The sequence below is a fragment of the Slackia isoflavoniconvertens genome (genome assembly GCF_003725955.1).
In the GTDB taxonomy this organism is placed as follows: domain Bacteria; phylum Actinomycetota; class Coriobacteriia; order Coriobacteriales; family Eggerthellaceae; genus Slackia; species Slackia isoflavoniconvertens.
In genome coordinates this window covers 1-91421 of the sequence record NZ_QIBZ01000009.1, presented here as the reverse complement: position 1 = coordinate 91421, position 91421 = coordinate 1, and the positions used below count along the sequence as shown (strand labels likewise).

Annotated in this window: 70 protein-coding genes and 5 tRNA genes; 68 read left to right on the top strand and 7 right to left on the bottom strand. The window is 57.4% G+C overall.

Annotated features, from left to right (window positions below; translation table 11 throughout):
- Nucleotides 1-289, bottom strand: a 289-nt coding sequence (locus DMP05_RS06285) for a nucleoside hydrolase (RefSeq protein WP_211326864.1), incomplete at its 3' end; no start/stop codon positions are given.
- Nucleotides 290-856: 567 nt separating this feature from the next.
- On the opposite strand from DMP05_RS06285, the gene DMP05_RS06280 reads away from it, so the two are divergent.
- From DMP05_RS06280 to DMP05_RS06260, 5 genes are read left to right on the top strand one after another with little or no spacing between them, the layout of a single operon-like run.
- Nucleotides 857-1507, top strand: a complete 651-nt coding sequence (locus DMP05_RS06280) for a DUF1819 family protein (RefSeq protein WP_148039697.1) — start codon at nt 857-859, stop codon at nt 1505-1507.
- Entirely contained in the window at nt 1508-2137 is a 630-nt protein-coding gene (locus DMP05_RS06275) for a DUF1788 domain-containing protein (RefSeq protein ID WP_123219637.1), read from the top strand.
- Between the two features lie 10 nt (nt 2138-2147).
- The gene (gene brxC / locus DMP05_RS06270; protein WP_123219636.1) at nt 2148-5765 is read left to right on the top strand and encodes a BREX system P-loop protein BrxC; all 3618 of its coding nucleotides are present in this window, start codon (nt 2148-2150) and stop codon (nt 5763-5765) included.
- A gap of 13 nt (nt 5766-5778) precedes the next feature.
- Nucleotides 5779-8277, top strand: a complete 2499-nt coding sequence (pglX, locus tag DMP05_RS06265; protein ID WP_123219635.1) for a BREX-1 system adenine-specific DNA-methyltransferase PglX — start codon at nt 5779-5781, stop codon at nt 8275-8277.
- A gap of 10 nt (nt 8278-8287) precedes the next feature.
- Complete coding sequence (locus tag DMP05_RS06260; protein ID WP_123219634.1) at nt 8288-8815, top strand: hypothetical protein; 528 nt, start codon at nt 8288-8290, stop codon at nt 8813-8815.
- Between the two features lie 338 nt (nt 8816-9153).
- On the opposite strand, the gene DMP05_RS06255 is transcribed toward DMP05_RS06260, so the two are convergent.
- Nucleotides 9154-9831 (bottom strand): DUF3800 domain-containing protein, encoded by a 678-nt coding sequence (locus DMP05_RS06255; RefSeq protein WP_183907129.1) that lies wholly within the window; start codon nt 9829-9831, stop codon nt 9154-9156.
- Nucleotides 9832-10014: 183 nt separating this feature from the next.
- Here DMP05_RS06255 and DMP05_RS06250 point away from each other — a divergent pair, with 183 nt between their 5' ends.
- The 14 genes from DMP05_RS06250 (at nt 10015) to DMP05_RS10235 (ending at nt 29129) form a co-directional block, all read left to right on the top strand.
- Complete coding sequence (locus DMP05_RS06250) at nt 10015-10983, top strand: BREX-1 system adenine-specific DNA-methyltransferase PglX (protein ID WP_123219633.1); 969 nt, start codon at nt 10015-10017, stop codon at nt 10981-10983.
- A 43-nt stretch (nt 10984-11026) separates the two neighbouring features.
- Nucleotides 11027-13723 carry a BREX-1 system phosphatase PglZ type A gene (gene pglZ / locus DMP05_RS06245; RefSeq protein WP_123219632.1) on the top strand — a complete coding sequence of 899 codons (2697 nt, stop codon included), beginning with the start codon at nt 11027-11029 and terminating at the stop codon, nt 13721-13723.
- 38 nt (nt 13724-13761) lie between these two features.
- Nucleotides 13762-16038 carry a protease Lon-related BREX system protein BrxL gene (gene brxL / locus DMP05_RS06240; protein WP_123219631.1) on the top strand — a complete coding sequence of 759 codons (2277 nt, stop codon included), beginning with the start codon at nt 13762-13764 and terminating at the stop codon, nt 16036-16038.
- Nucleotides 16039-16065: 27 nt separating this feature from the next.
- Entirely contained in the window at nt 16066-17463 is a 1398-nt protein-coding gene (locus DMP05_RS06235; protein ID WP_123219630.1) for a hypothetical protein, read from the top strand.
- An 8-nt stretch (nt 17464-17471) separates the two neighbouring features.
- Entirely contained in the window at nt 17472-19520 is a 2049-nt protein-coding gene (locus DMP05_RS06230; RefSeq protein WP_123219629.1) for a leucine-rich repeat protein, read from the top strand.
- Between the two features lie 26 nt (nt 19521-19546).
- Nucleotides 19547-19720, top strand: coding sequence for a hypothetical protein (locus DMP05_RS09925; protein WP_170151666.1), 174 nt, complete (start codon nt 19547-19549; stop codon nt 19718-19720).
- Nucleotides 19721-20028: 308 nt separating this feature from the next.
- The gene (ettA, locus tag DMP05_RS06225) at nt 20029-21708 is read left to right on the top strand and encodes an energy-dependent translational throttle protein EttA (protein WP_123219647.1); all 1680 of its coding nucleotides are present in this window, start codon (nt 20029-20031) and stop codon (nt 21706-21708) included.
- A gap of 62 nt (nt 21709-21770) precedes the next feature.
- Nucleotides 21771-22070: a CxxCxxCC domain-containing protein gene (locus DMP05_RS06220; RefSeq protein ID WP_244595076.1), complete on the top strand. Its 300-nt coding sequence runs from the start codon at nt 21771-21773 to the stop codon at nt 22068-22070.
- 229 nt (nt 22071-22299) lie between these two features.
- On the top strand, nt 22300-23274 hold the full coding sequence (locus tag DMP05_RS06215) for a PhoH family protein (RefSeq protein WP_114615427.1): 975 nt from the start codon (nt 22300-22302) through the stop codon (nt 23272-23274).
- A gap of 407 nt (nt 23275-23681) precedes the next feature.
- The gene (gene era, locus DMP05_RS06210; RefSeq protein WP_123219628.1) at nt 23682-24587 is read left to right on the top strand and encodes a GTPase Era; all 906 of its coding nucleotides are present in this window, start codon (nt 23682-23684) and stop codon (nt 24585-24587) included.
- A gap of 3 nt (nt 24588-24590) precedes the next feature.
- On the top strand, nt 24591-26381 hold the full coding sequence (locus tag DMP05_RS06205) for a zinc-ribbon domain-containing protein (RefSeq protein ID WP_123219627.1): 1791 nt from the start codon (nt 24591-24593) through the stop codon (nt 26379-26381).
- A gap of 290 nt (nt 26382-26671) precedes the next feature.
- Nucleotides 26672-27436 (top strand): methionine ABC transporter ATP-binding protein, encoded by a 765-nt coding sequence (locus tag DMP05_RS06200; RefSeq protein ID WP_123219626.1) that lies wholly within the window; start codon nt 26672-26674, stop codon nt 27434-27436.
- Nucleotides 27436-28113 carry a methionine ABC transporter permease gene (locus DMP05_RS06195; RefSeq protein ID WP_123219625.1) on the top strand — a complete coding sequence of 226 codons (678 nt, stop codon included), beginning with the start codon at nt 27436-27438 and terminating at the stop codon, nt 28111-28113. Before DMP05_RS06200 ends, DMP05_RS06195 begins: the two co-directional genes overlap by 1 nt.
- Nucleotides 28114-28271: 158 nt before the next feature.
- Complete coding sequence (locus DMP05_RS10235) at nt 28272-29129, top strand: MetQ/NlpA family ABC transporter substrate-binding protein (protein WP_123219624.1); 858 nt, start codon at nt 28272-28274, stop codon at nt 29127-29129.
- A gap of 204 nt (nt 29130-29333) precedes the next feature.
- On the opposite strand, the gene DMP05_RS06185 is transcribed toward DMP05_RS10235, so the two are convergent.
- Entirely contained in the window at nt 29334-31241 is a 1908-nt protein-coding gene (locus DMP05_RS06185) for an LTA synthase family protein (protein WP_161957484.1), read from the bottom strand.
- Between the two features lie 200 nt (nt 31242-31441).
- On the opposite strand from DMP05_RS06185, the gene polA reads away from it, so the two are divergent.
- From polA to recO, 24 genes are all read left to right on the top strand, one after another.
- A complete protein-coding gene (gene polA, locus DMP05_RS06180) occupies nt 31442-34078 on the top strand; it encodes a DNA polymerase I (RefSeq protein WP_123219622.1) in 2637 nt (878 codons plus the stop codon).
- A 530-nt stretch (nt 34079-34608) separates the two neighbouring features.
- Nucleotides 34609-34914 (top strand): 50S ribosomal protein L21, encoded by a 306-nt coding sequence (gene rplU, locus DMP05_RS06175; RefSeq protein ID WP_114615419.1) that lies wholly within the window; start codon nt 34609-34611, stop codon nt 34912-34914.
- 27 nt (nt 34915-34941) lie between these two features.
- Nucleotides 34942-35226 (top strand): 50S ribosomal protein L27, encoded by a 285-nt coding sequence (rpmA, locus tag DMP05_RS06170; protein ID WP_123219621.1) that lies wholly within the window; start codon nt 34942-34944, stop codon nt 35224-35226.
- A 252-nt stretch (nt 35227-35478) separates the two neighbouring features.
- Nucleotides 35479-36876 carry a GTPase ObgE gene (obgE, locus tag DMP05_RS06165; protein WP_123219620.1) on the top strand — a complete coding sequence of 466 codons (1398 nt, stop codon included), beginning with the start codon at nt 35479-35481 and terminating at the stop codon, nt 36874-36876.
- A gap of 21 nt (nt 36877-36897) precedes the next feature.
- Nucleotides 36898-37995 (top strand): glutamate 5-kinase, encoded by a 1098-nt coding sequence (gene proB, locus DMP05_RS06160; protein WP_123219619.1) that lies wholly within the window; start codon nt 36898-36900, stop codon nt 37993-37995.
- A 199-nt stretch (nt 37996-38194) separates the two neighbouring features.
- Nucleotides 38195-39496: a glutamate-5-semialdehyde dehydrogenase gene (locus DMP05_RS06155; protein WP_123219618.1), complete on the top strand. Its 1302-nt coding sequence runs from the start codon at nt 38195-38197 to the stop codon at nt 39494-39496.
- Between the two features lies 1 nt (nt 39497).
- Entirely contained in the window at nt 39498-40214 is a 717-nt protein-coding gene (gene nadD / locus DMP05_RS06150) for a nicotinate-nucleotide adenylyltransferase (protein ID WP_244595075.1), read from the top strand.
- Between the two features lie 30 nt (nt 40215-40244).
- Nucleotides 40245-41177, top strand: coding sequence for a bis(5'-nucleosyl)-tetraphosphatase (symmetrical) YqeK (gene yqeK / locus DMP05_RS06145; protein ID WP_221182919.1), 933 nt, complete (start codon nt 40245-40247; stop codon nt 41175-41177).
- 42 nt (nt 41178-41219) lie between these two features.
- Nucleotides 41220-41612 carry a ribosome silencing factor gene (gene rsfS / locus DMP05_RS06140; protein WP_123219617.1) on the top strand — a complete coding sequence of 131 codons (393 nt, stop codon included), beginning with the start codon at nt 41220-41222 and terminating at the stop codon, nt 41610-41612.
- A 50-nt stretch (nt 41613-41662) separates the two neighbouring features.
- Nucleotides 41663-41738: transfer RNA gene (locus DMP05_RS06135), tRNA-Arg, on the top strand.
- Nucleotides 41739-41931: 193 nt separating this feature from the next.
- Nucleotides 41932-42008 (top strand) — tRNA-His (locus tag DMP05_RS06130).
- 89 nt (nt 42009-42097) lie between these two features.
- Nucleotides 42098-42173 (top strand) — tRNA-Lys (locus tag DMP05_RS06125).
- Nucleotides 42174-42267: 94 nt separating this feature from the next.
- Nucleotides 42268-42343, top strand: a tRNA-Lys gene (locus tag DMP05_RS06120).
- A 204-nt stretch (nt 42344-42547) separates the two neighbouring features.
- Entirely contained in the window at nt 42548-42796 is a 249-nt protein-coding gene (locus tag DMP05_RS06115) for a hypothetical protein (protein ID WP_114615413.1), read from the top strand.
- A gap of 216 nt (nt 42797-43012) precedes the next feature.
- Entirely contained in the window at nt 43013-43936 is a 924-nt protein-coding gene (locus tag DMP05_RS06110) for a diacylglycerol/lipid kinase family protein (RefSeq protein WP_123219643.1), read from the top strand.
- Nucleotides 43936-46014, top strand: coding sequence for a cation:proton antiporter (locus DMP05_RS06105; protein ID WP_123219616.1), 2079 nt, complete (start codon nt 43936-43938; stop codon nt 46012-46014). The genes DMP05_RS06110 and DMP05_RS06105 overlap by 1 nt, the downstream gene beginning before the upstream one ends.
- A gap of 342 nt (nt 46015-46356) precedes the next feature.
- A tRNA-Leu gene (locus tag DMP05_RS06100) sits at nt 46357-46442 on the top strand.
- Nucleotides 46443-46521: 79 nt separating this feature from the next.
- Nucleotides 46522-47970: a trigger factor gene (tig, locus tag DMP05_RS06095; RefSeq protein WP_123219615.1), complete on the top strand. Its 1449-nt coding sequence runs from the start codon at nt 46522-46524 to the stop codon at nt 47968-47970.
- A gap of 187 nt (nt 47971-48157) precedes the next feature.
- Nucleotides 48158-48775 carry an ATP-dependent Clp protease proteolytic subunit gene (locus DMP05_RS06090; RefSeq protein ID WP_123219614.1) on the top strand — a complete coding sequence of 206 codons (618 nt, stop codon included), beginning with the start codon at nt 48158-48160 and terminating at the stop codon, nt 48773-48775.
- Between the two features lie 6 nt (nt 48776-48781).
- Nucleotides 48782-50173 carry an ATP-dependent Clp protease ATP-binding subunit ClpX gene (clpX, locus tag DMP05_RS06085; protein WP_123219613.1) on the top strand — a complete coding sequence of 464 codons (1392 nt, stop codon included), beginning with the start codon at nt 48782-48784 and terminating at the stop codon, nt 50171-50173.
- A 77-nt stretch (nt 50174-50250) separates the two neighbouring features.
- Complete coding sequence (locus DMP05_RS06080) at nt 50251-52932, top strand: valine--tRNA ligase (protein ID WP_123219612.1); 2682 nt, start codon at nt 50251-50253, stop codon at nt 52930-52932.
- Between the two features lie 142 nt (nt 52933-53074).
- On the top strand, nt 53075-53599 hold the full coding sequence (locus DMP05_RS06075) for a zinc ribbon domain-containing protein (RefSeq protein ID WP_123219611.1): 525 nt from the start codon (nt 53075-53077) through the stop codon (nt 53597-53599).
- Between the two features lie 222 nt (nt 53600-53821).
- Nucleotides 53822-55582 (top strand): threonine--tRNA ligase, encoded by a 1761-nt coding sequence (thrS, locus tag DMP05_RS06070; RefSeq protein WP_123219610.1) that lies wholly within the window; start codon nt 53822-53824, stop codon nt 55580-55582.
- A 131-nt stretch (nt 55583-55713) separates the two neighbouring features.
- Complete coding sequence (recO, locus tag DMP05_RS06065; RefSeq protein WP_123219609.1) at nt 55714-56484, top strand: DNA repair protein RecO; 771 nt, start codon at nt 55714-55716, stop codon at nt 56482-56484.
- Between the two features lie 244 nt (nt 56485-56728).
- Here recO and DMP05_RS06060 read toward each other — a convergent pair whose 3' ends face one another.
- Nucleotides 56729-58633: an FAD-dependent oxidoreductase gene (locus tag DMP05_RS06060; protein ID WP_123219608.1), complete on the bottom strand. Its 1905-nt coding sequence runs from the start codon at nt 58631-58633 to the stop codon at nt 56729-56731.
- Between the two features lie 229 nt (nt 58634-58862).
- Here DMP05_RS06060 and DMP05_RS06055 point away from each other — a divergent pair, with 229 nt between their 5' ends.
- From DMP05_RS06055 to DMP05_RS05950, 20 genes are all read left to right on the top strand, one after another.
- A complete protein-coding gene (locus tag DMP05_RS06055; protein ID WP_244595074.1) occupies nt 58863-60740 on the top strand; it encodes a helix-turn-helix transcriptional regulator in 1878 nt (625 codons plus the stop codon).
- Between the two features lie 278 nt (nt 60741-61018).
- Entirely contained in the window at nt 61019-61618 is a 600-nt protein-coding gene (locus tag DMP05_RS06050) for an L-threonylcarbamoyladenylate synthase (protein ID WP_123219607.1), read from the top strand.
- Between the two features lie 450 nt (nt 61619-62068).
- On the top strand, nt 62069-62743 hold the full coding sequence (locus DMP05_RS06045; RefSeq protein WP_183907128.1) for an A24 family peptidase: 675 nt from the start codon (nt 62069-62071) through the stop codon (nt 62741-62743).
- Nucleotides 62744-62951: 208 nt separating this feature from the next.
- Nucleotides 62952-63932 carry an alpha/beta fold hydrolase gene (locus DMP05_RS06040; protein WP_123219605.1) on the top strand — a complete coding sequence of 327 codons (981 nt, stop codon included), beginning with the start codon at nt 62952-62954 and terminating at the stop codon, nt 63930-63932.
- Nucleotides 63933-64180: 248 nt separating this feature from the next.
- Nucleotides 64181-64435, top strand: coding sequence for a hypothetical protein (locus DMP05_RS06030; protein WP_123219603.1), 255 nt, complete (start codon nt 64181-64183; stop codon nt 64433-64435).
- A gap of 311 nt (nt 64436-64746) precedes the next feature.
- Nucleotides 64747-66246 carry a glycerol kinase GlpK gene (gene glpK / locus DMP05_RS06025; protein ID WP_123219602.1) on the top strand — a complete coding sequence of 500 codons (1500 nt, stop codon included), beginning with the start codon at nt 64747-64749 and terminating at the stop codon, nt 66244-66246.
- Nucleotides 66247-66291: 45 nt separating this feature from the next.
- Nucleotides 66292-66747 (top strand): ribose 5-phosphate isomerase B, encoded by a 456-nt coding sequence (gene rpiB / locus DMP05_RS06020; RefSeq protein WP_123219641.1) that lies wholly within the window; start codon nt 66292-66294, stop codon nt 66745-66747.
- 138 nt (nt 66748-66885) lie between these two features.
- Nucleotides 66886-68127, top strand: a complete 1242-nt coding sequence (gene glyA / locus DMP05_RS06015; RefSeq protein WP_123219601.1) for a serine hydroxymethyltransferase — start codon at nt 66886-66888, stop codon at nt 68125-68127.
- Nucleotides 68128-68264: 137 nt separating this feature from the next.
- Entirely contained in the window at nt 68265-68915 is a 651-nt protein-coding gene (gene upp / locus DMP05_RS06010) for a uracil phosphoribosyltransferase (protein ID WP_123219600.1), read from the top strand.
- A gap of 15 nt (nt 68916-68930) precedes the next feature.
- Nucleotides 68931-69392 (top strand): deoxycytidylate deaminase, encoded by a 462-nt coding sequence (locus tag DMP05_RS06005; RefSeq protein WP_114615395.1) that lies wholly within the window; start codon nt 68931-68933, stop codon nt 69390-69392.
- A gap of 169 nt (nt 69393-69561) precedes the next feature.
- A complete protein-coding gene (locus tag DMP05_RS06000) occupies nt 69562-69852 on the top strand; it encodes a hypothetical protein (protein WP_123219599.1) in 291 nt (96 codons plus the stop codon).
- A gap of 25 nt (nt 69853-69877) precedes the next feature.
- A complete protein-coding gene (gene atpB, locus DMP05_RS05995; protein ID WP_114615393.1) occupies nt 69878-70681 on the top strand; it encodes a F0F1 ATP synthase subunit A in 804 nt (267 codons plus the stop codon).
- Between the two features lie 160 nt (nt 70682-70841).
- A complete protein-coding gene (gene atpE / locus DMP05_RS05990) occupies nt 70842-71060 on the top strand; it encodes an ATP synthase F0 subunit C (RefSeq protein WP_114615392.1) in 219 nt (72 codons plus the stop codon).
- A gap of 17 nt (nt 71061-71077) precedes the next feature.
- The gene (gene atpF / locus DMP05_RS05985; RefSeq protein ID WP_123219598.1) at nt 71078-71719 is read left to right on the top strand and encodes a F0F1 ATP synthase subunit B; all 642 of its coding nucleotides are present in this window, start codon (nt 71078-71080) and stop codon (nt 71717-71719) included.
- The gene (atpH, locus tag DMP05_RS05980) at nt 71709-72287 is read left to right on the top strand and encodes an ATP synthase F1 subunit delta (RefSeq protein WP_114615390.1); all 579 of its coding nucleotides are present in this window, start codon (nt 71709-71711) and stop codon (nt 72285-72287) included. Before atpF ends, atpH begins: the two co-directional genes overlap by 11 nt.
- Nucleotides 72281-73846: a F0F1 ATP synthase subunit alpha gene (gene atpA / locus DMP05_RS05975; protein ID WP_183907127.1), complete on the top strand. Its 1566-nt coding sequence runs from the start codon at nt 72281-72283 to the stop codon at nt 73844-73846. Before atpH ends, atpA begins: the two co-directional genes overlap by 7 nt.
- 12 nt (nt 73847-73858) lie before the next feature.
- A complete protein-coding gene (atpG, locus tag DMP05_RS05970) occupies nt 73859-74755 on the top strand; it encodes an ATP synthase F1 subunit gamma (protein WP_114615388.1) in 897 nt (298 codons plus the stop codon).
- The gene (gene atpD / locus DMP05_RS05965) at nt 74756-76213 is read left to right on the top strand and encodes a F0F1 ATP synthase subunit beta (protein ID WP_123219596.1); all 1458 of its coding nucleotides are present in this window, start codon (nt 74756-74758) and stop codon (nt 76211-76213) included.
- A gap of 3 nt (nt 76214-76216) precedes the next feature.
- Nucleotides 76217-76480, top strand: a complete 264-nt coding sequence (gene atpC, locus DMP05_RS05960) for an ATP synthase F1 subunit epsilon (RefSeq protein ID WP_114615386.1) — start codon at nt 76217-76219, stop codon at nt 76478-76480.
- A gap of 272 nt (nt 76481-76752) precedes the next feature.
- Nucleotides 76753-78669 (top strand): VgrG-related protein, encoded by a 1917-nt coding sequence (locus DMP05_RS05950; RefSeq protein ID WP_123219594.1) that lies wholly within the window; start codon nt 76753-76755, stop codon nt 78667-78669.
- Between the two features lie 235 nt (nt 78670-78904).
- Here DMP05_RS05950 and DMP05_RS05945 read toward each other — a convergent pair whose 3' ends face one another.
- Entirely contained in the window at nt 78905-79870 is a 966-nt protein-coding gene (locus tag DMP05_RS05945; RefSeq protein WP_123219593.1) for a helix-turn-helix transcriptional regulator, read from the bottom strand.
- A 246-nt stretch (nt 79871-80116) separates the two neighbouring features.
- Between DMP05_RS05945 and DMP05_RS05940 the strand changes: the two genes are divergently transcribed.
- Nucleotides 80117-81703, top strand: a complete 1587-nt coding sequence (locus DMP05_RS05940; protein WP_123219592.1) for a YfcC family protein — start codon at nt 80117-80119, stop codon at nt 81701-81703.
- A gap of 179 nt (nt 81704-81882) precedes the next feature.
- Here DMP05_RS05940 and DMP05_RS05935 read toward each other — a convergent pair whose 3' ends face one another.
- On the bottom strand, nt 81883-82611 hold the full coding sequence (locus DMP05_RS05935; protein WP_114615382.1) for a B3/B4 domain-containing protein: 729 nt from the start codon (nt 82609-82611) through the stop codon (nt 81883-81885).
- A gap of 409 nt (nt 82612-83020) precedes the next feature.
- On the opposite strand from DMP05_RS05935, the gene DMP05_RS05930 reads away from it, so the two are divergent.
- Nucleotides 83021-83560: a pyridoxamine 5'-phosphate oxidase family protein gene (locus tag DMP05_RS05930; RefSeq protein WP_123219591.1), complete on the top strand. Its 540-nt coding sequence runs from the start codon at nt 83021-83023 to the stop codon at nt 83558-83560.
- A 324-nt stretch (nt 83561-83884) separates the two neighbouring features.
- On the top strand, nt 83885-87352 hold the full coding sequence (dnaE, locus tag DMP05_RS05925; protein WP_123219590.1) for a DNA polymerase III subunit alpha: 3468 nt from the start codon (nt 83885-83887) through the stop codon (nt 87350-87352).
- A gap of 225 nt (nt 87353-87577) precedes the next feature.
- Here the strand turns inward: dnaE and DMP05_RS05915 are convergent, their stop codons facing one another.
- Nucleotides 87578-88228, bottom strand: coding sequence for an MOSC domain-containing protein (locus tag DMP05_RS05915; protein ID WP_244595073.1), 651 nt, complete (start codon nt 88226-88228; stop codon nt 87578-87580).
- 220 nt (nt 88229-88448) lie between these two features.
- On the opposite strand from DMP05_RS05915, the gene truA reads away from it, so the two are divergent.
- Together truA and DMP05_RS05905 are read left to right on the top strand one after the other, a co-directional pair.
- On the top strand, nt 88449-89363 hold the full coding sequence (gene truA / locus DMP05_RS05910; RefSeq protein WP_244595072.1) for a tRNA pseudouridine(38-40) synthase TruA: 915 nt from the start codon (nt 88449-88451) through the stop codon (nt 89361-89363).
- A 382-nt stretch (nt 89364-89745) separates the two neighbouring features.
- Nucleotides 89746-91125 (top strand): sodium-dependent transporter, encoded by a 1380-nt coding sequence (locus DMP05_RS05905; protein WP_123219588.1) that lies wholly within the window; start codon nt 89746-89748, stop codon nt 91123-91125.
- Nucleotides 91126-91421 lie beyond the last annotated feature (296 nt).

Genomic DNA, 91421 nt, shown 5'->3' with positions numbered 1-91421 from the left:
GGGTGGGCACGGGCAGCTCGACGCCGTCCAGGCCGCTTTCGCCGTGAATCGACGCGGCCACTTCCTGCGGACGCACGATGGGACGGTCGCATCCGGCGTACACGGCCACGTCGGTGGCGTGCGCCTTTTCGAGCACCGCGCGGGCGTTGTAAGTCACCTTTTCGAGGCTTTGGTTGCCTCCGACGGTGGTCACGCCCAAAAGCTCGATTTCGGGGTTGCCCAGCGCGAGCAGGATGGCGACGGCGTCGTCGTGTCCTGGATCGCAATCCAGGATGATCTTCTTCGTCACGATTGCTCCTTTAAAAGAGGGGTTGTTTGCATGCCTTCGGCAAAGTATCAAAAATATTCGGCCAAAGGCATAACTTTGAATTTTAACGCATTCGAAATGAATAGGACGCGAAAGTTGGAAGTATGTATACGATGCTGATATGATTCGCTGTTGCGTCGAGCAGAAGTTGCTGAACGCCACCCGTTAAATGCTCGTAGCGTTTAGCAGGTCCGTTTGCATCTCGGCGCAGCGTCTTGTTTGACATTCGATGTGCAATCCTCCGCGCGTGTTTCCGCTGTGAACGGTTCTGAATTCCTTCGACATATGAAACGCGAAAGTCGGCAGCGCCTGATTCCTCGAATCAATTTGTTGCGCAACAGATTTCGCCACTTTGGCGGTATGGTGATTAGAGATAAAAACGATGGCCCAAATTGCATGTGGGGTCGCTTTCGGTGGCCGCTGCTGGATAAATCAGGCAAACGGCTGCCGCAGCGCGTTTAAACCATAAGCAAGGGTTATCATATTGGGCGAATAAAAGGCGGTTTACTGCCGCCAAGGCAACCAACGTCGCGAATAGAGGAGTTCTTCGTGGCACAACCTAGAAATCGCGTCGGGGGGGGGTCGCTCACTCGAGAGCAATTCCTTCTTCGAGAAATGCGCATCGTCGCCGACTTGCGCACGCAAGGTGAACCTGACGACGAAATAATCCAGCGCGTTAAGCGCGAAAACTTGTTTCAATATGGCACGGAACGCATGCTGGCCGATCGTGCCCGCGCATGCCTGCAGCGTCTCGATGCCCTCGAAAATGCCGACGCATCGCCCGAGTCTCGTGAAGCCGCCGCTCGTCTTACCGAACTGATTGCCCATGGCGCGCCCGAAGCTGCCGGGCAGGCGAACCTCTATGCCATGATTCGCCGATACGAGTTGATGCGCGCATTCATAGGCATCGAAATCGCCGATCGCCTGGCGTGTCTTGATTACACGTTCACGCGCGTTGACATGAATGCGTTTTTTACGCGCTACCAATTGGAAAATGCAGAAGCTGCCACATGGAGCGATGCGACGGTCTATCGCATTAAATCGACGCTTGCGAGCTGCCTGATAAACGTTAGCATGCTCGATTCTACGAAGGGCGGCCATCTTTCGCCGCTCATGCTCGACTTTGAAGTTGAATCGGCCATGAAAGAAAACGGCGATGCCGATATCGCCGCCGCGCTCTCGGGATTGGGGGCGATGTAGATGGCCCCCCAGTCGGAAACGACATACGATGTGCTCCAAGCGCATTCTAAGGCCGCGCGCACTCGGGTCGATTTCGACCATCGCTGCAAGGTGCTGCGCGCACGCCTTTGCGAACAAGATTTCCTGGAAAACAAAGGCCTGGGCAACGAAATAGGCTTTTTCACGTTCTGCTACGACGCGTCGCTCGAGCTTGAAATGCGTGCGTTCGTGGCCGATCTTCAGGCCGACGCCGCAAAAGGTGCTCTGCCGTGCAACCTCATCGTGAAAAACCTTTATGACGCATTCCTCGGCATTCTCGAGAAAAAGCGCATTCTGGCCGCCGTTCCTAAACAGGAACTCAAACACGGCTGCGACCACCAGCTCAAACAACTCAGCAAAATCGCCACGCCTGAAGCGTTTGCCGCCGCGCTCGACTATGAGCCGCACAAGCCCGGCGACGTGCTGCTGCTTACGGGCGTTGGCGAGGTATACCCATTGCTTCGTGTGCATACCTTACTCGACAACATGCACGTTGGCTTCAGTGACATCCCCGTGATCGTGGCCTATCCAGGTCGCTTTGATGGGCGCTCTTTCAACCTGTTCAATAAGCTAGGCGACGGCAACTATTACCGCGCCTTCGATATCGCATAGGAGGCTTGCGGTGATTATTCGCGACATGTTTGAGAAAGACATCAACCGTTCTATCAACGGCGTCATCAAAGTTTCCCAAGACGACGAACGCTCCATTAAACAGGAGCTTTCCGAATACGTGGTCACGCGCGAGCTGCAGGGGCATTTCGCGCATTTCTTCGAAAGCTATTCCCGCGCCCTCGACGTGCCCACCGATAAAATCGGCGTGTGGATTTCGGGCTTCTTTGGCAGTGGTAAATCGCACTTCTTGAAGATGCTGTCGTACCTGTTGTCGAACAAGGTAGTAGACGGCAGGCCCTCTATCGACTATTTCAAAGGCAAAATCAAAGACGAAATGGTGTATGCCAGCATGTGTCGTTGCGCCGAAGTGCCTACGGAAGCCATTTTGTTCAACGTTGACAACAAAGGCGCCCACTGGAAAAGCGGCGATACGGCGCGTACGGCGCTGCTGCGCGCATTCGAGCGTGTGTTCTATGAGAACTGCGGCTTTTTCGGCGAAGATTTGCGTTTGGCCAAGCTCGAGGCGTTTATCGACGAGCAGGGCAAAACTCAGCAGTTCCGCGATGCGTTCGAGCGAATCAATGGCGGCGCGTGGGTGGAATCGCGTGATGCGTACAGCTATTACAGAGACGATATCGTTGAAGTGCTGCAGCAGGTGCTTGGATGGAGCGAGCAAGCCGCTTCGAGCTGGTTTGATGGCGAAGAAGACGACGTTATCGCCATTGACACGTTTGCCAAGCAGGTCAATGAGTATTGCGAAGCGCGCGCGGCCGAGCACGGTGGCCAGTTCCGCCTGCTGTTTATGGCCGACGAAGTCGGTCAGTTCATCGGTGACGACCAAAGCCTCATGCTGAGCTTGCAAACCATCGTCGAGGAATTCGGCGCGCGCTGTGGCGGCCGCGTGTGGGTGATGGTCACGAGCCAAGAGGCTATCGACGAGGTCACCATGATTGTCGGCGACGATTTCTCGAAGATTCAAGGCCGCTTCAACACGCGTCTTTCGCTTTCGAGCTCGAGCGTCGATGAGGTTATCAAGCGCCGCGTGCTCGAGAAAACCGAGGCTGCCGAGCTCACCCTTGCGCAGGAATACGCACAGCAAAGCGCCGTGCTGAAGAACCTGTTCACATTTGAAGAATCGCGTGGCGATTTGGTTGGCTATGCCTCGCAGGCCGATTTCACAGAAAGCTACCCGTTTGTGAACTATCAGTTCAAGGTACTGCCCGACGTGATGACCGAAATACGCAAGCATGGCGTGAAGGCTGCGCATATGTCAACCGGCGAACGCAGCATGCTTTCGGCGTTCCAGGAATCGGCACAGGCGGTGCAGGGCGAAGGCGTCACCACGCTCGTGCCATTCTGGCGTTTCTTCGACACCATTTCGAAAGACCTCGACCACGGCATTATCCAGGTGGTCGTTCGCGCGAGCGAAGCCGCCGAAGCTGGGCGCGGCCTTATGCCCGAAGACGTGCGCCTGCTCAAGCTGCTCTACCTTATTCGATACATCAACTATATCAAGGCCACGGTGAACAACCTCACTATTTTGATGACCGACGATATGGGCGTCGACAAGGTTGCCCTGCGTGAGCAGGTGAAGGCGTCGCTCGACCGTCTGGTTCACGAGAACTATGTGGCGCGCCAGGGCGATGCCTACAACTTCCTCACCGACGAAGAACAAGAAATCGCGCGCGAAATTGCTGAAACGCAGGTGGATTCGGCCGAGGTAATAGAGACCATCAAAAAGAACCTGTTTGCGGGCATCTATACGCCCACTGCCTTGAAACGTGGAGCGAACGATTTCCCTTTCGACCGCTGCGTAGACGATTCCATGTACGGCAATGCCCAAAATGGCATGCGCTTGAATGTGGTGACCCTGGCGAACGATTTGTCTCGCGCTAGCGACAATGAGCTCGTGGCGAAATCGAGTGGTCAGGCCATAGTGGTGCTCGACAACGATAAAGACTATTACGACGTGCTGCTCGGCGTTGCCAAAGTGCGCAAATACATAAAAACGAAGAACCCTTCCCAGTTGCCGCCTTCTACGCAGGATATCGTGAAGGGCAAACTGAACCAGGCGAATTTCGACGAGCGAGAAGCCTCCAAGCTGCTTGAAGACGCGGTAGCCAATGCCAACTGCTACGTGGACGGCGCGGCAATCAAAGTGCGCACCGCAAGTGCGCGCGGCGTTTTCGACGAGGTGCTCGGTAGGCTCGCCGAATCGGTGTATAGCAAAGCGTCCTATATCACCGATCCCGTGACGGGCGACGGCGACATCGTGCGCATTTTGAATGAAGCGCAGCAGGGTATCGAGGGCTGGGGCGGTGCCAACGAGCAGGCGTGTAGAGAAGTGGCCGACTATCTTGCGGTTCAGGCACGTATCCATCAGCAAACTACCATGGACGATGTGCAGCGCCGTTTCCAAGGCGCACCGTACGGCTGGCGCGAAATAGATATAGCCGCAACGGTGGCGCGCCTTCTAGCTGCGCAAGAGGCGACGATTTTTTACGGTGGGACCATAGTTGCGACCGACAATCGCAATATAACGAGCTATCTGCGCAGACGTACTGAAATCGGCAAGGTCGAAGTGAAGCGCCGCGAAAAACTGAACGACCGACTCCTGAAAGATTGCCGCGACATTCTGTCTGAGCTCACGGGTGCGCGTGATATTCCCGCAGACGAAGACGGCTTGGTGCGCCGCGTGAAAAGCGAACTGGCGGAAGCCATCGGGCAATGCCAGCAGCTTTTGCGCACGCACTATTCGGGCATGCCGGCATACCCGTACCCCTATAAACAAGCGGTAGAAGATGGCGTGCATGTGCTGATGCAAGTGCAACAGCAGCAAAACGACCCCGAAGCGTTGCTGCGTGCGTTCCAGAAAGCCGAAGATGACCTTTTGGGTTTCGCCGAGGCGAAGGGAGACGTTGACGCGTTCTTTCCCAATCAGCAGCGCCTGTTCGACGAATCGGCCAAACTGTTGGCGAGTATTGCCGAAGAGGGCGATAGCATGGAAGGCGATGCCGAAGCCCAAGGCGCCATTGCCCAGGTGAAGGCCATTCTCCAATCGTCCAGGCCGGCGATTCCCCAGCTCAATAATTTGAATAATCGCATTCGCGATGCGCACGACAAGGTGGTGGCGGCGCATCGGGCGGATTTCCTGGATGCGCTCGATCGCGAAATTCGTGGTTTGGAGCACTATGCGGCCGATCAGGCTGAGCAGCCCGAAGCGGCAAAGGCCGCCTTCCTGAAAGCGCAGGTAGCGCTCGAGGGTTTGAAAACGCAGGCTCATGCCAAAAAGACGGCCCAGGCGATTGACGCTTTGCGTTTCCAGCTCGAGCAGAAGGCGAGCGAAGCTCAGCGCTCAATTGACGCTGCGGTGGAAGCGGCGAAAGAGAAGGCTGCGCGCGAGATATCGGTTCCTCATGAAACCGCAAGCGGTGAAATCGTGAACAACGTTTATCAGAAGTCTCAGGTACCACCTGTGTCAAAGCCTCGCGTTAAAGAAATTAAGCGCGGTGACGTGCTTCCGCGTAAAACCTTGAGATCGCGTGCCGAGGTGGACGCATACGTTGAGGCGTTGCGTGCGAGTTTGCTGAAAAACCTGGATGGCAACGATGCCATTCGCTTGAGCTAATCGGGAGAGCGCCATGAACGATTCTGCCATCAAAACATTTTGCGTACAGGCTCGCGAAAAGCTTGAGCAAGGCGTCGAGCTGCGCATGCGAAAATACGGCATCGCCGCCGAGGGCGTGCCTAATGCTGCCGCCGATGCTGTGGGCGCGCTGCCGCTTTCGCCCATCGAGCGTGAACAACGCGCCGAATTGCTGCAGCTGCAAACCAAGTTGGGCGAGGGAGATGCGGCCCATGGCAACGTCCGCTTGAAGGAGCGAGCGGCATATACCTGGTTCAATCGCATGGTGGCCATTCGCTTCATGGAGCTGCGCGATTTTCTGCCTAGCCGCGTGCGCATGTTCAGCAGATCTGATGGGAGCTTCGGTTCGCAGGCCGTTGACGAGGCGCTTGACGTGGAAATTGAGGGGCTCGATGCGGCTCGCGTACTGCAGCTGAAGCAGGCGAGCGACGATGAGGCGCTGTTCCGTTATTTGTTCTTGGCGCAATGCCAAGAACTCGCGAGCTGCATTCCCAATGTATTCGAGCCGGTGGATTCGGCCTTAGAGTTGCTTTTGCCCGACAAGCTTATGGCGCGCGACGGCGTGGCGCAAGCCATGGTTGAAGACATTCCGGAAGAGGACTGGCTCACCCACGTGGAAATTCTGGGTTGGATGTACCAGTACTACAATTCGCAGGCCAAAGACGACTTCTTCAAGTCGAAGTCGAAGGCGACCGCCGACACGTTGCCCGTGGCAACGCAGCTGTTCACGCCCGAATGGATTGTGCGCTACATGGTGGAGAATTCGCTTGGGCGTCTGTGGATGCTGAACAACCCGCAAAGCGGTCTGCGTGAGCGCATGGAATACTATATTGAGCCCGATGCCGAACATGAAGACTTCATTCGCATAAACGGACCCGAGGAAATAACGTTGTGCGATCCGGCGTGCGGTTCGGGCCATATTTTGGTGTACGCGTTCGATTTGCTGTTCGCCATGTATGAGGAGCGCGGCTATCGTGAGCGCGAGATTCCGCAGCTCATTTTGCAGAACAACCTTACCGGTTTGGAAATTGACCCTCGTGCGGCGCAAATCGCGAGCCTGGCGCTTGCCATGTGCGCTCGCGAGCACGATCGTCGTTTCTTTGGCAGGGGCGTGCAGGGCAATATCAACGTTGTGGCGCCGGTGCATATCGATGGCGAAGAGCTGCCTGCGACAGCGCCGCTGCTGGGCCAGCCGCAGTTGATGGATGCCTTGGCGCATTTGGACGAAATCGGCAGCCTTTTGAACCCGACTGAAGCCGAGCTTGCGGCTGTGGGTGCGACGGCCGAGCAGCTCGCGCAGGTGGCAGCGAGCGATATGTTCGCGGCAAGCGTGGCAGAAAAGCTGCAGCAAGCAAAAGCGACCTGCGAGCTTTTGGCGAAACGATACACCTGTGTGGTGGCCAACCCGCCTTACATGGGCAGCAGCAGCTTTAGCCCCTTCATGTCCAAATGGGTAAAGAAGAACTACCCCGACGTCAAGAGCGACCTGTGCACGTGCTTCATCGAGCGCGAGCTTTCGCTAATCGACAATCTGGGTTTCTGCGCCCTTATTACGTCCGATACTTGTATGTACCTCTCATCCTTCGAGAGTCTTCGCAAGAAAATTATCGAGGACAATACGCTTCTCTGTCTCATCGATACTCGCGGTTCAAACGCTCATCCTGACGTCTTTGACGCAAACGCCGGCTGGGTGCTGCAACGCGGATGCCGAAAAGGATATGAGGGGGCCTACTTCAAGCTCAATCAGAAGATTGGCGGGAAGGATTCGGCGCTGCTCGAGGCGATCAGGAACCCCGACTGCGGCTGGTTCTACCGCCGAGACGCCGACACCTTTAGGCAAATCCCTGGCATCCCCATGGCCTACTGGTTTTCCGTGTCCCTGCTCGAAGCTTTTAGGAGTGGGCATTCAATTGAAGAAGATTCTGATTACAGCGGGAGTCCGAATATCACGGGAAATAATGAAGTTTTTCTTCGTTTTTTTTGGGAGATATCCGAGAATGGTCTTTATTCCAAGTGGAGACCCTATTCAAAGGGCGGTGAATTTAGACGTTGGTATGGCAATGTCATTCATGTTGTTGATTGGTCGGAATCGGCACGGAGCTTTTACTATGAGAATAAGACGTCGACCTTGCTGCCTGAACGTTATTGGTATCAGGGCGGAATTACGTATACGATGCTCACGTCGGGTAAGGCATGCTTTCGGGCTATTTCGGATGGCTGTATTTGGGATAAGTCCGGACCTGTTATTTGTAGATTAGGAACGAAGTTAGAATTGTGCCTTGGGTTTTTAAACTCGCATATTGCACAAATGTGCCTTGACGCCCTGAATCCGACAATGAACTTACAAGTTAAAGATGTGAAATCGCTGCCCATTCTTGGAAAAGGGTTTGATTCAAGCAACACGCTGCTCGTTGACGAGTGCATTTCTCTCTCGAAAACTGACTGGGACTCGTTTGAAACCTCCTGGAATTTCAAACGCCATTCGCTGTTGTAGGTGATGAAAGGTGTCTATCAATAAGCCCATTGCTGAATCGGGAATCTTTTCCGTGGTGTCTGATTCTGACGCGCTTGTACTTATCGAGTTCTTTTTGTATTACGCTGCGCCACGAGGCATATCACCACTCTCCCTTGATTTGCCTCGTGCTTTGTCCGGCGTCGAAAAAGACGATTTGCTGAACGAGCTTTGCGACGAAGCGAAATGTGAAAGAAGCGATTTATGTTTTCCCACTCTGCGTAACGGCAGGACGAACGAAATATCACGCCTTAACTTGACAGATGAGCGTTTTGTCGTCGATGGGGCTAAGGGTTTCTTTTGGCTTAATGTGCCCAATGGGAAAGGGGCACCACCAGAAGATGAATTCGATTGCATTATCAGACATATTAGGAATTCGATTGCGCATGGCAGAGTATGCGCTGTAAACGATTACGGGTTATTTGAAGATATAAAAAACAACTTGACGATGAGATTCGTCGTGAAACCACAAGCGTTGATTAACTGGGTATCGCGTATCCAAGAACGGTTTGATAGCTAATGGGAGTCTGCTTATGCTCAGATAATTACGGTAGACCGTTTGAAGCATGTCGAAAAAACCATGCCAAACGCGCCGTGCATGCTGCTCGGCGTTTGATGCTAGGGCATGTACACCAACCCTTGTCGGAGGACATTCCCCAACACTTGGAAGTAGCCTGTTGCGGTATGACTACACCCAAATGGTATGCTAGATGTCTCGATCTTGTATCTATGACGAAGCAGGGTCTAAAGTCGAGGAAACGCCCAGTTCTAGACCAGCGCACCATCGTGGAACGCTGGTTGGTTTTTGCCATTGTTGGTAATGCCCTGCTAAGAAAACCCAATGGTTCGGTTGGGGCTCTATTCGATTCGCTTCTTTCGAATCCTACGAAGATGGTTCTTCTTGAAGTCGCGATAAGTACCAAAGAAGATCTTCTCGGCGTTTCCTTGTTCGGATTTCTCGTATTTAATTGCGGCCAGCTCGAGTTCACATATGTAATCGGCAACTTGTTGAAGCCTGAAGTCTTTAGGGCTGCAATTCCGGTAAACAACGACCTGGGTACCCAATGCATATTCGAATGCCGTATGCAGTGTGGACTTTACGGCTTCTTGTCCATCGTCGTAGTAAAGCTTAATGGCATCGAATGCCTGGAGCACGCTAAGCCTTTCCGAAAGGAAGGCGACGAGGTCTTGCTGCATTTTGCTGAACATTGCGGCGTCGGTACTGAACTGGTTTCTTTGGTACGCGAACGTGAAGTACTCGATGGGGCATTTAAGCGCGAAGGTGCTGAAGCATGTCAAGAGCCGCATCCTCGTCTGGATTGGCATGTTCCTATAAGCGTCGTTTCCTCTCATGAGGGGATTCATGTGCAGCGGGATATTTGGAAGGTTGCGATCCCTGAGAACTTGTTCGTACCGAGCAATCTCTTGCTGGATGGATATGGACTGCCTATGGAAAACGAGGGTGATGAGGTAGTGTTTGGCGTTCTCGCCTCCGTAGTTACCGGATTCATCAACGAAAACGGAAAGCTCCTTCATGGTGCAGCCTCTCCTAAAACAAGAAATGCCGGGGGGATCCCCCGGCCCTTGACTGCCTTCCATAAAGGAACGCAAAACTTTTATACCACAGGCCGAGGCGTTCTTTCAAGATGTAATTATAGCAAACACATGTTCGTATCACAATGTATAACCGCAGGTAAATTGCTTGGAAAGGTGGCGTAAATGGCAACGCTTCTTGCAGATAAATATGAGGCCCGCAAGGCCGAAGTGAACGAGCGCTTCGAGCAACTTCGCGCAAATGAGGAAAAGCTCAATCGCATTTTCGCCGAAATCTACAACATGGTGGGCGAGGTGCCCATCGAGGTGGAGGACAAATACGTGTCGGTGGCGCGCATCTTCGACACGGCGGACGAAATCCCCGAATCATATAAGGGCAACAAGTACGTGCGCACCAAGCGCGACGAAATCACGAGCCTTATGAGCTACGCGGTTGGCTGCATGTTCGGGCGTTATTCGCTCGATGTGGACGGCCTGGTGCTGGCCGACCAGGGCGACACGTTGGCCAACTACGTGGCTAAAATGCCCGATGCGAATAACATTACGTTCATGCCCGACGAAGACAACGTGCTGCCCATATGCGACGACGAGTATTTCGAAGACGACATCGTGGGCCGTTTCGTTGAATTCGTGCGCGTGGTTTATGGCGCTGAAACGCTTGAGGAAAACTTGCGGTTCATCGCTGACGCATTGGGCGGCAAAGGCACGCCGCGCCAGGTGATTCGCGTGTATTTCCTGAAAGATTTCTTCAGCGACCACTGCCAAACCTACAAGAAGCGTCCCATCTATTGGCTGTTCGATTCAGGCAAGAAGAACGGCTTTAAAGCGCTGGTGTACATGCATCGCTACCAGCCCGACCTGCTGGCACGTGTGCGTACCGATTACGTGTTTGCGCAGCAGGAGCGTTATCGCACGCAAATCGGCTATATCGATGATGCGCTCGCGAGTGCCGAGAAAGGCGAGCGCGTGAAGCTCGAAAAGCAGCGCAAGAAGTTTGTCGACCAGCTGGAAGAGACCGCGAAATTCGAGGAAAAGCTGCACCACTTGGCCGACCAAATGATCGCCATCGATTTAGACGACGGCGTGAAAGTGAACTACGCGAAGTTCCAAGATGTGCTGGCGAAGATCAAATAGACAAGCGCCTTTCGTCGAAGCGAATGTGAAAGTGATGGAATAGATGGCTCAAATTGATATACAAGCACAGCTCAAGGCTAAGTTCGCGCAACCTTTGGCGCCTGACGCCGCGCGGCGCATTGTGGTGTGGAACGACCCTTCGGGCGAGTTCGAGGGCTCATTCGATTCATTGGTCGAAAACGGCTTCGACGATGCGGGTGCAATCGATGGCGTGATGCCTGCGCACGAGGGCTTTGCGCGCGCCGTGCGGTTTGTGAAGGCATACGACGGCGTGATGTTTGAAACCAAGCGCCTTATCGCGCGCGGCGACACCGAAAACGACCTGTTGGTGTATCGCCAGCGTGCCCGAGGCGATATCGAGGGCGACTGGCTTGCCGATGTTGAACTGTATGCCGATCATTTCCAGGCAGATTTTCTATCTATTCTGGCCGACGAACTCAATGCTGCCGATGCAAGCGACGTGCGCGCGGCGCTTTCGACGTATCGCTCGTTTTTCGCAGCGAAAACCCGTTGCCGCCAGTTCTCCAAGTGCTGCCCCGCGCCGCAGACGGGCGCACAGGTTGAGCTGGGCGTGTTGGCCGCGCTGCTTGGCGGCGAGGCTCCCGATGATGCGCGTGCGTCGTTCGTGGTGCGCGGCTATTTGGCTGCGTTGCAGCGCGACGGCGCCCAGGCGGCAGAGTTGTTCGTGAAATACGATGCCGCCGAAGCTTTGGAGCGTTGCGTGAGGCGCCTCACCGGCTTCGATGGCGCGCTCGACGGGCGCGATTCTTTTGTCGCGCTTGCATCGCATGTGCTGCTGTCGGCTGCGTCGATTTCCATCGCACGCGACCAGCTTTCTGGGCTCGAATCGCATATAAGCGAGGCCAATGCGACGTTTTGCATGGCGCTCGTGAGCGATTGGGACCGCGACCCTCGTTTTTCGTCGGAGGCTCTTTTCGAGATGTGTCGTATTGTGGAAAACGAATGCGGCTTGCCAGCGCGTTTTTCCTGCGCGCCACTTGATGCCATTGTCGAATGCGACGTGTTCCCGTGTGTGAACGAGGCAATTCTGGCATCGCTGCTCACGTCGTTCGCCGAGGGGGCCGACCGAGTGTGCGATGCGCGCAAGGCGTTGTGCCGCCGCGCGAATTTGTCGTGGTATGCGCGTGTGGCCTGCTATTTCGACGTGCTTGCTGCCGTGGCCGGCATGCGCGAGTTCAAAACGCTTCATGCTCAGGGTTTTCATGTGGCGCTTCCCGCCGAAGTGTGGAATGCCTACGTCGGCGATTGGTGCAAGATGGATGCCTTTTACCGCTCGCTGTGCCGCGCATATGGGGCATGCCGCGCGAAGGGCTACGAAGCGCTCGAGGAGCCTGTGCGTTCGGCGCTCGAATGGGCCGAAAACCTTTACAGCGGGTGGTTTTTGGCGGAATCGAATGCGTGCTGGACGAACGCCGCGCAGGCGCAGTGGCTCGATTCGGGCTGCATTTCGGGCGTCGACCGCCAGCGCGATTTCTTCTGGAAAATCATGCCCGCATGCAAGGGCTCGGCGAAAACGATGGTGGTCATCGTGTCCGATGCGCTGCGTTTCGAGGTGGGGCGCGAAATTGCGGGCGAGCTTGAGCGCGAAAAGGGCGGCATGGTAAAGCTGGATAGCATGCAGGCGACATACCCGTCCATCACGGAATTCGGTATGGCGGCGCTTCTGCCGCATCGCGGCATGTCGCTCGATGGCGAGACCGGGGCTGTGTGCGTGGACGGTTTGCCGAGCGCTACAACCGAGCAGCGCGAGTCGGTGCTTCGCACGGTGAGCCCGCACGCCCGCGCTCTGCGTGCCGAGAAATATCTTGACATGCCAGCGGCCGAGCGCAAAGAGCTGCTGAAATCGGCCGAGGTGGTGTATTTGTACCACAACGTCATCGACGCCACGGGTGAAAAGCTTGCCACCGAAAGCTCGGTATTCGACGCGTGCGACGATGCCGTGCGCGATCTGGTGGCGCTTGCGCGACGCGTGTGCATCGATGCGCCGGGCGCGCATGTTGCCATAACCGCCGACCACGGTTTTCTGTATACGCGTCACGAACTTGGCGAGTGCGAGCGCATTTCGAAAGCGTATGTGCCCGATAATCAGGCGATTTGCGGCAAGCGACACATCGTGTGCCGCGATATCGATCCTGCCGCCATCGGCGGCGACCCCGAAGGCGCGTTGTTCATCGGAATGAACATGGACAATATCGAGGGCGGCAAATATTACGGCTTCACGCCGCGCCAAAGCGTGCGCATCAAGCAACAGGGCGGCACGTGCCGCTATGTGCATGGCGGCGTAAGCCTGCAAGAGCTGTGCGTGCCGCTCATTACGTTTTGGCGCGTTGGCTCGCGCTCAAAGGAATTCGAAGACACGCGCCCGGCGACGCTGCGAGTGCTCAGCGACGTGCGCCGTATTACCAATTCGCTGTTCGGCGTGAAGTTTTTGCAGGAAGAACCCGCCGTGGGCAAGGTACTGCCGTGCGAATATGAGCTATCGTTTGCCGATTCGTCGGGCAACGAGGTAAGCGATGTGGTGAAGGCGCATGCCGATAAAACGTCGCCGAACCCGCAAGACCGCGTGGTCCAGGTGCGCTTCGCGCTCAAAGGCTCGAGTTTCTCGTCGAAAGAACAGTATTTCCTGGTGGCGCGCGAGCGCGAAACTGGGCGCATTGTGTGGAAGGAACCGTACACCATAGAGGTTTCCTTCGCACCAAGCGACATGTTTGGATTCTAATTTGAGCGCATACGCGCAGTGTATAGAAAGGGGTGGCCATGGCTGCCGAATACGATGACGATTTGTGGGAAGTTCCCGAAGTGGAACCTTGCGAGGAATATGCGCAGGCTGGCGATGGTGTCGGCGAGCAAGAGGTCGACGCGGCGCGGGAGTGCGGTACCGATGGGTTCGACGATGGCCAGCCTGTGGGATACGAGGCCGACGAGCTCGATTGCAAGCTATTGGAACACTTCGGTGGCAAAATCGTGCGTAAAGACCTTACGTCGCTCATGAAGCGTGGCGCGAATGTGCCCACCTTCGTGCTGGAATACCTGCTGGGGATGTATTGCTCCACCGACGATGACGATGCCATTCGCGAGGGCCTCGACCGCATTCGAAGAATTCTTTCCGAGAATTACGTGCGGCCCGACGAAAGCGAACGTATCAAGTCGAAGATCCGCGAATCGGGCCAGTTCACCATTATCGATAAGGTGTCGGCAAGGCTTGACGAATATAGCGATTTATATGTGGCGCAGTTCACGAACTTGAACATTGAACCGTTCGTTATGCCAGCGGATTATGTTCGCGACTACACGAAGATATTGCAAGGGGGCATCTGGTGCATTATGCGCATCGCGTACAATCGCGCAGATGTCGAGGAAGACGATTTCGGCGATGACGTGTTCGGCGATGAGCGCCCGAAGAAGAAATCGTCGAAAAAGAAGCGCACGCCCGCCGATTCTCCGTTCTCGGTGATGAGCCTCACGCCAATCCAAATGCCAAATTTGGATTTGGAGGGGCTTATCGAACAGAGACAATACTTCTCGCGCGACGAATGGATGGATGTGCTTTTGCGCTCTGCTGGTTACGAGCCGAATGTGCTTACCGAGCGCGAGCGCTTGCATTTCATCGAGCGCATGGTGCCGCTTGTGGAGCGCAACTATAACCTATGCGAGCTTGGCCCTCGCGGTACGGGCAAAAGCCATATCTACAAAGAGGTGTCGCCCTACGCGATTTTGTTGTCGGGCGGCCAAACCACTACGGCGAACTTGTTTGGTCGCATGAATGCGCGCGGCGCGGCAAGGCTCGGCCTGGTGAGCCATTGGGATTGCGTTACGTTTGATGAAGTGGCAGGCATGCGCTTTAAAGACGTGCGTGCCGTGCAGATTCTGAAGGATTACATGGCGTCGGGCAGCTTCGCGCGTGATCGTGACCAAATTAACGCTGATGCATCCATGGTATTCGAAGGCAACATCAACGATTCGGTCGCCAATGTGCTGAAAACCACGCATTTGTTCGATCCCTTCCCGCCGGAATTCAACGACGATTCGGCGTTTTTCGACCGTATTCACTATTACCTGCCGGGCTGGGAAGTTCCCAAGATGCGTTCCGATTTGTTGACGGAGCACTACGGGCTTATCACCGACTGCTTAAGCGAATTCTGTAAGGAAATGCGCCGTCGCGATTGCACGCATTTGATCGACCGGTATTTCCGCTTGAACAGCGATTTCAATAAGCGCGACGAAATCGGCGTGCGCAAAACGTTTTCGGGGCTGGCGAAGCTGCTGTTCCCCGACCAAAAGATGGAAAAAGAAGACGTGCGTTGGTTGCTGGAGTATTCCATTGAAGGCCGCCGCCGCGTGAAAGAGCAGCTCAAGATCATGGCCGGCGTGGAGTTCATTGATGTGAATCTGGGTTATTTGGATGCCGAAAACCCGGGCGATATGCGCGTGATTGGCGTGCCCGAGCAGTCGAGCGACACACTGATTCCCGATGGTCCGCTTATGCCAGGGCAAGTGTTTGGCGTAGGTAAGTCGCTTGGTGGCGAGTTCGCGGTATACAAGCTCGAAAATAAAGCTGTGGCTGGCGAGGGCAAATTCAGCCACGAGGGCATTGGCAACAGTCGTCCTGTGAAAGATTCGGTAGAGGCCGCCCATCGTCTGTTCGTGGAGAACGCGTCGCGCGTGGCGCGTGGCATGCACGTGGGCTCAAAAGACTTCCTGCTGTATTTCAACGATCTTCAAAGCAAGGGATTGTCCGATGAGGTATCGCTTGCCGAATTCGTTGGTTTATGTTCGGCGGCATGCAACAAGCCAGTGCTCGATGCCATGGTGGTGCCGGGTGCGCTGCGCATCTCGGGCACCATCGACGATATTCGCGGCCTGGAAGACATCATGCGCGTGGCGAAGAATGCTGGCGCAAAGCGCGTGCTGCTGCCTACGTCGTCGATTCAAGACATGCAGATGGTCTCGCCCGAGCTCGTGTCGGGCGTTAGCCCAGTGTTTTACTTTCCAGGTGATTACGTTGGCGCGGCGCAAAAAGCCCTCGGGCTGTAATGAGAAATAATCGTAGGGGAGACCAAGATGGGCGAGGACGAAGGGCGCGTGCTCGGTAGCGCAAATGATGTGAGTACGAGCTTCGATGCGAGGGCGATGAGCGATTCGCTTTTTCGTGCGCTCGATGACACGTTTGGCGCGGATGCTTGCGATGCGCGTGAGCGGCAGGCCGCCGAACGGGATCGGCAGCGTGCGATGGACTCCCTGCGGGCGGCATCGCTTCGCCGCGTGAGGCGCAAATACCGCACGCGGCGCAACGTGCTCGCGCAGATGATAAACGATGCGATTTCCGAATATGTTCGAACGTGCGAAACCGCGGCGCTGGATGATACGCGCAAGAAAATGCGTATGATTACTTCGTTGCGGCGTGAAGATCGCTACAGGGCCTTTCTTGCCATGGGCTCGAAGGATGAGCTCCTTAAACGCTTGGGGCAAACTATCGATGCCGCTGAAGCCATGATTGAAATCAATTCGCCCGAACGCTTTGAAGCATATTACGCTGCCGCGGCCGGCTGCTTGGCTGGGCGCGTTTCGGCTATGGAAAGCATCAAGGTTGCGCTCGCCGACGATGAACAGTCAGACGCCTCGTTCGCCAATGACCCAACATGCGTCGATAGGGAAGACCCGGATGACGCTGTGGCGAGAGCGATTGAGGATGTGTACGCGAGTTGTTTTGGCGAGAAGATGCGAAATGCCTTCGAAATTACGGGGCATGACGAGAGGCGCCAAAAGCTTGTGGGCGAAATTGAAGATGTCGAGCGGCGCGCGATGATCGAGGTGCAAGAATTGATGCGCTCGCGCGCTCGGCAGATTGCGGGGCATTGTGTGGGGACGATAGAATTGCCCACGTTTGAGGGTGTGGCTTGCGAGAGGGCTATAGGTCTTGGCCAGCTCGAGGTGCTGCTTTCTGAGGTTCGCGCTTCGTATGCGTCGTATGTGCGCTGTGTACAGCAAGGTGGTTTGGCGTGCGCATTCGGAGTGGGGCTCGGGTCAGGTCGACAGGGCTATGTGCCCATTCTGCGTCTGCGCCAGTCGCTATCTGACGTATATGAAAGCGACGATTGCGAATTTGATGTCTCCGAACATTTCGATATCCCCGATTTCTACGATGAAGATGCCCATGCAGGCGGTGACGACATCGACAAGGCGATTAAGCGAATGCGAGAGTTCAACGCGCAACCGTTTCGTGATGTGCTGGTCGATGACCCCGCTGAGCACGCAAGGCAGTTCTGGTATGGGTTAAAGAAGCTGCTTGTGTTTGCCGAGGACGCTATCGATATCGACGAGCGTAAATGGGATGCGTTCGTCGATCGCGTAGAGTTTGCGGCGCAGCAGGCCATGGTGGTCTTCGTGAGACAGATGGATGCGGGCCAGGCCTTCCAGTTTCGACGCGATCTCGAAGATTTACTGGGGTCGAGTGAGTAGGGGCGCCAATGGCGAAGTGGACCAAACGTGAAGTCGAGCGGCTCTACGATGCTGTGGCATGCAGTCGATTGGATGACCGGCGGCATTTTTCTGACTGCGGCGCCTTTGTATCTGACCGCGAGAGTTTTACGGCTTCGCAGCGACTTGACCGCGTGAAGGCGATTTTCGTAGAGGGCGGGCACTCGTGCATTCCGCAGCGCCGTTTCGTTGCATCGGGCTGCTTCGAATACGAAGGTGGGTTTTGTCCCTATTATTTGTGGCAAGCGTGCATCGCATCTTACGATGCGGCGATTCTCGAGTTCCTTGGTTCGGTTGGGTTCGTTGCCGATGATTCGATTCTCGACGAGCGCGTCGTCAATCCCATCGCGATGTATTTTTCTGAACGCGGAGTATGGAGCGGCTTGTATCGCTCCATAAGCTATCGATATTCGTTATCTGGCGAGGTCCCATCTTTGAGTTGGGGTGATATGGCGAAATTCATTCGCGAGGCCAATGATTTGGGCTTTCTGCTTTTAGGCTGCGAAGAATGGTGCACAGATCGTCGCTCACTAAGCAATATGGCGCTGTTTGCCCGGGAGAGCTTGCATGAAGTGGTGCTTCTTTTTATCCAATTCATGCCCGATGAGGAAATCCCCCTCGATGTTTTGTGCTCGCTGCCGTTGTTCGCTTTTCGAGATCGCGATTTGCAATGGGCGCTCAATGGTGGCCGCATTGAGGCGGCCATCGGCCTGTTTCTCTTGGATTCCGATTGGGTCGACCGTTTGCGTCGTGGCGAACACTACTTTTACGGTACGCCTTTGTACGTTCCCGATACGGCAACGGTTCCTATGCTAGAAAAGGCCGAACGCGCTGGAATGGAGTTCGACCAGGTGATGACGCCTACGGAAAACATCGAGGTACTTCGTTGGGCGGCCAGGCGTCATGCGATGCCTATTGCCTGGGAAGTGGGTTTCGAGAAGGTATTCGAAGACAGAATCAGCGGGCGCGGGATGGAGAATGCCTCGCGAAGTCTGGATTACGAGAGTATTCGACTGTTCTTGGAGAATGGCGCGAAGCGATGCGTCGACGTGAGGGCGGCGTATAAGGCGGGCAGGGATGATTTACTCTGCTTGTATGAATCGTTCGGAATCGAAACCGCGCGCGTGACGAAAGGCTTCACACAAGATGAAATCTGGGATGGCTCATCGTTTGTGGACGATGACGGTGTTATCGATATTCCCAATGGGGTGCGCATCATTCATGAGAAAGCGTTTTGGAAGAAAGACGACGATAGATTCTTCCTTAAACAGGGCGCTGATGCTGCTAAGAAGCCTTGCGATATTGATTTGGTGCTGCCGTCAAGTGTGGAGTCTATCGGCGACTACGCGTTTTCGAACCGACCTTTCAGAAAGGTTGCTCTTCCGTCAAGCGTGAAAAGCGTGGGCGCGTATGCGTTCTACAAAGCAAGCTTTGTTTCGCTGTACGATTCTATTGACGAGGACGGCGGCGGGCGAGCGAACGAAGCCGCGCGTTCGCGTGGAGATACATGCAACTCCTCGTTCGGTTCTCGGTACGAATCGAAAGTCGGCTTGATAAATACATTCTTCCCTGTCCTCCATACGAGGAGCCATACGGTTGCGTCTCCCTGTACGATAGAAGTGAGAAGCGTAAAAACCCGCTTGGTCAAATACCGCGTGTTTATGCCAGGCGTGAGCGCTCCGCAATATGTGCGTGACATCTATGCGGCGAATTGGGGCTATGGGGCGTCGTTTGACTTTTCGAAGGTTGATGGCTTGTTCGAAAAGTTGGGCGACAGGGAAGCGAAGACGCGTACGGCGTTGAACCGTTTGGCCTGGCCGGTTAACTTGAGCGAAGATGATCGTGAGACCTTTTCGGCGTATTTGAGGCGGAATCGGGTTCATGCCGTGCGCTATTGTTTGGCAGACAACGATGATGCGGGTCTGCGTTTTTTGGATACATTGGGCTACATCGACGATGGTTGGCGTAGCGAATTCGCACAACTTGCTCGCGAATACCAATGTTCCGACGAGGTCGTTTATCGAGTGAAGCCGTTTTAAGAACGCCTTGAGGAAGGATGGCGACAATGGACGAGTTTGACGAGGAAGCGCTGCGGCAGCGTTTGATGGACGAATGCGGAACCGCCATGTTCGGCGGTTTTCCGACGGCGTTGTTGGATGTTGCGGATATCGAATCTGCCTCGAGCGACGAGTTGCTTGAAATGGCAGAACGCCTTGGGATTGATCCCGAGGAATACTAGGCCTGCGAAAACCTGTTAAATGCTCGTAGCGTTTAGCAGGTTGGGACGTGTGTTAAACGCTACGAGCATTTAACAGGTGCGAGCATTTAACACAAGCATTTAGCAGGCCTAATCTCAAAGAGTCTCGCGGGCGATTCCGCCCGAGCATTTCGTCCGCTCGTGGGGAACTGATGGGCGCGCGGTGGCGTTTACGGGCGACCTGGTAGAATGGCTGAATTGAATTCGGTACAAAAGCTCGCCTGGCGCCGCTGCGTTGCGCGCGGAGCCAATCAAATATGAGCGCATCAATCAACGAACAGGAGTCCCGCATGGCGGAATTCATTTACACCATGTACAAGGCGCGCAAAGCGCACGGTGACAAGGTGATTCTCGACGACGTTACGCTGTCGTTTTATCCCGGCGCGAAAATCGGCGTGGTGGGCCCGAACGGCATGGGCAAATCCACGCTGCTGAAAATCATGGCCGGCCTCGAAGAGGTTTCCAACGGCGAGGCACGCCTGTCCCCGGGCTATTCCGTGGGCATTCTGCAGCAGGAGCCGCCGCTTGACGAGGACAAAACCGTTCTCGAAAACGTGCAAATGGCATTCGGCGACGTGCTCGCGAAAATCGACCGCTTCAACGCGATTTCTGCCGAGATGGCCGACCCCGATGCCGACTTCGACGCGCTCATGGAAGAAATGGGCAAGCTGCAAGAAGCCATCGACGCCGCCAACGGCTGGGACCTTGACAGCCAGCTGTCCCAGGCCATGGACGCGCTGCAGTGCCCCGACCCCGACATGCCGGTGAACGTGCTTTCCGGCGGCGAACGCCGTCGCGTGGCGCTGTGCCGCCTGCTGCTCGAGGCCCCCGACCTGCTGCTGCTCGACGAGCCCACCAACCACCTCGACGCCGAGTCGGTTCTGTGGCTTGAGCAATTCCTGCATCGCTACCAGGGCGCCGTGCTCGCCGTGACGCACGACCGCTACTTCCTCGACAACGTTGCCGAGTGGATTTGCGAGGTCGACCGCGGCAGCCTGTACCCCTACAAGGGCAACTACTCCACGTATCTCGAGACCAAGGCTGCCCGTATGGCCGCCCAGGGCCAGCGCGACGCGAAACTTGCCAAGCGCATGCAGAACGAGCTCGAATGGGTGCGTTCGTCTCCGAAGGCTCGCCAGGCCAAGAACAAGGCCCGTCTGGAAAACTACGATCGCATGGTGGCCGAGGCTTCGCAAAGCAAGAAGGTCGACTTCACCGACATCCACATTCCCGTGGGCCCGCGCCTGGGCGCCGAGGTGCTCAACGTCGAGCATCTGCATAAGGAATTCGACGGCCGCGTGCTCATCGACGACTTGTCGTTCAGCCTGCCGCGCAACGGCATCGTGGGCGTGATCGGCCCCAACGGCGTGGGCAAGTCGACGCTGTTCAAGATGATTGTCGGCAAAGAACAGCCCACCTCGGGCGAGCTGAAGCTCGGCGAAACCGTGCAAATCTCGTACGTCGACCAGAACCGTGAGGGTATCGACGGCAACAAAACGCTGTGGGAAGTCGTGTCCGACGGTCTTGACTACATGCAGGTGGGCGAGACCGAGGTCCCGAGCCGCGCGTATGTGTCGGCATTCGGCTTCAAAGGTTCTGACCAGCAGAAGCCCGCTGGCGTGCTTTCCGGCGGCGAGCGCAATCGTCTGAACTTGGCGCTTACGCTCAAGCAGGGCGGCAACTTGCTGTTGCTCGACGAGCCCACCAACGACCTCGACGTCGAAACGCTCGAGAGCCTCGAAGGGGCGCTCATGGAATTCCCGGGCTGCGCGGTTGTCACGAGCCACGACCGCATGTTCCTCGACCGCATTGCCACGCATATTCTGGCGTGGGAAGGCACCGACGAGAATCCCGGCAACTGGTTCTGGTTTGAGGGCAACTTCGACAGCTACCAGAAGAACCGCGTTGAGCGCCTGGGCGAAGAGGCCGCCAAGCCGCACCGCATCCATCGCAAGCTCACCCGCGACTAAGCAACTCATTTTGAAGCGCCGCTCTTATGGGCGGCGCTTTTTGACGGAAAGGCACATGCTCCATGTCTACAACCATTAAGGGCATCGTATCGGCGATGCGCGCATGGCACGACGGCTCGTGGGATGATATCTGCGATTGCTGCGGCATGTGCTGCTACGAGCGCGAAGTCGACGAATATGGCGACGTCGCCGTTGACCTTTCGGCGCCGTGCGAGTTCCTTAACGAATCCACGCGCCGCTGTAGCGTCTATGAAAACCGTTTCGACAAGTGCGAGCGTTGCTGCCGCCTTACCCCGCGCATCGCGCTTTTCGGTGACCACTTGCCGCCAAGCTGCGCTTACGTGCGCGCGTTTCGCCGATAGACGAGTGGCGTCTTCGGCGCCGTTTTCGGAATCGCTTGATTGACCGTGAAACTCTGTGTGTGGAATGCGCGCGTCGCGTGCTATTTGGATTTCGTCGAAAACGCACGCTGTGCTTGTTGCGTACCACGTCGTTTCCCCAACCTCCCTGTTTTGAGGCGCCCTTTACAAGCGCCTCGATGTGCTTTGATACAATGAAGTCGTTCTGCAGATGCACGTCAAAGGGGCTTTCATGAGCAACGATCCCATCTCGACCGACGAAACGCAAATCACGCTTACGCTGCCCGAACGGGTGGGCATGGAGCAAATCGTGGGCCCTTCCGATTGCGTGTTGCGTGAGGTGAAGCGGGCGTTTTCCGCGCGCATCACGGTTCGAGGCGATACCATTGCGCTTTCGGGCGATGCCGCGGAAGTGCAAAGCCTCACGGCTCTGTTCAGCGATTTCATTAAAATGGCCGCCGCGGGAAGCGACCCGACGATCGATGACGCGCGCCGCGCCGTCGAACTTTTGCGGCAGGGTGAATTCGCGCCGAGCATTTTGCGCGAAGATATTCTGCTCACGTATCGAGGCCGCGCGATTCGTCCGAAAACCGCGGGCCAGAAGCGCTATGTCGACGCGATTCGCGAAAACACGGTAACGTTCGGCATTGGTCCTGCAGGCACGGGCAAAACCTATTTGGCAATGGCTATGGCGGTGGCCGCGCTCAAGCGCAAGGAAGTCAATCGCATCATTCTCACGCGCCCCGTGGTCGAGGCGGGCGAGAACCTGGGCTTTCTGCCAGGCACGCTTACCGAGAAAGTCGATCCCTACATTCGCCCGCTCTACGACGCGCTGTTCGATATGACCGATATGGAACGAGCCCGCGAGCTCATCGAAGGCGGCGTTATCGAAATCGCGCCGCTCGCATTCATGCGAGGTCGCACGTTCAACGATAGCTTCATCATTCTCGACGAAGCGCAAAACACCACGCCCGAGCAAATGAAGATGTTCCTTACGCGTTTGGGCTTTAATTCGAAAATGGTTATCACGGGCGACGTGACCCAGGTCGACCTGCCGCACGGCTATTCCGGCCTCAAGGGTGTGCGCCGCATTCTTGAAGGCGTGGAAGACATCGCCTTTCGCGACCTTACCGGGCGCGACGTGGTGCGGCACAACCTTGTCGCACGAATCGTAGAAGCCTACGAAAGGGCCGCCGAAACTCGTTAGCCCTTCTTGCTCTGGCTTTATCGATGAAAGCCGATGGCTCGCCAGCCGTCGGCTCGCTGCGCGACAATTCGTCGAGAGCAGATACTTGAGCTCGCACGAACAGCCCACTGGGCTGTTCGGCTCGTGCGGACGGCTCTCGCCAAACCGCCGCGCAGCGAGCGAAGTATCATCGGGATCATCGTGGATAGGCTCTCGCATTTTCTTATTCTTGCCGAGGCATAGAATTTTCGCGTTGGGCATGCCTGGAGCAACTTTTCCGCACGAGCCGAAAGCCACTTAATGTGGCTTTCGTGCGAGTCAGGACTTGTTGCGGAAGGTATACCAAACGCGTAAATTCCCCAGTACAATACGCATAGCCACAAAGCCGCGAACTGAGCTGTTCGTCGATGAGAGAAAGAGAGTCATTCATGACCGAAGAATTCCGCAGTGGATTCGTCACCTTGGTAGGTCGCCCGAACGCCGGCAAATCTACCCTTATCAACGCCGTGGTGGGGCATAAGGTTGCCATTACCTCGAACACCGCGCAAACCACCCGCCACCGCTTCCGCGCTATCGTCACTCGTGAAGACATGCAAATGATCATGGTCGACACGCCGGGCATGCACAAGCCTCACGACGCGCTGGGCGAGGAACTCAACACCTCCGCCATCAAGGCCATGGAAGATGTCGACGTGGTGGCGTTTCTCGTCGACGCGAGCAAGCCGGTTGGCACGGGTGACGAGTGGGTTGCCCGTCAGGTGCGCGAAGTGCGCGGCGCTCGCAAGATTCTCGTGATTACCAAGGCCGACCTCGTGAGCAAAGAAACCGCCATCCAGCAGCTCGAGGCGGCTCGCGTTTTGGGCACCTGGGACGATGAAGTGGTGCTTTCTTCCAAGAACGGCTTCAACGTTGAAGGCTTCGTACAGGCCGTTGCGAAATGGCTGCCTGAAGGCCCGAAGTGGTTCCCCGAAGACATGGACACCGACCAGCCCTTCGAGGTGCTCGTTGCCGAGTTCATTCGCGAGAAAATCCTGCGCAGCTATCGTGACGAGGTTCCTCACTCCATCGGCGTTGTGGCCGATCAAATGACCTACGACCGCAAGAAAGACATGTATCGTATTTTCGCGAACGTCTACGTCGAGCGCGACAGCCAGAAGGGCATCATCATCGGCAAGGGTGGCGAGGCCATCAAGAAGGTCGGCATCGAAGCCCGTCGCGACCTTGAGCAAATGCTCGGCTGCAAGGTATTCCTCGACATGCAGGTGAAGGTGAAGAAGAACTGGCGTCGTGACTTGAACCAGATTCGTCGTTTCGGCTACGGGGAAGGCATGTAAGCCATGGCGAAGTACTGTTCGTGGTGCGGCGAGCCGCTCGAGCCGGGCGCGCGCTATTGCGCTGAGTGTGGCGCGCGCGTGCTCGAGAGCGTGAGGGTCACCGGCAAAGGCGACAGCGATCCCATGCGCGGGCTCGACATCGTGGGCGGCAATCCCATTCCCGCCAGCAAAACCACCAAGCTCGACTTGGGCACCCTCGAGGCGCTCAAGCTTCGCGATAACTTGCCGGGCGACGACGAACCCACGCATGCTGAGCCCAGCCTGGCGAGCGCTTCTGCGGCGCATTTCGGCGGAGCGAAGACGACTTCCCTCGAGATTCCCGAGGTCGTCGAAGCCCCCGAAATCATCGCCGTGCCCGAGGTGGGAGATGTCTGCGGGCCGGCGGCCGATCGCGGCGCTTCGGGCGCTTTCGAGAAGGTAAGCGATCATGACGCCGAAGCGCGTTCCGCGGCAACTGAACAAGCAGGCTCCGCCGACGCTGCGGATTCGTTCGATGCCGATGAAGAGGTTGAGACTGAGGCTTCTTCTAAGGCGTCTGAGGTCGATGTCACCGATGCGACCGATACCTCTGAACCTGAAGAGGCTTGCAAATCAGAAGAAGCTCTCGCTGATGAGGCGATTGAGGTTGCGGAAGATGACGAGCCTTCGGACGCGTTGCGGGCCGAAGCGGCTGGCGGCGAAGTGGATGCGGAAACGCTCAAGGACGACGCGGCGACCGAAAGCGTTGTACATGGTGAATCGGACGATGCATCTGGCGAGCAGCCTGCGTGCGGCACCGATTCCGAGCGCGACCATGCGGAAGGCGAAGTTGACGTCGAGGCCGATGCGGCAAAGGTCGCCGAGGCCGATGCGGCCGAGCCTGCCGAAGCCGACGCGTCCAAACCTGCCCCTTCCAGCGAGGGGCCTTCCGATGCCGCGCCCAAGCCGGCTGCCGTATTCGATTTCGACGACGAACACGAAGCGGTGCCCGTGATTCCTCGCGAGGCTCAGGCGGCTGCTGCCAAGCCTGGCCCCATCAGCTTTGACGGAACCGATACGCTCGTGCTGCCAAGCGATGCGCAGCCTAAGCATTTCGGCCTTGATAGGCCCGATTTGCGGGAGCGAAAACGCAAGCGCATTTTCATCGCCCTGTGCTGCGTGATCGCGGTTCTCGTAATTGCGGCATGCGTGCTTGCCTATGTTCGCTTCGGCGGGCAAGCGGGCCAAGATGCTTCCCAACAGCAGTCCCAAACACAGCAGGAGGCTCCGGCGGCCTCTTCCAAGGAAGGCGAGAAATCCGAAACCAAGGCAGATGACGATGCCGCGAAGGCTTCTGCCGAGGCCGAGGCGCTTGCACGCGAGAAGTCGACGCCGACCGAGGAGCAAATTTTCCAAACGCTGTCGAGCGAGTATTCGGCGCTTGATGGCTACAGCAATCGAATTGTGAGCTGCGTTGACGATTTCAATAGCTGGTACATTGCGCGCGACATGAACAAACGTCAGGCGTCGCAGGCGACGGCCGAAAAGGTGAAGAGCGATCTTGAGGCCGCCAAAGCCGAAATTGAGAACCTGAAGGTTTCCAACAGCTCGCCGTATGCGACCGATGCCGCCAACCTGATTGAGCTCTACGATTGCCAGATCGGCCGCATTACGTCGTTGACCGATGCGTGGGCGGTAAGCGTGCAGTACGAAGTTCCCTCGGAACACCAAGACGAGATTCTCGCGGCATTGTCGGCGAACTACGTAAGCGGCAACAACCCCTACCTTGAGCGCTACGACGAGCTGTACCCGTCCTCGAAGCCGGTCTTAAAATAGCGTTCTCAACTGCAGTTATATGGGCTATCTACAAAACAGATAGCGAATCATCGATTATTCCAAGAATCGCCCGTCGAGAAAGCGGGCGATTTTTATTGACGCCTTCAATCCATCAGGTAGTATACGCAGCTATGAATACGATTTCCGCACATATCATGGCCATGAACGCATGCGAGATGCCTAAGCCTGGGTGCCTGCGTTCGTGCGCTGACACTCAGGCGTAACGCCCGCGGCCCAGCCGCGCATACCTTGCGGAACTGCTCCATTTTCTATCTCTTTATTGAGGCATCATGATTGTTTTAGACCATCTTTCGAAAACCTACGTCGGCTCGGCCGGCGCGCACGAGGCGCTATGCGACATCAACTTGCATGTTGAGTCGGGCGACGTGTTCGGCATCATCGGCCAGTCGGGCGCGGGCAAGTCGACGCTCGTTCGCTGCATCAACCTGCTCGAGCGTCCCACGGCGGGCCGCGTGCTCATCGATGGCGCCGATGTGACCGACTATTCCGGCAAGCAGCTCATCGATTTGCGCCAGTCCATTGGCATGATTTTCCAGAATTTCAGCCTGTTCGCCCAGCGCACGGTGCTGCGCAACGTCACGTTCCCGCTCGAACTGCATGGCACGCCGAAGAAACAGGCCGAAGCTCGCGCGCTCGAACTGCTCGAACTCGTGGGGCTTTCCGGCAAGGCGAACAATTACCCCAGCCAGCTTTCGGGCGGCCAGCAGCAGCGCGTTGCCATTGCGCGCGCCCTTGCTTCGAACCCGAAGATCATGCTGTGCGACGAAGCCACGAGCGCGCTCGACACGCTTACGACGCACTCGATCCTAGGCCTTCTGCGCGATATCAACAAAGAGCTTGGCGTCACCATGGTCGTTATCACGCACTCCCTTTCGGTTGCCGAGCAAATTTGCAACAAGGTAGCCGTCATTGAGGCCGGCAGCATTGCCGAGCAAGGCAAAACCGCCGATGTGTTCGGCAATCCGCAGAGCGCCGCAACGCGCCTGCTCATTGAAGCCGACCAGGGCTTCGCGTGCGCGAAAGGGGGCAATTAATGGAGGCGATCAACGCATTCATCGCTCAGTATGGCGCCCTTATGGCTCAGGGCACGTGGGACGCCATCGTCATGACCGTGCTCTCGACGCTGTTCGCGTACGTCATTGGCATCCCTGTGGGCGTTCTGCTCGTTTTGACCGAGCCGGGCGCCCTGCATCCGCACCGCATCTTCAACAGCGTGCTTGGTTGGATAGTGAACATCATGCGCTCCATTCCGTTCATCATCCTTATCGTGTTCATGATTCCGTTCACGCGCGCCATCGTAGGCACTTCGCTTGGCGTGGGCGCGGCTATCGTGCCGCTCACCGTGTCGGCTGCGCCCTTCGTTGCGCGCATGGTCGAGCAAAGCCTCGCCGAAATCGACGGCGGCCTCGTCGAAGCTGCGCAAAGCTTTGGCGCGAGCACCTGGCAAATCATCAGCAAGGTGCTTCTGCCCGAAAGCATGCCGTCTTTGGTGCGTGGCCTGTCCATCACGTTCATCACGCTGTTCGGCTTCGTGGCCATGGCCGGTACGGTGGGCGCGGGCGGCATTGGCGACATCGCCATTCGCTATGGCTACCAGCGCTATCAAGACGACGTCATGGTCGTGGCCATCGTGTTGTGCGTAATCATCGTGCAAATCGCGCAGAGCATTTGCTCGGCCATCGCCCGCAAGATCGACCACCGCGTTCGCTAATCATTTTTTCGCATAGTTTCCCCAGGTCACATGCTGGCCTTGGGTTCGTGCACCCATATTGCGTTCATTTCCTTTAGGGAATTTGAATAGGGAAGGGAAGCGCCCAGGCGCTTCGAAGGTGCGAGCCGTTTGGCTTGCAAGAAGGAAAGGGTTTCGCTATGAACCTGAAAAACGTTGTGCGCATCGCTGCATGCGCCGCCGCCACGGGCGTGCTCGCCGTGGCACTCGCCGGCTGCGGGTCTTCGTCCTCGCAGCATCAAATTGCCGTTCCGTCCGATGCGACCAATGAGGCTCGCGCGCTTCTGCTGCTGCAGGACGAGGGCTTGCTCACGCTCAACGACGGCGCGGGCCTTACGGCTACCACCAACGACATCAAGGAAAACCCCTATAACATCCAGTTCGTCGAAACGGAAGCCGCGAGCGTTCCCCGCACGCTTTCCGATGTTGACGCTGCGGTGATCAACGGCAACTACGCCCTGGGCGCGGGCCTTGACCCGTCGACCGCGTTCGCTGCTGAGGGCGCCGACTCCCAGGCAGCTCAGGAATACGGCAACGTCGTGGCCGTTCGCTCCGGCGACGAGAAGTCTACCAAGACCGAAGCTTTGCTCGCTGCGCTGCAGAGCCAGAAGGTTTCCGACTTCATCACGAGCACCTATTCTGGCACCGTCGTGCCCGTGTTCACCGTCGTTGACGACATTCCGCAGGCCACCGGCGACGACACCACCATCAAGGTTGGCGCTTCGCCCACGCCTCACGCCGAGATTCTGAATGCCGCGAAAGACCTGCTCGCTGCTAAGGGTTGGACGCTCGAGGTCGTTGAGTTCACCGACTACGTGCAGCCCAACGTCGCCCTGTCTGACGGCAGCCTCGATGCGAACTACTTCCAGCACCAGCCCTACCTCGACAACTACAACGAGGAAAACGGCACCGACCTCGTTGGCGTCGCCAAGATCCACTTTGAGGCCATGGCCCTTTACGGTGGCAAGGCCGCAAGCCTCGACGACCTGAAGAAATAACCTCAGGCAGTTCTCTCTGTCGCCCGCAAGCCGCTCTTCGGAGCGGCTTGTTTTGCGTTTGGGGTGCGCAAGGTGCCATCTTTCGATTCCGAGGAAGGGGCTTTTGCTGGGGCTTTTATATATTCCGACCCTGCGCGAACGCGGTCATCGTTGCAAGCAAAAGGGCTCCCAACTAGGGAGCCATCGTTCGTGTTGCTGCTCGTGCTACTGTTTGTTGTCGAAGAGGTTTTGGTGCTGCACGATTGCCAAATCGGCAACCGCTTCGGCAGAAGAGCTGTCGGCATCGTCGTTCCAGTGCCATACGCCTTCCGCGTCCATATAGCCGTTCAGATTAATCGCCGGCAGCGATTGCTTCGTGGCATAAAGGAATGCGAAGTACTCGTTGAGCGGCAAACCGGCCGCTTTCAGGGTGGTGGCTGCCAGAAAGTTCAGGCTCGTGTCGCCGCCGTGCCGCACATGGCGCGAAAGCTGCTCGTCGTTCGTCCACAGCATGTAAGGGGTCACGTAGCGCTGTTGCGCATCGTCGACGGTGGGCTCTTCGTCGGAATCGCCCGTAGGCGCGAGTTGCTCGACGAATCCTGGCTGATGGTCGCCGAACAGCACAACCACAATGGGCTCTTCGCGCTTGGCAAGCTTCGCCAGGAATGCCGCCAAATCGGCATCGGCGCGCGCGATTGCCGTCACGTATTCATTGACCTCGGCCGATTCCTCGCCGCCCATGTCGATGCTCATCATGTCTTCTTCTGCAATCGTTCCCGTGTCATAGCCGCCGTGGTTGGCGATGGTCACGTCGAAGATGAACTGCGGCCCTTCGCCTTCATCCATGATTTGCAGGATTTTGTCGTAGGTCGCACCATCCGACACCATGTCGCGGAAATATTCGGCGCCATCGAAGCTTGTGATGTCGAAGAATTCGTCGAAGCCGAGCTGCTCGTACACGCGATCGCGGCGCCAGTTCTGCGCGTCGGCGGGGTGAATGGCGCTTGTGGCATAGCCGATTGATTTCAAATACGACGCCATGTTGTCAACGCCTTCGAGGTTATAGAGCATATAGGGGTACACGCCCGGCCCCAAAAGGCCCATGCTCGATCCCGTGAGGAACTCGAACTCGCTGTTGCACGTGCCGCCGCCCATCGCCGACACATAGACATCGCCCGTGGCAATGGTTCCCTCATACGTCGAGAAGGGAATGGGGCCGCCGTAACTTTCCGCCAGCTGTGGATACGTCGAAATGTCGGAATACGTTTCGTTCATGATGGCGATGATGGTGGGGCGCACGTCGGGGTCGGTGGCTTCGGCGGCGCTTACCACATGTGGGTCATCGATGAGCTCGTCGACGGTTTCCGTCATGGCCTTCTGGCTGCGAAGCTCGGCGGCGCGCGTTTCGGAATAGCCTTCGGGTTCGTGCGGCGAGATCTTTTGGGCGCGCTGCGCGAAGCACAAAAGCGACCCTTGCGTCTGGTAGGAATCGAGACTGCTCCACACGTCGACGTTGACGTTCAAGTCGTTTTCGATGTTGACCGTCGAGAAACCGACGTAGCACACGGCAAGGGCTAAGGCACCAAGGACGGTGTTCGCGATGGCGGCTTTCCGCGTGTGCAAGGCGCTCGGCACAACGGTAATTGCCGCGAATGAGGCGAGCATCACGGCGATGCAGAATGCGAGCGTGTTGTCGATGACATATTCGTAGCCGCCGCCGACCGATGCCGCGGTGTGAATGGCGAGCACGTCGGAAGGCAGAACGGGCTGGCCTTTGAACTGCGCGACGAAATGGTTGGCCACACCGCTTACGAAGCATGCCACAAGAAACGCGACCATGGCGCCCTTCGTGCGCTGTCCAAGGAAGTACACCACGGCGTATATGAGCGCCAAAACCGCGATGCTTAAAACCATCCATTGGGTTCTCATCTGGTTCAATATGGTGTTGTAGGGCGCCTCCATCAGCCAAAAGCCTATGGGCACGCATGCGATGGTCACGATGGGGCGCGCGCGGTCGAGCACGCTGCCGAACCGCTCGCGCAGCTGCGATCGAAACGCCAGGGCGAACGCAAGCAGGGCTGCGCACGCAAAGAAAAAGCATGCGATGGGCAGTGATATATGTAAAGCGAACATAGATTGGCTCCGTTTCTTCCAAGTCGAGGCTTGAAGGAAGCGACGAGTGCGCATGCCTTCGCTTGGGCATTGGGCGCGTTTCTGCGCGTTGTGGGTGCTTCTCGATTTCGAGGGGCCGCACGGGCTATACTTTATGAAGTACAACCCCATGTCGCCAACGTGCGCGGCACAAGCAGCCGAAACCGGTCGAAGGACGTATTATGCCAAAGAAAATCGCCGTAATCGACGGCAATTCGCTCATGCATCGCGCATACCATGCGGTGCCGGCCACGATGAACGCGCCCGATGGCACGCCCACGAATGCCGCGTTCGGCTTTCTGTCCATGTTCCTGAAATTCTATGAAATGGCTCGCCCCGATGCTGTGGTATGCGCGTTTGATGCTGGACGTCCGGCATTCCGCATGGAGGCGCTCGAGCAGTACAAAGCCCAGCGCCCGCCGATGGATGCTGAGCTCAAGGCGCAATTCCCCGTTATCGAGCATTTGCTCGAATCGATGAACGTGCCCGTTATTCGCGTGAAGGGTTGGGAAGGCGACGACGTGCTGGGTACGGTGTCGGCCCGCGACGAAGAGCTTGGATACGAAACCCTGCTCGTGAGCGGCGATAAAGACGTCTACCAGCTCGTGACCGATCGCACGCATGTGGTTACCACGAAAAAAGGCATCACCGATGTCGCGATTTACGGCCCCGCCGAGGTCGAGGAGCGCTATGGCGTGACGCCCGCGCAGTTTCCCGACTTCTTGGGTCTGAAGGGCGATTCGTCCGACAACATTCCCGGCGTGCCCGGCATTGGCGACAAGACCGCCGCGAAGCTTTTGCAGAACTATGGCAGCATCGACGGCATCTACGACAACCTTGACAAGCTCAAGGGCAAGCAGCTGCAAAACCTTACTGAACACAAGGACGACGCGTACACAAGCCGTCGCGTGGCGACCATCGTGCGCGATGTGGAGTTCGAGCTCGATTTGGAGGGCGTGAAATTCCCCGATTTCGACAGCGCGAAGGTCGCCGAGGCTTTTGGCGAGGTGCGCTTCAATGCCCATTTGGCCAAGGTACTCGCCCTTGCCGGCGCCGACGAATCGCTTGCCGCGCCCGCCGCGCTCGAGCTGCCCAGCTTGGCGCCTGTCGTGGGCGACTACGCGCACGACGCGTTGAAAACCGCCATGGAGCATGATGTGTGCTTGGGCGTGGAATTCCTCGTTGAGGCGCAGGAAAGCTTGTTTGCCGAGCCGCACCGTCTGTTCGTCGGCCTGCCCGATTCGGTGCTCATGTTTGAGGGCGAAGATGCCCACGAGACGTTTGCGGAAATTGTGCGTTCGGGTCATTTCTGCGCGCTCGATTGCAAGCGCGCGCTGCAGGAAATCTATCCGGTCGATTCCGCGGAAGAAGCGCTCGTCGATGCATCCGAGATGCATGCGGCGCGCTTCTTCGACATTGGTTTGGCCGCATACCTGCTGAATTCCAATGTCACGAAATACGAATACAGCTCGTTGTGCGACGCGTATTTGGGTGCGGCTTTGCCCGAGTGCGAAGACGAGCGAGCACAGGCTGCGGCGCATGCCCTCGTCGCGCACCGTTTGGTCGATGCGCTGCGCGAGGCGCTTGGGCGTGACGGCTCGCTCGAGGTATACGAGCGCATCGATTTGCCGCTCGTCTCGACGCTCGCGCAAATGGAACGCGTGGGCGCGCGCATCGACGTCGACAAGCTCGCCTGTATGGCGCGGGAAACCACGACCGAGCTCGAGGGGCTGCGCGCCGAGATTCATGAGCTTGCGGGTGAGGAATTCAACGTCGATTCGCCCAAGCAGCTCGGCCATATCCTATTCGAAGTGCTCGAGCTGCCGGCGGGCAAGAAGAACTCGCGCGGCTATTCCACCGACGCAAAAACGCTCGGCAAGCTCGTGGACGTGCATCCCATCGCGGCCAAGGTGCTGCGCTATCGCGAGCTCGCGAAAATGAAGTCCACCTACCTCGACGCCCTGCCGCGCATGCGTCGCATCGATGGCTTGGTGCACACGAGCTTCAACCAAACGGTCACCACTACGGGCCGTTTGTCGTCGAGCGATCCGAACCTGCAGAACATTCCCGTGCGCACCGATTTCGGCCGCCGTGTGCGTGCTTGCTTCGTGCCTCTGCGCGAGGGCGACGTGTTCGTTTCGGCCGACTACTCGCAAATCGAGCTTCGCCTGCTCGCGCATCTGTCGGGCGACGAGCACCTGATAGATGCGTTCTGCTCGGGCGCCGACTTCCATGCCAACACCGCCGCGCGCGTGTTCGGCATTCCCGTGGAAGAGGTCACCCCGCAGCTGCGCAGTCGCGCGAAGGCCGTGAACTTCGGCATCGTCTATGGCCAGCAGGCGTTCGGCTTGGCCCAAAGCCTGGGAATCGGTTTCAAAGAGGCTCAAGATATGATTGACCGTTATTTCGAGGCCTATCCGCGCGTGCGCGCCTACCTCGACGAGACGGTTGAAGAGGCGAAGGAATGCGGGTTCGCGACCACGATGTTCGGCCGCAAGCGCCATATTCCCGAGCTGAAGGCGAGCAACAAAATGCAGCGCAGCTTCGGCGAGCGCACGGCGATGAACCATCCCATGCAGGGCAGTGCGGCCGATATCATCAAACTCGCCATGAACGAGGTTGAGCGCCGCTTGGTCGCTGACGGCTTTGAGGCGAAACTTATGCTGCAGGTGCACGACGAACTCGACTTCAGCGTGCCGGCGGGAGAGGTGGAGCGCCTTTCCGACATGGTCGCAAGCGTCATGGATTCGGTTGTGGAGCTCAAGGTTCCGCTGATTGCCGAAGTGAGCAGCGGCGAGAACTGGGCCGAAGCGCACTAGCCGTTGTTTGGCTGAAGCGGCGCGAGGGGCAGGCGAGGGCGGCCGCGGGCCCGATAGAGGGCACAGCAGGCTATCGCTCGCTGCGCTCGCTATGCGCCTGCTTGGCGGTGTTTAGCTTTGAAATGAAGGGCAAATTTGAACACCGACGCCCTCTATCAGCCCCGCAGCCGCCCTCGCCTGCGAAAGTCGAGTGAAGCCCCATTTGGGACCGTCTGCGCTCAAGCATGGTTTTCGTTTAATGTTAAGCGCAGCCAGGCGAGCGCATAGCGAAGCCCGCAGGGCGAAGCGGTAGCGAGCCGTGGTCCCAAATGGGGCTTCACTCGGCTTTCGCCGGAGAGAAGAGGAAAACTTGTGACGAGTCCACAAAACCCCTCTTGTCAAACGATTTTCGCGGCGTATAATAGCGGAGTTTGCTGTATTGGCGCGACTTGGCGGTAACCGTTTCCCACCGTTCACGTGCGCTGTACAAACGGCAAGCGAAGTAAACGTAGAGGTTCGTGTGAGCCTCGCAAAACCAAGGAGAAACATACATGTACGCTATCGTTAAGACTGGTGGCAAGCAGTACAAGGTTGCTGCTGGCGACATCCTCGTCACCGAGAAGCTTCAGGGCGAAATTGGCGACAAGGTTGAGCTGCAGGCTATCGCTGTTGTCGACGGCACCAAGGTTGTTGCCGATCCGGCTGAGGCTGGCAAGACCAAGGTTGTTGCTACCATCGTTGATCAGTTCAAGGGCGACAAGGTCCTCGTCTTCAAGTTCAAGAAGCGCAAGAACTACAAGAAGCTGCGCGGCCATCGCCAGCTCCACACTCGTCTGAAGATCGAGAGCATCGGCTAGTTAGTTTAGAAGGTAGGTAGATTACTCATGGCTCATAAAAAAGGTCTTGGCTCCACCCGTAACGGCCGCGACTCTCATTCCCAGCGACTTGGCGTGAAGCGCTTTGGTGGCGAGCACGTCGTCACCGGCAACATCATCGTTCGCCAGCGTGGTACCCACTTCCATCCCGGCGAGAACGTCGGCCGTGGCAAAGACGACACCCTGTTCGCACTGTGCGAGGGCACCGTGGAATTCACGAAGAGCACCCGCCGCAACAAGGGTTATCGCCGCTTTGTGCATGTTCGTCCTCTGACCACCGAGAGCGCTGAATAGCCTCACGCAACCAGAGGGGTTTCATAAGGGGAGGAAAAAGCTCGTCGCTTTTGCGGCGGGCTTTTTCCGTATTTGAGGTGTGTGCGCCGTATTGGTGCAGGTACATGCGTATAATTCGAGAACACGTTATTTTCTTGCAAGGAAGCGCACCGCAAAAGCCTCAATTCATTGGGCGTCCCATGCGGCGCGACATAGGCTTGGGCAAGCGGCGCGCAGGCGGCGATATGCCCCAACGATATCGATAGGAACGCTATGTTCGTAGACAAAGTACGCATTTACGTGAAGGGCGGCGACGGCGGCGCGGGCTGCTTGAGCTTCCGCCGCGAGGCTCATGTTCCCAAGGGCGGCCCCGACGGCGGCGACGGCGGCCATGGCGGCAACGTCGTGCTCGAGGCCGACCAGTCGGTCTCGTCGCTGCTCGACTACCGCTTCAAACATCATTTCAAGGCAACGCGCGGCACCCACGGCATGGGCAAGCGCATGCACGGCGCCACGGGTGACGATCTTATTCTGAAGGTTCCTGTGGGCACGGTGGTGCATGAATATTCCGAAGAGAAAAAGGAGACCGGCGAGCTTATCGCCGACCTTACGCATGACGGCGAGCGTGTCATCGTCGCGGAAGGCGGCCATGGCGGTCGCGGCAACATCCATTTCGTGACCTCCACGCGCCGCGCTCCCGCGTTCGCTGAGCTGGGCGAACCCGCGCAGGAGTGCTGGATCGAGCTCGAGATGAAGCTCATGGCCGACGCCGCGCTCGTTGGCGTGCCTTCTGCGGGCAAAAGCTCGCTCATCGCCCGCATGAGCGCCGCGCGCCCCAAAATCGCCGATTATCCGTTCACCACGCTTGTTCCGAACCTGGGCGTTGTGCAGGGCGACGAACACAACTTCGTCGTGGCTGACATTCCGGGCCTTATCGAAGGCGCTCACGAGGGCAAGGGCTTGGGCCATGAATTCCTGCGCCATATCGAGCGCACTGCACTCATCGTGCATGTCGTTGACATGACGGGCGGCTATGAGGGCCGCGACCCGGTGGAAGATTACCGCATCATCAACAACGAGCTTGCGATGTACGCCGATGAATTGGCGCAGCGTCCTCGCATCGTAGTTGCCAACAAAGTCGATGTTCCCGGCACTGAAGACGCCGTGCGCCGCTTGAAGGAAGAGGTACGCAAAGACGCCATCGCTGCCGCGAACGGCAATGAATTCGCCGATGGCGTCGACGAGGCTTCGCGCGTGTTCGAGATTTCCGCTCTTACGGGCAAGGGCGTCGATTCGCTTATCCACGCCATCGCCGACAAGGTATTCGAGCTGCGCAGCGCTGCCAAAGAAGCCCAGGAGGGTGAGGTTCAGTACGACCAGGTGTGGCAGCATAAGCGCGAACAGCGCGACCGCAAATATACTGTGCGCAAACTTTCCGATGGCATCTTCCGTGTGGAAGGCGTGCAGATCGAGCGCATGGTTGTGCAAACCGACTGGGAAAACGACGAGGCGCTGTCGTTTTTACAGCATCGCTTCAATCGCTTGGGTCTGGAAAAGGAACTGCTCAAGGCGGGCGCAGTGAATGGCGACGAGATTCGCATTCTGGGCCGAGCGTTCGAGTTCGAGACGGCCGAGTCGACCGAAGATATCTTCGCCGAACTCGACGATTAGCATAGTGAAGGCGTGATGGGAATGGCTGCAGAAACTTCCGCAAACGCGAAGGCGTACAAGACTGCCGTTATTAAAATCGGCTCGAACACGCTGACCGACGACGAGGGAAAGTGCGACCGCGCTTATCTCGCCGATTTGGCGCATCAGGTGGCGCGCGTTCGCCGCGAGGGTTGGCGTGTGATTATCGTAAGCTCTGGCGCCATCCCGTGCGGCCTTGAAGCGCTGGGCTTGCCGCTGCGCCGCCCCGATGACATGCCCACCGTGCAGGCTGCGGCAAGCGTTGGGCAACGCGCGCTTCTTGCGGCTTATGACCAGGTATTTTCTCCGTATGGCATGCTCACGTCGCTCGTGCTGCTCACGCGTCGCGATACCGCCGATCGAAATGCGTACCTGCATGCGCGCGACACGTTCCGCCGCCTCGTGGAATTGAATGCCGTGCCTATCGTGAACGAAAATGACACGGTATCGGTCGAGCAGATTAAGTTCGGCGACAACGACACGCTTGCGGCGCTTGTCGCGTGCCTTGCGAACGCCGACCGCGTCGTTATTCTGAGCGACATCGATGGCCTGTATACGTCGAACCCCAAAACCGACCCGTCGGCTCGGCTCATCAAGCGCGTCGACCGCATTACGCCCGAAATTCTTGCCGGCGCGTCGGGCGCTGGCAGCGCTGTTGGCTCGGGCGGCATGATCACCAAGCTTACGAGCGCGCGTGTGCTTGGCGCGGCGGGCATTCCGCTCGTCATTTGCAGCGGCCGCGCCGAAGACGCCGTGGTGCGCTCGCTTGCCGACGACCCAATTGGCACGCTGTTCACGGGCGCCGATGTTCCGCATGAAATCACGCCGCGCAAGCTTTGGATAGCTCTTGGCGATTCGGTGAAAGGCACGCTGCTTGTCGATGCGGGTGCTGCTCGCGCTATCGTCGAAGACGGTGCTTCGCTGCTTGCTGTGGGTGTGAAGAACGTTGAAGGCGAGTTCGAAGCGGAAGATGTGGTCGATGTGGTTGATGAGGCCGGTTTCGTGATTGCGCGCGGCCTTGCGCGCTGCTCGGCCGAATCGATGCGTTCGGGGAAGGCCGACATCGCTGTGCATCGCGATGAGCTAATCTTGTTCGAGTAGGCAATCAAGGCCGCCTTGTATGGGGAATGCGGCTGCCAGGTGTTTTCTGAATAACGTTGCTGCGGACTGGGCTTGGCGTGCAATTCCGATAGATTCCGCACGAGCAGAAGGCGCCAGTGGCGCCTTCGCCGCGAGCAGGACTGCCCGAAGCGGAAGCGCATGTCGAGCCCAGTCCGCTCAGGTTGTGCGATTGGAGACAATGATGACCTCAATCGAAGAGTCGGTTCGTGATATTGCGCTTCGCGCGCAAGCGGCTTCGCATGCGGTGGGGCGCGCTTCAGAAAAGGTTCGCAACCAGGCGCTTTTCGCCATGTCAGCTTCGCTTCGGGGCAATATGGCCGACATTCTCGCGGGCAACAAGGTCGATATGGAAGCTGGCAAAGCTGCCGGCATGTCGTCTGGCTTGCTCGATAGGCTTTCTTTAGATGAAGGCCGCGTCAATGCCATGGCCGATGCCCTTGAATCGCTCGCTGGCCTGCCTGACCCGTTGGGCCGCGTGCTCGAGCGCCGCGAAATCGAAGGCGGCATCGAGCTTACGCGCGTGAGCGTACCGCTGGGCGTTGTCGCCATGGTGTATGAGGCGCGCCCGAACGTCACGGCCGACGCTGCGGGCATTTGCCTGAAGTCGGGCAATGCGTGCGTGTTGCGCGGCGGCTCGCAGGCCCTCCATTCCAACGCGGCAATCGTTTCCGCGCTGCGCGAAGCGGTCGTTTCCGCGGGCCTTCCCGCCGATTGCGTTTCCTTCGTCGATACCGCCGATCGCGCGGCGACCGATGCCCTCATGCGGCTTCACGGCATTGTCGACGTGCTCATTCCTCGCGGCGGAGCCGGCCTTATTCGCCACTGCATCGAATGTTCGAAAGTGCCCGTCATCGAGACGGGCACGGGCAATTGCCATACCTATGTGCACGAAACGGCCGATTTCAATCGCGCCATCACCATTCTGCTTAATGCGAAAACGCAGCGCGTGGGCGTGTGCAATGCATGCGAATCGCTTCTCGTCGATGAATCCATCGCTGCCGATTTCCTGCCGAAGGCGTTGCGCGCGCTTGTCGAAGCGGGCGTGACTATCCATGGCGATGCGGCGGCTCGGCACGCTGCCGATTTGGCAGGGGATGCCGTGCTTTCGAGGTTCGTTGATGCGACCGATGACGATTGGGGTCGTGAATACCTTGCGCTCGAGATAAGCGTGAAGACGGTTTCTGGCGTTGAAGGGGCGATTGCGCATATCAATCGTTACGGCACCAGGCATTCCGAGTGCATCGTGGCCGGCGATACGACGCAGGCGGGCGCCGATGCAATCGAGGAATTTCTCGCGGGCGTCGATGCCGCTGCGGTGTATGCAAACGCTTCGACCCGTTTCACCGATGGCGGCTGCTTCGGGCTTGGTGCTGAAATCGGCATCTCCACGCAGAAGCTGCACGTGCGCGGCCCCTTCGCGCTCGAAGCGCTTACCACGTACAAATACCAACTCCGTGGGTCGGGCCAGGTGCGAGGCTAGCGTGACGAATGACAGCTTGAATGTGAGCGATTTTTTGAGTGCCGGCTGCGGTTCTGTCGAACAATCGAGCGAAGGCCAGTTCCTTGCGAAGCTGGGCGCCGATGGACGTCCGTGCCGTTTGGGCGTTATGGGAGGCACGTTCGACCCCATTCATAATGGCCACCTCGAAATCGCTCGTCGCGCATGCGAATCGCTCGGCCTTTCGGGCGTGCTGTTTGTGGTTGCGGGCGACCCGTGGATGAAGCATGGGCGCGCCTTGACGCCTGCGGAAGACCGCTTTGCCATGGTCCAGGCCGCTATTGAGGGTGACGTGCGCTTTGCTGCAAGCCGCAGGGAAATCGATCGCGTGGGGGAAACCTATACGGTCGATACGTTGCGCGAGCTGCGTCGGTTTCTTCCCGCACACGTCGAGCTGTGCTTCCTTATGGGAGCCGACGCTGCGGCTCGTTTAGGGGAGTGGCGCGAGGCGAGCGAGCTTGGCGGCCTTGCGAGGTTCGCCGTGGTGTCGCAGCGTGACGACGTGTCGCTTGACGGGCGTGACCTTTCCCGCCTTGCTCAAATCATTGATGCGCGCGAGATATTGCAGGTAGCGATGCCTCAGATGGATGTATCTTCTACCGATTTAAGGGAAAAAGTGCGTCAGGGGCGCTCCATTCGCGATGAGGTGCCAGCGGTTGTGGCAGACTATATCGAGTCACACGGGCTCTACCAGCGCTGAATCGCTGGACGTATGCAAGGGGCGATTGATATGGCCAAGGCCAAATCGAAGAAAAAAGAAAAGAAGCTGAAGAAGCGCCAGGAGCGCTGCGAGCAGGTTGCCGCGATTTCTCCTGACCGTTTCGACGAAATGCGCCAGGCGCTGCAGGCGCGCGTGAAAGCGTCGCGTTACCGCCATTCGCTCGGCGTTTCCCAAACCGCCGAACAACTGGCCCGCATCTATGGCGTGAATCAGAGCGAGGCGGCAGTTGCGGGCCTTCTGCACGATTGGGATAAGTCGCTAACGGGCGACGAACTCAAGCGCAAGGCGAAAAAGCTCAAACTCGCAGGTAAGGAAGTGCGCGAGCATGCGACGGGCGTGCTGCATTCGTGGACGGCTGCGGCAACGCTGCGCGACGAATTCCCCGAGCTTTCTGATGCTGTGCTGCAGGCGATTGGCCGACACACGTGCGGTGCGGTTGGGATGTCCGATTTGGACATGGTGGTGTTCGTTGCTGACATCATTGAGCCGGGCCGCGATTTCCCCGATATCGAGGGGTTGCGCGCCGCGGTGGGCGAGGTGTGTCTGGAAGAATTGTTCTATCGCACCTACAAGGCTAACTTCATGTATCTGCTTTCTGCCGACATGGTAGTGGCGCCGCCGTCGCTTGACGTGTACAATTCCCTGGTCGTTGAGCGCAAAGAACGCCTTGAGGCTGAACGTGCCGCGTGCGATGCGCCGGCTGGGGATGAAGCCTCGGAAGCGCAATTGCTTGCTGTCGAAATCGCTCGTCGCGAGCAGCTGGCGCGCGAGGCCGAACAACAAATGGCGCTTGCCCGCAAGGCTGCCGAAGAGCGCGAACGCGTGCGTGAAGAGAAGCGAGCGAAAATGCAGGCCGAAGCCGCCGAGGCGCGAGCCAAGCAGCCTGAGAAATCCAAGGTTGAGTGCACGCCGAATGGCGCGCGCATTATTCCCATTCAGTAAACCGTTGGGCGCCTGCCCAAAAGCTAAGAAAGGATATGCCGAATGGCAAAAGACAAAGGACTTACCGCCCTTGAGAAAGTGATGATCGCTGCGAAGGCGGCCGATTCCAAGAAGGCTACCGACATCGTGATTCAGGACGTTCGCGAGCTCGTGAGCGTGACCGATTTCTTCGTTATCGTGACCGCGCAGAACAACCGCCAGGTTGCCGCTGTGCTCGATGCCATTGAAGAGGCCGAGGTTAAAGAGGCTGGCGTGAAGCCGTTTGGCGTCGAGGGCGCCGATGAAGGTTTCTGGGCCCTGCTCGACTTCGGCGATTTTGTGGTGCACTGCTTCCAGCCCGAAGGCCGCGACTACTATCGTCTCGAAGAGGTGTGGAACGATGCTCCCACGATTGACTTCGAACCCGATGAGCCGAAAAGCGAAGATGCCGAATAATTAACAAACCAATATTGCTGCAGCTTCGTATATAATGAAACGCTGCACAAGCCCCCGTGGCTCAACGGATAGAGCACCGGACTTCTAATCCGATGGTTGTGGGTTCGATTCCCGCCGGGGGCACCATGTAAAAGCAAAGCCCGTTCTTTGAACGGGCCTTTTCATTTGTCTCATTCCTCTTCTTAAAGAATTCGATGCCCTGACCTGCAGTTTCGATTCTCTCGAAAAAATTTTAAAGAAAGGGGTTGCGTTGTGGTGGGGACATCTGTATAGTATTCGCTTGCCGCTTGGGCATCACTCAAACGGCATGAGAAACATGGTGGGTGTGGCCTAGTTGGTTAGGGCGCAAGATTGTGGCTCTTGAGGTCGTCGGTTCGAATCCGATCACCCACCCCAGTTTTTCAACACAAGGCATTGTGAGCTATGAAAGCTATGTTCACAATGGTTGCGGGAAACCGCGAACCTTTACATATGCTTTCTTTTCTGGATCGTTAGCTTAGTTGGTAGAGCAGGGGACTCTTAATCCCAAGGTCCGGGGTTCGAGTCCCCGACGATCCACCACTTGCACTTTCGGTGTCGCTGCAGCTGAATGAAAGCTAAGCCGTAGATGACATTGCGTTTAAACGCGCGAACCTTTACATATGCTTTCTTTTCTGGATCGTTAGCTTAGTTGGTAGAGCAGGGGACTCTTAATCCCAAGGTCCGGGGTTCGAGTCCCCGACGATCCACCACTGAAGTTTAAAGACCAGGTCAAGCGCCTGGTCTTTTCATTTATTTCGGGAGTGTAAAAAACTCTTGAATAATGATGGCCCTCTGCTAAATATCGGCGTTCCCCCCTTTCGCCTTGTGCCGGCAGTCGCTATCATAGACGCTTAGTTTTCGAGTCAATTTCGAAACCGCGTGTGCGGTTTGAATAGAGGGAGGCGGTTTTAGGCATGAGCGACATGATGAGGTACTGCGGTAAACGCGCGCTTGTCACGGGCTTGAGCCTCGAGCCGGGTCACGTATATAAAATCGACCCGCTCGAGCGCAAATACGGGCGCGAGGGCTTTTGGGTTGAAATCACCGATGGCGAGTCGCGCTGCACTCGTCCCTACGACAACGCCGATGCGTTTCTCGCTAATTGGGAAATGGCCGAGCCTCCTGTGAACGTTGCGCTGAATCTTCCGTCTAACGGGCGATAGAAAACGCCTTCGGTTCGTATGCATGCCGCCTTCGGGCGGCTTTTCTTTTTTGAGTTTCCATCCCTCGCGCCTACCGAAGGTGCCGCGCGCTGTGCGGTTGCTCTTATGTTTCGACGTGCTTTTGGTCGACGGGACATCTCCATTCCTTTGTATAATGCCACCGGAAGATATTTCGCCGCATGTGCGGCGATTCGGGGAGGTGCGCACGTGACGAGCATGGGCAAAACGCTGGCAATTGTGAATCCAGCGGCAAGAAATGGGGATGGCGCTCGCGGCGCAGCTTTTTTGAGATATGCGGCTGGTTCGGCCGCGGCTCCCTTTGAGGGCATTCAGATTGAGACCACCCGTGAAGCTGGGCATGCGACGGCGCTTGCGGCGCAGGCATCGAACTTCGATTGCGTGCTTGCCGTGGGCGGCGACGGGGTCGTTCACGAAACGCTTGCGGGTCTCATGCGAATTCCACGCGAGAAGCGCCCCACATTCGCGCTTATTCCGTGTGGCAACGGCAATGATTACGCCCGCACGCTCGGCATGTCGTTCGTTATGGAGGAAGCGCTTACGCAGCTTTCCTCCGCGCAGCGCATAAGCGCCGATGTGGGCGTGTGCAATGGCGAGTATTTTGCAGAGACGCTTTCGTTTGGCCTCGATGCTGCCATTGCGCTGGGAACGTACGAACGTCGACGCAGAACGGGTCGCGAAGGTACGCGTTTGTTTGTCGAAGAAGGTGCGAACCAGCTCGTGTTCCACCGCGATGCCTACGATTTCACCGCCATTGCAGACGGCGGCACTTCGAAACAAGGTTCGATGCACCTGTTCGCCGTGCAGATCGGCCCTACGTATGGCGGCGGTTTTCGGGTGTGCCCGAACGCCGATGCGACCGACGGCAAGCTCGATTGCTGCGTTGCCAAGGCGCCGCTGGGCATGCTGAAGGCAGCATATTTGTTCGCCCGCGCGAAAGACGGAAAACACGTGGGACATACGGGTTCGTTTGATTTCTTCGATGCGAAATCGCTTACGTTGGAATTCGATCGCGAGCCTCCGGCCCAGATCGATGGCGAGCCTATTTATGGCACGAAATTCGATATCGCTGTTTTGCCGGGGGCTTTGGACGTGTACTTTGCGAAGGGAGCCGCCCATTAATGAGCACTTTTACCTTCGTACTCATCCTTGGTGCCGCGGTTCTCGTCTCGAGCGCCATCAACCAGGTCGTGAGCGGCGTCGCAACCCCGCTTATCCAAATTGGCATCGGCGTGCTGCTTGCGTTTGCCGGCCTTACAACGTCGAATTTCCAAGTAGACCCAGAGTTGTTCTTGGTGCTCTTCATCGCGCCTCTGCTCTATCACGAGGCACGCAATACCGACAAGGTGGCCTTGTGGTCGAATCGCGCGAAGGTGCTTTCGCTCGCCGTGGGCCTCGTGATCGTTACCATTCTTTGCATCGGCTTCACGCTGCATGCCCTTGAGCCCACCATTCCGCTTGCGGCCGCCTTCGCCCTTGGTGCGGCGCTCGGGCCAACCGACGCCGTGGCCGTGGCTTCGCTTTCGAAGCGCGTGAGCCTTAAGCGTCGCCAATCGATTTTGCTTTCGGGCGAGTCGCTCATTAACGATGCATCGGGCGTCGTCTCGTTCCAGTTTTCCATCGCCGCGCTCACTACGGGAACCTTCTCGCTGATCTCGGCGACGGGCGCGTTTTTGGTGAGCTTCTTTGGCGGCATCGCATTCGGCCTTGTGCTCGCGGCCCTGCTTGCGTTCTTGGTGTCTCGAGTGCGCGACCTCGGGCTTGAAGACACCACGTTTCATGTGCTGCTCGAAGTACTCACGCCGTTCGCCGTGTTCCTTACGGCGGAACACGTAGGCGTCTCGGGCATTTTGGCGGTTGTCGCGGCCGGTCTTTCCTATTCATTTTTCAATCGCGACTTGGGCCCATCGATCGCGCGCATGAAAATCGTGTCATCGAGCGTGTGGCGCGTGCTTTCGTTCGTGCTCAACGGTTTGGTGTTCGTGCTTTTGGGAATCCAACTTCCGCACGCCATGATGGGCATGTGGGAGGAAAAGGCCATAAGCAACGGCGAACTGTTTTTCCTTGTGCTGGTGATTTCCGCCATCGTGATTGGCGTGCGAACGTTGTGGTTTGTGGGCATTAGCTATGTCGGCCGCAAGCAGGTCGCGCAGGCTGAGCAAAGAAATTCTGGCGGCACGCCCGAGCAGGTGCGCCGCGTGCTGCGCTCGATTCGCTTGGTCACGCCCGATTCGCTGAAGGAATCGCTCGCCCTGGCGCTTGCGGGTCCGAAGGGCGCTATTACGCTTTCCATTATGTTCACGCTGCCGTGGTCGCTCAATGCCGCGCCGGGCGTGTTCTCGCAGCGCGAGTTCCTCATCTTCCTCGCATGCGGCGTTATTTTGGTGACGTTGTTGCTCGCGAATTTCGCATTGCCGGCGCTCTTGCCCGATGAGCAGGGCGAGAAGAACTACGCTACCGACACTGATGCGTCGATCGAGGTGCTGCGCGCGACTATCGAGGAGCTTGCGGCGCGTCAAACGAGGGAAAACCGCCGCGCGACGCAAACGGTCATGGCCCAGTACAACGATCGCATCGATCGAATTAAGCAGGGGACGGGCGAACAGGACGACGATTCGGCGCTGCGCCTTGAGGCGTTGGAGTGGGAGCAGGAATACGTGCTTTCCGCAATCGATGAAGAACGCGTGTCGCCTGTGGTGGGTTATCGCATGCTGCGCCGCATTCGCCAGTCGAAAAATCTTATTCAGCGCGACCGCGATGTGTTGTGGCTGTTCGGCATCATCGCCCGCCGCGCCGCCCTTGTTTCTCGCTCCATTACGCGAACGCTGCTCGACAGCAACGTGCTTTCCGACGGCTTCGAAGAGGAGCGCGAGGTGCGACAGCTCCAGGCCGAATCGCTCGAGTACGTGGTGAAGAATCTGCGCGCGCGCCTTGACGACCCGAATTATCGCACCGAGCATGTGAGCTCGCTTATGGTGCAGGTGCAGCGCGATTTAAGACGCGTGAAGCGCATCGGCCGCGACATAGGCACTGTGGCGCGCGTCGAGGACAAGGCGACCGAAGTGCGCCGTGCCGGCTTCTTGATTGAGCTTGAGCATATTCAGCAAATGTACGAGTCGGGCCGCATCAACCGCCATACGGCGAAGCATATGCGCGAAAACGTGCACATGATGCAGCTCGAGCTCGAAGACAAGGTGTAGGGGAAGGGCCTGGTGGCCGCCTCGGCCCGGGATGCAGCCGTCGGCCACGGCTCGCTACCGCTTCGCGCCTTAAGGTGCTTCGCTATGCGTTCGCTTCGCCGTGTTCAACCTTAGACGAAGAACGAGTTTGAACACGGTGGGCCACCGGCAGGCATCCCGGGCCGGGGCGGCCTCTTGCGTTCGTGTGGCGAATGGGGCGGCGCCTGAAGATGTGGCCTTCTTTAGCGGAGCGCTCATCGAACGGCGGTCTTGTGTATTCGAAAGCTGACCTGCACAACCTGCGGGTTTTTTGCTATAGTGCTCTGTTGCGTGTCCATACGGGCATGCGTGCGCTTGCGAAATGCGGGCGTGGCGGAATTGGCAGACGCGCCAGATTTAGGTTCTGGTGGGCAACCCCCGTGAAGGTTCGAGTCCTTTCGCCCGCACCATAGCTCGCGCCGCCGACGTGCCCGAACGCGCGTCTCGGTCAGTCTAGTCTGGTAACACAGGCTTTGAACGAAGATCCAGATGGAGGAAAAGTTGAAAACGAACGTTGAGGTTCTCGAATCCGGCGCCACCAAACTCACGGTGACCATCGAAGCCGCCGATATCGATGCTCGCATCAAGAAGGCTTACAAAGACTTCGGCAAGAAGTACAAGTTCCCTGGTTTCCGTCCTGGCCATGTGCCTCGTCAAATCATCGACGCCAACCTGGGCAAGGAAGCCGTGCTCTCCACGGTTACCGACGAAATTCTCAACGAGTCGTTCCCCGTGGCTATCGACGAAGCCGACCTCATTCTGATTTCCGAGCCCAAGTTCTCCGAGGTCGACGGTCTCGTTGAAGAGGGCAAAGATTTCACCTTCTCCATTGAGTGCGAGGTCAAGCCCGCTCTTGAGCTTTCCGATTACTCCCCGGTTCACATCGAGGTTCCCTTCAAGACCGCTTCTGAGGCTGAAATCGACAGGGAAATCGACAACCTGGGCAACGCTTATCACGACTACAAGAACGCTCCTGCAAACACCAAGGTGAAGGCCGACTCCGTTGTCGAACTCGACATCAAGGCTGTCGACGACAACGGCGAAGACATCGCCGCGCTGTGCAGCGAAGCTCGCCTTTACGAACTGGGCAAGGGCCTGTTCCCGGCAGCATTCGACGAGGAGCTCGTTGGCTGCAAGAAGGGCGAAGAGAAGCACTTCGAGATCGAGGTTGAGTCGAATCCCTGCATGCTCACCAGCATCCTTCAGGGCAAGACCGCCAAGGTCGTCTTCGACGTCACCGTCAAGGCTGTGAAGAAGGTCGTTCTTCCTGAAATCACCGACGAGTGGGTCAAAGAAAACTTCGGTTTCGAAGATGTCGCCGCGCTGCGCAAGCTCATGGGCGAGCAGATCGAGGCTCAGAAGGGCGAAATCATTCCCCGCATTATGGAGAACAACGCTCTGTTCGAGCTGCAGAAGCGCCTCGAGGGCGACGTGCCCCAGGCCATGTGCGACGCCGCCGAGCGCGACCTGCTGCAGAGCTTCTTCGAGCAGCTCCAGCGCCAGGGCGCTACGCTCGACGCTTACCTGGCTGCCCAGCAGATTACTGCTGACCAGTTCAAGGAAGACGTCAAGGCTCAGGCTGCCGACACCGTCAAACAGAACCTGGCCCTCGACGCCTATGCTCGCCACAACAACATCGTTGTGACTGACGAGGAAGTCGTTGACGAGTTCAAGAACTCCGGCGCCAAAGATACCGACAAGCTCTACGCTGAGTGGAAGAAGCAGGGTCGCCTGTCCTTCGTCCGCGAGGGCATTCTGCGCGGCAAGGCTCTCGAGGCTCTGCTGAAGGAAGCCGAGATCGAAGAGGTCGAGCTTCCCACGGCTGACGAGGAAGAGAAGAAGCCTGCCAAGAAGGCTGCCGCTAAGAAAACCACCAAGAAGGCCGCCAAGAAGGCTGACGAGGCCGAGGCCGAAAACACCGAGGCCGCTGCTGAATAGCTTTCATCTCGCGCATTTTCTCGAACAAACCGTGGAGTGCGCGTGACGGCTTGGCTGCAAGGGCGGCGATATCGCTCGTCCGCTCAATAAACGTGGTACAGTCCTTAAGGCTCGCTTCCTGTTTTCGGAAGCGAGCCTTGGTTGTATTATTGCTTCGACTTCGATACAGAATAAAGGGGCAGCATTTATGCAAAACGGATATACGATTCCTTACGTCATCGAGCAGTCGCCCCGCGGCGAGCGCTCGTATGACATTTACTCCCGACTGCTCAATGATCGCATCGTCTTCTTGGGCAGCGCCATCGACGACGACGTCGCAAACGTCGTTATCGCGCAGCTCCTGCACCTCGAGAGCGCCGATCCCGAGAAAGATATCTCGCTCTACATCAACTCCCCGGGAGGCAGCGTGAGCGCAGGTTTGGCCATCTACGATGCCATGCAGTTCATTCGCTGCGACGTGTCCACCGTTTGCATGGGCATGGCCGCTTCCATGGCCTCCGTGCTTACTGCTGCGGGTACCCCGGGCAAGCGTTTCATCACGCCGAATTCGCAAATCATGATTCATCAACCCATGGGTGGCGCCGAGAATCGCACGCAGCAGACCGATTTCGAAATCGCTGCGAAAGAAATGCGCAAGTGCCGCGAGCGCCTCGAAGGCATTCTCGCCAAGCACACCGGCCAATCCATTGAGACCATCCATGCCGATTCCGAGCGTGACCACTGGCTTACCGCTGAGGAATCGAAGGCATATGGCCTGGTCGACGACATCATCACGACTCGCGCTATGCCGAAGAAGGAAGCATAAGGCCTTATGCAGACCAAGAATCCCGATTCTCAAACCATGGACCCGAAAAAGGCGCGTTGCGTCTTCTGCGGCAAAACGGCCGATGAGGTCGCTGGCATGATTCAAAGCCCCGATGGCACGTGCATTTGCGACGAGTGCATTCTGTACTGCACCGACGTGCTTGCCCGTGGCGGCTACCTTGACGGCCGCCATCCCAGCCGGGGCAATATGCCCGATTCGTTCGACGGCGACTTCGACGGTTACGAAGGCCACATTGCGCAGGCCCCGTTTGACGACGAAGAGCAGGGCGCCCCTTCGGCGGCCGAGATTCTCGCCGCACTGCCCACGCCGCATGAGCTTTTCGATCGCCTGAGCCAGCATGTTGTTGGCCAGGAGGCCGCCAAGCGCGCGCTTTCGGTTGCCGTATACAACCACTACAAGCGTATCAGCCTCGGTGCCGAGTCGAATGATGACGACGTCGAGCTTGCTAAGAGCAACATCATGCTTTTGGGCCCCACGGGTTCGGGCAAAACGCTGCTCGCGCAAACGCTCGCGCGCACGCTGCAGGTTCCGTTTGCCATCGCCGACGCCACCACGCTTACCGAAGCGGGCTACGTGGGCGAAGACGTCGAGAATATTTTGCTGAAGCTCATTACCGCGGCCGATTTCGATATCGAGCGCGCGCAGATCGGCATCATTTATATCGACGAGATCGACAAAATCGCCCGTAAAGCCGAAAACCTCTCCATCACGCGCGACGTGTCGGGCGAGGGCGTTCAGCAGGCATTGCTCAAGATCGTCGAGGGTACCGAGGCGAGCGTTCCTCCGCAGGGCGGACGCAAACACCCGCAGCAGGAGCTCATTCATATCGACACCACGAATATCCTGTTCATTTTGGGCGGCGCGTTCGTGGGTCTGGCCGACATCATCGGCCAGCGCGTGGGCAAGAAGGGCATCGGTTTCACGAGCGATGTGCCGCAGTCGAAAAAGCACGCCGAAGCAGAGCTTCTCGAAAAGGTGCTGCCCGAAGATTTGAACAAGTTCGGCATGATTCCCGAATTTGTGGGCCGCATTCCGGTGATTTGCTCGCTCGACGAGCTTACCGAAGACGATTTGGTTCACATTCTTACCGACCCGAAGAACGCGTTGGTGAAGCAGTACGTGCGCATGTTCGAGTTCGAGAATTCCGAACTCGTGTTCACGCCCGAAGCGCTGCGCGCCATCGCGCACGAGGCGGTCGAGCATGGCACGGGCGCGCGCGGCCTTCGCGCCATTTGCGAGCGTGTTCTGCAAGACGTGATGTTCGATTTGCCTGAGCACGCCGGACCCACGAGGGTGGTTATTCGCCCGAGCGATATCGAGGGCGAAACGAAACCCGAAATCGAGCAGGCGGCCGACGCGGCTGTCGTCTCCGAATAAATGCCACGGCCTGGCCGCATGCGCGGCCGGGCTGTTTCAGTATTCCGCCTTACAAGCAAACAAGTTGGGAGCAGAGAGTGGAAGAGCTTTCCAAGAACTATGACTCCGAGGTGCTCGAGCCTCGCATTCTCGATAAATGGCTCACCGGCGGCTACTATGCCCGCCGCCCGGGCGTGGGTGACTGCACGGTCACCATTCCGCCGCCGAACGTCACCGGCGTGCTGCACATGGGCCACGCCATGGACGATACTATCCAAGACACCATTATTCGCTTCAACCGCATGCGCGGCGTATCGACCCGTTGGATTCTCGGTACCGACCATGCGGGCATTGCGACGCAAACGAAGGTCGACAAAAAGCTCGCCGCGCAGGGCATTTCCCGCCGCGAGCTCGGTCGCGAGAAGTTCATCGACGCCTGCTGGGATTGGACGCATGAATACGGCGGACACATCATTGAGCAGATCAAGCGCATGGGTTGCTCGGTCGATTTCGACGACCCGCACTTCACCATGGATCCCGAATATGCCACCGCCGTGCGCAAGGTGTTCTGCGATTGGTACCATGACGGCCTTATCTACCGCGGCAAGCGCATCGTGAACTGGTGCCCCACCTGCGGTACCGCCATTTCCGACGACGAAGCGGAATACCAGGAAGAAGATGGCCACTTGTGGCACCTTCGCTACCCGCTCGTCGAGCCCATTGACGGCGTGGAATACATTGTGGTCGCTACCACGCGCCCCGAGACCATGCTCGGCGATACGGGCGTTGCGGTGTCTCCGAAAGATCATGACAAAGACAAGTTCGTGGGTGCGAAGGTCAAGCTGCCCATCGTCGACCGCGAGATCCCCATTTTCAGCGACTTTTATGTCGATGCCGATTTCGGCTCGGGCTTCGTGAAGGTCACTCCTGCTCACGACCCGAACGACTTCGCGATGGGCGAGCGCCATGGCCTCGAGAAAATCAATATCTTCGATGAAACCGCCCACGTGGTTGAAGGCTACGGCGAATTTACCGGCATGAGCCGCGAGGAATGCCGCGAAGCCGTTGTCGCGTGGTTTGAGGAGCACGGCCTGCTCGATCATGTGGAAGACCACCATCATTCGGTGATGCATTGCTACCGCTGCCCGAGTGCCCTTGAACCGTGGCTTTCCGAACAGTGGTTCGTTGCCGTCGATAAGCTGAAGGGTCCTGCGACCGAGGCCGTCACGAGCGGCGAAGTCACGTTCCACCCGGCCCGTTGGACGCAGACCTATCTCACCTGGATGGAAAACCTGAAAGACTGGTGTATTTCCCGCCAGCTGTGGTGGGGCCATCGCATCCCGGTGTTCTACTGCGCCGATTGCGGTTGGGAAGACGCGTGCATGGAAGACGTGGACGTGTGCCCGAAATGCGGCGGCCATCATGTACATCAGGACGAAGACGTGCTCGACACGTGGTTCTCGAGCCAGCTGTGGACTTTCGCCACGCAGGGTTGGCCGAACCACCCCGAGCAGCTCGAGGGCCATCATCCTACGACGGCGCTCGTTACCGCGCGCGACATCATCGCGCTGTGGGTTGCCCGCATGATCATGTCCTCCACGTACTTCTTGGGCGAGATTCCGTTCCATGACGTCGTGATTTACGCCACCATTTTGGCGAAGGACGGCAGCCGCATGTCCAAATCGAAGGGCAACGGCGTCGATCCCATGGACCTCATCGCGAAATACGGCGCCGATGCCATGCGTTTCAACTTGCTCACGCTGGTCACGAACAACCAGGATGTGCGCTTCGACGCCGACATCGACCCCGAAACCCACGAGCTCATTTCTTCGCCGCGCACCGAGCAGGCGCGTGCTTTCGTCACGAAGATCTGGAATGCGAGCCGCTTCGTGCTTGGCAACCTCGAGGGCTTCACGCCGGGCGAGCCCGTTGCCGCGACGCCTGCCGATGCGTGGATCTTGTCGCGTTTGGCTGGCCTCTCCGAGCGTGTGACCCAGGGCATTTCCGAATACAAGTTCGGTGAAGTGGCCAGCGATTTGCACGCGTTCTTCTGGAACGAGTTCTGCGACTGGTACATCGAGTTCTCGAAGGCGAGTCTGCGCGAGGGCGCCGATCCGGTTGCTCGCCTGCAAACGCAGCGCAATCTCGTGTTTGTGCTCGATTCCGCCCTGCGCCTTTTGCATCCGGCCATGCCGTTTGTGACCGAGGCTCTGTGGGAGCAGCTGCCTCATGCGGAAGGCGAAAACGCCGAGGCTCTCATGGTTGCCACCTGGCCTGAGCCCGAGACGCTTGCGCGCTTTAAGAATGCCGAAGCCGAACGCGCGATTGAGCTGGTATGCGGCGTCGTTTCCGCCGTGCGTTCCACTCGCGCCCGCTATGGCATCTCGCCGAAACAGGAGCTTGCCATTACGGTGAAGGCGCCCGCCGAGGTCGTTTCCACCATCAACGAGCAACAGGAGCTTATTGTGTCGCTCGCGCGTGTGAACGTGGCCGGGGTTTCCGCCGAAGCCGAAAAGCCCGCGGCATCTAACGCCACGCTCGTCTCTGGCTGCGAGGTCTACTGCCACCTCGAGGGCCTGGTCGATTTCGAGGCTGAACGCGCGCGTCTTTCCAAGGAACGCGAGAAGCTCGAGAAAGACGTTGCCAAGCTTGACAAGAAGCTCTCCAACCCGGGCTACCTTGCCAAGGCGAAGCCTGAAATCGTCGAGAAGGACAAGGCGAAGCATGCCGAGTTCGCTGCGAAGCTCGAGCTGGTTGCCCAGCAGATCGCCGAGCTGTAGGCGAGGGTCTTTCTGCCGAATATCGAACCTTCGCGCCGCCGAATTTCAAAATTGCATAGAGAAGCGCCTCGCGGTATGCGGGGCGCTTCTTTCTTTGCTACAATGCGTGATTAGTGTATTGATGTACGAAAAGGATTTCTCAATGAGCGACATTCTCTCGCAGCTTTGGACTCCTGAGCTGCAAATGGCTGTCACGGTATGCATCGTCATGCTCGTGGCCGTTTACGTGCTCTCTATTATTTGGGTTGTTCGCGATGCTTACCAGCGCGGCACGGTGTGGTACATCTGGGCCATCGTCGCGCTCGTTCCCATTTTGGGCGTCATCGCGTATTGCCTGCTTCGTCCGCCGCTGCTGCAAATCGATCGCGACGAGCAAGAGCTCGAGGTCGCGCTGAAGCAGCGCCAGCTCATGCAGTATGGCGAATGCGCCAACTGCGGCTACCCGGTCGAGGCCGATTATGTGCTGTGCCCGAACTGCCACCAGCGTTTGAAGAACCAATGTCAGAAGTGCGGCCATGCGCTCGATCCTTCGTGGACCGTTTGTCCGTACTGCGCAACGCCGCTTCCCGGCGTCGGCGCTCGTCGCAGCGGTCGAACTACCGGCGCGCCGAGGCAGGCTGTGCCCCAGGCGAATGTCGGGGCTCATGGCCAGGCGCCGCGCCAGTAAGCGCCGATCTGGTTTGCAATCCTGCCTTAAGAAAAGCCGCCTGCGCGCGGCTTTTCTTGTTGTCGCGACCTAAATCGCGCAGGTAGGCGAGGCGGTTGTTCTGCCGTCATGTCGCCATTCTGTATGCTGAGCGGCGCAGCTTGTTCCTGCACGCCGTCTGTCTATAATTGGAACTCGATTTCAGTAACGTATGCGTATTCGCATTCGAGAGGAGATAGCCCTATGAAGGCCCTTTACAACGACGGTACCGTCGCCGAGCTGCCCGAGGAAGAGGTCACGCACGTTGTGCGCCATTCCGCGGCGCACATTATGGCGCAGGCCATCAAACGCCTCTATCCCGAGGCCGACTTCGCCTATGGTCCCGCGACCGACAATGGCTTCTACTACGATGTCGATTTGGGTGACAAGAAAATCAGCGAGGAAGACCTTCCCGCGATTGAAGCCGAAATGAAGAAAATCGTGAAAGAGAACCTGAAGTTCTCGACGTTCGAACTTCCGCGCGAAGAGGCTATCAAGCTCATGGAAGAGCGCAACGAGAAGTACAAGGTCGAACACATCGGCGACTTGGCCGATGACGCTCGCATCACGTTCTACCAGCAGGGCGACTACATCGATATGTGCGTCGGTCCTCATATTTGCTACACGAAGGCCCTGAAGGCCTTCACGCTTACGGCCGTTTCTGGCGCTTATTGGAAGGGCGACAAGAACAACAAGATGCTCACTCGCATCAACGGCACCGCCTTCGCCACCAAAGAAGAGCTCGACGAGCATCTGCGCGTGCTTGAAGAGGCCAAGAAGCGCGATCATCGCAAGATCGGTCGCGAAATGGACCTCTTCATGATGCGCGACGAGGCTCCCGGCTTCCCGTTCTTCCTTCCCAACGGCATGATTCTGAAAAACACGCTCATCGACTACTGGCGCGAGATCCATCGCAAGGCCGGCTATGTCGAGATTTCCACGCCGCTCATCATGAACAAGCAGCTGTGGAAGACCTCGGGCCATTGGGACCACTACAAAGACAACATGTACTCCACCATCATCGATGAAGAAGAGTACTGCGTGAAGCCCATGAACTGCCCGGGCGGCGTGCTCGTGTACGCTTCGAAGCCGCACAGCTATCGTGACCTGCCTATTCGCGCAGGCGAGCTGGGCATTGTGCACCGCCATGAAATGCGCGGCGCGTTGCACGGCCTGTTCCGCGTTCGTTGTTTCACTCAAGATGACGCGCACCTGTTTGTGCGCCCCGACCAGCTCACCGATGAAATCATCGGCGTCGTGAACCTCATCGATTCGGTGTATCAGAAGTTCGGCTTCAAATACCATGTGGAACTTTCCACCCGTCCCGACGATTCCATGGGTTCCGACGAAGACTGGGCAGCAGCAGAAGGCGGCTTGAAGGCCGCCCTCGAGAGGCTCAATATGCCTTACGAGGTCAACGAGGGCGATGGCGCCTTCTATGGCCCGAAGATCGACTTCCATCTGGAAGATTCGCTCGGTCGCACCTGGCAGTGCGGCACCGTGCAGCTCGACTTCCAGATGCCGCTCAACTTCGACCTCGAGTACACCGACCACGACGGCTCGAAGAAGCGCCCCATCATGCTGCATCGCGTATGCTACGGCTCAATCGAGCGCTTCATTGGTATTCTCATCGAGCACTTCGCGGGCAAATTCCCCACGTGGCTCTCTCCCGTGCAGGTGAAGGTGCTCCCCGTGTCCGAGAAGTCGCGCGACTACGCTCACCAGGTTGCTTCCAAGCTCGAAGAGGCCGGCGTGCGCGTGGTGGTCGACGATCGCGACGAGAAGATTGGCTACAAGATTCGCGAGGCTCGTGGCGTCGATCGCGTTCCGTACATGCTCATTTTGGGCGAGAAGGAAGCCGAGGAGGGCAATATTTCCGTACGCGACCGCTCGAACGAGACCGTGCAGAAGTCTATCGAGGAATTCGTTGCCGAAATTTCGAAGGAAATCGCCGACCGTGCGTAGGTTCGCGTTCTGCGGTGTTTTTGCGCCACGGCACCTGGGATGTTGGGCGGCCGTTCACGTGAAGCTGTGCTGATATACAATGAAAGCCGTCTTTTTTAAGGCGGCTTTTTTGTTTGGAAGGGGAGTGGGTCATGGCGGCAGATACGTATTCGCTTCAGGCGTTGGTACTGCGCAAAACGAAACTCGGCGAAACCGATTTGATCGTTACGCTTCTGGCCCAAGATGGCCGTCAGGTTCGCGCGGTTGCCAAAGGTGCGCGCAAGCCAAACTCCTCATTCGCCTCGCGCCTCGAGATTTTTTCGGAAGTCGACTTGCTGCTTGTATGCGGCAAAAGCCTCGACATTGTGAAAGAGGCCAAACTGCTCAATGCTCATATTGGCGTTCGGGAAGACATGGAGCATGCGGCAGCTGCGGCTCCTATCGTCGACTTGCTTACGCGACTGACCCAGCCCGATTTGGAATCGCCTCGCCTCTATGACCTGAGCGCCTCTGCGCTTGAGCATGCGGAATCGTGCGATGCGACGGGGGCGCTCGCGATATGCGCGGCATTTATGCTGAAGGCGTTTGCGTTTTCGGGCTTTCGTCCGAGCTTGAACCGATGCGTGATGTGTGGGCAGCCACTCGCGAGCGATGATTCTCGCGTGCAGGTTGCATTTTCGCCTGCGGAAGGCGGCGCCGTGTGCCGCGATTGCCTCATGTTTTCTGATACTGTGCAAGTGGGAAGCGACGTGCTTTCGTGGGCCCACTGGCTCATGATGTCGACGTTTGACGAGATTGCGCAACGTGAGGTGCCGCGCCATATTTCCTTCGAGATTCTTCATTTGTGCCAGGCGTGGGTACGCGAGCATGTCGGTAGCAAGCTGAAGAGCTTGGAATTCCTTTTCACCTGTGGCCTGTTCTAGTGGCGCTTCTTATTGCCCGTGCGCAATCTGTTGAAACCTGTTAAATGCTCGCAGCATTTAACAGGTTGCGAGCACGCTTTGAGGTGTGGGCGTTGCTGGTGGAAATCTGTTAAACGCAACGAGCATTTAACAGGTTCCTGACAGTTGATTTCCAATAAGAAAGCCGACCCGAAATGGGTCGGCTTTCTGGGTTTGGGAAGCAATCGAGGGGCTCCCCAAGGAATGGAGGGGCTGAAAGAGAGGGCTAGGCGATTTCTGAAGCCACGGTTTCGGCCATGATGTAGCCAAAGTTCATGGCTGCGTCGAAGCCCATGCCGTACTGCTTGCCGTCCTTCTCTTCGACGGAGCCGCACACATCGCCCGCGGCGTAGAGGCCCGCGATGGTGCTGCCGTCGTCGGTGAGAACATGCGTGGAGGTGTCGATGGCCAAGCCGCCCGTGGTGAGGTAGAACGTGGGCTCAATGCCGCACACCCACACGCCGTCATGCGTGTCGATGTAGGGGAGCTTCTTGCGCTTGAACTCGTCTTCCTCGCCCGCAAGAGCATGGGCGTTGTGCGTGTCGAGGGTCTGCTGCAGGTTGGACAGGCCCAAAGCCTCGGCGGCTTCCTCGACGCTCGCATAGTGAACCATGTCGCCGCGCTCGAAGACGGCCTTGTAGGTGTCGAACGCATAGGTGAGGTTGTTCATGGTGGTGACGGCACCCGACTCGTCGGTGATCCAGAAGAACTTGCCGCCGTTGGCGTCGTCGCACAGGGCGCGGCCAATGACATAGTGGTTCGCGCTCATCACGTTGCCGAACTGGTCGCCCGACGCGTTCACCATGATGCCCGGCGTGGTTTGATACATGAAGGCGATCTCCATGCGGCTGCCGGCTTGGGCGGTCGTAGACATGTAAGCGCCAAGCTCGCGGCCCATGCACTCGATGCCCGCGCCGACCTTCTGGCCGAGCACGATGCCGTCGCCCGTGGAGGCGGGGCAGCAGTTGAACGAACGGCCCTTGTACTGCGGGTAGTATTCGTCGACCATTTCCTGGTTGGCGCCGAAGCCGCCCGATGCCAGAAGAACGGCCTTGGCGGTGGCGGTGTAGGTTTCGCCGCCCTTGCCCTCGGCGACGAGGCCCGTTGCGCGGCCGTCGGTCATGGTGATGTCGGTCACCTTCGCGCCGTAGATAATGGTTCCGCCCAAGGCGCCAATGCGGTCGACGAGGTACTGCATGGCGTAGCCGCAGCCGCCTTCATAGCATCCGGGGGCCAGGTACGGGGTCACGCCGTAGGCTTTGTTCACGCCCAGGCTGTAGAAGCCGACGCCGATTTCATGCAGCCAATCGACCAGGGCGGGCGAAGTGGTGTACAAGGCATCGTCGTAAGGCATGGCTCCGTTGAAACGGTCGTTCTCGGGAACGACGAGGCCCTTGAGTACGCCGAGCATTGCGTCTTTGTCGAAGAACGGGCTGGAGTCGAAGCGACCGAGCGAGTAATTCTTCTGCAGCTGGCTGCCGGCACATGCGAGACCGGAATACGTCATGGACATGGAGCCGCCGGGGATGTCCTGCTTCTCGAAAAGGGTGACCTTGAAGCCCTTCTCGAGCAAACGGGTCGCGGCGGTGAGGCCTGCGGTGCCCGCGCCCATGATCACGACGTCGGTATCGATAGTTTGGTCTTCGCCCTTTTCGGGAGCCTGAGCGCCCTTCTGGAACTGCGAGACGTCGGCGCCGGAATTGGAAATGGCCTCGATGGCGGCGTTTTTGATAGCGGTGCACGTCGTGGTTGCGCCAGAAATGGCGTCAACGTCGAGGTTCTGGGTCTCGACGACCTTCGCAGGCCACATCTCGGTTGCAAGGCTGCCAACGCCAACGGTCTCGTCGTGGGTAAGCACGCGCAGGTTCGCGATGGCGCCGCCCGCCATGGTGGCTTCGACGTAGATGTAATTCTCGTGGCCCATAGCCTTGGCGGTGAACTTGCCGTCGGTTGCTTCTTTCAGCGCGGTGGGCGTAGTTTCTGCCGGCGTCTTCGGCGCTTCGGCCTTACCGCCCTTTGCCTCGGTTCCCTCGTTTGCCGCGGGCGAGCAGCCCAGTCCAATTGCGCCCATCGCGGAAATGCCCGCAAGAGCGCCGGTGCCCTTCAAGAAATTACGGCGTGAAAGTTCCATTATGAAACCCCTCCTTGTTATTGAAGGCCAATGCGTGCCGTTGGCTTGTTTTACCGTTTTCGGTATTCGCATTGCGCAAAGCCTTCCATGCTTTGCCTGCCTCGTATGGGCTCAAACCTACTCTCACCGCTCAGCGAAGTCCTCACCGACTATCGGTGCTATTTGCAAAAAGCCTGATAAATGGGTTATTGAGAATAACAATGTTCGTAACGATGTCCGAAAGACTCCCGTGCAAGGCGCTACAATAGGCATGTTCCATATGGGGAGGGATTATGGAAGAGCAACGAAAAAGGAAGCGGCTGCGACCATTGTGGGCTTCGGCTTGGCAAAGGCGGCCACTTCGTTGGGATATTTATCGGCCATGGGGTCGGTGGGGCAGAGCGTGGGCTTCGTCACCGAGCTCTGGTTCATGTTCGCGAGCGAGGCGGCTTCAATCATCGTCGCTTCTCTCGTCATCGCGCTTGCATGTCGCGGCGCGGTGAAGCCGGGCTCGTTTGCGATGTGGCCGGGCGTTGCCGCGCTCGTGGCGGGGTTCGCCGCTTCGGCGGTTTTCGCGCAGGCTGGCGTTGCGCTCGAGATGGCGCCGCTTCTGGGCGTTCTCTACGGCATTGGGCAAACGGTGGTTTCGATTGCTTGGCTCGATATATTTTCCATGCAAGAGAGCGAGCGCTCTCATATATGCATGGTGTGCGACTTGGTTTTGCAGGCTTTCATTGTCGCTGGCTCTTTCTGTTTCGGGTACGGCCTTGCGTTCGATTTGGTTGTGTGCGCCATGGCGGCTTGTTCGCTTGTCTGCTATCGCGTGTCGGTTGCATTGGCGCATGAGCCTGCTCGCACGTCGGCATTGGGGGACCATGGCGCAGGCAATGCCGCGCAATCTTTAGGCGAGGCGGTTGTCGGTGCGCGCGCTGTTGCGCGATCCTCAGGTGAGACGATATCTGTCCGACGCATTCTGCTCACCTTTGGGCCTGACTACTGGTGCCTGTTCGCGCTCGTTGGCGTGGTGGGCATTCTGCATACGTCGGTTTTGGGGTCGTCTTCTGAGCATATCGTCGGCGACGTTTCCATGGCGGCGCCCCTGTTCGCATCGACCGCGGTAGCTTCCGCCATTGCGCTTGTCGCATCGCGTCGCGGCAATCCCGCGGCGGCGTACAAGGCATGTTTGCCGGTAATGCTCGTGGTGCTTTCGCTCATGCCTTTCATCGGCGATGCGTTAGGTCCTATTTCGGGCACCATTATGATCATGTGCTATGACGTGTGCGGCATGTTGTTCTTGTTCTATATTGCGAATGCGTCACGCGAAACGGGCGTGAGCAGCTTTGCGCTTTCGGGCATTTACCTCATAGGGTCGAACGCGTTTCTCGCGTTAGGGTTGGCGGCCGGTTTGGTTGTGGGCGCGTTTTCGGCAAGCAGAGGCGTTTCGCTGCTCACACTGCTCGCATTCGTTGCTCTGTATCCGCTCGGCATTGCATTTGTGTTCGCCATGCGCCATTCGGAGCGTGAAATCGCCGGCGGGGGAGCGTCGGTGCTTAGTGCCGAATCGACTGAAGGCGGTCGCGTGTTCGGCGACGCTTCAGAAGGGGATGGAGCGGAAGGTTCCGTGGCATCGGGCGATGTTAGAGCGAACGTGCGTCTCGGGGGCAATGAGGCGATTGGCGATACGATGGCAGGGGTCCTTCGGGAAAGCGCTGTCTCGGCGGGCGCGGCCTTGCCGCATGTTTCATTGTCGAGTGATGCGACGGCTCAAGGGCGCCAGGTTAACAATGCGCTCATGGCCGATGGCCAATTGAACGTCGATCAGCTTAGCTCTGCCGAAGGGCATGCCGCTCAAAAGGAAGCGGGCATTGGCGCTGCCGCCGAAAGCGCTGCGGAGCCCGATTGGCGCAGTGAGCTTGCATCGTTTGGCCAAACCTACGGCCTTACTCCGCGCGAAACAGAAATATGTTCGTACCTTGTGCGCGGCCGTTCGGCGAAGTATATCGCCGAAGAGCTCGTGATTTCGGAAAATACGGTATGGAGCCATGTGAAGAACGTGTATGCGAAAACGGGCGCAGCGGGCAAGAATGCACTCATCGAGCTGTTTGAGAAAAGCGCGATGGGTGAGTAGCTATTCCGTATGCGATGGGTCCGTTGTTGCGCGGACGGCGCTTCAGGCGAACGCCTCAGTTGATCCATGCGTGGCGAGAATCGGTGTGTGATGGGAATTCGTGTGCGGTGGGCCCATTGACTCCTGTGCTCGGTTCGACTCCGTGGGGCTGGTTCCTCGCGTTCGCATGGCGTCATGGTGACTTTTACGCACGTGTTGCCATTCGAAGGTATGTGGTTGGTACAATTCGACTAAAGAAAATGCCGCCGACGTGGGCGGCGCGTTTGGAAGAGGCAACTATGGTCGATGAGGCCCAACTGAGCAAGGCCGTCGCGGCGCTTACCGCGGGCAAGCCCGTCGTTTTCCCAACCGATACCGTATATGGGATCGGCATCGCCGTCGGTCTCGCGTGTTCTCCCGAGGCTATTTTTATTGATAAACGTCGCGATCCCGACAAAGCTATTCCGTGGCTTGTTGGCTCTCCTGCGGCGCTTACGCGCTATGGCCGCGACGTGTCGCAGCTCGCGCACGATATGGTTTCGCAGTTTTGGCCTGGGCCTCTTACGCTCGTGGTGAAAGCGGGCGACAACGTGCCCGAGGCATTTCGCGGCGCGAACGACACCATTGCGCTGCGCATGCCGAACGATTCTGTCGCCTTGGAACTCATTGAGCGTGTCGGGTTCCCCTTGGCAACCTCGAGTGCGAATTTTCAAGGAAAGAAACCGCCCCAAACGCTGGCCGATGTCGATCCCGAATTTGCGGCGCAGGTGCCCGTTGTGCTTGGCGACGATGTTCCCCGCTCAGGCGTCTCGTCGACCATCGTCGATTGCACGCATGAACATCCGCATATTTTGCGAGTTGGGGCTCTTGTCGCTGATGATTTTAAGGAACTGCTGTAGCGCTATACCCGATGTTGTTGCGGTGACGTGCGCGATGTCGTTGTAACGCCATACGCGATTCTGCCGTGAATGCGCACGCGATGCCTGCGACGATAAGGTTTTACCCTCTTAATCAAGAATAAGCGGATAGCTCCCGGTGCTCAGATGGAAAACGCGAGTAATTGCGAGGGAAAACGACGTTGGCTTCAATGAAAAATGAGGGCAATTGTCGCGAGGAAAAGAGGAAATCGACGGGATTTTTGAGCCAAATCGCCCGCATGTGGGCAAGGTTTCGGCAAGGTTGGCGCGCTAGAGTTGTCGCATGGGGCGCGGATGCGCTTATAAGCGGAATAGCGCCCGACTTCATACGATACGCTGCGCTGCAATTTTTGCTCGTGGCGCCTTTGCTCCAGAGCTCTTGGCGGCTGCGTCTTTCCGCCAGAGCATCAATAGGCATGCGAAGGGGGCATGGTGGCAACTCTTGAGAGCGTCTCAGCAACGACCTCTGACTTTTTCTCGTCGATGACTCCTAATTTACTCTCTGTAGCGTTTCTCGTCGTTTTGTTTTATGCGAGCTTCGTCGACATTCGGGAGAGAATCATTCCTAATCGAGTTGTGGTTGCCGGAATCGCGTTATGGTGCGCTTCGCTTCTTGCCCAGGTCGTAGGCGTTATCGAGGGGTCGTTCTTTGCTCACGAGTCATCAAGTGCGGTCGGTCTCGTTTTCAATGGAGCTACTTCCTTGTCCGCAATGAATGCTTCGCCGGGAAGTCCCTGTGAATTGGCTGACGCGTGTTCGTCGAACTTGATAGAGTCGATATTGTCTACGGCTACATCGAGCGTCATAGGGGCTTTCGGGGTATCGGCCTTCGCGCTTGGGTGTTCGCTTGCGGTCTCGTGCTTCCGTGACGGCGAACCGTTTGGCGCAGGTGACGTGAAATTGCTGTTTCCCATAGGGCTTTTCGCTGGTTTCGAAGGAGGTATCGCGGCGCTTTGCGTCGCGTGTGTCGCGTCGCTTCTCTATTGTGCGGCTCGACTCGCGGTCGGTCGCCCGGTGCGCGATTTCCCTTTTGCGCCATTTCTTGCTATTGGCTTTCTTGCCGTGAGTGGCATTGTGCCAATCTTCTTGGGAGGGGCACCGCTATGATTTCGAAAAGGCGCAAGCATAGCGACTGGCCCTATTTGATTGACCCCGTTCGATTGCTCTATGCGTCGTAGACGGCATTTCCGTCAATTAGGCAAACGGTGATCGCGCGCATTTGAGCGAGCCGATCGGCATTGTAGAATGGGTGGCACGTTGAATGGACTGGGTGTCGAGAGATCGGCATGCCGGCTCTGTCGAAAGAGGTGCGCACATGAAAACGGCCACGTTGAAGTATCCGAGCGCCGATGGGAAAACGGCGATTCGCGCGCTCCTATGGGAGCCTGACGCAGCCGAGCAGCCAGAAGGCTCGGAAACCCCGGAGAGGTTGCGATATTCGGATGTTCGGGGCATCGTTCAGGTCGTGCACGGAATGTCGGAGCATGTCGTGCGCTACGCCCATTTCGCGAAATTCCTTGTAGAAAGCGGTTTCGTAGTGTGCGCGAACGATCACGTGGGGCATGGAGAAAGCGTTTCCGACGCGCAAGACCTGGGCCATATGCCCGCTCGCGATGGCGCTGAGGTTCTCGTTCGAGATGTGCACGCCTTGCGCGGCATTATGCAGGCGCGTTTCGGTAGCGAGGTGCCCTATGTGATGTTCGGCCATTCCATGGGCAGCTTCATTACGCGAAAATACATTTCCGAGCATGGAGAGGGCCTTGCGGCGGCGGTGCTCTGCGGCACGGGCCAGCAGGCGGCGGCGCTCTCGATGGCGGGCAATGCTTTGGCAAATGCGCTCGCGCGTCTGCGCGGAGAACGCTACAAAAGCGGGCTCTTGCATTCCATGGCCGACGGCGCCTATTCGAAGGCCGTCAAAAACCCGCGTACCGATTTCGATTGGCTCTCAACCGATCCGGCACAAGTCGACGCCTATATCAACGATTCAGAATGCGGCCAGATGTTCACCGTGGGCGGTTACGCCACGCTCACCGCGCTTACGGGCGAAGTGGTTCGTGCGGAAAGTGCGTCCAAGGTCCCCAAGGTTTTGCCGCTGCTCTTTATCGCGGGTGGGGAAGACCCTGTGGGTGATTGCGGGCGCGGCGTGCGGAAGGCCGCCGAAGAATACCGGAATGCCGGCGTGCAGTCGGTTGAGACGAAAATCTATGCCGGCATGCGCCACGAGATTCTCAACGAGCCTGGTCGCGCACGCGTTATGGCCGATGTGGAAGCGTGGCTTGCAAAGCAGGGAATCTAATCTGCGCGTTCGTTTTATCGGGCGGCAATTTCCATTTTGCGGTGCAATGCGCTGCCGTGCATGCCTTTGGTTGCGATGCGAGCATGCAAGTAAGCATTTCATCTGAACGCATGTGTGCGGTTGGGGCGTTGCTTTTTGTGGCATTGCTCGCTCGCGAACGCGTGACGGTTCGCGTTACAATTGCATCGTTTGCAAGAGTCGTATTGCGCCGCCTGCGTTTGTGGCGGCTTTAACGATAGGAGAGTTCTATGCATCGTTTGACCGAAATCGCTGCGAACGGCGATGTAGAGGTTCAGCCTCGCTACCAAGCAGCGGCGCTTCGTCGCTTGGCCGCATATGAAGATATGCACCAAGATCTGGAAGACCAGCTGGAAAACGTGAACGAAAAGCTCGCCGATATCGAGGAGAACGGCTCGGCCGATCCTCAGGCGCAACAGCTGTTCGCCCAGCAAATCGCCATTAAAGCGACGCTCGCAATGTACGAGGCCTACGGAATTTCCTAATCCGTCCGTCGTCTTCTTCATTCGAAGAAAGCCCTGAGGCCACAGCGGGCTACCGCTCACTTTGTTCGCTATGCGCTCGCTTCGCGGTGTTTCGTATTGGAATAAGGAATACTTGAACACCGAGGGCCTCGAAGCTTCCTTCGGATGAAGAAGACGACTCCGTTTATGCTGGTGAGCGCGTTTGCTCGTCGCCTGGGGTGCGGTTTCGGTAGATTCCGCACGAGCCGAAAGCCACTAAATGTGGCTTTCGTGCGAGTCAGGACTTGACCGAGCCGAAACCGCATTCCAGGCGACGAGCAAAGAGAGGATCCATGTCGAAAAAATACGTTCTTGCGCTCGACCAGGGGACTACGTCGTCGCGCGCCATCTTGTTCGACCATGCGGGCCAGCCAGTCGGCATCGCGCAGCATCCCTTTCGCCAGATTTACCCGAAGCCCGGCTGGGTCGAGCACGATCCGCGCGAAATCGCCTCATCGCAGCTCGGTGTAATAACAGAGGTGCTCGTGTCTTCGGGCGTATCTCCCGAAGAAATCGACTCGATCGGCATTACGAACCAGCGTGAAACCACGGTGGTTTGGAATCGCGAGACGGGCGCTCCCATTGCGAATGCCATCGTGTGGCAATGCCGCCGTACGACTGATATCGTCGAGGAAGTGTGTGCGCGGCCGGGTGTTCGCGAGCTTATTCAAGCAAAAACGGGCCTCATTCCCGATGCGTACTTCTCGGCGAGCAAAATCAAGTGGCTGCTCGACCATGTTCCCGGGGCTCGCGAGGCGGCCGAGGCTGGCAAGCTTGCGTTCGGCACGGTAGATACGTGGCTCATTTGGCAGCTCACGGGTGGAGCAGTGCATGCGACTGACGTGACCAACGCGAGCCGCACGATGCTCTTCAATATTCATACGGGCGAGTGGGACGAAGAATTGCTCGAGTTGTTCGACGTGCCCGCATCCCTTCTTCCCGAAGTGCGTCCCTCGTCGGGCGACTTTGGAATAACGGCCTGCGCCGCGGTGCCTGCTGGCATTCCGATTCGCGGCGTTGCGGGCGATCAGCAGGCGGTCTTGTTCGGCCAGTGCTGCTTCGATCCCGGTCGTGCGAAGAACACGTACGGCACGGGTTGTTTTATGTTGCTCCATACGGGCCATACCGCCGTTGAATCGCAAAACGGCCTCGTAACCACGGTCGCCGCAAGCGCTCCTGGCGCCGACGGCCTCGAATACGCCCTTGAGGGCAGCGTGTTCGTGGCGGGCGCTGTGGTGCAGTGGCTTCGAGACGAACTCGGCATTATTCAAAACGCTGCTGAAAGCGAAGACCTTGCGAACAGCGTTCCCGATTCTGCGGGCGTTGTGGTGGTTCCGGCGTTCACGGGCCTCGGCGCACCATATTGGGACTCCGAGGCGCGTGGTGCGATTTTCGGCCTTACGCGGGGCGCGAACAGGGCGCATATCGCCCGAGCGGCACTCGAATCCATGGCGTATCAGGTTGCCGATGTCGCGGCGACCATGGAACGTGAATCGGGGCATGCGATTGACCAACTCAACGTCGACGGCGGGGCATCGGCGAACGGCTTTTTGATGCAATTCCAGGCCGATATCCTCAATGCCCAGCTCAACCGTCCCAAGGTGCTTGAAAGCACGGGCTTGGGCGCTGCGTTTTTGGCGGGGCTTTCCACGGGATTCTGGGAGGGCACGACTGAATTGCGCGCCATGCGCGAGCGCGACGATCACTTCCGCCCCGCAATGATTGAGGCAGAGCGTGAAGAAAAGCTCGCCAACTGGCACGCGGCGGTTTCTCGGGTTATGATTCACGAGTAACGAATATCGGCGGCATGGCCGCGCGAAGAAAGGATTGTCATGGCAATGAAAATCTCCATTGGCAGCGACCACGCAGGTTTCGAGCAGAAGCAAGAGCTCGCGGCGTATCTGAAAGACCAGGGCTACGATGTTATCGACCGCGGCCCCGACAGCGACGATCGCGTCGATTACCCTGATTATGCAGCCGCTGTTGCGCATGACGTGTCCAACGGCGTGGCCGACCGCGGTGTGCTCGTATGCGGCACGGGCATCGGCATGGCGCTCGCGGCCGACAAAATCGTTGGCTGCCGTGCTGCGAACATCATCAACGTGCAGTTTGCCGAGCTGTGCCGTCAGCACAACGATGCGAACATCATCACGCTTTCCGGTCGTTTCGTTGAGCTCGACGTGAACAAGCAGATCGTCGACACCTTCCTTACGACCAAATTCGAGGGCGGCCGCCACGCTATGCGCGTGAAGAAGATCATGGACCTCGATGCCGACGTGAATACGTATCGCTAGGCGCCAGCCACCATCGTTTTCGAACGATTGCGTTAAATACCGAAGAGAAGGGAGCCCCCGCGGCTCCCTTCGGCTATATTGGAGCGGTTCCGAAACTCGCGTATGATGCGCGATGCCGTATCAAACGAAGGAGACAGCATGTCTTTGCTCGCCGAACAAGACCCTCAGGTGGCCGAGGCAATTTCTGAAGAGCTCGATCGCCAGCGCAATTCCATCGAGCTTATCGCGTCTGAGAATTTCACCAGTCCTGCCGTCATGCAGGCCATGGGCAGCGTGCTTACCAATAAATACGCGGAAGGCTATCCGGGCAAGCGTTATTACGGCGGCTGCGAGAAAGTCGACATCGTCGAGGATCTCGCACGCGATCGCGCGAAGGAATTGTTCGGCGCAAAGTTCGCCAATGTGCAGCCCCATTCGGGCGCCAATGCCAACTTGGCGGCGTATTTCGCAACCATCAAGCCGGGCGATGTCGTGCTTGGCATGAGCCTCGACAACGGCGGCCATCTTACGCACGGTTCGCCGGCGAACTTCTCGGGCAAGCTGTACGACTTCCATGCCTATGGACTGGGCGAGGATGAGCGCATCGACTACGACGCCATCGAGCGCATGGCGAAGGAATTGCACCCGAAGCTCATCGTGGGCGGCGCGAGCGCCTATCCGCGCGTGATCGACTTTGAGCGCATGGCGCGCATCGCGCACGACAACGGCGCGCTTTTCATGGTCGATATGGCCCACATCGCCGGCCTGGTTGCTACGGGCGCGCATCCGTCGCCTGTACCGTATGCCGACATCGTGACCACCACCACGCACAAAACCCTGCGCGGCCCGCGCGGCGGCCTCATTCTCACCAACGACGAGGCTCTCGCGAAGAAAATCAACTCCGCGGTGTTCCCGGGCAGCCAGGGTGGCCCGCTCATGCACGTGATCGCGGGCAAGGCCGTTGCGCTGGGCGAGGCTCTCAAGCCCGAATTCAAAACGTACATCGATAACGTGGTGAAGAACTGTGCCGCGATGGCCGATGGCCTTATCGATGGCGGCCTGCGTCTGGTGACGGGCGGCACCGACAACCACCTGTGCTTGGTCGATCTCACGCCTGCCGACGTGACCGGCAAAGACGCCGAAAAGCTGCTTGAAAGCGTCGGCCTTACCGTGAACAAGAACACCATTCCCAACGAGCCCCGCAGCCCGTTTGTGGCGAGCGGCATTCGCGTGGGCACGGCGGCGGCCACCTCGCGCGGCCTTGATGCCGAAGACTTCAACATGGTGGGCAAGCTTATCGCCGCAACCGTATTCGCGAATGGCGATGAAGCGAAGCTCGCCGAAATCAAAGAGGGCGTGAAGGCCATTATCGCCAAGCACCCCTTGTATCCCGAACTGTAATCAAGTTCGCGTGCTGATCGCGTGAAAACTGCGAAAAGAGGCTCGCCGGCTCAGCATTCCGCTTGGCCGGCGAGTTTTTGTGTGCCGCGTGGCATTGCAGTATCATGAATGCGTTTCAATTCAGAGAGGATGAGCCCATGGCCAACGTTACGTACGACAAGAATTGCCTTACCGTGCTCGACCACCCGCTGGTCGGCCATAAGATGACGATTTTGCGCGACGAAAGCACCGCCCCCGCGCACTTCCGCAAGCTTGTTCACGAGCTCGCGGCGCTCGAGGCCTATGAGGCGACGCGCGATTTGCCCACGATGCAGGTGCAGGTGAAAACCCCCATTTGCGAAACCGAGGGCGTGCGGCTCAAGGAAGACACCTTGGCCGTGGTTCCCATTCTTCGTGCAGGCATGGGTATGCTCGAGGGCGTGCTTTCAGTTGTTCCGTCGGCCGCTGTGGGCGTGCTCGGCATGGAACGAGACGAAGAGACCCACGAGCCACATTCCTATTACGCAAAAATGCCTCAGGGCATCGAGAATCGCATGGCGCTCGTGATTGATCCCATGCTGGCTACGGGCGGAAGCGCTCTGGCCGCGATCAAATACCTTCGAGAGGCGGGCGTGAAAGACATTCGCCTGCTCGTTATGGTCGCCGCCCCTGAAGGCGTGGCTGCCGTGAACGCCGCCGAGCCCGATGTGCATATTTGGGCTTGCGCGCTCGATGAAGGCCTCAACGATGCTGCGTATATCGTTCCCGGCCTTGGCGATGCCGGCGATCGCATCTTTGGCACGGTCTAGGTAAGGAAGTTCTTCATGCGCGATACGCAACGACCCAGCTGGGACGAATATTTCTTGAAGCTCGCCTTCGAGGTTTCGAAGCGTTCGACGTGCCTGCGTCGTGCGGTAGGTGCCATTATCGTGAAGGACCGTCGCATTCTGGCCACGGGCTACAATGGCGTGCCTTCGGGTTTGCGACATTGCGAAGAAACAGGATGTTTGCGCGAACAGCTCGGCGTGCCAAGCGGCCAGCGCCACGAGATTTGTCGAGGCCTGCATGCCGAGCAGAACGCGATCATCCAAGCCGCGCGCTACGGCATCGACATTGAGGGGTCGTCGATCTACATCACCACCGAGCCGTGCTCGGTGTGTGCGAAGATGCTCATCAATGCAGGCATTAAGGAGATTGTGTTCGCCACCGCGTATCCCGATAAACTCTCCGAAGAGCTGCTCGGCGAAACTGATATCCTCATTCGCTGCGTTGAATACTCCGAATAACGTGCGTTATTCATCGGCATGGGCGTTATTTACGTGCCGCTTACGAGTTTTTTTCAACTTTTAAACGCTTCATGCATTCATATGCGTAGTTCTTTGTTAAGGTAACGATTGTTTGCCGCGGAATAGAGGCAAGCAACACGACGAGAAGTAGGAGAGTGAGCACCGCAATATGCTCATCGCATTGGGAATTGTGACCGGTATCTTAGGGTTTCTGCCATTGTTCCTGTCTTTGAGGTTATCGCGCTGTTCTACTTCCACGCACGCCCTCACTATTGGTCTGTACGGCCTTGCTGGCGTTGCAATCTCTCTTGTCATACTTGTCGCGGGGCTTATCGCCTGCGCGATGCTTGCACGCGACGGGCTCGTGGGTTTCGTCGTGGCCGAAGGCATCGTGTTTTTGGGCTGCACCATCGCGTTCGTCGTGTACAAGAACGTGCTCGCCAAGCGCAAGCGCGTTTAAGTGAAATTAGTAAGGAAGGAAAGCTATGGAGGGTCTTGCAACCGCTCTCGGTAACTTCGTCGAGGAAGCACAAGGGCTCTCGGCCCAGTTCGATCCCCAGGTCGTGTTCTATATCGGCCCCTGGGGCGTCACGCAGTATATTGTGTGGCTGTTCATCGCTCTGGCCGTGACGTTCGCCGTCGTGCTCGTTGCCGCTAAGAAGGTTTCGTTGGTTCCCACCAACAAATTCGTGAACACGGTTGAGTTTGGTTACGACTTCGTGAACAGCTCTATCGCTGAAGACGTTATTGGCGAAGGCTTCAAGAAGCATGTGCCGTTCCTCGCAACGATCTTCTTCTTTATCCTCGTCTGCAACATCTTGGGCCTTGTTCCTGGCTTCAAGACGTCTACCGGCGCCATTTCGTGCACCTGGGCTCTCGCAGTCATTTCGTTTGTGTACTTCAACTTCTATGGCATGAAGACTTTCGGCTTCTTCCAGTACTTCAAGAACCTCTGCCCGTCGGGCGTTCCTGGTCCTATGAAGCCGGTCATCTGGTTCCTCGAGCTCTTCTCGATGGTCATTCGCGTGCTTACCCTTGCCGTCCGACTTTATGGCAACATGCTTGCTGGCCACATGATGCTCGCTATCTTCAGCATCGCCACCACCTGCTTTATTCAGACTGCGCTGTTCTCTGGTTCTATGGACCTCATCGCTGGTCTGCCTTCGATCGCATGGTTCGCTCTGCTTGTTGTTATGTATGCCCTCGAGTGCTTGGTTGCTTTCATCCAGGCGTTCGTTTTCGCGATCCTGTCGGCTTCCTATGTATCCACTGCGGTGCATGCGCACTAAGCCCCAGTCGTTTGGCATCGACCGCCGCGTCGTTAAACCGCCCGCCCTGCGTGGCGCACACGCATAACTATGGTGTTGCAGCTGCACCCCTCAGCTGAGCAATATTGGATCTTGCCCCGACGCGACTTGAGAAGTGAGGGGCACGACAAAGGAGGAAACTGTGGAAATCACGCTCGCGCTCGCCGCACTGAAGGTCGTCGGCTACGGCCTGGCCGCCATCGGCCCCGGCATCGGCATCGGCATCGCCACCTATGGCCTTTGCACCGCTGCTGCCCGCCAGCCCGAGATGAAGGGTACGCTCATGGGCTACTTCTTCATCGGCGCTGCTATGTCTGAGGCGCTGGCTCTGCTCGGCTTGGTTCTGTTCTTCATCGGCTAATCACGCTCGATTACTGCATGATTACTAAGAAAGAACAGGAGGCAAACGAGTTGAAGCATTTCAACAAGGCAGCTGGCAAGCTCAGCGCCGTGGCTCTGTCCGCGGGTGCTCTCGCTCTGTCGTGCCCGACGTATGCGTTCGCTTCCCAGGGAGGTGGCATCCAAGCCATTCTGCCTGAGATGAGCGAATTCATTCCTATGCTCGTCGCCTTCATTATTCTGTGGATCGTCCTGGCCAAGTTTGGCTGGCCCGTCTTCGACAAGATGCTTGAGAAGCGCGCGAACACCATTCGCGACGACCTCAAGAACGCTGAAGAAGCGCGCCAGGAAAGCGAGCGCGTGCTTGCTGAGTACCAGCAGCAGCTCGCTGAGGCCAAGGTTCAGGCTTCCAAGATCGTCGCCGACGCCAAGAAGGCCGGCGAAGACGTGAAGGCCGACATCACCGCCAAGGCGCAGGCAGAAGCCGCCGGCATGATTGAGAAGGCCCATGCGGCCATCGAGGCAGAGAAGAAGGCCGCTATCTCTGACCTTCAGGGTTCTGTCGCCGACCTCTCGATTAACGTCGCGGCCAAGCTCATCGGCAACGACTTGACCGATGACGAGCATCGCAAGATGATCGAGCGCTATGTCGCAGAGGCAGGTAGCTTCAATGCCAAATAATCGACTGCTCGCAAAAGAAGAGGTCGCGACCTATTCCGGCATGCTCCTCGACGCCGCCCTTGAGCAGGGTGGGGCAGAGCGCGTGCTTGAGGTTCGCGAGCAGCTGGATTTCGTGCTTCGCACCTACCGCGGCAACGCGGATTTGCGCGAGGCGCTTGGCAATCCGGCGTACTCCCCTGAGCAGCGACACACGTTGGCCGTCAACGTGTTCGATGGTATCGATCCTTTGGCCGTCAGCGTTATCGCTGTCATGGCTGAGCGTGGCGACCTCGACAAGCTTTCTTCTACCGTGAATGCGTACCGCAACGCGGCCGAGGAAAAGCTCGGCGTAGCGGTTGTCGATGTCACCACTGTGGTGGCTCTCGACGATCACCTGCGCGAGGTCATCACCGAGAAGCTCTCTGCTGATCTGGGTAAGAAGGTCGTGCTGCGCGAGCACATCGACGCTTCTATCCTGGGCGGCATCATTATGAGCACCAATGGAAAACGCATCGATGCAAGCGTTGCTTCCGAACTGGAACACGCGCGCATCGTGCTCAAAGAAGAAAACGATGGAGGTGAATGCTAGTGACTGAAATCACCGCGAAGTCTATCGACGAAGCGCTGCGCAAACAGCTGGAGTCCCTCGACACGAGCGTCGATGCACGCGAGGTCGGTACGGTCGTCCAGGTTGGCGACGGTATTGCTCGCGTCGACGGCTTGAAGGGCGCCATGGCCGGCGAGCTCCTCGAGTTTATTGGTGAGGGCGGCAAGACCGTGTACGGCTTGGCCCAGAACCTTGAGGAAGAGGAAGTCGGCGCTGTGCTCCTCGGCGATGTCACGGCAATCCGAGAGAACGATCAGGTTCGCACCACCGGCAAGATCATGGAAGTGCCTTCGGGCAAGGGTCTTCTCGGCCGCGTTGTGAACCCGCTTGGCATGCCCATCGACGGCAAAGGCCCCATTAAGGCCGACGGCTATCGCCCCGTCGAGTTCAAGGCTCCTGGCGTTATCAGCCGCAAGCCCGTGCATGAGCCCATGCAGACCGGTATCATCGCTGTTGACTCGATGATTCCTATCGGCCGTGGCCAGCGCGAGCTCATCATTGGCGACCGCCAGACCGGCAAGACTGCTATTGCTATCGATGCCATTATCAACCAGAAAGACAACGACATGATTTGCATCTATGTCGCTGTTGGCCAGAAGGCCTCTACGGTTGCCGGCATCATGGAGACCTTCGAGAAGTACGGCGTTATGGACAAGACGATTATCGTCGCCGCCACCGCCGCCGACTCGGCTCCGCTGCAGTACATCGCTCCTATGGCTGGTGCTGCAATGGGTGAGTACTTCGTCTACAACGGCGAAGACGGCAAGCCCGCTGGCCCCGAGAACCTCGGCCGCCACGTGCTTATCACCTATGACGACCTGACTAAGCAGGCTGTTGCTTACCGTCAGATGTCGTTGACCCTGCGTCGCCCGCCGGGACGCGAAGCTTACCCCGGCGACATCTTCTACCTGCATTCGCGCCTGCTGGAGCGTGCTGTGAAGATGAACGAGGAATACGGCCTCGGCTCCATGACGGCTCTGCCGATCATCGAGACGCAGGCAGGCGACGTGTCTGCATACATTCCGACCAACGTTATTTCTATTACCGACGGTCAGATTTACCTGCAGACCGACCTGTTCTATCAGGGCCAGCGCCCCGCTGTCGACGTCGGCATTTCGGTGTCCCGCGTTGGTGGCTCCGCGCAGACCAAGGCCGTCAAATCGGTTTCCGGTACTCTGCGCCTCGATCTTGCTGCATACCGCGAGCTCAAGGCGTTTACCCAGTTCGGTTCTGACCTGGACAAGTCTACCCAGGATCAGCTGAACCGCGGCGCCCGTATGACCGAGCTGCTCAAGCAGGGCCGCTACAGCACTCTTTCCTTCGAGGAAGAGGCCGTGGCTGTCTACGCTGGTGGCAAGGGCTTCCTGGACGACGTGCCGGTTTCTGACGTCGTGCGCTTCCGCAACGAGCTCATCGAGTTCCTGCGCGCAAGCCACGCTGACGTCCTGAAGAAGATTCACGACGATGCGAAATTCACCCCTGAAAGCGAAGCTGCGCTCAATGCCGCTATCGACGCTTTCAAGGCGCAATTCGTGGCGTAAGGAAGGCCCAAAATGCCTAACCTGCACGACATTGAAAAGCGCATCAAGTCGGTTTCTTCGACGAAGCAGATTACGCGCACCATGGAAATGGTCGCTGGTGCGAAGGTCAAATATGCCACTGAGCGTATTCAGACCTCTGCTCCTTACGCCGACTCCATGACCGAGATGCTGCAAGGCGTCGCGGCGCGCGTGCAGGCCAGCGAGAACCCCTTGCTGGAAAAGCGTGAGAGCGTAAAGCGTGTCCTGTGTGTGGCCGTGGTTTCCGACCGCGGCCTCGCAGGCGGCTTTAACTCGAACGTCCTGCGCACCGTCGAGAAGACGATTCGCGCGAAAAAGGCGCAGGGTGTCGAGGTGGACGTTATCGCCTGTGGCAAGAAGGCCGGTGGCTTCTTCAAATTCCGCGGCGTGACGCCGGTTCTTGATTTCAAGGACCTCTCCGCCGATCCGACGTTTGAAGAGGCGAGCGAGATCGCCGATTACGCTGTCAAGGCGTATGAGGAAGGCTCCGTCGACGAGGTCGTTCTGGTGTACAACCACTGCAAGAACGCGGCTGAGCAGGTGCTTCGTGAGGAAGTCATTCTGCCGGTCGATACCGAGGCTGTCGTTGCTGCGGCCGCCGAGGAAACCTCCGAGAATGCCGAAGTCTCCGCGAGCGTTGAGTTCGAACCCGAACCCGCCGATGTGCTCGCGCGTCTTCTGCCCGCTTACCTGCGCACGTCGATTTACCATGCGTTGATCGACTCTGCTGCTGGCGAGCAGGCCGCACGCCGCACGGCAATGCACTCGGCTACCGAGAACGCCAACGAGATGGTGGAAACGCTGTCGAGAGTGTATAACCGCGTACGTCAAGGCGCCATCACCACAGAGATCTCCGAGATCGTTGGTGGCGCTGCAGCTTTGGAGGATTAAATGGCTGACGAGAGAATGCTTACCAAAGCGGAACTCGATGCCAGCAAGGGTGCCACCGGTCGCATTGTGCGTATCGTCGGCCCTGTTGTTGACGTCGAATTCCCTGCGGATCAGCTGCCGGCGATTTATAACGCGCTGACGGTTGATGCGAAAACCCCCGCCGGCGAAATGCACGTTGTTCTGGAAGTTGAAACTATGCTTCCTGGCAACCTCGTGCGTTCCGTCGCAATGAGCTCTACCGACGGCCTGGTGCGTGGCACCGAGGTCGTTGACACGGGTCATCCGATTATGATGCCCGTTGGCCCTGAGACCCTTGGCCGCATTTGGAACGTCATCGGCGAGCCCGTCGATGAGAAGCCGATGCCCGAGGTTTCTGGCTACATGCCGATTCACCGCCCTGCGCCTGAATACGATACCCTGTCCACGAAGACCGAAATCTTCGAGACGGGCATCAAGGCTATCGACCTTATCGAGCCCTTCATCAAGGGTGGTAAGACTGGTCTGTTTGGCGGCGCTGGCGTTGGCAAGACCGTTATCATCCAGGAGCTCATTAACAACCTGGCGCAGGAGCACGGCGGCACGTCCGTCTTTACCGGCGTCGGTGAGCGTACCCGTGAGGGTACCGACCTGTACCTGGAGATGAGCGATTCTGGCGTTATCAACAAGACCTGCTTGGTCTACGGCCAGATGAACGAGCCTCCGGGAGCGCGTCTGCGCGTCGGCCTGGCTGGCCTGACCGAGGCGGAGTACTTCCGCGATCAGGGCCAGGACGTTCTGTTGTTCGTTGACAACATCTTCCGCTTCACCCAGGCGGGCTCTGAGGTTTCGGCTCTGCTCGGCCGTATGCCTTCCGCCGTTGGTTACCAGCCCACGCTGGCTACCGAGATGGGCGACCTGCAGGAGCGCATTACTTCTACCTCTACGGGCTCCATTACGTCCGTTCAGGCTGTTTACGTTCCCGCTGACGACTTGACCGACCCCGCGCCGGCCACGACGTTTACCCACCTGGATGCGAAGACCGTTCTGTCTCGTTCCATCGCCGAGCTGGGTATTTACCCCGCCGTCGACCCGCTGGAGTCCACCTCTCGCGCCCTTGAGCCTGCTATCGTTGGCGAAGAGCACTACCGCGTGGCTACCGGCATCCAGGAGCTTCTGCAGAACTACAAAGACCTGCAGGACATCATCGCTATTCTGGGTATGGACGAACTTACTGAAGAGCAGAAGCTCACGGTTTCCCGTGCGCGTAAGGCTCAGCAGTTCTTCGGCCAGTGCTTCCACGTTGCGACCCAGTTCACGGGCCTGCCGGGCAAGTACGTCAAGATGGAAGACACCGTTCGTTCCTTCGCTGCCATTCTCGACGGCGAGTGCGACGAGATTCCGGAGCAGTGCTTCCGCCTGAAGGGTGGCATCGACGACGTGTACGCCGAGTACGAAGCCATGAAGAAGGACGAGGCATAAGCGATGACGAAATTTGCCTGCGATATCGTGACGCCTGAGGCGAAGTTCTACTCCGACGAGGTCCACTTCGTCGTGGTGCCCGGATCCGAAGGCGAAATGGGTTTCCTCTACGACCATGTGCCCTTGGTCTCGACGCTCGCGGACGGCGTTGTCCGCGTCCAAAAAGACGAAGGCGGCCCCTTCAAGGAATTTGCCGTTGAAGGCGGTTATGTGCAAGTGAGCGGTGACAAAGTCATCATTCTTGCCGACAAGGCCGAAGAGAAATAGCATCCATTGCATCTCTGAAAAGCCGATCCCATATGGGTCGGCTTTTTTTGTTTGTCGAACGGTGCGTTGGACGGTGCGAAGCGATGGACGCGGTTGTCTTTTCTGCGGGAGTCGCTTGTTTCCTCCGTTGGTATTCGGCTGAATTGGTCGTTATCTTTTGCCAGGTTGAGCCCAATTACTTTAAGTGCCTTCTAGCCAATTTTTGGTTTCTGTGGTTGTATTAATACGATTACGCATCTGCAATGTATTCGAACCACGCGTAAGGAGGGCTTATGGCTCTGTCTCATTTTGCTTATGTGCGCCGCAATGTCATTTCGAGCGGCGTTACGGTTGCTATGGCGGCGACGATGGCATTTCCCGCCGTTGCGCTTGCCGATTCCACCAATGGCTCTGAAGAAGATTCAGCGGCTTCTCGCTCTGCCAGCTTGGAGTCTGGCGTTTCAGTCGACGAAACTGACGCCAACTCGGCAGGGGAGTTGCAAACCAACTATGTGGCCGAGACAACCGGCGTGCAGGTGAATAAGGAAGACTATTATTCCGAAGAAGGCTCTCCCGAGGCGCTTATTTCGCTGTTTTCGATGGGGAGATCCGCGTCGGGTTTGCGCCCTGTGAACCTGAGCAGCGATGTAACGTATTTCGGCGCCTATGAGGGCGGCAGCTATGCTCAGACCTTGAGCTCGGGCGACGGATTCCATGCGGTTGGCTATTATCAGTTCGACAATCGCTACGGTTTGCTCGATTTCATCCGCGCGGTGTATGCATACGACCCATCGAAATACTCGATGTTTGAGCAGTTCAATTATATTGCCGATTCGACCTTCAAAGCCGATAATGCCATGCGTCAAAACGGCCAATTCACAGCGCTCGGCGTTGCCTTGAATTCTTCCTGGAAAGCCGCATATGCGGCCGATGCCGAGGAATTCTCTCGTTTGCAAGATGGCTGGGAATATATCAAGTACATCGAGCCCGCGCTTGACTATCTTGATTCTCGTGGAATCGACATTTATAGCCGTGCCGATGCCGTTCAGGGCCTTTGCGCGAGCTTGTGCAACCTTTTTGGCCTCTCTGGATGGCATAAATTTGTCGGAGGGTATTCCGATGGGTATGACTGGAACGGCTTCTACAATAGCTGGAAATATTGGGACGGTTGCGGCCTGAACAACGATATGACCGATGCCGAGTTCGTGAGTACTCTGTGCGACTATGTCGTCGAGAATGTTGGCGTGTTCTACAAGGGTCAGCCTCAATATCATCAGGGTTGGCAGAACCGCTACAAGCGCGAGAAGGCTCAATGCCTCGCGATGATTGCCGAGCATGGCGATACCCATGTGAAAGCGGAAGATGCGACCGAGCCCGATCAGGATGGCTCTCTTGGCGGTGGTTCTTCGTCGAATGAGGGTTCTGAGTCGAGCGGCAATGGCTCTACGGCTGCTGGGGACGCCAATGGTTCAGCTTCGAGCAATGCGCCCTCGAACGGAAGTGTTGAGTCGAATGGCGGGAACGTGAGTGCGGGTAGCGCTGGCTCCACTTCTGGCGATACGGCGAATTCGGGCAGCGTTGGCAGCGGGGCGAGCGCGGGAACGTCGGGCGGCCAAGGCTCCATCTCAAGTGGAGCCGGCAATGCGGTTGGTGACGGCTCCAACGGCAACGGCAATTCTGGCGCGGCTGCAGGTTCGGGTGCGTCGTCGGGATCTGGTTCGATTTTAGGTGAGGTCGCTGGCTCAGGATCTGTTCCCGGCTCTGGTGCGGCTTCTGACGGTTCGAATGCATCGACCGAAGCAGGTGGAAGCAATGGTGCGTCCATTGATACGGGCAACAATGCTTCAAGCGACGCATCCCAGAATGGCGCCTTGGGAGGAGAGGGGGAGGCACCGAGCGATGGCTCTTCCGATGATTCTCATGAGAATAATGCCGGCGTTGCTCAAGACGGACAGAAGGGCGACGGCGATTCCCTGAGCCTCGCTAAGGCATTAGGCAATGAGTCCGATGCTGGAGCTTCGAAGACGGCGTCCGACGCTTCTCAAGGCGATCAGGCAGCTGTCAACCAGGCAGAGCAGGGCGATAGAATCTCTCAAACCAACGACAGCATGAAAGGCCTCATTATCGCGATGGCCGCGATTGCCGTTGCGGCGCTTTCGGTCATCGGCGTTGTTGTTTTCCGAATGACCCATCGCAGGGACGATCGTTAGAGGCAGTTCCTCACCGATCAAGTAAAAAGCCGGGCTCGTGATATGACGAGCTCGGCTTTTTTGCTTTCGAAAACCTGTTAAACGCTACGAGCATTTAGCACGAACAGGTTCTTGGCAGGTTGTCGATAGCGTTCTGTTGGGATTCGTCAGACGATGATGTGATAATCGTGCAACGTTTTGACGCCTGCCTTGAAGTGTATTGGGATTGCGATGAAGGCAGGGCGGTGCGAGCATGCTATGACATTTTGCGGAAGTCGCGCATGAGCTCCTGACGGTTTGCCTGCGCTGTTTTCTTCAGGATGTTGTGCACATGCACTTTAACGGTCGACGCGGCAAGGCTGAGCTCTCCCGCGATGTTTTGGTTGTCTTTGCCTTCGAGCACCATGCGAAGCACTTCGGTTTCGCGCGCGGAAAGGCCATAGTGTTGTGCATAGCCTGCAAGACCGGCGTTAATGAATGCTCCCACGCGGCCCTCAGCTTCGGCGGGGGGCTTTACGAAATGAATCGAAAGCAGCTTATAGCAGGAAGCGCCAATAAATGCCGCCATCCATAGCATAAGGGCGTTTTCCGCGAAGTTGCGTTCGGGAAAAAACGGTACTGCGCCCGATTCGACCAACACGGGGTCGATATAGAACAGGAAGAGGACGTTTTCGATAAGCACGGCGGCTCCCAGCACGAGCACGCCAGCATACCCAATGCGATGGCGCCACATGCGTTCGCGCAGCGCGTCGCTTCGTCCCATATATCGAACCGCGATGTAGGCCATTATCCAAAGCAGATAGAGCGTGCGCATGCCGTAAAACACGAAGAGGTGCGTGTTGCCTGATGGCATAAATGCGTAGACGGCCAAGCTTGCGATGACGAACACGACGGCAGGCGCGATTTGCAGTGCGCGGCGTTGCTCGTCGAGCGCGTCGCATACCATGAGCCAGAAAGCCGTGAACAGCCCACAGCCCGTAACGATCGAGGCGACTTGCGATCCAATGAAATACACCGATTCGGGCATGGTGCCTGTGGAGTTTACCGTGAAGTCATCCAAGAAGACGAGCGCCACATCGAAGAAGTAAAACAGAAAGCCAATGCAAGCGAAGCCAAGATACTTGCGATGCGTGACCAAAAATGTTGACAAGCACATCGCCGACGTCATGATGCTCACCAGCAAAATGATAAGCGTGTAATAGAACAGAACGACCAAACCCATGGTTGCCCCCTTTTCACGGTGCTAGTTTCCCCTACAACCATTGTAGACCTCTCTGGCTGGGTATGAGTCGAGGATTATGTGAGGTGTATTTACTGACCTGGGTAAACGGTATGCTACACCCAAGATATACCCCCTCTGCACCAGAGTTATACGTAGCCAAATCGTTACTTTCCTCGATACACTCGCGCCAGAGAGAGGGGCGTTGGGCGCCATACGGGTGCGAGCCCCACGTCATAAGGAGGAACTATGGCAGAAGAGGCAGTGGCCACGCCGGTGGGAAACGGCGCGGCTGACGGAAAGCCGAAGAAGAAGCATAAGCTCAGCTTCCCTACGGCATTTACGATCCTGTTCGTAATCACCATTCTCGCAGTTATCGCAACGTGGTTTATTCCCGCGGGCGCCTATTCCAAGGTCGCCTACGTCGCCGACTCGGGCGTGTTCCAGATCACCGAGCCCGATGGCAACGTTCGTACTATTGAAGGCACGGCTGAGGCATTCCATTCCGATCCCGAACTCGCCGGCATGGAGATCGATGTCAATCAGTTCCTGAACGGCGCTATCACCAAGGCAATTTCTGTTCCCGGTACCTACACCGAGCTCGAGTCTCAGCCCATGGGTGTTGCCGACGTCTTCACCTCGATGGTCAATGGTACTATCAACGGCGTTGACATTATGGTCTTCATTTTGGTTCTTGGTGGCTTGATCGGCGTTGTGAACGCATCCGGCGCTTTCGAGAGTGGCTTGGTCGCGCTCACGAAGAAGACGAAGGGTCGCGAGTTCGCGCTCGTATTCCTCGTGGCCGCGCTCATGGTTTTGGGCGGCACCACCTGCGGTCTCGAAGAAGAGGCTGTTGCGTTCTACCCGATTCTGGTGCCTATCTTCTTGGCATTGGGCTATGACTCCATCGTCTGCGTTGGCGCTATCTTCCTCGCAGGCTCCATGGGCACCACGTTCTCGACGATCAACCCGTTCTCGGTCGTTATCGCTTCGAATGCTGCCGGCGTTATCTGGACCGAAGGCATCATGTGGCGCGTTATCGGCTGCGTCGTTGGCGCTATCGTCGTTATCTCCTACCTGTATTGGTACTGCAAGAAGGTCAAGGCGAACCCCGAGTTCAGCTACACCTATGAAGACCGTGAGAAGTTCGCCAAGCTCTATGCTACGCATGACCCCGATTCTGACAACATTCCTGCGTTCGACTGGAAGCGCAAGGTCATTCTGGTGCTCTTCGTCATGGCATTCGTTATCATGGTTTGGGGCGTTGTGACTCAGGGCTGGTGGTTCCCGCAGATGGCCGCTTCGTTCCTCACTGTCGCCATCATCTGCATGTTCCTGTGCGGCCTTGACGAGAAGACCGTTACCGAGGCATTCATTAATGGCGCTTCGAGCCTGGTTGGCGTTTCGCTCATCATCGGTCTCGCACGTGGCGTTAACCTGATTATGGAGAACGGCCTGATTTCTGACACGCTTCTGTACTGGGCTTCCAACGCAGTTGCCGGTATGTCTGGCCCGCTGTTCATCCTCATGATGATGGTCATGTTCTTCCTGCTCGGCTTCATCGTTCCCTCTTCTTCGGGCCTGGCCGTGCTCGCAATGCCGATTCTGGCGCCGCTCGCCGACACCGTTGGCATCGACCGTTCCATCGTTGTTTCCGCTTACAACTGGGGCCAGTATGCAATGCTCTACCTCGCACCTACGGGCCTGGTCATGGCAACTCTGACCATGCTCGACATGAAGTACTCCCATTGGGTGAAGTTCGTTCTCCCGATGGTTGGATTCCTGTTCGTGTTCGGTGGCGCCCTGCTCGTTATCCAGGTTATGGTTGGCGCCTAACCACGGTATATCCTTATCGCCCGCGGCAGCTCAACCACGCGCGGCGAGTCGCCATACGTCCCCGCCACGGGACGATTGAAGCCGCCCTTTCCCCTGGGCGGCTTCTTTCTTTTCGGAAGGGGATCGCGGCCGTGTTCTCGGGCATTCGTCTTGGGTTCACGGCCGCTTTGCTTTTGAGGCTACTCGACGATCGTCATTTCGGGATTGTCCTTCGTGACGATTCCCTTTGCCGCCACTTCCGCGCCCAGGAAACGGCGCATCAAATCGGCGAACTCGTCGAGCGCGGCATGCAATTCGGGCAGGCGCGCGCCATCGACGCATTCAATAACGAGAATTGCGTTGCGGGAATCGTCGGTGAGCTCGGTGCGCTGCCCATCGCGCCAATTGAAGCATCGACATACGGCTCCTTCTTCGTCGTAGTAACAAAGCTCGCCTGGCAGGGTGGGGGCGTTTTCCTCTTCGCCAATGGGAAGGAACGACTTGCCTCCCTCTTCATCGATTCCCAAGTGGAAGTCGCCCACAAAAGCGTCGATGTTTTCTCCACCAACGGGCAGGGCGTACTTCAGCGAAATGGCATTGTAAATGTCGACCGATGGAGTGATTGAGCCCACTGGATTGCCCTTCAACACGCGTTTGAGCAGGTTTTCGATGGAGCAGCGTGCCCCTTTCTTGGTTTTGAAGAGCTGGTATGCTCGACGCCATACGGCCACGACCTCGTTTTCGGAAATAGTGTTGCTCGTAAGGTGTTGGTTCGCCGTCGCATTCGCCTCATTGAGGATGCTCGCAATGGCTGCCTTGTCTTCGCTGGATACTTCGTCGGCGGTTTTCATGGCACGCACGACCATAATCCCGATTGAAGCTTCCGGCAGAATTTCCCAAAATGAGGGTTCTGCAATAAATTTCTGCATGGCTCGTCCTTTCTGTATCCGTATCGCGCTACGGAATTCGATGCGGCCTTCCTAGGCTGCTGTTCCTTTGAAAACAAAAGCACTCGGGCCAATCGCGGCTTCAAAGGCCTAACGTCGCGATTGATCCGAGTGCTCGGTTTCCCACCCGGCGGCGGGATGTTTTCCAATTTGTGGCGCACTGTATCAAAAATGGGATAGCTTCGCAAGATTCATGGCCATTGGAGAGTACAATATCCAAGCGTGATCGGGCCTGCTGTTTGTTGGCGTTCGTTCTGCGTCGAAGCCTGTCTGCGTTTCGTTTTTTTTGCATGCGCTGGCTTGGGCGAGATGGGCGGCAGAGGGCACGCCCCGCTTTCCAGAGCAACTTTGCTCGATTGCGCTGCTCGCCATGGTTGAAAGGAGTTCCGTTATGAAAAACTATCCAATGCAATATGCCGACCGTGAGATATCCGTCGAAGACGCGCTCGAGGTTCTCGACGAAGGGGAGTTCATCACCGTGGCGACTGTTGACGACGATAGCATGCCATATTGCGTGCCGTTGTCGTATGTGGTTGAGCGTGGTTGGGGCTCTGTTGAAGGTGCAGGCGAGGGCGAGGAGCCTGTGTGCCGCATCTATATTCATACGACGAAGAATGACGGGCATAAGATGGCCGACTGGCGGCGCGACGCTCGCGTGTGGGGCAGCGTGGCGTGTGAAGTCGAGCCGTGCTACGAAGAGACGTTCTTTTCCACGCGCTTTGCGAGCGCGATGGTTGCGGGTCGCATTCGTCACGTCGAGAGCTCGCTTGCGGTGCGCAAGATGCTCGTAGCGTTGTGCATGAAATACATGCCTTCCGAAAAGCACGAGATTGGTGGCGCGATTGAACGCGAATTCGATATCACTGATGTTTGGTGCATCGATGTGGAGCGCATCACGGGCAAGGCTGGTCGACGCAAGCCGAAAGCGTAGGGCTTTGGATGAACGCTGCTTCGGAATGCAGTACGAATGGATCGAATTGGTGTGTGGACTCGGGGCAACATGGCGCTTCTAAGCTAGAGCGCGATTTTTGAGCGACATAAGGCTTGTGGGCGTGGGTGCCGTTTAGAGGCAAGAGCGCGGTTTTCGGCTGCGATCCTGTGGTTTCGTAAGTCGCTCGAAACCTGTTAAACGCTACGAGCATTTAACAGGTTTTCTGTGCGGCCTGTGGCTCTTGCGCTCGCTGGGTTGCTATGATAAAACTAGGTTATAGAAAACGACCATTTGTTCGTAAATATACGGAAGGGGTAGGGCTGCATGGCTTTCGTCCATTTGCATAACCATACCGAATATTCCATGCTCGACGGTGCCACCAAAATTAAAGACATGGTGCGCCGCGCGGCGGATCTTGACATGCCCGCCGTGGCTATTACCGACCATGGCGTCATGTGCGGCGTGCCCGAACTGTGCGATGCGTGCGAGGCGGTGGAAAAAGAAACCGGCAAGAAGGTCAAGCCCATCTACGGATGCGAAATTTACTTTACCGAAGACCCTGAAATCGGTTCGAAGGTGAAGTCGCGTTTGTATCATATGGTGCTGCTCGCGAAAAACAACGTGGGCTATCACAACTTGCTGCACCTTGTGAGCGAATCGCATTGCGACAACTTTTATTACAAGCCACGTACCACATTCGACATGCTGAAGAAATACGCCGAGGGCTGCATTGCTTCAAGCGCGTGTATCGCAGGCATTATTCCGCGCTGCATTGATGCGCGTGATTTTGAAGGTGCCGAGCAGTGGGCTCGCAAGCTCGCTTCGCTATACGAGCCGGGTGATTTCTACATCGAGCTGCAAGACCAGGGCATTACCACTAACGGCGGTATGAGCCAGCGCGAGATGAATGGGCATTTGACCGACATTGCGAATAAACTCGGCTTGAAGACCATCGCGACGAACGACTTCCATTACCTTCGCCGCGAAGATGCTCGTGCGCAAGATCTGATGCTATGCATTGGCACGGGTTCGCTCATGGACGATGAGAACCGCATGCGCTTCGCGAACGATCAGTTCTATATGAAGACCGAAGAGGAAATGCGCGAAGCGTTGCGAGATTTCCCCGAGGCGTGCGATACCACGGTGGAGGTTGCTGAGAAATGCAATGTTGTGCTTGAGCGCGATTCCATTCTGCCGCGCTTTCCCCTGCCTCCGGGATACACCGAAGAAACGCTGTTCCGCAAGGAATGCGAAGATGGCCTGAAGCGCCGCTATGGCGAACCCATTCCGAAAGACGCATGGGATCGCTATATGTACGAGGCGGGCGTTATTATTCAGCAGGGCTTCCCTGCATACTTCCTCATTGTCCAGGAATACATTCGCTGGGCGCGAGAGAACGGCATTGCCGTAGGCCCGGGCCGTGGCTCGGCCGCAGGCGCTATTTGCACGTATGCCATGGGCATTACCGACCTTGATCCCTTGCCGAACGGCTTGCTGTTTGAGCGCTTCCTGTCGCCCGAACGCGTTGAGATGCCTGATATCGACGTCGACTTCGAGGACGAGCGACGCCAGGAAGTCATTGAACATATCAAGGATTTCTATGGCGAAGACCACGTGTCGGGCGTTATCACGTTCGGCAAGCTGCAGGCGAAGAACGCCATTCGCGACGCGGCTCGCGTGCTTGGCCAGCCTTATAGCGTGGGCGACCGATTGTGCAAAATGGTCGGCGACGAATTGGGCATCACGATCGACAAGGCGCTCGATGCGAATCCCGATTTTAAGAAGGCTTACGACGAGGAGCCCGAAACCAAAGAAGTCGTCGACGCTGCACGCTCGATTGAAGGCAATGTGCGCGGCGAGGGTGTGCACGCATGCGCGACTATTATTTGCCGCGATCCCATGGCCGATCATGTTCCCATGAAGCGCGATACCAAAGGTGGCGGCATTATTACGCAATATGACGGTCACTATACGCCTGACCTGGGTTTGCTGAAGATGGACTTCTTGGGTCTGCGTACGTTGGGCGTGCTTGCGCGCGCGTGCCGCAACGTGAAAGAGCGTTATGGCATCGAGCTTATTCCCGAGCAGATTCCTACCGAAGACCCGAAGGCTTTCGAGCTTATGCGATCGGGCAATATGGACGGCTTGTTCCAGGTTGAGGGTGCGTTGTATGTGAGCTTGTTTGGCAGGCTCCCACCGCACCGTTTCTCGGACATCGTCGCATCGATTGCGTTGAACCGCCCGGGCCCGCTCGAGTCTGGCATGGTTGACGACTATATCAAGGTCGCGAGCGGCAAAACCGCCGTGCATTATTACGACGAGCGCCTGCGCCCGGTTTTGGAAGAAACTTATGGCACCATGGTCTACCAAGAGCAGATCATGCAGGTGTCTATGGTCATGAGCGGCTTCTCGGCAGGCAAGGCCGACAAGCTGCGTAAGGCTATGGGCAAGAAAAAGCTCGACGTCATGATGAAGCTGAAAGACGACTGGTGCAATGGCGCTGTCGAAAACGGCTATTCGCTCGAGATCGCCAACCAAATTTGGTCTGATGCCGAGAAGTTCGCGAAGTACGCGTTCAACAAATCGCACTCTGCCGCATATGCGATTCTCGTTATGCGCACGGCGTATTTGAAGTCGCACTACCCGAACGAATATATGGCCGCAGTGTTGTCGAGCTACATGGGCAACGCCGACAAGCTTATTAAATACATCGCGAGCTGCACGCATTCGGGCATTCCCGTTTTGCCGCCCGACGTGAACTCTTCGAACCTGGAATTCACGCCGCTTGACGAGGGCATTCGCTTCGGCTTGGCCGGCGTGCGCGGCGTTGGTGGCGCGGTTGCCGAAGCTATTATCGCCGAGCGTGAGGCAAATGGTCCGTTTACGAGTTTGCACGACTTCGTGAACCGACTCGATACGAAGTGCTACAACCGTAAAACGCTGGAAGCGCTCATTAAGTCGGGCGCGTTCGATTCGACCGGATACACGCGTAAGCAGCTCATGTATTTCATTGAGCAAACGCCGCTTCTAGAAAGCGCGTCGAAGCGTCAGAAAGACCGCGACGCGGGGCAGGTGAGCATGTTCGACATGTTCGCGGCCGATGACGATTCGGGCTTCGCTGAAGACATTCCCGCACCCGATGGTGTTGAGTGGGATAAGCGCACGCTTTTGTCGTACGAGAAAGAGATTCTGAAGATTTACGTCTCGGACCACCCGCTGCGGCAATACGAGGCGGCCTTGCGTCGCATCACGAAGTTCCGCCTGGGCGATTTGGCTGAGCATAACGGCGATATTCCGTCGGCGACGTTCGCGGGCCTTATTACGAGCGTGCAGGTCAAGCTCACTAAAAAGGGCAAGAAAATGGCGAACTTCGTGTTGGAGGATACGTCGGGCCATTGCGAAGGCGTGTGCTTCAAGTACGACGATTTCGCCGATGCTCTCGAACAGGACGCCATCGTGAAAGTGCGCGGCAAGTTTGAGCACTCTGACCGCGGTGACCAGATTATGGCATTCGAGGTGGAGCGCTTGGCGTTCGACGCGTCGCAAATGGGGCCAAGCCAGCTCGAGATTCGTCTTTGGGCGAGCGAGATGAACGCATTGCGTTCCCAGCAGCTGCAACAGATTTTGCGTAGTCATCCGGGTGACGATGCGGTGGTATTGTTCATTCGCCAAGCAGATGGGCGTAAATTCCGTGCTGAGCTGCCTATCAAGGTCGACTTGACGAAGAATATCATCTATTCCGAGTTGCTCGATTTGTTTGGGCGCAAGGTATGGGGATCGAGCGCCGCATAGGGCATACGAAAAAAGAGGAGGGCAATGCCTTCCTCTTTTTTCGTCCCGAAGCCGCCGAGGGCGGCATGGCGAAGCAAGGACCACGGCTTGCTACCGCTCGCTTCGCTCGCTTTGCGCTCGCCTGGCCTCGTTTAGCTTTAGACAAAGATAAAGATTGAACTCGGACGGTCCTTGCTCCGCCATGCCGCCCTCGGCGGCTTCGGGGCCGGGCGCGGACGTTGGTGGTTAGAGCGTTCCGTTGCGGCGCGCTTCTTCGACTTCGGCGATGGCGTCGGCGGGGGAGTACTCGCAGGTTCCGTCGCCGACTTTCAGCACTTCGAGGGCGTCTCCCGGCTTGACTGTGCCGCCTTGGAGCACGACGCCGAAAATGCCTTCACGTGGGAAGATGCAATCGCCCGCGAGATAGTAAATGGCGCACCGCGTGTGGCACACTTTGCCAATTTGCGAGATCTCGATAATCACGTCTTCGCCGATTTTGACCTGGGTGCCCATGGGCATGTGCATTACGTCGATGCCTTCGGTGCAGAAGTTCTCGGCGAAATCGCCTTCTTTCACATCGAGTCCCATAGCTTGGGCGCGCTCAATGGATTCCCAGGCAAGAAGTGAGACTTGGCGATGCCAATCGCTCGAGGCGTGCGCGTCGTTTTTCACCCCGAAATGTGCGACGACTTCAACGCCCTCGGGGATAGGTTCTTTGCGTGTTCCTTTGCGCTTTGAGATGCATGTTGCACGAATGACGCCTTTTTGACCTACTTCCGTTTTAATGTTGGGTTCCGGGACGAAGTTTTTGCCATCGATATACTCATGAATATCGATAGATCCTGCAGGTGCGGTCGTGCGTGAGCGCGATTTGGATGGCTCGTTGTTTTCGGTCATGATTCCCCCTTGCGAATATGCTCAGTCCAGTATAAAAGTTAGAAACCAATCAATGCAATAGGATTAATAGGATGATGCCGTCTTGTTCTCATTCGTACTCTTTCGTCTTGCCTCGGCACATGACGCTCGGGTGCGTCCGTGAATGGCTTCCGAACGCTGGAATGTCGGGGGCTGGCTTTTTCGGTATACTTCTGCGGTTGGATTTTGATAGGAGCTCGCTGTGTCTCAATGCGATCATATTGCTGAAACTGAACCTGCTGTCACGGGTGCCCCCGATGCTGCCGCGCGTGCGGAAATGCGCGCGAAGCGTGTGGAGGACGCTCTTGCCGCTGGACTTTCTCATACGGTTTCGTTGACGCTCGGCTATGAGGGTTCGGGCTTTGCGGGGTATGCCCGTCAGGCGGAAACGCACATCAAGACGGTGCAAGGGGAGCTCGAGTCGGTTCTCTCTATGCTCTATAAGCGCGACGTTCCCATCGTTTGCGCGGGACGAACCGACGCGGGCGTGCATGCTCGAGGGCAGGTCGTAAGTTTTGACGTGTCGGAAGATGAGTTCCAATCGCGATCATTCCGTGGACTGCAGCGTTCACTTAATGCCCTGGTCGATGAGGCGATTTCGATTTCTTCGATCGATGAACGTCCGCTCGGTTTTTCCGCTCGATTTGACGCGTTGTGGCGCGAATACCACTATCACATTTGCACGAACACGGCCCGTCCGGTGCTCATTGCGCCTATCGCGTGGCATTTGGGTGGCGCGAAGCTTGATGTCGATGCGATGAACGAGGCCTGTTCGCACCTCATTGGCGAGCATGATTTCAAGAGTTTTTGTATGGCGGCTTCGGCGGTTGGCAAACCAACGCATCGTGACGTTATTGAACTTTCGGTGTACCCCGAGGTTATCGCCGGCACCGAAGTCGTGACCATTCGGGTGGTGGGCAACGCTTTCCTGCATTCCATGGTGCGCACGATGGTTGGAACGCTTGTGGAGGTCGGCCGTGGGAGCAAGTCGCCTGCATGGGTGGGCGATGTGCTGGCGGCGTGCGACAGGCGGGCGGCGGGCCAAAATGCGCCTGCGGCTGGTTTGGTGTTCTGGAAGGTTGAATACCCCGAAGACATGCGGCCTCTTCGCGGTTAATCGTGCAGCGAGGGAGTCGGCGATTTTCCCAATGCATATCGTGCTTTTGGCCGGCTCCGCTTTCGTTCACTTGCATGGCGCTTTCGGGTGGCGATTTCTTCCAGCGCTCGAGAGCTTTGCTCGTTGTGCGAACAGTGTTTTTAAAACATTGGCATATCTCGTTTCAGAATGCGGCACAAAAGCGGTGGTTCTGTGGTGCATTGTGCCGTCTACGAGAAAAACCCGATAGTTGGAGGGTTTTTCCGAAAGCTGATTTAGAATATCGCCTTAAGTCTTTTGGCCCCATGCGACGCCACGCGCTAGGGTCCAATTCATTTCGATAGAAGAAAGAACGCGGGCATGCCACGTGCCTGCGCGCCGCACGTGCGGCGGGAGGAACCTTATGTCAGAAACTACAAAATCACGTGCAACGTGGTCGGGCAAGCTTGCCTTCGTGTTGTCTGCAGCCGCTTCCGCGGTTGGCTTGGGCAGCATGTGGCGCTTTCCCTATTTGGCGGCGAAATACGGCGGCGGCACGTTTTTGCTCATGTACTTCGTTTTCGTGTTCACCATTGGCTTGGCGTTGCTGCTGCTTGAAACGTCGCTTGGCCGCAAGACGGGCCAGAGCTCTATCGGGGCATTCAAAGCATTTGGCAAGAAGTATGCGTTCATTGGCATTTTCATGTCGGCGGTGCCGTTTATTATCGTGCCGTATTACTGCGTAATTGGCGGTTGGGTCACGAAATACCTGTTCGGTTATATCGTGACTGCTCCTGAGGCGCTTGCCGACGGCGGCAACTATTTTTCGGGTTTCATTACTTCCGGCGCTGAGAGCATCATCTTCATGCTCATTTTCATGGCTTTGACGTATTTCATCGTCGCGCTTGGTGTGAACAAGGGCATCGAGAAGGCGAATCTCATCATGATGCCCGCCCTTATCGTGATGGCTGCTGCCGTTGCGATTTACGCGCTCACTCTGCCGGGTGCTATGGACGGTCTTGCGTACTATTTGATTCCCGATTTCAGCAAGTTTTCGCCTGAATTGATTATTTCCGCGCTTGGACAGACGTTCTTCACTCTGTCACTCGCTATGGGCATTATGGTGACGTATGGTTCCTATTTGCAGAAGTCTACGAAGCTCACGTCGTCGGTTTCTCAAATCGCGGGCACCACGTTTGGCGTTTCGCTGCTCGCGGGTCTCATGATCGTTCCCGCTACGTTTGCCGCGCTTGGTTCGGGCGATGCTGTGGCTCAGAACTCCGGCCCGTCGCTTATGTTCATCATTCTGCCTCAGGTGTTCGAAAACCTTGGCGGCGCAGCGACTATCATAGGCGTCGTGTTTTTCGTGCTCGTTTTGTTCGCGGCTCTTACGAGCTCGCTTTCGCTCGTTGAAACCTGCACGTCTATTATTTCCGACGGCGCTGGCTGGTCTCGCAAGCGCTCGCTTATCGTGACTATCGTGTACGTGACGCTCATGGGCGTGCTCGTGAACCTGGGCTACAGCTCGCTGTCGTTCATTCAGCCGATGGGCGAGGGCTCGAGCATCCTCGATTTGCTCGACTTCATCTCCAACTCGGTGATGATGCCTATCGCTGCGCTTCTTACCTGCGTTTTCGTGGGCTGGATTATCAAGCCCCAAACGCTCATCGACGAGGTGCGCGTGTCGGCTCGTTTCCGTCTGGCCAATGTGTGGTCGGTTGTTATTAAATACATCGCGCCTGTGATGCTCGTGGTTATTCTGATCGCGTATGTCGCTCAGACCATGGGTCTATTCAGCATGTAGCCGATCAGCTTCCCGCTCGCTTAAGGGGCCTGCTTGCTTCGTTTCCGTTCGCTTATCTGGCGATTGGGGCGAGGCGAGCAGGCCTTTTAATTTTCTGGGCGAGCGCCGTACGGAGCGTCCTTTTCATAAGCGCGTAAGTCTATGCCGTATTTGAATGGTTCGGCCGCCGTAGGTTGATTTTCATTGTTAGCCGAACACTCGTGCCGTAACCGGCGTTTTCGCAGTTAGCAGGACGGGCGTGCAAACGCCCGTCCTGCGTCTTCCCAGGTCGATATGGCTCCAATCTCGGTCGATCG

What these genes read in the sequence shown, in the direction of transcription:
- DMP05_RS06115 (WP_114615413.1), top strand. Translation starts at nt 42,548, where the DNA reads ATGAGCGACATGATGAGGTACTGCGGTAAACGCGCGCTTGTCACGGGC.
- DMP05_RS06030 (WP_123219603.1), top strand. Translation starts at nt 64,181, where the DNA reads ATGCATCGTTTGACCGAAATCGCTGCGAACGGCGATGTAGAGGTTCAG.
- rsfS (WP_123219617.1), top strand. Translation starts at nt 41,220, where the DNA reads ATGGCAAAAGACAAAGGACTTACCGCCCTTGAGAAAGTGATGATCGCT.
- obgE (WP_123219620.1), top strand. Translation starts at nt 35,479, where the DNA reads ATGTTCGTAGACAAAGTACGCATTTACGTGAAGGGCGGCGACGGCGGC.
- DMP05_RS06255 (WP_183907129.1), bottom strand. Translation starts at nt 9,831, where the DNA reads ATGAAGGAGCTTTCCGTTTTCGTTGATGAATCCGGTAACTACGGAGGC.
- brxL (WP_123219631.1), top strand. Translation starts at nt 13,762, where the DNA reads ATGGCTGCCGAATACGATGACGATTTGTGGGAAGTTCCCGAAGTGGAA.
- DMP05_RS06235 (WP_123219630.1), top strand. Translation starts at nt 16,066, where the DNA reads ATGGGCGAGGACGAAGGGCGCGTGCTCGGTAGCGCAAATGATGTGAGT.
- DMP05_RS06050 (WP_123219607.1), top strand. Translation starts at nt 61,019, where the DNA reads ATGGTCGATGAGGCCCAACTGAGCAAGGCCGTCGCGGCGCTTACCGCG.
- polA (WP_123219622.1), top strand. Translation starts at nt 31,442, where the DNA reads ATGCCAAAGAAAATCGCCGTAATCGACGGCAATTCGCTCATGCATCGC.
- pglZ (WP_123219632.1), top strand. Translation starts at nt 11,027, where the DNA reads ATGGCTCAAATTGATATACAAGCACAGCTCAAGGCTAAGTTCGCGCAA.
- rpmA (WP_123219621.1), top strand. Translation starts at nt 34,942, where the DNA reads ATGGCTCATAAAAAAGGTCTTGGCTCCACCCGTAACGGCCGCGACTCT.
- DMP05_RS06090 (WP_123219614.1), top strand. Translation starts at nt 48,158, where the DNA reads ATGCAAAACGGATATACGATTCCTTACGTCATCGAGCAGTCGCCCCGC.
- thrS (WP_123219610.1), top strand. Translation starts at nt 53,822, where the DNA reads ATGAAGGCCCTTTACAACGACGGTACCGTCGCCGAGCTGCCCGAGGAA.
- rpiB (WP_123219641.1), top strand. Translation starts at nt 66,292, where the DNA reads ATGAAAATCTCCATTGGCAGCGACCACGCAGGTTTCGAGCAGAAGCAA.
- DMP05_RS06200 (WP_123219626.1), top strand. Translation starts at nt 26,672, where the DNA reads ATGATTGTTTTAGACCATCTTTCGAAAACCTACGTCGGCTCGGCCGGC.
- DMP05_RS06195 (WP_123219625.1), top strand. Translation starts at nt 27,436, where the DNA reads ATGGAGGCGATCAACGCATTCATCGCTCAGTATGGCGCCCTTATGGCT.
- atpH (WP_114615390.1), top strand. Translation starts at nt 71,709, where the DNA reads ATGCCAAATAATCGACTGCTCGCAAAAGAAGAGGTCGCGACCTATTCC.
- DMP05_RS05945 (WP_123219593.1), bottom strand. Translation starts at nt 79,870, where the DNA reads ATGGGTTTGGTCGTTCTGTTCTATTACACGCTTATCATTTTGCTGGTG.
- proB (WP_123219619.1), top strand. Translation starts at nt 36,898, where the DNA reads ATGGCTGCAGAAACTTCCGCAAACGCGAAGGCGTACAAGACTGCCGTT.
- atpF (WP_123219598.1), top strand. Translation starts at nt 71,078, where the DNA reads ATGATTACTAAGAAAGAACAGGAGGCAAACGAGTTGAAGCATTTCAAC.
- DMP05_RS06005 (WP_114615395.1), top strand. Translation starts at nt 68,931, where the DNA reads ATGCGCGATACGCAACGACCCAGCTGGGACGAATATTTCTTGAAGCTC.
- DMP05_RS10235 (WP_123219624.1), top strand. Translation starts at nt 28,272, where the DNA reads ATGAACCTGAAAAACGTTGTGCGCATCGCTGCATGCGCCGCCGCCACG.
- DMP05_RS06250 (WP_123219633.1), top strand. Translation starts at nt 10,015, where the DNA reads ATGGCAACGCTTCTTGCAGATAAATATGAGGCCCGCAAGGCCGAAGTG.
- DMP05_RS06060 (WP_123219608.1), bottom strand. Translation starts at nt 58,633, where the DNA reads ATGGAACTTTCACGCCGTAATTTCTTGAAGGGCACCGGCGCTCTTGCG.
- DMP05_RS06185 (WP_161957484.1), bottom strand. Translation starts at nt 31,241, where the DNA reads ATGTTCGCTTTACATATATCACTGCCCATCGCATGCTTTTTCTTTGCG.
- atpD (WP_123219596.1), top strand. Translation starts at nt 74,756, where the DNA reads ATGGCTGACGAGAGAATGCTTACCAAAGCGGAACTCGATGCCAGCAAG.
- DMP05_RS06075 (WP_123219611.1), top strand. Translation starts at nt 53,075, where the DNA reads ATGAGCGACATTCTCTCGCAGCTTTGGACTCCTGAGCTGCAAATGGCT.
- DMP05_RS06215 (WP_114615427.1), top strand. Translation starts at nt 22,300, where the DNA reads ATGAGCAACGATCCCATCTCGACCGACGAAACGCAAATCACGCTTACG.
- DMP05_RS05935 (WP_114615382.1), bottom strand. Translation starts at nt 82,611, where the DNA reads ATGCAGAAATTTATTGCAGAACCCTCATTTTGGGAAATTCTGCCGGAA.
- pglX (WP_123219635.1), top strand. Translation starts at nt 5,779, where the DNA reads ATGAACGATTCTGCCATCAAAACATTTTGCGTACAGGCTCGCGAAAAG.
- DMP05_RS05915 (WP_244595073.1), bottom strand. Translation starts at nt 88,228, where the DNA reads ATGACCGAAAACAACGAGCCATCCAAATCGCGCTCACGCACGACCGCA.
- DMP05_RS06275 (WP_123219637.1), top strand. Translation starts at nt 1,508, where the DNA reads ATGGCCCCCCAGTCGGAAACGACATACGATGTGCTCCAAGCGCATTCT.
- clpX (WP_123219613.1), top strand. Translation starts at nt 48,782, where the DNA reads ATGCAGACCAAGAATCCCGATTCTCAAACCATGGACCCGAAAAAGGCG.
- DMP05_RS06000 (WP_123219599.1), top strand. Translation starts at nt 69,562, where the DNA reads ATGCTCATCGCATTGGGAATTGTGACCGGTATCTTAGGGTTTCTGCCA.
- DMP05_RS05940 (WP_123219592.1), top strand. Translation starts at nt 80,117, where the DNA reads ATGGCAGAAGAGGCAGTGGCCACGCCGGTGGGAAACGGCGCGGCTGAC.
- tig (WP_123219615.1), top strand. Translation starts at nt 46,522, where the DNA reads ATGGAGGAAAAGTTGAAAACGAACGTTGAGGTTCTCGAATCCGGCGCC.
- DMP05_RS06105 (WP_123219616.1), top strand. Translation starts at nt 43,936, where the DNA reads ATGAGCACTTTTACCTTCGTACTCATCCTTGGTGCCGCGGTTCTCGTC.
- glpK (WP_123219602.1), top strand. Translation starts at nt 64,747, where the DNA reads ATGTCGAAAAAATACGTTCTTGCGCTCGACCAGGGGACTACGTCGTCG.
- era (WP_123219628.1), top strand. Translation starts at nt 23,682, where the DNA reads ATGACCGAAGAATTCCGCAGTGGATTCGTCACCTTGGTAGGTCGCCCG.
- glyA (WP_123219601.1), top strand. Translation starts at nt 66,886, where the DNA reads ATGTCTTTGCTCGCCGAACAAGACCCTCAGGTGGCCGAGGCAATTTCT.
- atpA (WP_183907127.1), top strand. Translation starts at nt 72,281, where the DNA reads ATGCTAGTGACTGAAATCACCGCGAAGTCTATCGACGAAGCGCTGCGC.
- atpB (WP_114615393.1), top strand. Translation starts at nt 69,878, where the DNA reads ATGGAGGGTCTTGCAACCGCTCTCGGTAACTTCGTCGAGGAAGCACAA.
- upp (WP_123219600.1), top strand. Translation starts at nt 68,265, where the DNA reads ATGGCCAACGTTACGTACGACAAGAATTGCCTTACCGTGCTCGACCAC.
- DMP05_RS06110 (WP_123219643.1), top strand. Translation starts at nt 43,013, where the DNA reads ATGGGCAAAACGCTGGCAATTGTGAATCCAGCGGCAAGAAATGGGGAT.
- DMP05_RS06155 (WP_123219618.1), top strand. Translation starts at nt 38,195, where the DNA reads ATGATGACCTCAATCGAAGAGTCGGTTCGTGATATTGCGCTTCGCGCG.
- DMP05_RS06230 (WP_123219629.1), top strand. Translation starts at nt 17,472, where the DNA reads ATGGCGAAGTGGACCAAACGTGAAGTCGAGCGGCTCTACGATGCTGTG.
- DMP05_RS05930 (WP_123219591.1), top strand. Translation starts at nt 83,021, where the DNA reads ATGAAAAACTATCCAATGCAATATGCCGACCGTGAGATATCCGTCGAA.
- DMP05_RS05905 (WP_123219588.1), top strand. Translation starts at nt 89,746, where the DNA reads ATGTCAGAAACTACAAAATCACGTGCAACGTGGTCGGGCAAGCTTGCC.
- DMP05_RS05950 (WP_123219594.1), top strand. Translation starts at nt 76,753, where the DNA reads ATGGCTCTGTCTCATTTTGCTTATGTGCGCCGCAATGTCATTTCGAGC.
- DMP05_RS06220 (WP_244595076.1), top strand. Translation starts at nt 21,771, where the DNA reads ATGTCTACAACCATTAAGGGCATCGTATCGGCGATGCGCGCATGGCAC.
- rplU (WP_114615419.1), top strand. Translation starts at nt 34,609, where the DNA reads ATGTACGCTATCGTTAAGACTGGTGGCAAGCAGTACAAGGTTGCTGCT.
- yqeK (WP_221182919.1), top strand. Translation starts at nt 40,245, where the DNA reads ATGGCCAAGGCCAAATCGAAGAAAAAAGAAAAGAAGCTGAAGAAGCGC.
- dnaE (WP_123219590.1), top strand. Translation starts at nt 83,885, where the DNA reads ATGGCTTTCGTCCATTTGCATAACCATACCGAATATTCCATGCTCGAC.
- ettA (WP_123219647.1), top strand. Translation starts at nt 20,029, where the DNA reads ATGGCGGAATTCATTTACACCATGTACAAGGCGCGCAAAGCGCACGGT.
- atpG (WP_114615388.1), top strand. Translation starts at nt 73,859, where the DNA reads ATGCCTAACCTGCACGACATTGAAAAGCGCATCAAGTCGGTTTCTTCG.
- DMP05_RS06040 (WP_123219605.1), top strand. Translation starts at nt 62,952, where the DNA reads ATGAAAACGGCCACGTTGAAGTATCCGAGCGCCGATGGGAAAACGGCG.
- DMP05_RS06205 (WP_123219627.1), top strand. Translation starts at nt 24,591, where the DNA reads ATGGCGAAGTACTGTTCGTGGTGCGGCGAGCCGCTCGAGCCGGGCGCG.
- DMP05_RS09925 (WP_170151666.1), top strand. Translation starts at nt 19,547, where the DNA reads ATGGACGAGTTTGACGAGGAAGCGCTGCGGCAGCGTTTGATGGACGAA.
- recO (WP_123219609.1), top strand. Translation starts at nt 55,714, where the DNA reads ATGGCGGCAGATACGTATTCGCTTCAGGCGTTGGTACTGCGCAAAACG.
- atpC (WP_114615386.1), top strand. Translation starts at nt 76,217, where the DNA reads ATGACGAAATTTGCCTGCGATATCGTGACGCCTGAGGCGAAGTTCTAC.